Annotated in this window: 111 protein-coding genes, 5 tRNA genes and 5 pseudogenes (1 of these 121 cut by a window edge); 56 read left to right on the top strand and 65 right to left on the bottom strand. The window is 62.5% G+C overall.

The features are described from left to right. Positions 1-1,612 carry the 5' portion of a phosphoethanolamine transferase gene (locus tag F3J44_RS22815; protein ID WP_167276298.1) on the bottom strand. 26 nt of this gene lie to the left of the window's left edge, so the window shows 1,612 of its 1,638 coding nt (coding positions 1-1,612); its start codon is at positions 1,610-1,612; its stop codon lies beyond the left edge, outside the window. Positions 1,613-1,856: 244 nt separating this feature from the next. On the opposite strand from F3J44_RS22815, the gene F3J44_RS22810 reads away from it, so the two are divergent. Next, positions 1,857-2,093 (top strand): YdcH family protein, encoded by a 237-nt coding sequence (locus F3J44_RS22810; RefSeq protein ID WP_027918648.1) that lies wholly within the window; start codon positions 1,857-1,859, stop codon positions 2,091-2,093. Positions 2,094-2,200: 107 nt separating this feature from the next. Here F3J44_RS22810 and F3J44_RS22805 read toward each other — a convergent pair whose 3' ends face one another. Beyond that, positions 2,201-3,373: a PLP-dependent aspartate aminotransferase family protein gene (locus F3J44_RS22805; RefSeq protein ID WP_205300070.1), complete on the bottom strand. Its 1,173-nt coding sequence runs from the start codon at positions 3,371-3,373 to the stop codon at positions 2,201-2,203. 136 nt (positions 3,374-3,509) lie between these two features. Between F3J44_RS22805 and F3J44_RS22800 the strand changes: the two genes are divergently transcribed. Then, positions 3,510-3,971 carry an Lrp/AsnC family transcriptional regulator gene (locus F3J44_RS22800; RefSeq protein ID WP_167276295.1) on the top strand — a complete coding sequence of 154 codons (462 nt, stop codon included), beginning with the start codon at positions 3,510-3,512 and terminating at the stop codon, positions 3,969-3,971. A 103-nt stretch (positions 3,972-4,074) separates the two neighbouring features. Here F3J44_RS22800 and F3J44_RS22795 read toward each other — a convergent pair whose 3' ends face one another. Further along, a complete protein-coding gene (locus F3J44_RS22795) occupies positions 4,075-6,405 on the bottom strand; it encodes an FdhF/YdeP family oxidoreductase (RefSeq protein WP_167059437.1) in 2,331 nt (776 codons plus the stop codon). A 296-nt stretch (positions 6,406-6,701) separates the two neighbouring features. On the opposite strand from F3J44_RS22795, the gene moaA reads away from it, so the two are divergent. Both moaA and F3J44_RS22785 read left to right on the top strand, forming a co-directional pair. After that, on the top strand, positions 6,702-7,706 hold the full coding sequence (gene moaA, locus F3J44_RS22790; protein ID WP_167059434.1) for a GTP 3',8-cyclase MoaA: 1,005 nt from the start codon (positions 6,702-6,704) through the stop codon (positions 7,704-7,706). Positions 7,707-7,726: 20 nt separating this feature from the next. Then, positions 7,727-8,626 carry a bestrophin family protein gene (locus tag F3J44_RS22785; RefSeq protein WP_167276293.1) on the top strand — a complete coding sequence of 300 codons (900 nt, stop codon included), beginning with the start codon at positions 7,727-7,729 and terminating at the stop codon, positions 8,624-8,626. A 103-nt stretch (positions 8,627-8,729) separates the two neighbouring features. Here F3J44_RS22785 and moaB read toward each other — a convergent pair whose 3' ends face one another. Continuing rightward, positions 8,730-9,269, bottom strand: coding sequence for a molybdenum cofactor biosynthesis protein B (gene moaB / locus F3J44_RS22780; RefSeq protein WP_167276291.1), 540 nt, complete (start codon positions 9,267-9,269; stop codon positions 8,730-8,732). Between the two features lie 140 nt (positions 9,270-9,409). Here moaB and F3J44_RS22775 point away from each other — a divergent pair, with 140 nt between their 5' ends. After that, the gene (locus tag F3J44_RS22775; protein WP_167059425.1) at positions 9,410-10,297 is read left to right on the top strand and encodes a LysR family transcriptional regulator; all 888 of its coding nucleotides are present in this window, start codon (positions 9,410-9,412) and stop codon (positions 10,295-10,297) included. Here the strand turns inward: F3J44_RS22775 and F3J44_RS22770 are convergent. Beyond that, entirely contained in the window at positions 10,285-11,067 is a 783-nt protein-coding gene (locus F3J44_RS22770; protein ID WP_167059422.1) for an AraC family transcriptional regulator, read from the bottom strand. The two genes, F3J44_RS22775 and F3J44_RS22770, sit on opposite strands and share 13 nt — an antisense overlap. Before the next feature lie 378 nt (positions 11,068-11,445). Here F3J44_RS22770 and F3J44_RS22765 point away from each other — a divergent pair, with 378 nt between their 5' ends. From F3J44_RS22765 to F3J44_RS22745, 5 genes are all read left to right on the top strand, one after another. Next, complete coding sequence (locus F3J44_RS22765) at positions 11,446-13,059, top strand: APC family permease (protein ID WP_167276290.1); 1,614 nt, start codon at positions 11,446-11,448, stop codon at positions 13,057-13,059. Between the two features lie 22 nt (positions 13,060-13,081). Beyond that, the gene (locus tag F3J44_RS22760) at positions 13,082-14,008 is read left to right on the top strand and encodes a 4-hydroxyproline epimerase (RefSeq protein WP_167276288.1); all 927 of its coding nucleotides are present in this window, start codon (positions 13,082-13,084) and stop codon (positions 14,006-14,008) included. 44 nt (positions 14,009-14,052) lie between these two features. Beyond that, entirely contained in the window at positions 14,053-15,000 is a 948-nt protein-coding gene (locus F3J44_RS22755) for a dihydrodipicolinate synthase family protein (protein WP_167276286.1), read from the top strand. 135 nt (positions 15,001-15,135) lie between these two features. Next, on the top strand, positions 15,136-16,713 hold the full coding sequence (locus F3J44_RS22750; RefSeq protein WP_167276285.1) for an aldehyde dehydrogenase (NADP(+)): 1,578 nt from the start codon (positions 15,136-15,138) through the stop codon (positions 16,711-16,713). Positions 16,714-16,715: 2 nt separating this feature from the next. Then, positions 16,716-17,963: an FAD-binding oxidoreductase gene (locus F3J44_RS22745; protein WP_167276283.1), complete on the top strand. Its 1,248-nt coding sequence runs from the start codon at positions 16,716-16,718 to the stop codon at positions 17,961-17,963. Positions 17,964-18,192: 229 nt separating this feature from the next. Here the strand turns inward: F3J44_RS22745 and F3J44_RS22740 are convergent, their stop codons facing one another. Together F3J44_RS22740 and xenA are read right to left on the bottom strand one after the other, a co-directional pair. Next, positions 18,193-18,495, bottom strand: coding sequence for a hypothetical protein (locus F3J44_RS22740; protein ID WP_167059403.1), 303 nt, complete (start codon positions 18,493-18,495; stop codon positions 18,193-18,195). A 449-nt stretch (positions 18,496-18,944) separates the two neighbouring features. Beyond that, a complete protein-coding gene (xenA, locus tag F3J44_RS22735; RefSeq protein WP_167059400.1) occupies positions 18,945-20,036 on the bottom strand; it encodes a xenobiotic reductase XenA in 1,092 nt (363 codons plus the stop codon). Positions 20,037-20,112: 76 nt separating this feature from the next. Here xenA and F3J44_RS22730 point away from each other — a divergent pair, with 76 nt between their 5' ends. Next, a complete protein-coding gene (locus F3J44_RS22730; RefSeq protein ID WP_167276281.1) occupies positions 20,113-20,421 on the top strand; it encodes a helix-turn-helix transcriptional regulator in 309 nt (102 codons plus the stop codon). A 93-nt stretch (positions 20,422-20,514) separates the two neighbouring features. On the opposite strand, the gene F3J44_RS22725 is transcribed toward F3J44_RS22730, so the two are convergent. Next, positions 20,515-21,384: a LysR family transcriptional regulator gene (locus F3J44_RS22725; protein ID WP_167059394.1), complete on the bottom strand. Its 870-nt coding sequence runs from the start codon at positions 21,382-21,384 to the stop codon at positions 20,515-20,517. A 204-nt stretch (positions 21,385-21,588) separates the two neighbouring features. Here F3J44_RS22725 and F3J44_RS22720 point away from each other — a divergent pair, with 204 nt between their 5' ends. The 5 genes from F3J44_RS22720 to F3J44_RS22700 are packed head-to-tail and all read left to right on the top strand — an operon-like array spanning position 21,589 to position 24,243. After that, entirely contained in the window at positions 21,589-22,335 is a 747-nt protein-coding gene (locus F3J44_RS22720; protein ID WP_167276279.1) for a 2OG-Fe dioxygenase family protein, read from the top strand. After that, a complete protein-coding gene (locus tag F3J44_RS22715) occupies positions 22,319-22,801 on the top strand; it encodes a GNAT family N-acetyltransferase (RefSeq protein ID WP_167276275.1) in 483 nt (160 codons plus the stop codon). The genes F3J44_RS22720 and F3J44_RS22715 overlap by 17 nt, the downstream gene beginning before the upstream one ends. Continuing rightward, complete coding sequence (locus tag F3J44_RS22710; RefSeq protein WP_370526326.1) at positions 22,798-23,499, top strand: AzlC family ABC transporter permease; 702 nt, start codon at positions 22,798-22,800, stop codon at positions 23,497-23,499. Before F3J44_RS22715 ends, F3J44_RS22710 begins: the two co-directional genes overlap by 4 nt. Further along, complete coding sequence (locus tag F3J44_RS22705) at positions 23,478-23,798, top strand: AzlD domain-containing protein (protein ID WP_167276273.1); 321 nt, start codon at positions 23,478-23,480, stop codon at positions 23,796-23,798. The genes F3J44_RS22710 and F3J44_RS22705 overlap by 22 nt, the downstream gene beginning before the upstream one ends. Before the next feature lie 31 nt (positions 23,799-23,829). After that, positions 23,830-24,243, top strand: a complete 414-nt coding sequence (locus tag F3J44_RS22700) for a hypothetical protein (protein ID WP_167276272.1) — start codon at positions 23,830-23,832, stop codon at positions 24,241-24,243. A 58-nt stretch (positions 24,244-24,301) separates the two neighbouring features. On the opposite strand, the gene mqo is transcribed toward F3J44_RS22700, so the two are convergent. After that, complete coding sequence (gene mqo / locus F3J44_RS22695) at positions 24,302-25,939, bottom strand: malate dehydrogenase (quinone) (protein WP_167059378.1); 1,638 nt, start codon at positions 25,937-25,939, stop codon at positions 24,302-24,304. A gap of 63 nt (positions 25,940-26,002) precedes the next feature. Next, a complete protein-coding gene (locus F3J44_RS22690) occupies positions 26,003-26,230 on the bottom strand; it encodes a hypothetical protein (RefSeq protein ID WP_167059375.1) in 228 nt (75 codons plus the stop codon). A gap of 40 nt (positions 26,231-26,270) precedes the next feature. Between F3J44_RS22690 and F3J44_RS22685 the strand changes: the two genes are divergently transcribed. The 6 genes from F3J44_RS22685 to F3J44_RS29960 all read left to right on the top strand — a co-directional run bounded on the left by F3J44_RS22685 (position 26,271) and on the right by F3J44_RS29960 (position 33,708). Continuing rightward, complete coding sequence (locus F3J44_RS22685; protein ID WP_167276270.1) at positions 26,271-26,801, top strand: sigma-70 family RNA polymerase sigma factor; 531 nt, start codon at positions 26,271-26,273, stop codon at positions 26,799-26,801. Between the two features lie 4 nt (positions 26,802-26,805). Continuing rightward, entirely contained in the window at positions 26,806-27,771 is a 966-nt protein-coding gene (locus F3J44_RS22680; protein WP_167276268.1) for a FecR domain-containing protein, read from the top strand. Between the two features lie 222 nt (positions 27,772-27,993). Then, entirely contained in the window at positions 27,994-30,435 is a 2,442-nt protein-coding gene (locus F3J44_RS22675) for a TonB-dependent siderophore receptor (RefSeq protein WP_167276267.1), read from the top strand. Between the two features lie 266 nt (positions 30,436-30,701). Continuing rightward, positions 30,702-31,046, top strand: coding sequence for a calmodulin (locus tag F3J44_RS22670; RefSeq protein ID WP_167059363.1), 345 nt, complete (start codon positions 30,702-30,704; stop codon positions 31,044-31,046). Positions 31,047-31,230: 184 nt separating this feature from the next. Further along, positions 31,231-31,848 carry a LysE family transporter gene (locus tag F3J44_RS22665; protein WP_167276265.1) on the top strand — a complete coding sequence of 206 codons (618 nt, stop codon included), beginning with the start codon at positions 31,231-31,233 and terminating at the stop codon, positions 31,846-31,848. A gap of 1,740 nt (positions 31,849-33,588) precedes the next feature. Further along, complete coding sequence (locus F3J44_RS29960; RefSeq protein ID WP_240158481.1) at positions 33,589-33,708, top strand: DUF3077 domain-containing protein; 120 nt, start codon at positions 33,589-33,591, stop codon at positions 33,706-33,708. A gap of 53 nt (positions 33,709-33,761) precedes the next feature. Here F3J44_RS29960 and F3J44_RS22655 read toward each other — a convergent pair. The 5 genes from F3J44_RS22655 to dapA all read right to left on the bottom strand — a co-directional run bounded on the left by F3J44_RS22655 (position 33,762) and on the right by dapA (position 37,466). Next, positions 33,762-33,851: transfer RNA gene (locus tag F3J44_RS22655), tRNA-Ser, on the bottom strand. A 91-nt stretch (positions 33,852-33,942) separates the two neighbouring features. Then, positions 33,943-34,653, bottom strand: coding sequence for a phosphoribosylaminoimidazolesuccinocarboxamide synthase (purC, locus tag F3J44_RS22650; RefSeq protein WP_167070767.1), 711 nt, complete (start codon positions 34,651-34,653; stop codon positions 33,943-33,945). Between the two features lie 29 nt (positions 34,654-34,682). Beyond that, positions 34,683-35,441, bottom strand: coding sequence for an MBL fold metallo-hydrolase (locus F3J44_RS22645; RefSeq protein ID WP_167070766.1), 759 nt, complete (start codon positions 35,439-35,441; stop codon positions 34,683-34,685). Continuing rightward, entirely contained in the window at positions 35,442-36,563 is a 1,122-nt protein-coding gene (gene bamC / locus F3J44_RS22640; protein ID WP_167276263.1) for an outer membrane protein assembly factor BamC, read from the bottom strand. Positions 36,564-36,578: 15 nt separating this feature from the next. Beyond that, complete coding sequence (gene dapA, locus F3J44_RS22635; RefSeq protein ID WP_167070764.1) at positions 36,579-37,466, bottom strand: 4-hydroxy-tetrahydrodipicolinate synthase; 888 nt, start codon at positions 37,464-37,466, stop codon at positions 36,579-36,581. 258 nt (positions 37,467-37,724) lie between these two features. On the opposite strand from dapA, the gene F3J44_RS22630 reads away from it, so the two are divergent. Next, complete coding sequence (locus F3J44_RS22630) at positions 37,725-38,285, top strand: glycine cleavage system protein R (RefSeq protein WP_013973793.1); 561 nt, start codon at positions 37,725-37,727, stop codon at positions 38,283-38,285. An 11-nt stretch (positions 38,286-38,296) separates the two neighbouring features. After that, positions 38,297-38,770, top strand: a complete 474-nt coding sequence (locus F3J44_RS22625) for a peroxiredoxin (protein WP_167276261.1) — start codon at positions 38,297-38,299, stop codon at positions 38,768-38,770. A 143-nt stretch (positions 38,771-38,913) separates the two neighbouring features. Here the strand turns inward: F3J44_RS22625 and F3J44_RS22620 are convergent, their stop codons facing one another. Next, the gene (locus F3J44_RS22620) at positions 38,914-39,984 is read right to left on the bottom strand and encodes an AI-2E family transporter (protein ID WP_167070762.1); all 1,071 of its coding nucleotides are present in this window, start codon (positions 39,982-39,984) and stop codon (positions 38,914-38,916) included. Positions 39,985-40,008: 24 nt separating this feature from the next. Beyond that, on the bottom strand, positions 40,009-40,248 hold the full coding sequence (locus tag F3J44_RS22615; protein ID WP_167070761.1) for a sulfurtransferase TusA family protein: 240 nt from the start codon (positions 40,246-40,248) through the stop codon (positions 40,009-40,011). Between the two features lie 106 nt (positions 40,249-40,354). On the opposite strand from F3J44_RS22615, the gene F3J44_RS22610 reads away from it, so the two are divergent. After that, positions 40,355-41,791, top strand: coding sequence for a M48 family metalloprotease (locus tag F3J44_RS22610; protein ID WP_167070760.1), 1,437 nt, complete (start codon positions 40,355-40,357; stop codon positions 41,789-41,791). A 114-nt stretch (positions 41,792-41,905) separates the two neighbouring features. On the opposite strand, the gene nadA is transcribed toward F3J44_RS22610, so the two are convergent. The 8 genes from nadA to F3J44_RS22570 all read right to left on the bottom strand — a co-directional run bounded on the left by nadA (position 41,906) and on the right by F3J44_RS22570 (position 52,027). Beyond that, entirely contained in the window at positions 41,906-42,964 is a 1,059-nt protein-coding gene (nadA, locus tag F3J44_RS22605; RefSeq protein ID WP_167070759.1) for a quinolinate synthase NadA, read from the bottom strand. A 237-nt stretch (positions 42,965-43,201) separates the two neighbouring features. Beyond that, on the bottom strand, positions 43,202-44,710 hold the full coding sequence (locus F3J44_RS22600; RefSeq protein ID WP_167276258.1) for a YdgA family protein: 1,509 nt from the start codon (positions 44,708-44,710) through the stop codon (positions 43,202-43,204). Positions 44,711-44,805: 95 nt separating this feature from the next. Further along, positions 44,806-45,414 carry a GNAT family N-acetyltransferase gene (locus F3J44_RS22595; protein ID WP_167276255.1) on the bottom strand — a complete coding sequence of 203 codons (609 nt, stop codon included), beginning with the start codon at positions 45,412-45,414 and terminating at the stop codon, positions 44,806-44,808. Further along, on the bottom strand, positions 45,407-47,287 hold the full coding sequence (locus F3J44_RS22590) for a hypothetical protein (RefSeq protein ID WP_167276253.1): 1,881 nt from the start codon (positions 47,285-47,287) through the stop codon (positions 45,407-45,409). Before F3J44_RS22590 ends, F3J44_RS22595 begins: the two co-directional genes overlap by 8 nt. Beyond that, positions 47,199-48,386 carry a GNAT family N-acetyltransferase gene (locus tag F3J44_RS22585; protein ID WP_167070755.1) on the bottom strand — a complete coding sequence of 396 codons (1,188 nt, stop codon included), beginning with the start codon at positions 48,384-48,386 and terminating at the stop codon, positions 47,199-47,201. Before F3J44_RS22585 ends, F3J44_RS22590 begins: the two co-directional genes overlap by 89 nt. After that, on the bottom strand, positions 48,376-49,557 hold the full coding sequence (locus F3J44_RS22580) for a GNAT family N-acetyltransferase (protein WP_167276249.1): 1,182 nt from the start codon (positions 49,555-49,557) through the stop codon (positions 48,376-48,378). The genes F3J44_RS22585 and F3J44_RS22580 overlap by 11 nt, the downstream gene beginning before the upstream one ends. After that, complete coding sequence (locus F3J44_RS22575; RefSeq protein WP_205300069.1) at positions 49,547-50,854, bottom strand: pyridoxal phosphate-dependent aminotransferase family protein; 1,308 nt, start codon at positions 50,852-50,854, stop codon at positions 49,547-49,549. The genes F3J44_RS22580 and F3J44_RS22575 overlap by 11 nt, the downstream gene beginning before the upstream one ends. A gap of 3 nt (positions 50,855-50,857) precedes the next feature. Continuing rightward, complete coding sequence (locus tag F3J44_RS22570) at positions 50,858-52,027, bottom strand: sterol desaturase family protein (RefSeq protein ID WP_167276246.1); 1,170 nt, start codon at positions 52,025-52,027, stop codon at positions 50,858-50,860. Positions 52,028-52,640: 613 nt separating this feature from the next. On the opposite strand from F3J44_RS22570, the gene F3J44_RS22565 reads away from it, so the two are divergent. The 7 genes and pseudogenes from F3J44_RS22565 to F3J44_RS22535 all read left to right on the top strand — a co-directional run bounded on the left by F3J44_RS22565 (position 52,641) and on the right by F3J44_RS22535 (position 59,093). Then, a complete protein-coding gene (locus F3J44_RS22565; protein ID WP_167070752.1) occupies positions 52,641-53,993 on the top strand; it encodes an APC family permease in 1,353 nt (450 codons plus the stop codon). Positions 53,994-54,059: 66 nt separating this feature from the next. Next, positions 54,060-56,126 carry a methyl-accepting chemotaxis protein gene (locus F3J44_RS22560; protein ID WP_167276243.1) on the top strand — a complete coding sequence of 689 codons (2,067 nt, stop codon included), beginning with the start codon at positions 54,060-54,062 and terminating at the stop codon, positions 56,124-56,126. A 78-nt stretch (positions 56,127-56,204) separates the two neighbouring features. Next, on the top strand, positions 56,205-57,164 hold the full coding sequence (locus F3J44_RS22555; RefSeq protein ID WP_167276241.1) for a cation diffusion facilitator family transporter: 960 nt from the start codon (positions 56,205-56,207) through the stop codon (positions 57,162-57,164). Between the two features lie 248 nt (positions 57,165-57,412). After that, positions 57,413-57,607, top strand: a pseudogene (locus F3J44_RS22550) (hypothetical protein); the annotation flags it as partial. A gap of 181 nt (positions 57,608-57,788) precedes the next feature. Further along, complete coding sequence (locus F3J44_RS22545; protein WP_167276238.1) at positions 57,789-58,091, top strand: hypothetical protein; 303 nt, start codon at positions 57,789-57,791, stop codon at positions 58,089-58,091. Between the two features lie 37 nt (positions 58,092-58,128). After that, entirely contained in the window at positions 58,129-58,524 is a 396-nt protein-coding gene (locus F3J44_RS22540; RefSeq protein WP_167276236.1) for a hypothetical protein, read from the top strand. Then, the gene (locus tag F3J44_RS22535) at positions 58,524-59,093 is read left to right on the top strand and encodes a GNAT family N-acetyltransferase (RefSeq protein ID WP_167276233.1); all 570 of its coding nucleotides are present in this window, start codon (positions 58,524-58,526) and stop codon (positions 59,091-59,093) included. The genes F3J44_RS22540 and F3J44_RS22535 overlap by 1 nt, the downstream gene beginning before the upstream one ends. A 723-nt stretch (positions 59,094-59,816) precedes the next feature. On the opposite strand, the gene F3J44_RS22525 is transcribed toward F3J44_RS22535, so the two are convergent. From F3J44_RS22525 to F3J44_RS22485, 9 genes are all read right to left on the bottom strand, one after another. Further along, complete coding sequence (locus tag F3J44_RS22525) at positions 59,817-60,362, bottom strand: hypothetical protein (protein ID WP_205300068.1); 546 nt, start codon at positions 60,360-60,362, stop codon at positions 59,817-59,819. A 10-nt stretch (positions 60,363-60,372) separates the two neighbouring features. After that, a complete protein-coding gene (locus F3J44_RS22520; RefSeq protein ID WP_205300067.1) occupies positions 60,373-60,681 on the bottom strand; it encodes a hypothetical protein in 309 nt (102 codons plus the stop codon). A 91-nt stretch (positions 60,682-60,772) separates the two neighbouring features. Then, positions 60,773-60,931 (bottom strand): hypothetical protein, encoded by a 159-nt coding sequence (locus F3J44_RS22515; RefSeq protein ID WP_205300066.1) that lies wholly within the window; start codon positions 60,929-60,931, stop codon positions 60,773-60,775. A gap of 97 nt (positions 60,932-61,028) precedes the next feature. After that, entirely contained in the window at positions 61,029-61,709 is a 681-nt protein-coding gene (locus tag F3J44_RS22510; RefSeq protein ID WP_167276230.1) for a serine protease, read from the bottom strand. A gap of 110 nt (positions 61,710-61,819) precedes the next feature. Beyond that, entirely contained in the window at positions 61,820-63,001 is a 1,182-nt protein-coding gene (locus F3J44_RS22505) for a hypothetical protein (protein WP_205300065.1), read from the bottom strand. A gap of 119 nt (positions 63,002-63,120) precedes the next feature. Continuing rightward, positions 63,121-63,333, bottom strand: a complete 213-nt coding sequence (locus tag F3J44_RS22500; RefSeq protein ID WP_167276229.1) for a hypothetical protein — start codon at positions 63,331-63,333, stop codon at positions 63,121-63,123. A 246-nt stretch (positions 63,334-63,579) separates the two neighbouring features. Then, complete coding sequence (locus tag F3J44_RS22495) at positions 63,580-63,795, bottom strand: hypothetical protein (RefSeq protein WP_167276226.1); 216 nt, start codon at positions 63,793-63,795, stop codon at positions 63,580-63,582. A gap of 93 nt (positions 63,796-63,888) precedes the next feature. Further along, positions 63,889-64,152: a hypothetical protein gene (locus F3J44_RS22490; RefSeq protein WP_167276224.1), complete on the bottom strand. Its 264-nt coding sequence runs from the start codon at positions 64,150-64,152 to the stop codon at positions 63,889-63,891. 113 nt (positions 64,153-64,265) lie between these two features. After that, positions 64,266-64,625: a hypothetical protein gene (locus F3J44_RS22485; protein WP_167276221.1), complete on the bottom strand. Its 360-nt coding sequence runs from the start codon at positions 64,623-64,625 to the stop codon at positions 64,266-64,268. An 818-nt stretch (positions 64,626-65,443) separates the two neighbouring features. On the opposite strand from F3J44_RS22485, the gene F3J44_RS22480 reads away from it, so the two are divergent. Continuing rightward, positions 65,444-65,902, top strand: coding sequence for a helix-turn-helix domain-containing protein (locus F3J44_RS22480; RefSeq protein ID WP_167276218.1), 459 nt, complete (start codon positions 65,444-65,446; stop codon positions 65,900-65,902). A 70-nt stretch (positions 65,903-65,972) separates the two neighbouring features. Here the strand turns inward: F3J44_RS22480 and F3J44_RS22475 are convergent, their stop codons facing one another. Next, positions 65,973-66,650, bottom strand: a complete 678-nt coding sequence (locus tag F3J44_RS22475; RefSeq protein WP_167276216.1) for a site-specific integrase — start codon at positions 66,648-66,650, stop codon at positions 65,973-65,975. Positions 66,651-67,069: 419 nt separating this feature from the next. Here F3J44_RS22475 and F3J44_RS22470 point away from each other — a divergent pair, with 419 nt between their 5' ends. From F3J44_RS22470 to mobH, 5 genes and pseudogenes are all read left to right on the top strand, one after another. Next, a complete protein-coding gene (locus F3J44_RS22470) occupies positions 67,070-67,609 on the top strand; it encodes a TIGR03757 family integrating conjugative element protein (RefSeq protein WP_167276213.1) in 540 nt (179 codons plus the stop codon). Beyond that, positions 67,539-67,998, top strand: a pseudogene (locus F3J44_RS29950) (conjugal transfer protein TraG N-terminal domain-containing protein); the annotation flags it as partial. The gene F3J44_RS22470 and the pseudogene F3J44_RS29950, both read left to right, overlap by 71 nt. Positions 67,999-68,104: 106 nt before the next feature. Further along, the gene (locus F3J44_RS30415) at positions 68,105-68,470 is read left to right on the top strand and encodes a type II toxin-antitoxin system RelE/ParE family toxin (protein WP_205300064.1); all 366 of its coding nucleotides are present in this window, start codon (positions 68,105-68,107) and stop codon (positions 68,468-68,470) included. A gap of 114 nt (positions 68,471-68,584) precedes the next feature. Beyond that, on the top strand, positions 68,585-69,205 hold the full coding sequence (locus tag F3J44_RS22460; protein ID WP_167276210.1) for a hypothetical protein: 621 nt from the start codon (positions 68,585-68,587) through the stop codon (positions 69,203-69,205). 108 nt (positions 69,206-69,313) lie between these two features. Then, positions 69,314-70,012, top strand: a pseudogene (gene mobH / locus F3J44_RS22455) (MobH family relaxase); the annotation flags it as partial. A 63-nt stretch (positions 70,013-70,075) separates the two neighbouring features. Here mobH and F3J44_RS22450 read toward each other — a convergent pair. The 18 genes and pseudogenes from F3J44_RS22450 to F3J44_RS22365 all read right to left on the bottom strand — a co-directional run bounded on the left by F3J44_RS22450 (position 70,076) and on the right by F3J44_RS22365 (position 83,636). Beyond that, a tRNA-Lys gene (locus tag F3J44_RS22450) sits at positions 70,076-70,151 on the bottom strand. A 61-nt stretch (positions 70,152-70,212) separates the two neighbouring features. After that, on the bottom strand, positions 70,213-70,887 hold the full coding sequence (gene queC / locus F3J44_RS22445; protein ID WP_167068934.1) for a 7-cyano-7-deazaguanine synthase QueC: 675 nt from the start codon (positions 70,885-70,887) through the stop codon (positions 70,213-70,215). A 17-nt stretch (positions 70,888-70,904) separates the two neighbouring features. Continuing rightward, positions 70,905-71,552: a 7-carboxy-7-deazaguanine synthase QueE gene (gene queE / locus F3J44_RS22440; protein ID WP_167068938.1), complete on the bottom strand. Its 648-nt coding sequence runs from the start codon at positions 71,550-71,552 to the stop codon at positions 70,905-70,907. 172 nt (positions 71,553-71,724) lie between these two features. After that, a complete protein-coding gene (ybgF, locus tag F3J44_RS22435; RefSeq protein ID WP_255432096.1) occupies positions 71,725-72,534 on the bottom strand; it encodes a tol-pal system protein YbgF in 810 nt (269 codons plus the stop codon). A gap of 12 nt (positions 72,535-72,546) precedes the next feature. Continuing rightward, a complete protein-coding gene (gene pal, locus F3J44_RS22430) occupies positions 72,547-73,044 on the bottom strand; it encodes a peptidoglycan-associated lipoprotein Pal (protein WP_023381906.1) in 498 nt (165 codons plus the stop codon). Between the two features lie 54 nt (positions 73,045-73,098). Beyond that, entirely contained in the window at positions 73,099-74,400 is a 1,302-nt protein-coding gene (gene tolB, locus F3J44_RS22425; protein ID WP_167068944.1) for a Tol-Pal system beta propeller repeat protein TolB, read from the bottom strand. Next, positions 74,397-75,473, bottom strand: a complete 1,077-nt coding sequence (gene tolA / locus F3J44_RS22420) for a cell envelope integrity protein TolA (protein ID WP_167068947.1) — start codon at positions 75,471-75,473, stop codon at positions 74,397-74,399. The genes tolB and tolA overlap by 4 nt, the downstream gene beginning before the upstream one ends. Next, positions 75,473-75,925 carry a protein TolR gene (tolR, locus tag F3J44_RS22415; protein ID WP_008090221.1) on the bottom strand — a complete coding sequence of 151 codons (453 nt, stop codon included), beginning with the start codon at positions 75,923-75,925 and terminating at the stop codon, positions 75,473-75,475. Before tolR ends, tolA begins: the two co-directional genes overlap by 1 nt. Before the next feature lie 14 nt (positions 75,926-75,939). Further along, positions 75,940-76,605: a protein TolQ gene (tolQ, locus tag F3J44_RS22410; RefSeq protein WP_205300076.1), complete on the bottom strand. Its 666-nt coding sequence runs from the start codon at positions 76,603-76,605 to the stop codon at positions 75,940-75,942. A 19-nt stretch (positions 76,606-76,624) separates the two neighbouring features. Then, positions 76,625-77,090 (bottom strand): annotated as a pseudogene (gene ybgC, locus F3J44_RS22405) (tol-pal system-associated acyl-CoA thioesterase). Between the two features lie 125 nt (positions 77,091-77,215). After that, positions 77,216-78,262: a Holliday junction branch migration DNA helicase RuvB gene (ruvB, locus tag F3J44_RS22400; protein WP_167068954.1), complete on the bottom strand. Its 1,047-nt coding sequence runs from the start codon at positions 78,260-78,262 to the stop codon at positions 77,216-77,218. Further along, positions 78,259-78,876: a Holliday junction branch migration protein RuvA gene (gene ruvA, locus F3J44_RS22395; RefSeq protein WP_167068957.1), complete on the bottom strand. Its 618-nt coding sequence runs from the start codon at positions 78,874-78,876 to the stop codon at positions 78,259-78,261. Before ruvA ends, ruvB begins: the two co-directional genes overlap by 4 nt. Positions 78,877-78,985: 109 nt before the next feature. Continuing rightward, on the bottom strand, positions 78,986-79,510 hold the full coding sequence (gene ruvC / locus F3J44_RS22390; RefSeq protein WP_167276208.1) for a crossover junction endodeoxyribonuclease RuvC: 525 nt from the start codon (positions 79,508-79,510) through the stop codon (positions 78,986-78,988). Positions 79,511-79,648: 138 nt separating this feature from the next. Then, a complete protein-coding gene (locus F3J44_RS22385; RefSeq protein WP_167068963.1) occupies positions 79,649-80,395 on the bottom strand; it encodes a YebC/PmpR family DNA-binding transcriptional regulator in 747 nt (248 codons plus the stop codon). Between the two features lie 109 nt (positions 80,396-80,504). Beyond that, positions 80,505-82,277, bottom strand: a complete 1,773-nt coding sequence (aspS, locus tag F3J44_RS22380) for an aspartate--tRNA ligase (RefSeq protein WP_205300073.1) — start codon at positions 82,275-82,277, stop codon at positions 80,505-80,507. A 97-nt stretch (positions 82,278-82,374) separates the two neighbouring features. After that, entirely contained in the window at positions 82,375-82,596 is a 222-nt protein-coding gene (locus F3J44_RS22375; RefSeq protein WP_027919960.1) for an FmdB family zinc ribbon protein, read from the bottom strand. A 100-nt stretch (positions 82,597-82,696) separates the two neighbouring features. Then, on the bottom strand, positions 82,697-83,014 hold the full coding sequence (locus tag F3J44_RS22370; RefSeq protein ID WP_167068969.1) for a ribbon-helix-helix domain-containing protein: 318 nt from the start codon (positions 83,012-83,014) through the stop codon (positions 82,697-82,699). 148 nt (positions 83,015-83,162) lie between these two features. Next, positions 83,163-83,636, bottom strand: a complete 474-nt coding sequence (locus F3J44_RS22365) for a Dps family protein (RefSeq protein ID WP_167068972.1) — start codon at positions 83,634-83,636, stop codon at positions 83,163-83,165. Between the two features lie 276 nt (positions 83,637-83,912). Between F3J44_RS22365 and F3J44_RS30255 the strand changes: the two are divergent. Both F3J44_RS30255 and F3J44_RS29945 read left to right on the top strand, forming a co-directional pair. Beyond that, positions 83,913-84,218: pseudogene (locus F3J44_RS30255) on the top strand (cold shock domain-containing protein membrane protein); the annotation flags it as partial. Between the two features lie 93 nt (positions 84,219-84,311). Further along, positions 84,312-84,506: a cold shock domain-containing protein gene (locus F3J44_RS29945; RefSeq protein WP_061304901.1), complete on the top strand. Its 195-nt coding sequence runs from the start codon at positions 84,312-84,314 to the stop codon at positions 84,504-84,506. Between the two features lie 49 nt (positions 84,507-84,555). Here F3J44_RS29945 and F3J44_RS22355 read toward each other — a convergent pair whose 3' ends face one another. After that, positions 84,556-84,756, bottom strand: coding sequence for a SlyX family protein (locus F3J44_RS22355; RefSeq protein WP_240158479.1), 201 nt, complete (start codon positions 84,754-84,756; stop codon positions 84,556-84,558). 7 nt (positions 84,757-84,763) lie between these two features. Continuing rightward, a complete protein-coding gene (locus F3J44_RS22350) occupies positions 84,764-85,183 on the bottom strand; it encodes an HIT domain-containing protein (protein ID WP_167068980.1) in 420 nt (139 codons plus the stop codon). Positions 85,184-85,928: 745 nt separating this feature from the next. On the opposite strand from F3J44_RS22350, the gene F3J44_RS22345 reads away from it, so the two are divergent. The 3 genes from F3J44_RS22345 (at position 85,929) to F3J44_RS22335 (ending at position 90,053) form a co-directional block, all read left to right on the top strand. After that, positions 85,929-87,203: an OprD family porin gene (locus F3J44_RS22345; protein WP_167276203.1), complete on the top strand. Its 1,275-nt coding sequence runs from the start codon at positions 85,929-85,931 to the stop codon at positions 87,201-87,203. Between the two features lie 160 nt (positions 87,204-87,363). Further along, positions 87,364-89,079, top strand: coding sequence for a proline--tRNA ligase (locus tag F3J44_RS22340; RefSeq protein ID WP_167068986.1), 1,716 nt, complete (start codon positions 87,364-87,366; stop codon positions 89,077-89,079). 20 nt (positions 89,080-89,099) lie between these two features. Then, a complete protein-coding gene (locus tag F3J44_RS22335) occupies positions 89,100-90,053 on the top strand; it encodes a hypothetical protein (RefSeq protein WP_167276199.1) in 954 nt (317 codons plus the stop codon). Between the two features lie 110 nt (positions 90,054-90,163). On the opposite strand, the gene dinB is transcribed toward F3J44_RS22335, so the two are convergent. Continuing rightward, positions 90,164-91,222, bottom strand: coding sequence for a DNA polymerase IV (gene dinB / locus F3J44_RS22330; RefSeq protein ID WP_370526775.1), 1,059 nt, complete (start codon positions 91,220-91,222; stop codon positions 90,164-90,166). 210 nt (positions 91,223-91,432) lie between these two features. Between dinB and F3J44_RS22325 the strand changes: the two genes are divergently transcribed. The 5 genes from F3J44_RS22325 (at position 91,433) to F3J44_RS22305 (ending at position 96,275) form a co-directional block, all read left to right on the top strand. After that, a tRNA-Met gene (locus F3J44_RS22325) sits at positions 91,433-91,509 on the top strand. A 138-nt stretch (positions 91,510-91,647) separates the two neighbouring features. Then, positions 91,648-91,724 (top strand) — tRNA-Met (locus tag F3J44_RS22320). Positions 91,725-92,015: 291 nt separating this feature from the next. Next, positions 92,016-92,092, top strand: a tRNA-Met gene (locus F3J44_RS22315). Positions 92,093-92,340: 248 nt separating this feature from the next. Beyond that, complete coding sequence (gene mprF, locus F3J44_RS22310) at positions 92,341-94,983, top strand: bifunctional lysylphosphatidylglycerol flippase/synthetase MprF (RefSeq protein WP_167276180.1); 2,643 nt, start codon at positions 92,341-92,343, stop codon at positions 94,981-94,983. Next, on the top strand, positions 94,983-96,275 hold the full coding sequence (locus tag F3J44_RS22305) for a virulence factor family protein (protein ID WP_167068998.1): 1,293 nt from the start codon (positions 94,983-94,985) through the stop codon (positions 96,273-96,275). The genes mprF and F3J44_RS22305 overlap by 1 nt, the downstream gene beginning before the upstream one ends. A gap of 115 nt (positions 96,276-96,390) precedes the next feature. On the opposite strand, the gene F3J44_RS22300 is transcribed toward F3J44_RS22305, so the two are convergent. After that, positions 96,391-98,301, bottom strand: coding sequence for a potassium transporter Kup (locus F3J44_RS22300; protein ID WP_167276145.1), 1,911 nt, complete (start codon positions 98,299-98,301; stop codon positions 96,391-96,393). Between the two features lie 235 nt (positions 98,302-98,536). Between F3J44_RS22300 and rimO the strand changes: the two genes are divergently transcribed. From rimO to tsaA, 5 genes are all read left to right on the top strand, one after another. Then, on the top strand, positions 98,537-99,868 hold the full coding sequence (rimO, locus tag F3J44_RS22295) for a 30S ribosomal protein S12 methylthiotransferase RimO (protein WP_167069004.1): 1,332 nt from the start codon (positions 98,537-98,539) through the stop codon (positions 99,866-99,868). 142 nt (positions 99,869-100,010) lie between these two features. Continuing rightward, a complete protein-coding gene (locus tag F3J44_RS22290) occupies positions 100,011-100,466 on the top strand; it encodes a GNAT family N-acetyltransferase (protein WP_167276143.1) in 456 nt (151 codons plus the stop codon). Between the two features lie 97 nt (positions 100,467-100,563). Beyond that, positions 100,564-101,274, top strand: coding sequence for an rRNA pseudouridine synthase (locus F3J44_RS22285; RefSeq protein WP_167069010.1), 711 nt, complete (start codon positions 100,564-100,566; stop codon positions 101,272-101,274). Between the two features lie 48 nt (positions 101,275-101,322). Further along, complete coding sequence (locus tag F3J44_RS22280; RefSeq protein WP_167069013.1) at positions 101,323-101,784, top strand: DUF1456 family protein; 462 nt, start codon at positions 101,323-101,325, stop codon at positions 101,782-101,784. A gap of 6 nt (positions 101,785-101,790) precedes the next feature. Continuing rightward, a complete protein-coding gene (gene tsaA, locus F3J44_RS22275; protein WP_167069017.1) occupies positions 101,791-102,486 on the top strand; it encodes a tRNA (N6-threonylcarbamoyladenosine(37)-N6)-methyltransferase TrmO in 696 nt (231 codons plus the stop codon). Between the two features lie 218 nt (positions 102,487-102,704). On the opposite strand, the gene fpr is transcribed toward tsaA, so the two are convergent. Next, positions 102,705-103,484, bottom strand: coding sequence for a ferredoxin-NADP reductase (gene fpr, locus F3J44_RS22270; RefSeq protein ID WP_167069020.1), 780 nt, complete (start codon positions 103,482-103,484; stop codon positions 102,705-102,707). Between the two features lie 118 nt (positions 103,485-103,602). Here fpr and finR point away from each other — a divergent pair, with 118 nt between their 5' ends. Further along, the gene (gene finR / locus F3J44_RS22265) at positions 103,603-104,529 is read left to right on the top strand and encodes a LysR family transcriptional regulator FinR (protein WP_167276140.1); all 927 of its coding nucleotides are present in this window, start codon (positions 103,603-103,605) and stop codon (positions 104,527-104,529) included. Here finR and F3J44_RS22260 read toward each other — a convergent pair. The 3 genes from F3J44_RS22260 to F3J44_RS22250 form a co-directional block, all read right to left on the bottom strand. After that, positions 104,526-104,894: a diacylglycerol kinase gene (locus F3J44_RS22260; protein ID WP_167069026.1), complete on the bottom strand. Its 369-nt coding sequence runs from the start codon at positions 104,892-104,894 to the stop codon at positions 104,526-104,528. The two genes, finR and F3J44_RS22260, sit on opposite strands and share 4 nt — an antisense overlap. A gap of 73 nt (positions 104,895-104,967) precedes the next feature. Next, on the bottom strand, positions 104,968-105,618 hold the full coding sequence (gene erdR, locus F3J44_RS22255; RefSeq protein ID WP_152956425.1) for a response regulator transcription factor ErdR: 651 nt from the start codon (positions 105,616-105,618) through the stop codon (positions 104,968-104,970). Positions 105,619-105,797: 179 nt separating this feature from the next. Continuing rightward, entirely contained in the window at positions 105,798-106,508 is a 711-nt protein-coding gene (locus F3J44_RS22250) for a tRNA-uridine aminocarboxypropyltransferase (RefSeq protein ID WP_167069029.1), read from the bottom strand. Positions 106,509-106,722: 214 nt separating this feature from the next. Here F3J44_RS22250 and F3J44_RS22245 point away from each other — a divergent pair, with 214 nt between their 5' ends. Further along, positions 106,723-107,145 (top strand): quorum-sensing-regulated virulence factor family protein, encoded by a 423-nt coding sequence (locus tag F3J44_RS22245; protein WP_167069032.1) that lies wholly within the window; start codon positions 106,723-106,725, stop codon positions 107,143-107,145. Here F3J44_RS22245 and F3J44_RS22240 read toward each other — a convergent pair whose 3' ends face one another. Then, entirely contained in the window at positions 107,146-107,349 is a 204-nt protein-coding gene (locus tag F3J44_RS22240) for a hypothetical protein (RefSeq protein WP_167069036.1), read from the bottom strand. A gap of 302 nt (positions 107,350-107,651) precedes the next feature. Between F3J44_RS22240 and F3J44_RS22235 the strand changes: the two genes are divergently transcribed. Continuing rightward, complete coding sequence (locus F3J44_RS22235; protein ID WP_167069039.1) at positions 107,652-108,770, top strand: LOG family protein; 1,119 nt, start codon at positions 107,652-107,654, stop codon at positions 108,768-108,770. Positions 108,771-108,910: 140 nt separating this feature from the next. On the opposite strand, the gene recX is transcribed toward F3J44_RS22235, so the two are convergent. The 3 genes from recX to F3J44_RS22220 form a co-directional block, all read right to left on the bottom strand. Beyond that, positions 108,911-109,381: a recombination regulator RecX gene (recX, locus tag F3J44_RS22230; RefSeq protein WP_167069042.1), complete on the bottom strand. Its 471-nt coding sequence runs from the start codon at positions 109,379-109,381 to the stop codon at positions 108,911-108,913. A gap of 11 nt (positions 109,382-109,392) precedes the next feature. Next, positions 109,393-110,460: a recombinase RecA gene (gene recA, locus F3J44_RS22225; RefSeq protein ID WP_167069045.1), complete on the bottom strand. Its 1,068-nt coding sequence runs from the start codon at positions 110,458-110,460 to the stop codon at positions 109,393-109,395. Positions 110,461-110,565: 105 nt separating this feature from the next. After that, positions 110,566-111,048, bottom strand: coding sequence for a CinA family protein (locus F3J44_RS22220; protein WP_167069048.1), 483 nt, complete (start codon positions 111,046-111,048; stop codon positions 110,566-110,568). Positions 111,049-111,367 lie beyond the last annotated feature (319 nt).

The following is a 111,367-nucleotide window of genomic DNA, read 5'->3' as shown; positions in this document are numbered from 1 at the left end:
GGCAACTGGCAAACAGGTCCAGCGATTGCTGGTAAACCTCGGTGTGCACCTGCAACAGGCCCAGCATCGAGTGGAACAGGTTGTCCTGCGACAGCGGTGCATCGCTGAGCTTGGCCAGGCAGTCGGTGTCGACGCCAAAGTCCTCCTTGTAGTTGTCGGAGAACCAGGCCAGCAACGGCACGTGCTTCTGCTGCTCGGGGGCGATGGCATAAGGGGTGCCGTGCAGGAACAGGTTGTACTCACCCAGCGACTCGCCGTGGTCGGACAGGTAGACCATGGCCGTGTCGACCTTGTCCTGCTTGCTGCGCAGGGTGTCGATCAGCGAAGACAGCACCTTGTCGGTATAGGCCAGGGTGTTGTCGTAGCCGTTGATGATCTCCTGCTCGGTGCACTGGTTCAGCGCATTGCTCTGGCACACCGGGGTGAAGCGCTCGCTGCCGCGTGGGTAGCGCTTGAAGTATTCGGGGCCATGGCTGCCCATCTGGTGCAGCACCAGCACGGTGTCCTGGTCGAGGTTGTCGATCAGTTCGGCCAGGCCCTGCAGCAGGATTTCATCGTGGCACTCGCCGCTGGCGCACAGCTGTGGGTCCCTGAGGTTGCTCACGTCGACGAACTGCACACGGTCGCAGGTGCCCTTGCAGCCGGCCTGGTTGTCCCGCCACTGCACCTGCAGGCCCGCCCGCTGGAGGATGTCCAGCAGCCCTTCGCGGTTCTTCGCCACCCGGGCGTCGTAGTCCTTGCGCTTCATGCCAGAGAACATGCAAGGCACCGACACAGCGGTTTCAGTACCGCAAGAATGCACGTCGGAAAAACTCAGCAAGCCTTGTTGCCTGGCCAGGTTTGGGGTGGTGTCGCGGTCGTAGCCGAGCACGCCGAAGTGGTCCGCCCGGGCACTTTCACCCACTACCAGCACGGTGAGCGACTTGCGCTCGTGTTTCTGCCAGGCCACATCGCGCCGGGCATCTTCGCCGTAACTCTGGAACGGGCGGGCGGCGGTGCCGACACGTTCGTTGATATAGCCGATGGAGGCACCGACGATATTGCTCGGGGTGAGCATCAGGCGCAGTTCGTGGTGGTTGCGAAACAGCGAGGACAGGCCCTGGTAGTTGACCAGCGCCACCGAGCCCAGGGCCACCACGCAGGCGCCGCTGACCACCAGCTTGCCCAGCAGCTCGCGGTGCCAGGCGCGGTAGGCGATGGGCGCTTTCCACAACAATACCGAGGGCACGACACCGAGCAGCAGGATATACGCGGCAAACTTCAACGACATCAAGTCGCGGACTTCCGAAACATTGGTTTCGGCCATGTTGCGGAACATGCCGGCATCAATAAGTACACCATATTGGTTCATGAAGTAAGCGGCGCCGGCGCCACTCATGAACAACACGATCAATATGGGTTTGAGTACATAACGGAAGGCAACCAGGGTGAGCACCAGGTTGAAGGCGAACAACATCAGTGCAGCGAACGCCAGGCTCAGCCACAGGCCGGTCAGGCCAGGCGGCACCACTTCTTGCAGGTGCTCCCAGAGGAACATGTTGAAGCCAAGCAGCAGGTAAAGGCTGGCCAGCAGCGTGACCCATTCAGTCCGCAGGGATTTGAAGTTGAGCATCGGTGTTCGCAATCAAGAGTCATTATCAACCCACGGCGTTGAAAACACCGTGGGAAAGTTGGCCGAACTCTAGAAAGGCCACCATGAATTTTTTGTGAAAAAGACGCCAACAAATTCGTGAGCCGGGCTATTTTTCACAATTAATTAAACTTCATTCAGCCGCCGTTCAGCCGCGCCGACCTGCGCAAAGGCGGCTATCCTCAAAGGTCAGGACCTAACCGACTACCCTGACAGAGGTGAAGAAATGCCAGTTCCGCACGATCTGCTCGCTGACCTGCACATTACCGCTGACGCATTCCAGGCGCTCATTGACAAGGACCAGGACCTGCACAAGCTGCACAAGGAATACAACACCAAGGACAAGGAGGTGCTGGCCGCCGAGGCCAATGGCACCAATGACGAGGCGGTGAACCGCCTGCGCAAGGAAAGGTTGCTGCTCAAGGACAAGATCGAGCGGATTATTCATCCGCCTAAAGCCTGATAGATCGCTATCGAATGGACTGGCCTCATCGCGAGCTTTGCTCGCTCCTACGGGGGATGGCGATCCCTGGTAGGAGCGAGCAAAGCTCGCGATGAGGCCGGTAGCCGCTACACCGCCGCCGAAGCCTTGAGCGCCCCGTCCAGGTCCTCGATCAGGTCACGGTAATCCTCGATCCCCACCGACAACCGCAACAGGTTCTCGCTGATTCCCATCTCGCCTTTCTGCGCCGGGCTCAAGGAATTGTGCGACATGCTCCAGGAGTGGTTGATCATGCTCTCCACCCCGCCCAGCGAGTCGGCCAGCACAAAGATCTGCAGCGCTTCCACCAGCCGGTTCAGCGCCGCGCGGTCACCGCCCTTGATCTTCATCGCCACCACCGCGCCGCCACTGCGCATCTGCCGCTTGCACAGCGCATGCTGCGGGTGGCTTTCCAGCCCCGGGTAGAACACCTGCTCGACCTGCGGGTGGCCTTCGAGAAAACGCGCCACCTGCAGTGCGTTGGCGCACTGGCGCTCCATGCGCACGTCCAGGGTCTTCAGCCCGCGCAGGGCCAGGTAGCAGTCGAACGGCCCCTGAATGGCGCCCACCGCCATGCTGATGCGGCGCAGGCGCTTGTGCAGGGCCTCGCTGGCCGCTACCACCACCCCGCCGGTGAGGTCGGAGTGGCCGCCGATGTACTTGCTTGCCGAGTGCATCACCAGGTCCACGCCGAGGGTGATCGGGCGCTGGTTCCACGGCGAGCAGAAGGTGTTGTCGATACAGGTGAGGATGCCGCGGGCACGGGCCAGGTCGCACACCGCCTTGATATCCACCAGGTGCAGCAGCGGGTTGGTCGGCGATTCGATCCAGATCAGCTGGGTTTCCGGCCTGATGGCCGCCGCCACCGCGGCGATGTCGTTGAGGTCGACATAGGTGGTGGCCAGGCCCGAGGTGTGCCCACGGAAGTCTTCCAGGATGCGGAAGGTGCCGCCGTAGACGCCGTTCATCACCACCACATGGGCATCCTTGGGCAGCAATTCGAGCACCGTGGCGGTGGCGTTCACCCCCGAAGCACATGCCACTGCACCCACGCCCTCCTCCAGCGCCGCCACGCAGCTTTCGTAGGCGTGCCGGGTCGGGTTGCCGACACGGCTGTAGGCGTAGTCGGGGTGGTCGTCGAGGCTGCGCTTGACGTAGGAACTGGCGGTGTAGATGGGCGGAAAAATGGCGTTGTCGGCGACGCTGAACTGATCGCCGGCGTGAATGGTACGGGTGGCGAAACTACGCGGCTTGTCGGACATGGTCGGGCCTATTGGCAGGATTCAAGCCTGCCACTATGGCAACAACCGGGCGCGGCAGCAATGCCGGCACCCTGCGGGAAATTTTCCTGGCCGTGGGGTAATCTGGGGAAAATTTTTCTCGCAGGTTACCCGCCCCATGGACAGTTTCGACCAGCATATTCTCAGCCTGCTGCAGCGTGACGCGGCCATGTCCCTCAAGGACCTTGCCGAAGCGGTGAACCTGTCGACCACACCCTGCTGGAAACGGGTCAAGCGCCTGGAAGAGGAAGGCTACATCATAGGCCGCGTCGCACTGCTGGACCCCGAGCGCCTGGGGCTGGGGCTGACCGTGTTCGTCCAGCTCAAGACCCAGCGCCACGACAGCGCCTGGCTTGAGCAATTCGCACAGACGGTCAAAGGGTTCGAGGAGGTGATGGAGTTCTACCGCATGTCCGGGGACTGGGACTACATGTTGCGGGTGGTGGTGGGTGATATCGCGGCGTACGACCGCTTCTACAAGAAGCTGATTACCTCTACCGAGGGGTTGTCGAACATTACGTCCAGTTTTGCCATGGAACAGATGAAGTACACTACGGCCTTGCCGGTGCGTCGGTCCTGATACGGTGTGGGGCCTCTTCGCGAGCTTTGCTCGCTCCTACAGGGGCCGCATTTCTCTGGTAGGAGCGAGCAAAGCTCGCGAATAGGCCGGCACAGGCAATCCATCAATCGGAAGCCAGCACCGCCGCAATCCGGTTCCCAGCCTTGGCCTTCTCCAACCTGATGGCCACGAACTTCGAGGTCGGCGTGTAGGTGCCTTCGCCATAACTTTCCAGCGGCACCAGTGGGTTGGTTTCCGGGTAGTACGCCGCTGCCTGCCCATCCGGAATGTCGTAGGGCACCAGGCGGAACCCTGACACCCGGCGTTCCACACCGTCTTCCCACAACGACACCAAGTCCACATGCTCGCCCGGCTCGAAGCCGAGCCGGCGAATGTCGGCCTCGCTGACGAACACCACTTCACGCAGGCCGAACACCCCGCGATAACGGTCGTCCAGCCCGTACAAGGTGGTGTTGTACTGGTCGTGGGAGCGCATGGTCTGCAGGATCAGGTCCGGCTTGTCACCGCGCGCCAGCACCTTGGCGTTGACCAGCTCCTCGGGCAGCGCATGGGGCATGAAACGCGCCTTGCCGGTGGCCGTGCGGAAATTGCGCTCGGCGGCGTTGTTGCCCAGGTGGAAGCCACCCGGGTGCTGCAGGCGTTCATTGAAATTGGCGAAACCGGGGATAACGTCAGCGATCATGCTGCGAATCCGGTTATAGTCGGCAACCGCATACTCCCAGTCGATCGGCTGGTTGCCCAAGGTGGCCTTGGCCATGCCGGCGATGATCCACGGCTCCGAGCGCATGTGCGGCGAACGCGGGCGCAGCTGGCCGTTGGAGATGTGCACCATGCTGAAGGTGTCCTCCACGGTCACCCCTTGCGGCCCTTCTTCCTGCAGGTCGATCTCGGTACGGCCCAGGCACGGCAGAATCAACGCATCGCGGCCTGTCACCAGGTGCGAACGGTTGAGTTTGGTGGAAATCTGCACGGTCAGCGCGCAGTTCTGCAAGGCGGCATGGGTACGCGGGGTGTCGGGGGTGGCCTGGGCGAAGTTGCCGCCAAGGCCGATGAACACCTTGGCCCGGCCTTCCTCCATGGCCTTGATCGCCAGCACCGCGTTGTGCCCATGGGCACGCGGCACACGGAACTGGAAGCGTTTCTCGATGGCATCGAGCAGCGCCGCCTTGGGCTTCTCGTCGATGCCCATGGTGCGGTCGCCCTGCACGTTGCTGTGGCCGCGCACCGGCGACAGGCCGGCACCCGGCTTGCCAACGTTGCCACGCAGCAGCTGCAGGTTGACGATCTCCTGCACGGTCGGCACCGAATGGCGGTGCTGGGTAACGCCCATGGCCCAGCACATGATTACCCGCTCGGCCTTGCGGTACATGCGCGCGGCCAGCTCGATCTCGGCCAGGGTCAGGCCCGATTGCTTGACGATGTGCTCCCAGGAGGTGGCGTCCACGGCCTTCAGGTAGTCATCGACGCCACTGGTGTGCTCGGCGATGAAGGCATGGTCGAACACCGCCGGCTCACCCTTGGCCTGGGCTTCGCGCTCCCATTGCAGCAGGAACTTGGCGATGCCGCGCATGGCCGCCATGTCCCCGCCCAGGGCCGGGCGGAAATAGGCGTTGGTGGTGGGTTCGGAGCCGTTGCTGAGCATTTCGAACGGATGCTGCGGGTGCTGGAAGCGCTCCAGGCCACGCTCCTTGAGCGGGTTGAAGCACACCACCTGCGCCCCACGCTTGACCGCCTCGCGCAGCGGTTCGAGCATGCGCGGGTGGTTGGTGCCGGGGTTCTGGCCGATCACGAAGATCGCGTCGGCCAGCTCCAGGTCGTGAAACACCACGGTGCCCTTGCCAACCCCAAGGGTTTCCGACATGCCCGCGCCACTGGCCTCGTGGCACATGTTCGAGCAGTCGGGGAAATTGTTGGTGCCGTAGGCACGCACGAACAGCTGGTAGAGAAACGCCGCCTCGTTACTGGCCCGGCCAGAGGTGTAGAACTCGGCCTGATCGGGCGATTCGAGCGCGCGCAGGTGCTTGGCCACCAGTTCGAAGGCCTCTTGCCAGGTGGTTTCCACGTAATGGTCGGTGGCGGCGTCGTAGCGCATCGGGTGGGTCAGGCGGCCCTGGTATTCGAGCCAGTAGTCGGTCTGGTCCTTCAGTGCGCTGACGCTGTACTTGGCGAAGAATGCCGGGTCTACCGAGCGGCCGGTGGCTTCCCAGTTCACTGCCTTGGCGCCGTTCTCGCAGAACTTCACCATGTCGCTTTCCGGCGATTCGCCCCAGGCGCAACCGGGGCAGTCGAAACCGCCGTTCTGGTTGGTCTTGAGCATGGCCCGCAGGTTCTTGAAGGCGTTGTCGCTGCCCAACCAGCTCTTGGTCACGCTCTTGAGCGCCCCCCAGCCGGCGGCGGGGCCTTTGTAGTCCCTGATGTGTTGGTCCTGGCTCATGGGGCGATTCCTCACGCTTGGGTGCTTTTTTCCAGCGTATGGAGCCAGGGTAGGACCGTCCAATCGAAATGCCTTACCCCTTGATAGGCCGTTTCGATCATCGGAATTCGCCAGGAAATTCGCGAGCTACAGGGCTCGCAATTCCCTGTAGGAGCGAGCGCAGCTCGCGATGCGCCGCCAAGCGGCGCCAGCCCTAACCTACGATAGAGCCTATCGATCAACCGGTCGGGCAAAGCAATTTGACGCCCCTGCAGCCAAGTTATAGCTTGGAGTTGTGCCCCCCTTAGAGCGCCAACGTGAACCAGAACAGCCGGGCCCTGATCGACGGCTTCAACCGGAAAATCGACTACCTGCGGATGTCGGTCACCGACCGCTGCGACTTCCGTTGCGTCTATTGCATGGCCGAAGACATGCAATTCCTGCCGCGCCAGCAAATCCTCAGCCTTGAAGAACTGTTCCAGGTGGCCGAGCGCTTCGTCGCCCTGGGCACCCGCAAGATCCGCCTCACCGGCGGCGAGCCGCTGGTACGCCAGGGCATCGTCGACCTCTGCGGGCGCATCGCCGCCCTGCCCGGCCTGCGCGAACTGTGCATGACCAGCAACGGCTCGCAACTCGGCCGCCTGGCCCAGCCGCTGTTCGACGCCGGGGTCACGCGCCTCAACATCAGCCTCGACAGCCTCGACGCCCAGCTATTCAAGCAATTGACCCGTACCGGTGACCTGCACCAGGTGATCGCCGGCATCGACGCCGCGCGCCAGGCGGGGTTTACCCGCACCAAACTCAACTGCGTGGTGCTCAAGGGCCGCAACGACCATGAACTGGTCGACCTGGTGCGTTTCGCCATCGACCGCGAGCTGGACATCACCTTCATCGAGGAAATGCCGCTGGGGGTAATCAGCGAGCACCAGCGTGGCGAATCGTTCTGTTCCAGTGACGAGGTGCGCGAACGCCTGGCCGAGCACTTCACCCTGGTCGAGTCGGCCGAATCGTCCCGGGGCCCGGCGCGCTACTGGCGCCTGGCCGAAGCTGCACACACCCGGGTTGGCTTCATCTCGCCCCACAGCCACAACTTCTGCGCCACCTGCAACCGCGTGCGCCTTACCGTCGAAGGGCGCCTGCTGCTGTGCCTGGGCAACGAGCACTCGGTGGACCTCAAGCAGGTGCTGCGCGCCCACCCAGGCAATGCCGAGCGCCTGGAAAAAGCCATCCGCGATGCCCTGCCCCTGAAACCCTACCGCCACCACTTCGAAGTGGGCGGCGAGGTGCAGATCCTGCGTTTCATGAACATGACCGGCGGCTGATCGGCCGTCTCTGGATTTCCATGATTGTCCACCCCCACCCCGATGTGCTGCGCGTGCTGTTCACCCTCAAGGGTTCGATCGTCAAGCGCATTGCCCTGCGCTGCCTGATGGTCACCCTGCTGGCCGCGCTGATCGTGCTGGTCGAACGGCATTTCCCGGCGTTCTTCTACCCGGTAAGCGCCACGCCCTTCACCCTGCTGGGCCTGTCGCTGTCGATTTTCATGAGCTTTCGCAACAACGCCTGCTACGACCGCTGGTGGGAAGGGCGCAAGGCCTGGGGCAAGCTGATTATCGAAACCCGCTCGTTCGTGCGGGAAAGCCTGGTGATTGCCGACGAGAAACTGCGTGCCGAGCTGCTGCGCAGCCTGTGCGGCTTTGCCCATGGGCTCAATGCCAGGCTGCGCAGTGAGTGCGAGGTCCGCGCCGTGCGCCCATGGCTGGGCGAAGGCAAGCCGGTGGCGGTGCACAATGTGTGCGATGGCATCCTGCGTGATATCGGCAGCCAGTGCTCGCAACTGGCCGCCCAGGGGCAGATCAGCGAATGGCGCTATACCTTGCTGGAGCAACGCCTGGCGGGGCTGACCGAGGTGCAGGCCACCTGCGAGCGCATCAAGGGCTCGCCGTTGCCGTTCCCCTATACCCTGCTGCTGCACCGCACCATCTATATCTTCTGCCTGTTGCTGCCGTTTGCCCTGGCCGAACCGCTGGGCTGGCTGGCGCCGCTTTTTACCACCATCGTGGGGTACACCTTCTTTGGGCTGGATGCGATTGGCAACGAGCTGGAAGACCCGTTCGGGCGGGATGAGAACGACCTGCCGATGGATGCCATGGTGCGCACCGTGGAGCGCGATGTGCTGGGAGCCCTGGGGGTTGAGCCGTTGCCGCCGGTGTTGTTGCCGGTGGACTATGTATTGAGCTGATGGCCCTTTCGCGGGGCAAGCCCGCTCCGACAACGGTCGCGTTCCCCGAACGGGCGGGTCCCCCTGTAGGAGCGGGCTTGCCCCGCGAAAGGGCCGGCACAGACTAACCCCGGCTCTGGCAAGCCTCGATCGGTTTCAGGTGCTTCACAAAATTACAGGGCCGGTGCCGCGCATCCAGCTGTTCCACCAAAATCCCTTCCCAGGCCGTGCGACACGCGCCCGTCGAGCCCGGCAGGCAGCACACCAGGGTGCCATTGGAAATCCCGGCCAGCGCCCTGCTCTGCACCGTGGAACTGCCGATATCAAGAATCGACAAGGCGCGGAACAGCTCGCCAAAACCGTCCACCTGCCGCTCCAGCAAGCACTGCACCGCCTCTGGCGTGCTGTCCCGCCCGGTAAAGCCGGTGCCGCCGGTAACCAGCACCACCTGCACCTGCTCATCGGCGATCCAGGTGGCGACCTGGGCGCGAATCTTGTACAGGTCATCCTTGAGCAGCGCCCGCGCCACCAGGCGATGGCCCACTTCCACCGAGCGGCTGGCCAGCAGCTCGCCAGAGGTGTCGTTGTCAAACGTGCGGGTATCGCTGACAGTCAGCACGGCAATGTTGAGCGGTACGAAAACCGCATCGGGTTGAACGCGCACGGTAAAGCTCCTTCAATGGCCTGGCCGCAACGCTAGGGCCAAGCCCGGCAAGCGTCCAATCGAAAAGGCGAACCGGCCGATCAATGGCGTCTATCGCAAACGTGGGTTAAGGTCAGCTCAACCCGCACCCAGGCACCTCCATGGACATCAAGCAGCTCAAGTTCCTCATCGCCCTCGACCAGACCCGCCACTTCGGCCAGGCGGCCGCGCTGTGCCACATCACCCAGCCGACCCTGTCCATGCGCCTACGCAACCTGGAGGACGAACTGGACCTGGTACTGGTCAAGCGCGGCCAGCGCTTCGAAGGCTTCACCGAGGCCGGCGAGCGCATCCTGGCCTGGGCCCGCACCCTGCTCGCCGCCCACGATGGGCTGCAGGCCGAGGCCGCCAGTTGCCGTGGCCAGGTGGTTGGCAGCCTGCGCCTGGGCAGCGTGCCGCTGGCCAGTTTCAACCCCATGCACCTGCTGCTGCCGCTGCGCGAGAAGTACCCCGAGCTGCAGTTCCAGCTCAGCGCCCACAGCACCGAGCAGATCATGGACGGCCTGAGCCGCAACCAGCTCGACCTGGGCATTTGTTACCTGGACCAGGTCAATGCCAATTTCTTCGAAGTGATCGAACTGGGCACCACCACCATGGGCCTGCTGTACGACACCCAGCATTTCCAGTTCGACGCCGAGCGCCTGCGCTGGGACGAGCTTGGCGATATCCCCCTGGGCCTGCTGAGCAAAGGCATGCATTACCGCCAGTCGCTGGACCTGAGCTTTCGCAGCCGCAGCCTGGAGCCCAACGCCGTGCTGGAAAGCGACTCGACGTTCCAGCTGGTGCAGGCCATCAACACCGGCGTGTGCTGCGCGATCATGCCGCTGGGTTGCGGCCTGGAAGACCTCAGCGAGCACATGCGCATCATCCCCATCGTCGACGCCAGCATCCACAGCCCAGTCGGCCTGTTGCTGCGCCGCAGCGAGCCACGTTCGGCGATTGCCGAGCAGTGTTTCGCCGAGGCCAAGGCCCTGTTTCAGCCGGGCTGACGGGCGGTTGCCTGGCGGTACTGGCGTGGGGTAAAGCCGGTCAGTTGCTTGAACTGGCGGCTGAAGGCGCTGTGGTCGGTGTAGCCGCAGCGCAAGGCCACTTCGGTGATCGGCATGTCCGAAAGCAGCAAGCGGTGGGCGTGCTCCAGGCGCGCCTTGTGGATCATCTGCCGGGGCGTGAGGTGGAACACCCGCTTGCAGTAGCGCTCCAGTTGCGCCACGGAAATGCCGGCGATGCGGGTCAGCTCGATCATGCTGATCGGCTGGTGGAAATGGCAGCGGATGTGTTCATCCACGGCGGCCAGGCGCTGGTAGGCCGGGTGGGTGTCGGCCGCTGACTGCAGGTCTACCGAAATGCCCACCAGGCCGATGATCTCGCCCGCCAGGTTGCGCAGCGGGCGCTTGTGGGTCAGGCACCAGCCCGGTTCGCGGCTGCCGTACAGATGCAATTCCAGTTGGTCCTCCAGTACCAGGCCATCCTTGAGCACGCGGCGGTCCTGCTCGGTATAGCCGGGGCCCAGTTGCGCCGGAAACACCTCGGCGCTGGTCTTGCCCAGCAGCGGCTGCAGGCGCTTGAGGCCACAACGCTGGACCAGGGTGGTGTTGGCCAGCACATAGCGGGCGGCCGGGTCCTTGATGAAGATCGCAGCGTTGGGGATCGCGTCGAGGATCGGCAGCAGCAGGCAAACACCGGCCAGCAGGGCCTCCAGGGTGGCGGGGCGGTGCTGGTCGAGGGACTGGTACAGGGTTGCCAGGGGGGTGTCGGTCATTTTGAAATTCTCTACCGGCTGAGCGGGCCCTTTCGCGGGCAAGCCCGCTCCCACAGGGGCTCCACAGATTTCGGATCTTGCGCCGTACCTGTGGGAGCGGGCTTGCCCGCGAAAGGGCCAGCAATGCCCACAGACCTCTAGAGCCCTTGTACGGCAGGCCCTGCAGCCTACCCATCCTGCCTCCACAGCCGCCACTCATTTCTGCAACTGTGCCGATTTCGTCATCCCACCTGCAGAAATCCATCAAGAACCCCTGCCCTGTTCAGGTCCACTCTATGCCCCACGCAAGCCGCCCAACCTTTACAAGAGCGCGGCCGCAATACGCCGCACCACGTGACATCAGACCTGCCTACCCAAAACTTACAAAAAGGCGCACCCATGTCAGGCAAATTCAAGAAACAGCTGTCATTGCTCGACCTCACCTTCATCGGCCTCGGTGCCATCTTCGGCTCCGGCTGGCTGTTCGCCGCCAGCCACGTCTCGGCCATCGCCGGGCCGGCCGGCATACTTTCCTGGTTCCTCGGCGGCTTCGCCGTGCTGCTGCTGGGCATCGTCTACTGCGAACTCGGCGCCGCCCTGCCGCGTGCCGGTGGCGTGGTGCGCTACCCGGTGTACTCCCACGGCCCACTGCTAGGCTACCTGATGGGCTTCATCACCCTGATCGCGTTCTCAAGCCTGATCGCCATCGAAGTGGTCGCCTCGCGCCAGTACGCCGCGGCCTGGTTCCCGGGGTTGACCAAGGCCGGCTCCAGCGACCCTACCGTGCTCGGCTGGCTGGTGCAGTTCGCCTTGCTGGGGCTGTTCTTCTTCCTCAACTACCGCAGCGTGAAGACCTTCGCCAAGGCCAACAACCTGGTCAGCGTGTTCAAGTTCATCGTGCCGCTGCTGGTGATCGGCGTGCTGTTCAGCTTCTTCAAGCCAGAAAACTTCGCCGCCCAGGGCTTTGCCCCGTTCGGCCTGTCTGGCGTTGAAATGGCTGTCTCGGCCGGTGGCATCATCTTCGCCTACCTGGGCCTGACGCCGATCATCTCGGTGGCCAGCGAGGTAAAGAACCCCCAACGCACCATCCCCATCGCGCTGATTCTCTCGGTGCTGCTGTCCACCGCCATCTACGCCCTGCTGCAACTGGCCTTCCTGGGCAGCGTGCCAACCGAAATGCTCAGCAACGGCTGGGCTGCAGTCACCAAGGAACTGGCCCTGCCCTACCGTGACATCGCCCTGGCCCTGGGCGTGGGCTGGCTGGCCTACCTGGTGGTGGCCGATGCGGTGATCTCGCCCAGCGGCTGCGGCAACATCTACATGAACGCCACACCGCGGGTGGTATACGGCTGGGCGCAAACCGGCACCTTCTTCAAATACTTCACCCGCATCGACGCCGAGTCCGGCATCCCGCGCCCGGCACTGTGGCTGACCTTCGCCCTGTCGGTGTTCTGGACCCTGCCATTCCCCTCCTGGGAAGCGCTGATCAACGTGGTATCTGCCGCCCTGGTGCTGAGCTACGCCGTGGCCCCGGTCACCGTCGCCGCCCTGCGCCGCAACGCCCCCAACATGCCGCGCCCGTTCCGGGTCAAGGGCATGGGCGTGCTCGGCCCGCTGTCGTTCATCATCGCCGCGCTGATCGTGTACTGGTCGGGCTGGAACACCGTGTCGTGGCTGCTGGCCCTGCAGATCGTGATGTTCGTGCTGTACCTGCTGTGCGGCCGCTTCGTGCCCACCCAGCACCTGTCGCTGGGCCAGCAAGTGCGCTCCTCGGCCTGGCTGATCGGCTTCTACGCGGTGACCATTTTGCTGTCGTGGCTGGGCAGCTTCGGCGGCCTGGGGGTGATCGGCCATCCGCTCGACACCCTGGCCGTGGCCGCCTGCGCCCTGGGCATCTACTACTGGGGCGCCGCCACCGGCGTGCCGGCCCACCTGGTGCGCCTGGAAGGCGAGGACGAAAGCGAAACGTCCACCGAACCCTACGCCGGCCGCCCGGCCGCCGTCGCCTCCTGACCTCTACGCAATGGACACGCCCATGAAACAGATTCACGTCATCGACTCGCATACCGGCGGCGAACCGACCCGCCTGGTAATGAAAGGTTTCCCGCCACTGCAGGGCCGCAGCATGGCCGAGCAGCGCGACGAACTGCGCGAGCTGCACGACCACTGGCGCCGCGCCTGTCTGCTGGAGCCACGCGGCAACGATGTGCTGGTGGGCGCGTTGTACTGCCCGCCGGTGTCGGCCGACGCCACCTGCGGGGTGATCTTCTTCAACAATGCCGGCTACCTGAACATGTGCGGCCACGGCACCATCGGCCTGGTCGCCTCGCTGCAGCACCTGGGCCTGATCGCGCCCGGCGAGCACAAGATCGACACCCCGGTCGGCCCGGTGAGCGCCACCCTGCACCCAGACGGCGCCATCACCGTCGGCAACGTGCCGTCCTACCGCTACCGCCAGCAGGTGGCGGTCGAGGTGCCTGGCCATGGCCGGGTGTACGGCGACATCGCCTGGGGCGGCAACTGGTTCTTCCTGGTGGCCGAACATGGCCAACGCATCGAGCTGGACAACCGCGAAGCCCTTACCGACTACACCTGGGCCCTGCTCAAGGCCCTTGAAGCCCAAGGCATCACCGGCGAGCACGGCGCGCCGATCGACCACGTCGAGCTGTTCGCCGACGACCCCAACGCCGACAGCCGCAACTTCGTGATGTGCCCCGGCAAGGCCTACGACCGCTCGCCCTGCGGCACCGGCACCAGCGCCAAGCTGGCGTGCCTGGCCGCCGACGGCAAGCTCGAAGCCGGCCAGACCTGGGTGCAGGCCAGCATCACCGGCAGCCAGTTCCACGGCCGCTACGAGCGCGACGGCGAGCGTATTCGCCCGTTCATCACCGGCCGCGCCCACATGACCGCCGACAGCACCCTGCTGATCGACGAGCAAGATCCGTTCGCCTGGGGCATCTGACCCCAGCTTCCCTACCCCACTGAATACCGCCAGGAGTGACAACAATGACCGACAACATCTTCACCGGCACCATGCCTGCCCTGATGACCCCCTGCACCGCCCAACGTAAACCGGATTTCGACGCGCTGGTGCGCAAGGGCCGTGAACTGATCGAAGCCGGCATGAGCGCCGTGGTGTACTGCGGGTCGATGGGCGACTGGCCACTTTTGACCGAGGCCGAGCGCCAGGAGGGCGTGGCGCGCCTGGTGGCGGCGGGTATCCCGACCATCGTCGGCACCGGCGCGGTGAACACCCGTGAGGCCGTCTCCCATGCAGCCCACGCCGCCAAGGTCGGGGCCGCCGGGCTGATGGTCATCCCCCGCGTGCTCAGCCGCGGCGCCTCGCTGATCGCCCAGAAGCACCACTTCTCGGCCATTCTGGCCGCTGCGCCGAAGCTGCCAGCGGTGATCTACAACAGCCCTTACTACGGGTTTGCCACCCGCGCCGACCTGTTCTTCGAACTGCGCCGTGAATTCCCCAACCTGATCGGCTTCAAGGAATTCGGCGGTGGCGCCGACCTGCGCTACGCCGCCGAGCACATCACCTCCCAGGACAACGACGTGACCCTGATGGTGGGCGTCGACACCCAGGTGGTGCATGGCTTCGTCAACTGCGCGGCCACTGGCGCCATCACCGGCATCGGCAACGCCCTGCCGCGTGAAGTGCTGCAACTGGTGAGCCTGAGCAAGCAAGCGGCCAAGGGCGACGCCCGGGCCCGCCGCCTGGCCCGTGAACTGGAAGCGGCGCTGGCGGTGCTGTCGTCGTTCGATGAAGGCTGCGACCTGGTGCTGTACTACAAGCACTTGATGGTGCTTAACGGCGACACCGAGTACAGCCTGCACTTCAACGAAACCGACGTGCTGACCGACGCCCAGCGCAACTATGCCGAGCAGCAGTACGGCCTGTTCCGCAATTGGTATGCAAGCTGGTCGGCGGAGCAGAACCAGGCCTGATCCCTCACCCCCTTGTAGGAGCGGGCTTGCCCCGCGAAGCAGGCAACACGGTACAGGCATGGCACCGGCTTCGCCGGTGTTCGCGGGGCAAGCCCGCTCCTACAGTTCGCTACTCCTGAATACAAAGGACGCCCCATGACCCTCACAGGCAACCTGCTGCTCGGCCAGCGCGCCGTGGCCGGCAGCCGCGACGCGATCCGCGCCATCGACCCGGCCACCAACCAGGCCCTCGAACCCGCCTACGCCGGCGGCACCGGCGAACACGTGGCCCAGGCCTGCGCACTGGCCTGGGCGGCGTTCGACGCCTACCGCGAAACAGCGCTGGAACAGCGCGCCCAGTTTCTTGAAACCATCGCCGACGAGATCGAAGCCCTCGGCGATACCCTGGTCGAGCGCGCCGTGGCCGAAACCGGCCTGCCCAAGGCGCGCATCCAGGGCGAACGTGGCCGCACCTGCACGCAACTGCGCACCTTCGCCCGGGTAGTGCGCAGCGGTGAATGGCTGGATGTGCGCATCGACCCAGCACAACCTGCGCGCCAGCCCCTGCCCCGCGCCGACCTGCGCCAGCGCCAGGTGGCCCTGGGCCCGGTAGCGGTGTTCGGCGCCAGCAACTTCCCCCTGGCCTTCTCGGTGGCTGGCGGCGACACCGCCTCGGCCCTGGCCGCCGGCTGCCCGGTGGTGGTCAAGGCCCACGCGGCGCACCCTGGCACCAGCGAATTGGTCGGCCAGGCCGTGGCCCGTGCCGTGAAGCGCTGCAACCTGCCCGAAGGCGTGTTCTCGCTGCTGTACGGCGCAGGCCGTGAAGTGGGCATCGCCCTGGTCAGCGACCCGCGCATCAAGGCGGTGGGTTTCACCGGCTCGCGCAGCGGCGGCATCGCCCTGTGCCAGGCCGCCCAGGCGCGGCCGGAGCCGATTCCGGTGTATGCCGAAATGAGCTCGATCAACCCGGTGTTTCTTCTCGATGCCGCCCTGCAGGCCCGCGCCGAACTGCTGGCGCAAGGCTTCGTCGCCTCGCTGACCCAGGGCGCCGGGCAGTTCTGCACCAACCCCGGGCTGGTGATCGCCCGCCAAGGGCCTGGCCTGCAACGCTTCATCGACACCGCCAGCGCGCACCTGCGCCAGGCGCCGGCGCAAACCATGCTCACCCCCGGCATTTTCAATGCCTACCAGGCCGGCGTTGACGCCCTGGCTGCCAACCCCAATGCCCAAGCCGCCGCCAGCGGCGTGCCAGGCCAAGGCCCGAACCAATGCCAGGCGCAGCTGTTCGTGACGCAAGCCGAGGCGTTTCTGGCCGACCCGCTGCTGCAAGCCGAGGTGTTCGGTGCTGCATCCCTGGTCGTGGCTTGCAGCAGCGACGAGCAGGTACGCCAGGTGGCCGAGCACCTGGAAGGCCAGCTGACCGCCACCCTGCAGCTGGACGATGGCGATATCGACAGCGCCCGCAAACTGCTACCCACCCTGGAACGCAAGGCCGGGCGCATTTTGGTCAACGGCTGGCCAACGGGCGTTGAGGTGTGTGACGCGATGGTCCACGGCGGCCCGTTCCCGGCCACTTCCGACACCCGCAGCACCTCGGTAGGCACGGCGGCGATCCTGCGCTTCCTGCGCCCGGTGTGCTACCAGGACTTCCCCGACGCCCTGCTGCCCAGCGCCTTGCAACACGGCAACCCGCTGCAGCTGCGACGCCTGCTCGACGGCCAACGGGAAGGCTGAGCATGGTCGATACTCCTGAAACCGATATCGCCGTGATCGGCGCTGGCATCGTCGGCATCGCCTGCGCCCTGCAACTGGCCCGCCAGGGCCGCCGGGTGCTGTTGGTCGACCGCCAAGAGCCCGGCATGGGCGCGTCCTACGGCAACGCCGGGCACCTGGCCACCGAGCAGGTGTTCCCGATCGCCGACCTGTCGATTCTCAAGCGCCTGCCGCGCATGCTGCTCGACCCCATGGGCCCACTGCGCCTGGACTGGAAATACCTGCCCAGGGCCTTGCCGTGGTTCACCCGCCTGCTGCTCAACCTGCGCCCGGCGCCGTTCCAGCGCAGCGTGGCCGGCATCCGCGCGCTGAACGAAGGCAGCCTGGGCGCCTGGCAGCGCTTGTTGGGGTCGATCGGGCGCGGCGAGTTGTTCAGGCAAGACGGCTCGCTGCTGGTGTACGAACGGCCCGCGTCGCGTGAGGTACTGGAGGGCTTGCGCTTACGCCTGCAGCAGCAGGCGGTGGAGGTGGACTCATGGTCGGCCGCACAGGTGCGCGAAGCCGCACCGCAGTTGAACCCTGCGCTGCTGGGCGGCCTGTTCTTCCCGTGCACCGGGCACTTCATCGACCCCTACCAGGTGGTGTCGGCGCTGTACGAGGCCGCCAGGGCCTGCGGCGTGGGGTTCCTGCGCGCCGACGTCAGCGGCGGGCAGGTGCAGGCGGCCGGTGTACGCCTGGCCAGCAGCCGGGGCCCGCTGCAGGCACGCCAGGTGCTGGTGAGCTGCGGCGCGCATTCGGCGCAGCTCACCGCGGCGCTGACCGGCAAGCGCGTGCCGTTGGACACCGAACGTGGCTACCACCTGATGCTGCCAACTGAACAGCAGAGGTTGCCGTTTGCCGTCACCTCGCTGGAGCGCAAGTTCATCATGACGCCCATGGCTGGCGGCTTGCGCCTGGCGGGCACGGTGGAATTCGCCGGGCTTCACGCGCCGCCGAGCATGCAGCGGGCGTGGCAGCTGCATCGGTTGAGCCAGGGGTTGTTCCAGCGTGACTTGAGTGCTGAAGGGGCGACGCCGTGGATGGGCTTCAGGCCTTCGTTGCCGGACTCGCTGCCGGTGATAGACAGCGTGTGTGATGGGCGCGTGCTGTTGGCGTTTGGGCACCAGCACCTGGGGTTGACCCAGGCGGCGGTAACGGCGGAATGGGTAGGGAAGATGGTGCAGCGACCGGCGGGGCCGGAGGCTGCGGTTTATCGGTTGGATCGGTTTTAGGAAGGGGGCCGCCGGGCGGCCCAATCGCGAGCTGCGCTCGCTCCTACCACAAGCAACACACGCCCGCCCACCCGGGTAGGAGCGAGCACAGCTCGCGATGGGCTGCAACGCAGCCCCGCCGATCTCAAGATCAACCCTGCCAGCAATCTCCCGATACAACCCCCTGCACTGCTTTACCTGCGTTAGCGAAACCAGAACGGGCCGCGTCTGCGGCCCTATCAACAACGGCTTACCCCTGCTCCATGCCCTGGAGAACAGCCTCGGCCAATGCCAAGCCCTTCTCCAGCGAGTTCTCCGTTGCCGTCAACAAGCTGCGCATCGGCTCTTTCGCTTTCTCCAATGCCAACGCATTGGTTTCGTATGCGGCTTTCAGCGCTGCGACGGCGCAGACCATTGCATCTTCCCCATCGACCCCGGCCTTTACCGAAAACATGGGGGCGTGTGCGTCATGGCACGTGCCGAAGTGAGATTGCACAGTCAGGGGGCGAGGCTTTCGCGTGCTGAGGGTGGTGGTGGGCTTTGCCTGATTCATTGGCAGGTCCCCCTCAACGCCGCGTGGTGCTGTTGCAGTGGTGAGGATGCGGTGCAGTTCAGGGTGAAAGGTGGATCTGGAACGATTTTCTTGAGCATGGTGCGACTCCTTGCAATTCCTCCGAAGAAAATGCTCCGCACCCATACGCCAATATGGGTGAGCGGAACCGTGCGGGTTGGCGTGCCGGTCGGAGGGCCGGTGAGCCCGAAGGCTCCCACACACGGCCCGCCCATAACGGGTGCAGCCATGCGGAGCGCGGTGCTTGTGTAAGCAACCGTGCCCGGTTCCGAAAACGGGACGCCAATCCCGAGCCGCAGAATCTACTGCGGTGCGGCAAGGTACTCAACTACCCTTGCCATGTCAAAATGTTACTCGACTCGGGGTCTACGCGCCTGGCACCGGCGCTGCCGGTGATCGCGATGGGGCTGCACAGCAGCCCCCCTGCACGATCAGCGATACCGCTCAAGCCAATGCGCATACGGCGCGGGCAAGGTCCAGGAGGCCTTGTCCACCCCCAGCTCCTTGGCCGCGAAATAAGGCCAGTGCGGGTCCGCCAGGTGCGCACGCCCCACCGACACCAAATCCAGCTGGCGCGACTGCAGCGCCTCCTCCGCCAGCTGCGGGGTACCGAAGCCCCACGCCGAAGTCACCGGCAAGCCCGCTTCACGGCGCACACGTTCGGCAATCGGCCCCATGAACGCAGGCCCCCACGGAATGTTGGTATCAGGAATGGTAAAGCCAACACTGACGCTCAGCAGGTCCAGCCCGCCCGCCTTGAAGCGGCGCGCCAGCTCAATCGACTCTTCCAGGGTTTGCTCGTCACGCCCGTCATATTCCAGCACCCCGAAACGTGCGGTCAGCGGCAGGTTTTCCGGCCATACCTCACGCACGGCGGCCAGGGTTTCCAGGAGGAAACGGCTGCGGTTGTCGAAGCTGCCGCCGTAGGCATCGGTGCGCTGGTTGGAGTGCTCGGAGAAGAAGCTCTGGCCCAGGTAACCGTGGGCGAAGTGCAGTTCGATCCACTCGAAGCCTGCGTCGCGGGCACGGCGGGCGGCGTCGACGAAGTCCTGCTTGACCCGGGCGATGTCGTCCAGGGTCATCGCGCGCGGCACCTTGGGCAGGTGCGCACCAAAGGCGATGGCCGAGGGGGCGATGGTTTCCCAGCCACGCGCATCATCGGCGCCGATGTGGTCGTCACCCTCCCACGGGCGGTTGGCGCTGGCCTTGCGCCCGGCGTGGGCGATCTGGATACCCGGCACGGAACCGGCCGCCTTGATCGCCTGCACCACCGGCACGAAGGCCTGGGCATGGGCGTCGCTCCAGATCCCGGCGCAGCCGGGGGTAATGCGCCCTTCCGGCGCCACTGCGGTGGCCTCGACCACCAGCAGGCCTGCGCCGCCACGGGCCAGGCCTGCCAGGTGCACGTGGTGCCAGTCGTTGATCATGCCGTCTTCGGCCATGTACTGGCACATCGGCGGAATGGCGATGCGGTTGCGCACAGTGACGTCTTTGAGGGTGTAGGGTTGGAACAGGGCAGTCATGGGCAAGCTCCGGGTTCGACTGAATACGATTGTTCGATCATAATCGAACTATGGCAATTAGTGGAACCCCGTTATCATGTCGCCCATGCGAGCCTACCAACACCCCAACCCGGAAGACCTGATTCTCGAGCGCGTGCTTTATGCGTTGAGCGACCCCGTGCGCCTGGGCATCGTCCGCCACCTGGCCGGCGTGGCCGAGGCCAGTTGCGGCGAGCTTGACGGCGGGCGGCCGAAGTCGAGCATGTCGCACCACTTTCGCGTGCTGCGAGATGCGGGGCTGGTGCATACCCGCAATGTGGGTACCACCCACATGAATTCACTGCGCAGCGAGATGCTGGGCGAGCGGTTTCCGGGGTTGTTGGATTGTATTTTGCGGCAGGATTGAGGGTTGGCTGTGCCGGCCCCTTCGCGGGGCAAGCCCGCTCCTACACATCACCTGTAGGAGCGGGCTTGCCCCGCGAAAGGGCCCGCACAGGAATCACGCACTGATCGCATCAAAGCTGCGAATCGGCGTGGGCACCGTGCTGAACAGCGGAAACTCATCCTCGATGATCCACGGCTCCTTCATCACCAGGTACACATCCAGGTAATCGGAAAAACCAGGCCAGATGAACAGGTTGTTGGACTCGGCCACCGCCCGCGACAGCACGCCCACCCCGCCAAAGCTCTTGATCATCGAAACGCTGACGATTTCGCTGCCGGAATGAAACACCGTGGCGCCTTCCAGCACGCCGGGGCGGCGCTCGGCGAAGCGCGAGAAAATCGAGGAATAAGGGCATTCGGGCAAGGGCTTGATCACCGCGCAAGGCGCGCTGCGGTCGCTGCCGGATGACGAGGCGACGACTTCGATGCGCAGCCCCTTGAGCGACACCGAGTGATAGCGCTCTGGCACACTGTCGCCCAGCACCACCACCATGTCCGCTTCGTCCTTGGCCAGCTTGGTCAGGTTGTCGGGTGATTCCGAGCAACTGAAAATCGGGCTGTAGCCAGACAACTGGCTGACCACGCCACCCATGATCTGCTGGTTGATTTCCATGGACAGCGTGCTGTTCAAGGCCACCCGCAACGGCAGGCGCTGGTTGCGGTTCTGGCGCAGCTGGTTGATCTTCAACTGCATGCGCTCGGAAGAACGGACGATCTCCAGCACATGGGGCAGGATGCCCATGCCTTCCTGGGTCAGCGAGACGCCTTTGTTGGTGCGGTCGAACAGCTTGAAACCGCAGTGATCTTCCAGCTTTTTCAGCTGGGCGGCCAAGGCCTGGACCGTCACGTGCACCTGCTCGGCGGCATCGGTGATCGAGCCGGTTCGGGCAACGTTCACGATGTTTCTGAGTACCCTGATATCCATTCAAACTCCCCTCCCTTTCCTTTGACGCAGGCCGCCAATGAAGGCTGCGAGAATAGCGCAGAAGGCCTGCCGCTGTCTTGCCAGCCCCGCCACCAGCCGCCCGGTGGCCAGCAAGCAACGGTTGAGGCGCCTGAAAAAAAAGTGAAGTTTCGCCGCGAAGGCCAACTGCTAGATTGCGCCAGCCTTTTATAAGAAGAGATGGCCATGCTGACACTCAACAAGAACATCGACGCCGCCCTGCGGCAACACAAGACCGTCAACGTGCTGGGCAGCGACTACGCCCTGCACGGTGGCTTCAAGGAGTTCGTCGAGTTTTCCAAGAGCTGGGAAACCATGGGCGTGGACCGTTACTACGGCCAGGCCGAAAAGGGTACGCGCTACCGCCGCTACAGCGACTTCGACTTCAACCCGGCAACCGGCGAGCTGTGCCAGCTCAACCACCGCGCCTATGAACAGTCCGAAGCGCACAACACCTACGTTGGCGGCATGGCGCGCCACTTCGACGACATCAGCGCCGAGGTATTCAACTCGCCCATTCTGCGGGCGCTGATCAAGCTCGATTTCGACGTGTACAAAGCCGTGCTGCCGCAGGAGCTGCACAACGTCACCTGGCAGTGCCAGGTGCACCAGATTCGCATCGAGATCAAGCCTGGGCAGGAAATCGAAATCACCCCCGAGGGTATCCACTGCGACGGCTACCCGTTCAGCGGCGTGCACTTCTGGGGCCGCCACAACGTCGAGGGCGCAACCTGCAAGATCTACGACAAGCAGTCGAACGTGATCGATTCCGGCACCTACCTGAATATCCTCGACACCACCTATTTCCTTGACCGGGAACTGCAACATTACGTCACCCCGGCCAACAACCCGAGCACCTCGGAAATGGGTTACCGGCAGATCATCGCGATTTCCTTCTCTCGACCGGGCAGCGAGCATGACATTATCGACTAACTGTATCGGTGCTGCGCCAACGCCGTTCACGGCCGAACGCATCAATGGCCTGAGCATCAAGAAGGCCACGCCGTTCCACGCCCGCAAGCTGGTGGATTTCTTCCGTCGCTTCGAGGAAACCTCGTTCTGCGACTGGCAGGATGAAGCCTTGCTGAAAGGCCTGCTGGCCACGGAGCACACCTATTGCTACGTGGCCGAGAACCCCACCGGCACCATCGTCGGCGCGGTTGCCGGGGGCCTGATGGGCACCCGGGGCACCATCAACCACATGGCGGTGGCACCGGATTACCGCCAGAGCCGAATCGGCACGTCGCTGGCCAATTCCATTCTCAGCGATTTCCGCCAGCATGGGATTCGCCGGGTGTTCCTGTTCGTTGAAGACAACAACCCCAACGCACTGAACTTCTGGCAGAAACAGGGCTTCGCCCAGACCCGCGGCGAAATCACCTGCGAGGTCGACCTGTGACCTCGTCGGCGTTGTTACCCGCGTCTGGCCGGGAAAGCCTGGTAGATGCCCTGCCAATCGTCACCGGCTACTTCGTGGTGAGCTTCGTCTTCGGCGTGATGTGCATCAACGCCGGCCTGCCGTTGTGGCTGCCGGCCGCCATGTGCCTGTTCGTCTACGCCGGTGCCGCGCAATTCGCGGCACTGGCGCTGATGGCCAGCAACGCGCCGCTGGCCACCATTGCCTTGTCGACGCTGCTGATCAACTCGCGGCACATGCTGATGGCCATGTACATGTCCAAGCGCTGTGCGCAGCTGCCGGTGAGCAAGCCGCAGAAGCTGTTGTACGCCTTTGGCCTCACCGACGAGTCGTTTGCCTTTCACAGCCAGCGGCTGGAGAACGGCAGGCCGACCTCGGCCGGCTACCTGTTGCAGTTCAATACCTATTGCCATGCCAGCTGGATCGCCGGCGCGGTGCTGGGCGCGGTGGCCTCGGACGCCTTGAACCGGTTCTCCCAGTTCAAGCTGGACTACGCCCTGACGGCAATGATGATCTTCGTGCTGATCTCGCTGTGCAGCACCCTGACCAAGGCCATCATCGCCCTGGTGGTGATCGCCACCACCTGCGTGCTGAACCTGTATGCGCCTTCGCCCCTGAATGTATTCATCGCAACCGCCGTCGGCTGTGGAGTCGGGTTATGCCTGAAGAGAACTACCTGATCGCCGCGGTGCTGTTGATGGCGGCCATCACCTACCTGACCCGCGCGACGCCATTCCTGCTGAAGATGGAGAAAACCCCCAGGCTGTTCAATGACGTCATCGAATACCTGCCGGTGGCAATCATCGCCAGCATCACCGTGCCCGCGCTGCTGGTGGGCAAGGACGGCGCGCTGCTGGGGCTGCATGCCGACCTGCTGGCGGCGGTACCGGTGGTGATCGTCGCCTACTGGACCCGAAGCCTGATCTACAGTGTTTGCGCCGGGGTCGCCGGGCACGTGGCGATCACCTTGCTGGCCTGAGGCCTGGAATCGCTCTGATAAGGAAAATGCTATGAGCCTTGCACGCCGGAAAATCACCCTGCGCAACCTGAGTGAGTTTTCCCGCCTGATGCCACAGGTTCCACGTGACCGGGTGATCGACGCCATGGGTGACCTGTCGCTGGAATGCTCGCTGGCCTATGCCTTGAGCAAGACCTTCCTGCGCGATGGCTGGATCGCCGAGTACCGCCATCTGCAAACGGCCGCCCAGCTGAGCGTGGGCAACGACCTGCTGCTGTTCGCAACCTCCGGCGGCTTGACCTTCGAGATGGACGATGGCTCGCAACGGCACGTCAAGCATGGCGAGCAACTGGTGCTCAAGGCCGCCAGCCAGGCGAAGGTGTTTCCCGTCGGTGAGCAGGGCGCCGTGAGTTTTCTGGCGTTGGCGGTGGACCTCGATTTGAGCGAGGCGCTGCAGGAGCTTTAGCGGCGCAAAAAAAAACCACGGGGATTACCCGTGGTTTTCCTGACCAACATTGCCCTGATTACAGCGCCATGTCGTTCTCTGGCTTGCTTTCAACCGGCTTGCTCGGCGCAACGGTGGTGCCGACGCTTTCGTCGATCACCGGTGGCTTCTCCAGCTGCAGCACCTCAGCGGTGTAGTTCCACTCTTTCTGGGTGGCCGCTGCCGAATCGTTCAGCTTGGTGCCGTAGCTTGGCACGATTTCCTTGATCTTGGCCTGCCACTCAGGGGTCGCGACCTTCTCCTTGAACACGGTTTCCAGCACGTTGAGCATGATCGGCGCGGCGGTCGAGGCACCTGGCGATGCGCCCAGCAGGCCGGCGATGGTGCGGTCCTGGGAAGCGACGACTTCGGTGCCCAGCTTCAGCACGCCGCCCTTCTCTTCGTCACGCTTGATGATCTGCACGCGCTGGCCGGCCTGCCACAGCTTCCAGTCTTCCTTCTTGGCGTTCGGGAAGTAGGTACGCAGGGCTTCGAAGCGGTCGTCATCCGACAGCATCAGCTGGCCGGCGAGGTATTCCACCAGCGGGTACTGGTCGATACCGACCTTGGTCATCGGCCACACGTTGTGGGTGGTGGTGCTGCTCAGCAGGTCCAGGTACGAGCCGTTCTTCAGGAACTTGGTCGAGAAGGTGGCGAATGGGCCAAACAGGATCACGCGCTTGCCGTCCAGCACGCGGGTGTCCAGGTGCGGAACCGACATGGGCGGCGCACCGGTGGAGGCGATACCGTAGGCCTTGGCCATGTGCTGCATGGCCACGGTTGGGTTCTCGGTCACCAGGAACGAGCCACCCACCGGGAAGCCTGCGTATTCCTTGGCCTCGGGAATGCCCGATTTCTGCAGCAGCTTCAGCGCGCCGCCGCCGGCACCGATGAACAGGAACTTGGCGTCGGTGGCCGACTCGGTGCCGTCCTTCAGGTTCTTGTACTCGACGTGCCAGGAGCCGTCCTTGTTGCGGGTGATGTCCTGCACTTCGCTGGACAGCTTCAGGTCGAAGCCTTTCTGGGTTTGCAGGTGGCCGACGAACTGGCGGGTGATTTCGCCGAAGTTGACGTCGGTGCCGATTGGGGTCCAGGTGACCGCGAGCTTCTGGTTCGGGTCACGGCCTTCCATCATCAGCGGAACCCACTTGGCGATCTGCGCGTGGTCCTCGGAGAACTGCATCGGGCGGAACAGCGGGCTGGCCTGCAGCGCTTCGTAGCGCTTTTTCAGGAACTTGATGTTGTCATCGCCCCAGACGAAGCTCATGTGCGGGGTGGTGTTGATGAACGAGTGCGGGTTCTTCAGCACGCCCTGGCGGACCTGCCACGACCAGAACTGGCGGGAGATCTGGAAGGCTTCGTTGATTTCGATGGCCTTGGAGATGTTGACCTTGCCGTCTTTGTCTTCCGGGGTGTAGTTCAGCTCGGCCAGCGCGGAGTGGCCGGTACCGGCGTTGTTCCAGCCGTTGGAGCTTTCCTCGGCGACGCCGTCCAGGCGCTCGACCATCTCCATCGACCAGCTTGGCTCCAGCTCGTGCAGCCACACGGCCAGGGTGGAGCTCATGATGCCGCCGCCGACCAGCAGCACATCGACTTTCTTGGTTTCTGCGGCGTGCGCTTGCATGAAGCTCGCAGCGACAGCCAGACCCAGCAGGGTCTTGCCAGCTTTCTTGAACATTGATCAATTCCAGTCAGTAGAACGGAGGGCGGGCCTGTGGCTGGCCCAGGGGTTCCTTGTTCTTCAGCGCAGGCTTGTTGTAGAAAATTGTTCAGCAGCCAGAGAACCAGAAAAAGACTCAGGCTTTTGTCGAATAGACGGATCAGGCTGAATCGTTTCGCTGATTGTAACCCAATTGCCAGTACAAACAAATTGCGCGGCGATAGGCAAGGCGGCAGGTTGTCTCATGCTGGCCAGTCGCTTTTCAGAACGATTGCAGTATCGCTCCAGCACCCCTACTATTGCGAGCATTTCTCATTCGCACCAGTACGCGCTTGCGCCGGATGCCGCCATGGTTTCGATTCCTGAGCTCAACAGTTCGGTCCATACCCTGTACCAAAGCCATTCGCGCTGGCTGCTGGGTTTTCTTTACCGGCGCCTGGGCAACCGGCCGGATGCGGCCGACCTGGTGCAGGACACCTTCGTGCGCATCCTGCACCGGCCACGCCAGTTCGACGGCCACACCGGTGAGCGCTCGTACCTGGCGACCATCGCCCGGGGCTTGTGCATCGACCACTGGCGCCGGCAAAAGCTGGAGCAGGCCTGGCTGGAACACCTGGCCCTGCAGCCGAGCGCCCTGCAGCCCTCCCCCGAGCAGCGCGCGCTGATCGTCGAAACCCTGCACGAAGTCGACGCCATGCTGCTGCGCTTGCCGGCCAAGGTGCGCCAGGCGTTCCTGTTGGCGCAGATCGATGGCATGGCCTACCGCGACATCGCCGCGCACATTGGCGTCAGCGAGCGGATGATCAAGAAATACCTGGCCCAGGCGTTCCTGCACTGCGCCATCCTTGAGGCCGAGCTTGACGGCCTGCTGGTGGAATGAGGCCATGACCCAGCCCGCGCAGAAGCTCAGCCACGCCAGCCTGCAAGAAGCGGCGCACTGGTTCGTCCGCCTGCAGGACGAACAGGCCGGCCCGCAGTTGCAGCAGCAGTGGCAAGCCTGGGTCGAGCAGCACGGCGACCACCAGGCCGCCTGGCATTACGTGCAGCGCGTAGGCCAGCGTTTCGCCCCGCTGCAAGGCGATGGCAGCGGCGCCGGCCGCGTGCTGCGCGAGCATGATGCGCGCCGCTTCAGCCGGCGCAGCGGGCTCAAGGGGTTGCTGGTGCTGGGGGCCAGTTCGCTGCTGGGCTGGAGCACCTGGCGCGGGACCCCGCTCACCGGCTGGACCGCCGACCTTGCCACCGGCATCGGCGAAACCCGGGAAACCCGCCTGGCCGATGGCAGCCAGCTGTGGCTGGGCGCGCAAAGCGCGGTAGACCTGGACTTCACCAGCCTGGCGCGGGTGCTGCGCCTGCGCTTTGGCGAGATCCTGGTGGAAACCGCCCACGATGCACGTCGGCCTTTCTTCGTCGACACCGAGCAGGGGCGCATGCAGGCCCTGGGCACCCGCTTTGCGGTTTGCCAACAAGGCGAAACCACGCGCCTGGATGTGTACGCCGGCGCCGTCGAGGTGTGCACCGCGCGCAGTGGCGAGCGCTGCGTGGTACAAGCCGGGCAACAGGTGGACTTCACCGCGCTGGGTATCGGTAGCACACGCCCGGCGCAGAGTGCCGGCGAGTCGTGGATCCACCGGCGCCTGAATGCCGAGGACATGCCCCTGGCGCAGTTGCTGCAGGCCCTGGGCCGCTACCGCCATGGCCACCTGGGCTGGCACCCGGCGGTGGCGCCACTGTCGGTGATGGGCGCGTTCCCGCTGGACGATACCGACCGGGCGCTGGCCTTGCTGCAGGCAGCGTTGCCTATCCGGGTGCAGCGCCTGACGCCCTGGTGGGTGACGGTCGAGCCCGCTTGAAGCCCAGGCCCTGCAAGGCCCCTGTGTAGGAGCGGGCTTGCCCCGCGAACACCGGCACAGCCGGTGCCATCCACCGCGCCGCCTGCTTCGCGGGGCAAGCCCGCTCCTACAAACAGCCCTCGATTATGAAAAAATCTTCGCCCCCGGTTCCCTTTTTCCAATCTCGTTCGGTTAACCCTGCACAAGCCCCTTCAACTCACCGTACCGACTCCAGGGACCAGCATGCCGAAGCCCCTTCACCCCGCGTTCCGCCTGGCGCTCGCCGCGCCACTTTCGCTCTGTGCCGCCGCCCCACTGATGCTGCCCGCCAGCACCGCCCAGGCCGAGCAGGCGATCACTGCCGAAACCCAGTTCGACATCGCCCCAGGCTCGCTGGCCGCCGCCCTCAACCAGTTCAGCAGCCAGGCCGGCATCTACCTGGCCGGCAGCAATGCCTTGGCCGCCGGCAAAACCAGCCAGGGGCTGCAGGGCCGCTACAGCGTCGCCCAGGGCCTGGCGCGCCTGCTTCAGGGCAGCGGCCTGCAAGCGGTGCCGCAAGGCAATGCCGGGTATGTGCTGCAACCGGCGCCCGATGGCACCGCCCTGCAACTGGACGCCACCACGGTCAATGCTGCCGGCCTGCTGGCCAGCAATGGCCAGAGCGACAACGGTTACCGCGCCGTGGCCAGCGCCACCGCCAGCAAAACCAGCAGCGCCCTGGCCGACACGCCGCGCTCGGTGTCGGTGGTCACCCGCCAGCGCATGGACGACCAACAGTCGCAAACCCTCACCGAAGTGCTCGGCTACGTGCCAGGCATTTTCTCACCGCCCTTCGCCGGCGGTGACGGGCAAGCCGGCGACCTGTTCTTCATCCGCGGCTTCAACGCCACCGACTACGGCTACGGCCTGCTGCGCGACGGCCTGCGCGTGCAAGGCAACCGCTACGACACCAGCAGCGAGCCTTACGGCCTTGAGCGGGTTGAAGTGTTCCGCGGGCCAACGTCCATCCTGTACGGTGAAAATGCCCCGGGTGGCGTGGTCAACCTGGTCAGCAAGCGCCCCACCGCCGAAGCCCGGGGCGAGGTGCAGCTCAGCTACGGTTCCCACAATCGCCGCCAGTTGGGCGTCGACGTTTCTGGCCCGCTGACCGACGAGGGCAATATTCTCGGCCGCCTGGTGATGATGGGCCGCAAGGCTGACACCCAGGTCGACCACCAGCCCGACGACCGCCTGTACATCGCGCCGTCGCTGACCCTGAATTTCGACGAATTCAACAGCCTGACCCTGCTGGCCACCTACCAGCGCGACCGCACCTTGATGGAGCTGGGCTACCCGGCCGCTGGCACGCTGTTGCACAACCCCAACGGCAAGATCGACAAGGACCAGCTGTCCGGCAACCCAAACTGGGACAACTTCGAGCGCGAAACCTGGAGCCTGGGCTACGAGTTCAGCCACCGCTTCAACGACACCTGGCAGTTCCGCCAGAATTCGCGCTACCTGCAATCGCGTATCGACCGCCAGGAAATGTGGCCAGGCAGCCTCAACAACAACGGCTTCGGCACCACGCTGAGCAACCAGGCCTACGACCGCTACAACAAGTCCATCGCCTACTCGCTGGACAACCAGTTCGAAGGCCACTTCGAAAACGGCGCCTTCGAGCACACCGTGCTGGTGGGCGCGAGCCTTGACCGCACCTCGTTCAACCAGGACTGGGACGCGGGCAACGGCGGCAACATCAACGTGTTCAACCCGGTGTGGAACGGCAAGCCGAGCATGATCTACCACGTGCAGAATGCGCTGCTGGAACAGACCATGTATGGCCTCTACAGCCAGTTGCAGACCAAGGTCGACAACTGGGTGCTGCTGCTGGGCGGGCGCCTGGACCGGGTCAACAGCCAGTTCCGCAACAAGGCCGGCACGCTCAATGCACAAGCCGACATGGACAGCTGGGACAGCGACTTCACCTGGCAAACCGGGGTGATGTACCAGTTCGAAAACGGCCTGTCGCCGTACTTCAGCTATTCCACCGCCTTTGCCCCGACCCAGCAGACCGAAAGCAAGAGCGGCGCGCTGGACCCGACCAAGAGCGAGCAGTACGAAGTGGGCATCAAGTACGAGCCCAAGGGCTGGAACACCGCCTTCACGGCCTCGGTGTATGACCTGCGCAAGAAGGATGACGTGCTGTACGACTCTGCCGTGGGCGACTACCGGCAGATCGGCGCCAGCCGCGCCAAGGGCGTGGAACTGGAGCTCAACAGCGACCTGAGCGAAAACCTCAACGTCACCGCGGCCTACACCTACACCGACTCGCGCATCACCAAGGACGTGGCCGGTTCGTTGTATGAAGGCCACCAGATGACCGGCGTGCCGCGCAACCAGGCGTCGCTGTGGAGCACCTACCGCTTCCGTGACGGGCTGCTCAAGGGGCTGTCGGTGGGTGGCGGCGTACGCCATTTCGACAGCACCTTCGCCTACACGCCGGCCAGCCTGTACGGCAAGCTCGACACGGGCGACGTGACCCTGGTGGATGCCAAGGTTGGGTATGAAATCGACGACCACTGGTCGGTCGAGGTCAACGCCCGCAACCTGTTCGACAAGGAATACGTGGCCGGCTGCAACAATGCCGGGCGCTGCTACTGGGGCGAGGAGCGTACCTTGCTGGGCACGGTTTCCCTGCGCTGGTAGTTGTTTCTTGTACTGGCCTCTTCGCGGGGCAAGCCCGCCCCTACACGGCCCCTGTAGGAGCGGGCTTGTCCCGCGAAGAGGCCAGCACAAACAATCACAACCGCAAAAAACACCTCCAGCCCGTGACCCACCTCACAAACCCCCGCCACCCACCTGCCAAAAACGTGAACCGCTCAACGCGGGGCATTTGCCATGGGCTGCTGGGCCTCTATACCTGAGTACGCACCACGCCATTTCGGCACTCACTCAGTTATCAGGAGCTTTGCATGGAAGCCTTTTTCGCACTGACCACCGCCGACCGCGCCCCAGAGTTCGTCTTCAAGCTAACCAACGAAGAGCGCATCGCCGAGGCCCGCCGCATTTTGTCTGGCGAGGAAACTAACAGGGTCCACGTCCATGGCCGCCTGATCAAGCGCCAGCAGCCCTACAACCGGCAATGGAGTTTCTTCCTCGACCCCGACACCATCAACTTCTTCGAAGTGGCGATCGAGGTGTGTGACGCCACCACCCAGTATGTAGAAGACCACCTCGACGAGGCCGGCGGCGCGTTCCTGCCGGGTAACCATTGGTGCCCGTGGTCGTCCAAGCTGACCCGCGAAATCAAAGAGTAAAAATGACGGGCAACCCCCGCCCCTTGTAGGAGCAGGCTTGCCTGCGATGGGCTGCTTGTAGGAGCTGGCTTGCCTGCGATGGGCTGCACAGCAGCCCCCAAGGCCCTAAGCCCAACCCCTGACGGGCAGTCGAAAGCACGGTAGTCTTACCCACTGCCTTCGCACTGCCCAACAGGAGTTCCCCATGCTCGGCGTCACCGACTACAGCGCCTTCGTCATCGCCTTCATCATCGTCCTGGCCATCCCCGGCCCTGGCAACTTCGCGCTGATCACCGCTACCGGCAAGGGCGGCATCAAGGCCGGCATGGCCGCGACCTGCGGGGTGATCCTGGGTGACCAGGTGCTGCTGTGGCTGGCCGTGGCCGGTGTCGCCACCCTGCTGGCCGCCTACCCCGCCGCCTTCCATGTGGTGCAATGGGCCGGCGCCGCCTACCTGGGCTACCTGGGCCTGCGCATGCTGCTGAGCAAACCTGGCGGCACCCCACGCACCAGCCGTATGGACAATGGCCATTACCTGCGCCAAACCATGATGATCACCCTGCTCAACCCCAAGGCGATCATGTTCTACATGGCGTTTTTCCCGCTGTTCGTTGACCCGGTGAAGCACCAGGGGTTGGTCACCTTTGGCTTCCTGGCGGCAACGGTGGCGGTGGTGACCTTCATGTATGGGTTGATTGCGGTGGTGCTGACGCACGTGCTGGCAGAACGAATGCGCGCCAACCCGCGGATTGCCAACCTGTTCGAGCGCGCGGCGGGGGCCTGCCTGGTGGGGTTTGGCATCAAGCTGGCGGCGATGCGCTAACGCATCGAGCGCCGCTTCGCGCGGCGCATCGCGAGCTACGCTCGCTCCTACCCCCCACCCCACCGCCACGTTCCCGGTAGGAGCGAGCAAAGCTCGCGATGCGCCGCACTAGCGGCGCTCGATTCCGCGCTTGCGAGACGCCCAATCCATCATGCCCCTTGCACATTTCTAATGTCACGTGTAGGCCGTTTCCGAAACCCACCCCCACCTCCGACAAGTCATTGTGACCGCCCCAATTGCGCCCTAGCCTCGCCCCCTTGCTGACAAGTCAACGAGCGGCGGTCACCCCCACAGTGATACGCCACCGCCGAGGATGGTGTAATTGTCTGTGTTCAATCCCCACGCCCTACTACTGGATTATGCAAATCTAAACCAAGATCACCGCGTACCGCATCCAGTCACGGGCGATCTCAGCTACGGCCATATCGAGCCATACAGCAGCCGAAATCTCTCCTTACCGGGCGGGGATATCTATCTGCGTGTGGGCAGGCACTTTGGCTTTAGCAGGGGGTTTGGCGTTAACCACATTTGGTCGGGACATGCTCACGAGCTGCCGAAATGGGGGTGCTCAAGCATTGAGGGCGTGCCTGCGTTCGTGGCCAGCATCATCAGTCCAGGCGCGCAGGTGTTATGCGAGTTTCATCAAACCAGGGAGGGTTATCGCCTGGCCATTGTGCGAGGCGCCAAAGGTTGCGCAGTACTATCACCACAGGCTGATAGCGCTGGCATCAATTTCTACTCTGTCGTCACTGCATTCAAGGCACATCGTGCCCGCAGCGGCACTCGGGTCGGCACGTTGAAAGCAAAAAAGGCACCATAGGTGCCTTTTTTGAGGTTCAGGAGGGCTGGTAGTCGCAGCGCTTGCTTAGCACGTCCAGGATGATTCCTGAAAGGGGTCGGAAGCTAACCAGCATGCTGGTTACCGCTACCGTACGAGTGGCGACTCGCACAATCCACACTGACCTGACGATATCGCCATGATCCAGGTCAGTCCTGCTCTTATTGAGCCCTCGCTGATAATTTTGGGCAAAGCGGATAGGCCCGTCAACCGTTTTCGACTATGTAACAAGGTGCTAGAAAAACAAGAATCTGAGCATGTGAGAAACCGCTTTTCTTCAGATTTTTCCCATACCTTGTAGTCCATTTCTGAATCATACTCCCTGACCTGCCAAACCATTGCGTGCACCTGGATAGCGGCCTAGGCTCGGTCCGTCGTTGCCATTCAACGACCGGCTTTGACAGGCCGTCTTATTCAAGTTTCCTTCGCTGCACTTTATGGCGGCTATACATGGGGCACATTCGTGTGCGCCGGGTTCTTGGGTAACCGGTCTGTCAACCCGTGTATAGCTGTCTCCATTCGTTTGACAGCGTAGCCAGGCGGCTCCACTTATCCAGGAGCTTTTATGCGCAAGCTAGTACCCGATTCACCCCACTCCCTCGATTCATCTCACATCCTGCAAGACACGCTGATCCGGACCTCTAAAACGGCTTGAGTGAAGTAGCGCCTGTTCGGGCCTCTTCGCGGGGCAAGCCCGCTCCTACAGGCCAGCGCCATACCTGAAGGCGGCGCCAACCCTGTAGGAGCGGGCTTGCCCCGCGAAGAGGCCCGATCAGGCAACAGAAATGATTCAGGGAGAAAACCAATGACCACCAACAACCCGCAGCGCCCCACCACCGTAGGCAAAACCCGCTACTACCAGGGCGAAAACCAGACCCAACCGCTGTTGCATCCCCCGCGACTTGACCCTGACCGGTTTGCTCGAAGACGACCAGAAACTGATCTGGGCCTCGCATTACCTGAACGCACTGGCCAAGGCCCTGCTCGATGACGCGGAGCTTGGAATGAACAAAAAAATCTAGCCCACAACGAAAAAGCCCCTAGAAACTTTCGTTTCCAGGGGCTTCATCTTGTATGGCGGAGAGATAGGGATTTGAACCCTAGGTACTGTTGCCAGTACAACGGATTTCGAATCCGTCCCGTTCGACCACTCCGGCATCTCTCCAATGCCGCGAATCATACCAGCGTTTTTTTAAAAGGCAAACCTTTTTTCAAAAAAAATCACGTGGTATCAGGCGCTTGCGTGAACGCGCCGCTTACAGCGGCACGCCCAGGCGCTTGGCAACTTCTTCGTAGGCTTCGATCACGTCGCCCAGGCCCTGGCGGAAGCGGTCCTTGTCCATCTTCTTGCGGGTTTCTTTGTCCCACAGGCGGCAGCCGTCTGGGCTGAACTCGTCGCCCAGCACGATCTGGCCGTGGAATACGCCGAATTCCAGCTTGAAGTCGACCAGCAGCAGGCCTGCGTCGTCGAACAGCTTGTTCAGCACTTCGTTGACCTTCAGCGACAGCTTCTTCATTTCAGCCAGCTGCTCGGCAGTGCCCCAGCCGAACGCCACGACGTGGGATTCGTTGATGAACGGGTCGCCCTTCTCGTCGTTCTTCAGGAACAGTTCGAAGGTGGACGGCTCCAGCTTGATGCCCTCCTCCACGCCCAGACGCTTGACCAGGCTGCCGGCGGCGTAGTTGCGCACCACGCACTCGACCGGGATCATGTCCAGCTTCTTCACCAGGCACTCGTTGTCGCCCAGCAGCTTGTCGAACTGGGTCGGCACGCCGGCTTCTTCGAGCTTCTGCATGATGAAGGCGTTGAACTTGTTGTTCACCATGCCTTTGCGGTCGAGCTGTTCGATGCGCTTGCCGTCGAATGCCGAAGTGTCGTTACGGAACAGCAGGATCAAGCGGTCGGCGTCGTCGGTCTTGTAAACCGATTTGGCCTTGCCGCGGTAGAGTTCGTCGCGTTTTTCCATGATTGGGCTCCGCTTGCTGAGGTGTTGGGCTAGGCGATTTCGCGCCAGTCGAGCCCGTGTTCCTGGTTGGCCACCTGGAGCCAGTCTGGGTCGCACCCAAGGGCGTCGACGAAGCACTGGCGGGCCAAGTGTGGCAGGTTGTTCTTGCTGCTGAGGTGGGCCAGCACCAGATGTTGCAGGTTGCTCCAGCCCAACTCCTGCACCAGGCGCGCGGCCTGGTGGTTGTTCAGATGTCCTTGCATGCCACCCACCCGTTGCTTCAGGAAAGCCGGGTAGTGGCCGCGTGCCAGCAGGTCGCGGCAATGGTTGGCTTCGATCAGCAGTGCGTCCAGGCCCTGGTAGCGCTCCAGCAGCAGCGTATCGTACGAGCCCAGATCGGTGAGCATGCCGAAACGCCGGCGGCCATCGCTGACCACGTATTGCAGCGGCTCGTAGGCGTCGTGCTCGACCCGCGCGGCGCTGACCTGCAGTTCGCCAACCTGCAGCTGCTCGCCACAAGCGAGAAAACCGGCCACCTCCACCGGCTTGCGCATACCGCGCAAGGTCCCTTGGCTGAGGTAGACCGGTACATTGTAGCGCCGCGACAGCAACCCCACCCCATGCACGTGGTCGGCATGCTCGTGGGTTACCAATACCGCGCTCAACTGCGCTGGCGAAACCCCGAGCAGCGCCAGGCGCCGCTCGGTTTCACGCAGGGAAAAGCCGCAATCGACCAGGATGAACGTGTCACCACTGGCGATCAGCGTGCCGTTCCCTTGGCTGCCGCTTCCGAGTACCGCGAAGCGCACTTAGCCCAGGTGGTCCTGGATGGCGCTCAGCACGCGGCGGGCGATATCGGCCGGGGCCACGGTGTTGATGTTCTTCTCGACCGTAACCTGCACGCTGTCGCCCACCTTGCTCAGGCGCACCTGGTAGCGCTCGGCGCGGGCTTCACGCTCTTCCTTGGTCGGTTCGCTGCCGAACATGCGGCTGAAGAAGCCAGGCTCGCCTTGCTTGTCTTCAGGCTTTTCCGACAGGTTGATGTAGTACAGGCCCAGGCTGCGGTTGATGTCCTCGACGCGCCATTCGCCGCCCTGCTCCAGGGCACGGCCCACGCCAGACCAGGCACGGTCCAGGTCGGAGCCGAGGAACAGCACCGGGTTACCGCTGCCGTCTTCGCTCAGGCTGACACGGCTAGGCGCGTCGAAGTCGCGCGCGGCCAGCAGCGAAACCGAACCGCCCTTCTCGGCGCTGCGGTTCATGCCGGCGAGCATTTCGTCGACCAGCAGCGCATCGGCGCCGGTGTTGGCCGAGGACGATGGGAACGCAACATCGGCGGTGCTGCCGGCCGGGCGTTCGGCGCTGACGATGTACACCTCGGAGGTGTTGCGCTGCACGCCAGGCTCGATGCGTACACGTACGCGCACTTCGCCATCGCTGCTGCTCGACGTGCTTGCCAGGCGCTGGCCAAGCGAGGCCGACAGTTCGTCGAAACGCTGCCAGGTGGTGCTGAATTCACCGGTTTGCGGGCGTTCTTCGGCAATGCGGAAGCCGTTGTCCTCGAAGAACTGGTGAGCCACCGGCCACACTTCGGCAGGCGCGTGCTGGGCCAGGACCCAACGGCTGTTGCCGCTGCGTTGCAGGCTGTAGTCGGTTACCTGGCCGGCGCCGCCGGTCAAGGGTTGCGGGCGCGGCACTTCGAACTCGCCGGTGGCGTGATCGTCGGCCACGTTGCGCGGAATCGGCAGCAACGGGTCAAGGCGCTTGACGTTGCCGGCATCTTGCGGCAACTGCATCGGCGCGGTGGGGTGCGCCTGCAGGTAATCGCTGCCGCGGTCGCGGAAATAGCCATCCTCGCCCCACAGCCAGCCACACCCACTGGTGCTGGAAATGATCAGGGCGAGCGCGGAAAGACCAGCCAGTCGCTTCATGCGGTGTACTTCCTCTTAAACCAGTACGCCGGACTGGCGCAAGGCAGTACGGACTTTGTCGTGGCAGCTTTCGCTCAGCCAGGTGAGCGGCAGGCGAATGCCCTTGTGCATCAGGCCCATCTCCACCAGCGCCCACTTCACGGGAATCGGGTTGGCTTCGCAGAACAGGTCTTTGTGCAGCGGCATGAGTTTTTCGTTGATTGCGCGGGCCTTCTCGGCATTGCCCTCAAGGGCGGCCTCGCACAGATCGGCCATTTCGCGCGGGGCGACGTTGGCAGTGACGGAGATGTTGCCCTTGCCGCCCATCAGGATCAGCTCGACGGCAGTCGGGTCGTCGCCGGACATGACGATGAAGTCGCTGTCCACGCCGTCCAGGATGGCCTTGGCACGTACCAGGTCGCCGGTGGCTTCCTTGATACCGATGATGTTCTTGACCTTCGACAGGCGGATCACGGTGTCGGCCTGCATGTCGCAGGAGGTGCGGCCGGGCACGTTGTAGAGGATCTGCGGGATGTCGACGGCTTCGGCGATGTGCTTGAAGTGCTGGTACAGGCCTTCCTGGGTCGGCTTGTTGTAGTACGGCACCACCAGCAGGCAGGCGTCGGCGCCAGCATTCTTGGCGTTCTGGGTCAGGTGCACGGCTTCGGTGGTGGAGTTCGCACCGGTGCCGGCGATGACCGGGATCGGCTTGTTGCTGCGCTTGACGCGCTCGACCACGTGCTTGATGACCAGGATGTGTTCTTCGACATCCAGCGTGGCCGACTCACCGGTGGTGCCGACTGCGACGATCGCGTGGGTGCCGTTTTCCAGGTGGAAGTCTACAAGTTTGTCGAGGCTTACCCAGTCCAGACGCCCTTGTGCATCCATGGGTGTGACCAACGCCACCATACTGCCCGCAATCATGTAACTGCTCCTGCCGGAAAAAGAGAGCGGTAATGGTACTGGGGGCATCGACCTTGCACAAGCGAAGCAGGCAGGCGGAGCATTCCCCTCGGCGCCTTATTTCGCTACCCTTGATGCTTTGATCGGTGCAGCGCGGCCCGCCGGGCCGTCGACCCTGCTCCACGGCCAGTGTCCGTCCTCGCATGCGAGCCCAGGGCCCAGCCGACCGGAGGCTTTCCTCTGTCCTGCACCGACCGCTCATCGCTTTAGGAATGCTGCATGTCCACCCCCACCGTCCGCGAACAATTCCTTGTCATCAGCGCCCTGGGCCCCAACCCCATGGAGCTGGCCAACGTCCTCAGCCGCGCTGCCTTCGAAAACCGCTGCGCGGTGGTTACCTCGCGCCTGAGCCGCCACGGCGAAACCAGCGCCCTGGTGCTGCAGGTAGGCGGCAGCTGGGACGCCCTGGCGCGCCTTGAAGCCATGCTCCCGGGCCTGGGCAAGAAACATGGCCTGACCCTCGACGTGGTGCGCAGCGCCGACCAGGAAGTGCGCCCGCAGGCCCTGCCCTACGTGGCCTATGTCAGCGCGGCCTACCGCCCGGACATCATCAACGAGCTGTGCCAGTTCTTCCTCGACCACCGCGTCGAGCTCGAAGCCATGACCTGCGACACCTACCTGGCGCCGCAAACCGGCAGCAGCATGCTCAACGCCCAGTTCACCGTGATTCTGCCCGCCGGCACCCAGATCAGCTGGTTGCGCGACCAGTTCCTGGACTTCGCCGACGCCCTGAACCTGGATGCGCTGATCGAGCCGTGGCGCCCACAGAACCCCATGTAAGGAACCTGACCATGGCAGTAGCACTCGACCAACCCGTCGCCGACTTCCAGGCCCAGGCCACCAGCGGCCAAACCGTCAGCCTGGCCGAGCTGAAAGGCCAGCAGGTGGTGGTTTACTTCTACCCGAAGGACAGCACCCCGGGCTGCACCACCGAAGGCCAGGGTTTCCGTGACCAGCACGAGGCGTTTGCCGCGGCCAACACCTTGGTGTTCGGCGTGTCGCGCGATGGCATCAAGTCGCACGAGAACTTCAAGGCCAAGCAGGGCTTCCCGTTCGAACTGATCAGCGACAAGGACGAGGCCCTGTGCCAGCTGTTCGATGTGATCAAGCTCAAGAAGCTGTATGGCAAGGAATACATGGGCGTTGACCGCAGCACCTTCCTGATCGACAAGAACGGTGTGCTGCGCCAGGAATGGCGTGGGGTGAAGGTGCCGGGGCATGTGGATGCCGTGTTGGCGGCGGCTCAGGCCTTGAATAAAGGCTGAGTTTTCGATGGGGCTGCCTTGCAGCCCTTCGCGGGGCAAGCCCGCTCCTACAGGAAACGCGGCGCACCTTCGTGCAATTTCCGGCGCAACACCTGTAGGAGCGGGCTTGCCCCGCGAAGGGCCGCAACGCGGCCCCAATTGTCTCAAAGCATCGGCGAAACGCTAGGCTCCTGCCGCGGCCAGGCATCCAGAACGGCCTTGATCAAGGTCGCCAGCGGAATCGCGAAGAAAATCCCCCAGAACCCCCACAACCCGCCAAACAGCAGCACCGCGCAGATGATCGCCACCGGGTGCAGGCTCACCGCCTCGGAAAACAGCAACGGCACCAGCACGTTGCCGTCCAGCGCCTGGATGATCGCGTACACCGTCATCAGGTAGATGAACTGGTCGCCCCAGCCCCACTGGAACAGCGCGATCAAGGTCACCGGCACGGTCACCACCACCGCCCCCACGTACGGCACCACCACCGACAAGCCCACCAACAGCGCCAGCAAGGCGGCGTAGTTCAGCCCCAGGCTGATGAAGGCGATGTAGGTGGCGATCCCGCAAATCAGGATCTCGATGCCCTTGCCGCGAATGTAGTTGGCGATCTGCCGGTTCATCTCGTTGCCCACCCGGTTCAGCAAGCTGCGCTGGCGTGGCAGGTAGCCACTGACCCAGCGCCCGATCAGCTCGCGGTCCTTGAGGAAGAAGAACACCAGGATCGGCACCAGCACCAGGTAGATCATCGCGTTCACCAGCAGCGGCAGGCTCGACAGCGAGAAGGTCAGCGCCCATTGGCCGAACTTGCCGATTTCGCCGCGCACCGACTCGATCGCGTGCAGCACCTGTTCGTCCGACACCAGGTGCGGGTAGCGCTCAGGCAGCAGCAACAGCAACGATTGCCACTTGCCGAGCATGCCCGGCAATTCGTTGAACAGGGTAATCAGCTGGTGCCACAGCAACGGCACCAACACCAGCATGAACACCGCCAGCGCCCCCATGAACAGGGCGAACACCAGCATCACCGCCAGCCGCGTCGGCACCCGCAGGCGCTCCAGGGCATTGACCAGGCCCTGCATCAGGAACGCCAGGACCATGCCCGCCAGCACCGGCGCCAGCATGCCGCCGAGGGTGAGCACGGCAGTGAAGGCCAGGAACAGCAGGACCGCCAGCACCACCGCTTCTTCATCGGAGAAGTAGCGCTGCATCCAGTCGCGAAGCACTTTGAACATTGACGATCCTTGGGAGGGGCAGGCTCAGGCCTTGCGCAGCCAGTAGGTGTAGGTGCCGGCCTCGGCCGTTTCCTGCAGCAGGGTATGACCGGCCAACTGGGCGAAAGTGCGGAAGTCGCGCTGGGAACCGGCATCGGTGGCGATCACCTTGAGCACCGCGCCACTGGCCAGGCGGTTGAGTTCCATCTTCGCCTTGAGCAGCGGCAACGGGCAGTTCAGCCCGCTGGCGTCGAGTTCGGCGTCGCAGGTTGGGGTGTCACGCATCGGATGCATCTCCAGGGCGAATCGGAAAAGGCCGCTAGGATACCGCCACTGGTCTGCTCTGCGCGACCCGGCTACAGTAAGCCTTTTTACCGACGCGAGCTTCTGCATGAATCTACTGCGCCCTACCCTGCTGACGCTGGCCTGCCTGATGGCCCTTCCCGGCCATGCCGACGACCTGCCGTCACTGGGCGACGCCAGCTCCGCGATCGTTTCGCCGAAACAGGAGCACGACCTGGGCCGTGCCTGGCTGAGCCTGCTGCGCGGCCAGGTCAACCAGCTCAACGACCCACAGCTCAAGGACTACGTCGAAACCACCGTGTACCGCCTGGCCGAAACCAGCCAGCTGCAGGACCGACGCCTGGAATTCATTCTGATCGACAGCCGCGAGCTCAACGCCTTCGCCGCCCCCGGCGGCATCGTCGGGGTCAACGGCGGCCTGTTCCTCAATGCCCAGACCGAAGGCGAGTACGCTTCGGTACTGGCTCACGAACTGGCGCACTTGTCGCAACGCCACTTCGCCCGTGGCGTCGAGGCCCAACAGCGCATGCAGCTGCCGATGATGGCCGCGTTGCTGGCCGGTATCGTGCTGGCGGCAGGGGGCGCGGGCGACGCCGGCATCGGCATGATCGCCGGCACCCAGGCCGCGGCCCTGCAGGAGCAGCGGCGCTTCTCGCGGCAGAACGAGCAGGAAGCCGACCGGGTCGGCATCCAGAACCTGGAAAAGGCCGGCTACGACCCACGCAACATGCCGACCATGTTCGAGCGCCTGGCGCGCCAGTACCGCTATGACGCCAAGCCGCCGGAGTTTCTGCTGACCCACCCGGTCACCGAATCGCGTATCGCCGACACCCGCAACCGCGCCGAGCAGGCGCCCAAGGGCGGTGTCGAGGACAGCCAGCGCTACCAGCTGATCCGCGCCCGCGTCGCCCTCACCTACGAGGGCACGCCGGGCCTGGCGGCCAAGCGCTTCCGCGCCCAGCTCGACGAAGACCCGAAACTCGATGCAGCCCGCTACGGCCTGGCCCTGGCGCAGATCAAAGGTGGCCAGCTCAACGAAGCGCGGGAAAACCTCAAGCCACTGCTGGCCAAGGCGCCCAACGACATCACCTACAACCTGGCGCAGATCGACCTGGACATCACCAACAACCGCCTGGCCGACGCCCAACAGCGCGCCGAGCGCATGCAGGGGCTGTACCCCGGCAACTACCCGCTCAAACAGGTGCGTGCCGACCTGCTGGTGAAGCAGAACAAGCCGGCCGAAGCCGAGAAGGTACTGGATGACTTGCTGAAAAGCCGCCCCGATGACCCGGACGTGTGGTACGACATGGCCGAGGTACGCGGCCTGTCGGGCAACACCATCGGCCTGCACCGGGCACGGGCGGAATATTTCACCCTGGTGGGGGATTTCGACCAGGCGATCCAGCAGCTGGACTACGCCAAGCGTCGCTCGGGCAGCAACTTCCCGCTGGCTTCGCAGATTGACCAGCGCCAGCGCGAGATCATGGAACAGCGGCGCATGGTGCAGGAAATGATGGGGCGTTGAGCCCCCTTCGCGGGCAAGCCCGCTCCCACAGCTACAGCGCTACCCTTGAGGACTGCGCTTTACCTGTAGGAGCGGGCTTGCCCCGCGAATGGGCCGCAAAGCGGCCCCAAGGCCTCAGGCGTTACCGGAAAGCTTCAACCGCGCCGCCTGGGTAAAGTCGAGCATGCGGTTCAGCGGCTTCAGCGCCTTGGGCACCAGCGCCGGGTCAACGAAAATCTCATCGCCGCCGTTGCGCAGGCAATGCAGCACGCGCTCCAGGGTGTTCATCGCCATCCACGGGCAGTGCGCGCAGCTGCGGCACGCCGCGCCGTTACCGGCGGTCGGCGCTTCGACGAATTCCTTGTCCGGGCACAGCTGCTGCATCTTGTAGAAGATGCCGCGGTCGGTGGCGACGATGAAGGTCTTGTTCGGCAGGGTTTGCGCGGCCTTGATCAGCTGGCTGGTGGAGCCCACCGCGTCGGCCAGCTCGATCACCGACTCCGGCGACTCCGGGTGCACCAGAATCGCCGCATCCGGGTACAGCGCCTTCATGTCGGCCAGCTGGCGCGACTTGAACTCTTCGTGAACGATGCAGGCACCGTCCCACAGCAGCATGTCGGCGCCGGTCTGCTTCTGGATATAGCGGCCCAGGTGCTGGTCCGGGCCCCAAATGATGGTTTCGCCGTTGTCCATCAGGCTTTCGACGATTTCCAGCGCACAGCTTGAAGTCACCACCCAGTCGGCCCGCGCCTTCACGGCTGCGGAGGTGTTGGCGTAGACCACCACGGTGCGCTCGGGGTGCTTGTCGCAGAACGCCGAGAACTCTTCCACCGGGCAGCCCAGGTCGAGCGAGCAGGTGGCTTCCAGGGTGGGCATCAGCACACGCTTGTGCGGGGTGAGGATCTTGGCCGTCTCACCCATGAAGCGCACGCCGGCAACGATCACCGTGTCGGCCGAATGGTTCTTGCCGAAGCGGGCCATTTCCAGCGAGTCGGACACGCAGCCGCCGGTTTCCTCGGCCAGCGCCTGAATCACCGGGTCGCAGTAGTAGTGGGCCACCAGCACGGCATTCTGCGCCTTGAGCTCGGCAGCGATGGCCGCACGGTATTCGGCCTCCTGCTCGGCGGTCAGCGGGTTGGGCTGCTTGGCGTCAAGGTGAGCCTGTACCAACAGGCGTTCGGAAATCTGAGTCATGATCGCTGGACCTGCGGGCGCGCACGCGCGTCGAATCGAGTGTATCACCCGGCCCTGGCAGATCGGCTAAGGGTGCCGGACGGCAGGCACGCCGCCACGGCCCTCTGCGGGCGCGGATTATTATCGGACGCCGAAGGCTACAGACAATCTAGAGAATTCAAAAGCGCTTTTTGTGTTGCCTGTGCCGGCCCCTTCGCGGGCAAGCCCGCTCCCACAGGGCCGGAACAGGTCGGCCGGTCAACCTTCCGGCTGCATCGCCGCAAAGTGTGCCGCCAACAGCATGGCGAACTCTTCGACGGTCATCTTCTTGCCGTTGAAGTCGACCATGCCATCGGCATAGTGCAGGCTCGACACCACGTCATTGCCCTGCACCGTGGCCATGCCACTCTGCACCGCCATCATGCCGACCATTTCCCCGGCCTGGCTGGACTGCGCGGCAATCGCCTGGGCATCGGTTTCACCTTCGAGCAAGGCCTGCAGGGTCGCCAGGTCACCGATCATCGGCTTGGACAGCGACAGCTTGCCCTTCACCTCAGTGATCAACTGCTTGCCCAGCTGGTCTGGTGGCAGGTCGAAGGAGCTTGGGCTGGCGAAATCCAGCGACAAGTCGAAGCGGCTCTCGCCATTGGCGGTGCGCAGCGACAGGTTTTCCACGGCAAGCTTGGGCCTGGCAGCCAGCAGTTGCTGCAAGTCGCCCTGGAACTTGGCCTTCTGCGCCTCGTCCATCTCGATGTGCGGCACCGGCTGCCCGGCAGCCTGGGCCGCTTCGAACTCCGGCAAGTGCGCCTGGTACCACTGCCCCAGCGCCTGCAGGGCCGGGGCATCGAGCGACTTGAGGCTCACGCCCATCTGCGCCGCGCCCACCGCCCGACCATCCCAGGTGATCTCGGCCACCCGGTAATCGACGCGCCCGCCCACGGTATCAGGGCCGTCGAGGGCTTGCAGGAGGTTCTGCTCGATGCCCTTGAGCACCAGCACCTGCTGCTTGGCCCCAAGGGTCGCCTTGGCTTCGGCCAGCAATACATCGACATTGCCGGCGTACACGGCGTCATGCTTGGTAGCCGCCAGGTTGCCGCCCAGCTTCAGGCCGGAAAGCTCGAAGGTGGCCGGTGGGTGGTCCTCGCCCACCAGCTTCACTTGCAGGCGGTCGGCACTGCCATGGAATTTCGAGGCTTTGCCTTCGTTATCGCCACTGACTTCCAGGTGCATGCCGGAGAAGTCCAGGCTGCTGCCGTTGGCGTCGGTGCGCTTGAGCGGCGCCAGGACGACATCGCTGTCGACGCCACCGGCGAAGCCCAGGCTGGTGTGGGCGCTGATCGGCGACTGGTCACCGGCCGCGTCGAACCAGGGCGCGGTGAAGTCATCTTTGTTCAGGGTACTGCTGCTGGTCGCCAGCACGGGCATCAACTTCAGTGCCTTGACCCGCGACCAGGGGAATGGGCCGTGCTCGATCTGGTCGGTCATGCCCAGCTCGAAGCCCACCACCTCACCTTGGCCCAGGTTGATATCCTTGGCCTTGAAGCGGTACTGGGCCGTACTGGTGAAGAAATGCTGATCGAGAGAAACCAGCTCGATGGTCATGCTGCCGCCGCTGTTGACCAGCGCCTTCTTGAACTGTTCGTTGCTGCGGTTAACCGCGGCTTCCAGCTCCGCGGGCACGCGCTTGCCGGTGTACCAGGCACCTGCGGTGGTGACGACGGCGATGGCAATGGCCAAGCCGGACAGGATACTGACTGATTTCTTCATGAATTGAACCGATTGCTGTCCATAGGAAAAGTGCACGCCTGAGCGAGCGCAGTGGCTAGGTTAGCACTGTGCCGGACCCGGTGCGGCACAAACGATCACAGCGCCAACCCCAGGCGCAATTGCGCCGGGAATTGCCAATCGCCGCAACAAGCCCCCGGGAGCTCGGCCATGGCCTTGAAGCCCTGGGCGTGATACAGGCTGATGGCGGCGGTGTTGCCTGCCTCGACATCGAGCTCGACCCTGCGCTGCCCGCCGGCCCTCGCCGATTCCAGGGCCATGTGCAGCAGGCGACGCCCTAGCCCCTTGCCGCGCGCTTCTGGCGCAACCACCAGGTTGTAGATGAACAACGCATCAGCGGAGGGCTTGGGATGCCCGGCAACTGAACGCAACAAGCGGCGAATCACGCCTGCACCGGACAACCCCGGGTAGAAGCGCAGGACCGAACAGAGCAAACCCAGGTCGAGCCCATTCTTTTGCTGCGCCGAAAGCGTGGCGACCACACCACGGCAGCGCCCATGCTGTAGCACCAGCCGGTGCCGGGCATGGCCGAAGTGCCCAAGGTTGCGAGCGAAGGCATGGGCCAGGTAAGGCTCCAGGTAACGGTCGCCATACACTACCGTCAAGGGCCGTGGGGCGATGCTGACAATCAATGGCACCACCTGGCCAGCATGCTGCGGGCTGGCGTGGCAAAAGGTTTCAGTCATGGCCGAGCACTCCCATGCGCCGCAGCAGGCGAATGGCATTGGTATTGCGCGATACCCCATGACGCAGCTGGTAATTGAAACTCAAGCCCTGCTCGCCTGCGTCCTCGTAGCCTTCCTCGAAGTAGATGTTGCACCCCAGGCCCTGCAAGGCCGGATCGGTGGCCAATGCGACGTTGTGCGTAGTCAGCAGGCCGAGCGCCTGGTGGGCGCACAGCGTGCGCAGGATCTCGATGATCGCCAGGTTGCGCTCTTTCTCGTTGGTGCCCTTGAGCAACTCATCGAGCAGGTACAGCACGGGCACGGGCGATTGCCTGACCGTGTCGATCACCGCCTTGACCTGCAACACCTCACTCATGAAGTACGAAAGCCCCTGCTCCAGCGAATCGGCCACCGAGATGGACGACACCATGCGCATCCGCCCGAAACTGAAAGCCTGCGCAGCCACCACCGAGCCGGCCTGGGCCAGGCGCAGGTTGAGGGCGACGGTGCGCATGTAGGTGGTCTTGCCTGACATATTGGAGCCGGTGATGATCGTCACCTGCCCCGGCACCAGCGCCACCGGGTTGGGCACCGCGCGCTCCGGGTGCAGCAGTGGGTGGCATGCCCCTTGGGCCGTGAGGCTTGGCTCGTCGACCTGACGGGCAAAACACCAGCCTGGGTTTTCATCGGCAAGGCCTGCGAATGCCGACAAGGCCTCCAGTTCGGCCAACACTTCCAGCCAGGCAGGCAGGTGCGTTCGATGCTGCCTGCGCCAGCGCGACAGCGCCAGGGCACAGTGAAAATCCCAGAGCAGCACTGCCTGGGCGAACACTCCAATGGTCGGGTTGTGGCGCAGTCGCGCATAGCCAAGGATGCTGTCCAGTCGGCGTACAGCGCGTGCCGGAGGCGCCTCGCCCACCGTCAACTGGCCGGCCAGCCGTTGCAGGCACGGGCTGGCGAACGGCTGCCCGGCCACGTGTGTCAGCCAGCGGGTAAGGCCGTTGAGTGCATCGGCGCTGTCATCGGCCCCGGCAAAAACGCCATGCCAAGCTTTGGCACGCAGTGCATACAGCACCAGGTTGATGCCGAGACATGCCAACAACGTGGCCGCCGGCAACCCACCGCCGAGCACGCCGCCCATGCACACCAGGCTGGCCACTGTCGCGCCCCGGCCCAGCGCTACCTGCAGGGGCGTAAACCCCGCGCTATCCTCGCCTGCCACCCATTCCCCGAGCCGCCCAAGGTCCAGGCCCCGGGCATTGAGGTGCAGCGCATACGCCGCCAGTGCCTGGCGCAGGTCGCGGCACCCGGCCAGCTCGGTGATGGCCTGTTGACGGTCGCGCAGCGCTTCATCCTGGGCCGGTTGCGTCAACCATTGGGCGATCCGGCGATCACCCAGGCCAGTGGCCTGGTTGAACAGCAGCTGCCCCATCGACGCTGGCCCGAACAGGTTGATGTCCAGGTCCTGCTTGTCGAATAGCGGGCGCAGGCTTTCAGGGCAATCGGGCAAGGCGCTGAAATCCCGCTCCAACCGCGCCAGCGCCCACTGGTTGAGGGTGACCAGGTGCTGTTCGTGCTCAATGGCTTCGCGCAACTTCGCATGGCGCTGGACCATCCCGATGAACAGCATCAGCCCCAACACCAACGCGGCCCACAGCCAGGGAGCAAAGCCGCGTTCATAGCCATGCCAGGCGAGTGTCGGCAATGCCAGGAACACCAACAGGCGCAGCCACTCGGTTCGCCGCAGGCGCCCACCGAGCCGTTCGATGCATGCCCGGTGGCGGCTCGACCGGGCGCGCAGGTCGTCAGCCAGCGCCTGCCGGCTCTGGGCCGTGCTCGGCGCGCAGGACGCGGCGCTGGGAAGGTTGCTTGATATCGAACATGCTGGCGGCATAGGCTCCAAAAATCCTGTTGAGAACGGGGTTTCGCAACCTCAGGTACAGGCCGCTGGCACTGAGCTGCGACCCGAGGTTCTGCTTGACGAAGTAATTGGTGATGCCCAGGTCGACCCAGCCCGTGCAGGTTGATGCGAACTGACGCAGCACGTCGATGTGCAGCACATAGTAGGCGTTTACCGGCAATTCCACGGCGTAGTCGCGGCCAAACAGGAACGGGTTGATGACCTTGCCGCCCACACCGCTGAGCACGAACGCCACCGCCTGTCCGTCGCCATCGTGCAGCACCGAGAACACTGCCATGCCACTGCCCTGGAGTTGCTGGAAGAACGCCAAGGGCAGCGCCTCACGGCGATACTCGGTGGCCCGCTCATGGGTATTGAGGTAAAGGCGGTACAACTGCTCAAGCCCTGGCACCTCGCCGGGGTAGTGAACGACGCTGTAGGCAGATGCCTCAAACGTGGCCATGGCCTTTTTCAGTATCTTGCGGCTGTTGGCCTTGAGCCTGGCGTAATGTGCAGGCCAGCCCCTGCCATCGAGGCAGATCAACGCCAATGGGTAGTTGTTGCAGGCACGAAAGCCACGGCGGCGCAACAGCGCCTGCAGCGGCTCGGTGGCAGCGTTAGCGGTTTCCAGGTCGCGCACCACATGTACCTGGGCGCGCGGCAAGGCGCGCTGGGCACCCGCGACCATCACCTCGAACAACGCCCGTTCGTCGTGGCCGGGCGCTACCCACCAATGTTGCCCTGCCGTTTCGAAACATCCCAGCATGGCGACCCGCAGCAACCCTGCCCTGGGCAACACACACCTGACGACCCTGGCACCACGCACGGCCCAGGTGGGCGCCTCTTCGAGGATGTCGAGGTCTTGCTCGGTGGCGAACATCAGCCCCACGACCGGCCCCTGGGCATGCTCGCGCACCTCCAGGTAACGGTAGGTTCGCTGTGGGTAGCAGGCCTGCACCACGCCCATGAAACGGTGGCTACGAAACGGGTGGTCGAACGCCAGCGTCGCGTTCCACAGGGTTTCGTCGATGTCGGCGATATCATCGTACAGGCGTAGTTGGCCACCCTCGATGGCCAAGGTGTCAATCAGCATGCTCTAGCACCCCCTGGCTCCTGAGCGCGTCCAGGTAGGCTTCGCGGTGCTTGAACACATTGCGTAGCGCCGGAATCTGCGGTGCTGGGAACAGGCCTTCACGCAGCAGCCGCAATAGGCGGTTCACCCAGCCGCGTTGGTGGCGGATGAAGAAGTACAGCGGCGATGACACGGCGCCAATGCTGAACTTGGCCTCATAGCTGGTTTGCCCCAATTCGATAAAGGGAACGCCCTGCGCCTGCGCCTCCTCGACGATACGGTACAGGCAATTGAAGTAAAGGCAGCTGGCATCGCGATACTGGTAGTCGATGCCCAGGTACAACGGATGCAAAGCCGCCCCCTTGAGAAACAGTTCGAACGCTACCAGGCGCTCGCCGTCGAAACAGAGCAACGCATACGCTTGCCCGCCCAGGCAGGCGCCCACTTCGCGAAAGAAGGCCTCGCTCAGCCGCTCAAAACGGGTATTGGAGCGTTCCAGGACGTTGAGGTACAACCGATGCATGGCCGCGGCATGCTCGGCAAATTGCGCGTGCACCACCCAGCGCAAGCCTGCATCTTCGAACATCTTCTTGCGCTTTTTCATCACGTTGCGGTACTTGCTGAGCATGTTGTCGGCATATTCCAGCCCATTGACCACGGCCGTGCTGACGTACGTGGTGTCCGGGCTGCGGCACACCAGGTAGTGTCCTCCCCAGGCCTGCTGCAGCCGGCGCTGCAGTGGCGCGTCGAACTCTTTCAGGCAGACGAAGCCGATGCCCAACTGCGCCGCCTTGCCCAGCAGCTGCTGGTGAACCGCCCACAACGTATCGTCCCATTGCCCCTCACGTACCCCGGGCAAGCCAAACATGTCCGAACAGGTCGCCAAGGGGCTGCCGACCACGAACAGGCGCGCCTTGAGCAAGCGCGGCAGCACCGTGCGGGCGTGCCGCACCACTGCCTGTACAGGCACCGGTGCCAGGTCGGTCAGCGAGTAATCCATGCTGAAGCAGGCCAGGATGCCTGTTACCTCACCGGTGCGCAGTACCTTGAGGTAGTGAAAACCTTCAACCATCGCGGCGCGTTCCAGCGTCTGCTGCAGGGCATAAGAGGCAGTTACCTGGCCTGCACCGAAGCATGCCTGCCAGTCGGCAGGATCGATGTCCGTCAGCCGCTCCACCCATTCAAAGGTCATGCCCATGGCTGCCCCCCGGCGCATCGATCAGTTGCAATGCCCGGCCCACATCGGTGATCGCCGCAATGCTGAAGTCGAGCTCTTCCTGGGTCAGGTTGGCGCTGAGGTTGATACGTACCCGCGCCCGCGACCGGCTCACGGCGGGGTGCGCCACAGGGTTCACATAGACACCGCGCAGGTGCAGGGCCTTGGCCAGTTCGTAGGCCTTGTGCTCTGCATAGGTCATCAGCGGAATGATGCTGCTGCAGGTGTCGAGCAGATCGAAGCCCCGTGCGCGCAGGGCGCTGACGAAATAGTCGGTCTTGCTGCGCAGTTGATCGATGATCTGCGGCGACGATTCGAGCACATCCAAGGCGGCGATGATCGATGCCAGCACCGGAGGCGGCAGCGAGGCCGAGAAAATGTAAGGGCTGGCGCCAGCTCGCAACAGTGCCGCCGTCTCGTGGCTGGTGGCAATGAAACCGCCCACACCCGGCAGGCCCTTGCTCAGGCTGCCGGTCAGTACATCGACTTGGTCACTGACACCGAACAGCGCAGCGGTACCGCGGCCGTTCGGGCCCAGATGGCCGGTACCATGGGCATCATCGACCAACAGGAAGGCATTGTAGCGACGGGCCAAGGCTGCAATCCGGTCCAGCGGCGCGAGATCGCCATCCATGCTGAAAACACCGTCGGTGACGATGAACTTGCGCTGCGCCTGCGGCAAGCGCTGCAGGTTGTGCTCCAGGCTGCGCAGCGATGCATGCCGGTAAGGCACCACGCGCGCGGCGCTCAGGCGCAGGCCATCAACGATCGACTGGTGGTTGAGCATGTCGCTGAGCACCACATCGCCCTCCCGACACAGCGTCGCCAAGGCAGCCAGGTTGGCAGCGTAGCCCGAAGAGAAAGTGATGACTGCCTCGACACCCAGAAAACGCGCCAGGCGCTGCTCCATTTCCACATGCAGCTCACTGGTGCCATTGAGCAAACGCACGCCACTGGAGGTGGTTCCATAATGGCGAATGGCGTCGATGGCCGCTTCGTTGATACGCGGATGCCCATTGAGGCCGGAGTAGTTGTAGGACCCCAGGTGCAACACATCGCGGCGGCTCGGCGCCTTGGCATGCTCACTGAAACTCACCGAAGCGTGCTTGGTGGGCATCGAATGGAACACCCGGCCAATGACGTCCATATAGCCGTTTGCCACCAGCCCCTCCAGGCGTTCGAGCAACCCGCCCAACACCTCGTTGTCCCGGGCCAGGCTGCGCGCCTGCGCTGCGTTGTCGTCAGTTACCCGCTCTGCACGTGTCGTCATCATCAATCACTCCTTGATCAATCGAGGTTTACGTAACACCGCCAACCACGGCAGGCAGCACGCCAGCACCGCCAATAGCAGCAGCCCTTCACCCTGCGGGCTGGATAGCCACAGGTAACAGCAACCCAGCAACTGCCCGCCACGCAGCGCCCACCGCCCACTGCGGCCGGTGCCACGGGAATGGCCGGCGCAATTGGCCACCACCAGAAACAGCAAGGCCGCCAGCGTAAGGTCGCCTGCTGGCAGGGCCGCATGGTGAACAACCAGGTAGAAACCGACGAACAGCGCCGGCAGGTAGTCGAACCAGGCAAACTCATGGGCCACCGGCTGGCCCTGCTCCACAGGCACCTGAGTGTGCGCAGGGCTGCCAAACAGCACACGCAACTTGCCCAGCAGCCCCTGTGCTGCCATGGCCGAGCGGATGCAGTGGCGATAGAGAAAGAAATTCAGGTAGCCAGGTGATGCGGGCTGGTGGATCGGCGTGGTGATGCCGTAACGCACCGGTTCTTGAGGCAGCTCGCGCTGGTAGGTGCCGAACAGCTTGTCCCAGATAACCAGGAAACAGCCGAAATTCTTGTCCAGGTAGATAGCGTTGCTGGCGTGATGTACACGGTGCTGCGACGGCGTCACCAGTACCCGCTCCAGCAGACCGAGTTCGGGTACCAGGGCGGTATGGATGAAAAACTGGTAAAGCAACTGCACTGAAATGACCAGCAGGTAGTGCTCCAGCGAAATGCCAAGCAACGCCATGGGCAGGAAGAACAGCCACACCGTGAAATTGCCTATCCAGCCGATACGAACCGCCGTGGTGAAGTTGAAAGCCGTACCGCTGTGATGGATCAGGTGGTTGCACCACAGCAGGGCGCATTTGTGGTGTGCCCAGTGGTTGAACCAGTAGAGGAAGTCGTACACCAAGAACGCGAAGCCGATGTTCGCCAGGGGCCCGCCCAGGTCCAGGGGCAGTGAATAGTGTTCGAGCAGGTAACGGTAAAGCGCCAGGTTGACCGAGGCGAACAGCACGCCCACTGCCAGGTTGCCGATACCCAAGACAGCATTGACCAGCCCTTCGGCCGGCTGCCAGTTCGCTGAGCGCTTGCAGGCCAGCAAGATCCCTTCAAGCAGGATCGAGCCCAGCACCAATAGCAGCAGGTAGACCAAAAACATCGTGGTTTGCATGAACACCCCTTCCCTGGGCTAGGCGCAACCTGCGCCTGAACTTGCTTGGGGTTCCTGTCCGCTGGAGCCCCGGCGCACACGTCGCCGTCACAAGAGATGTTTCTAGAACGAATGATCGCCCTGGGAATCAAGGCGCCAAGGCGTAACCCTTGAACGACCGCGACAAAACACGACAGGGCGCGCAAAGCGTAAATTTTTATCAACATCAAAAACTGCAATTCAGCCAGCAAAACGCTTAAAACGGCAAAAAAAGCCGCTTTCAGCCGATAAAGCTTCATAAAACCACGGCACGCTGTCGTGTTTCACTTGACACCCAAACCCCCTTCATCGTTTATTTGCCCCGCTTTGCGTCGCGCCCGACAAACCAAACAACTACAGGCAAGCGCCCCGACCATGACCATTGAGCCTCAAGCCCGCTGCAGCTCCCGCCGCCCCCTCGCCCTGGCCCAGCATCCACGCCCAGGACCGCGCCCGTACTGATCGCCCTTTTCCTGCAACGCCCCGCCTGGGCGTTATCTGCCGCTCCTACTACAAACGGTGAACAATATGGAGCCGATCCGCACCCTGCAGCACCCCGCCTTGCCCGCCCCTTCGGTACAGGAGCCCTGCCAGCATGCAGACTGAGCACAGCCCTGCCGGCAACGGCCAACTCCGCAAAACCCTGCGCCTGTGGCACGTGATCATCATCGGCCTGGCCTACCTCACGCCCATGACGGTGTTCGACACCTTCGGCATCGTGTCTGGCCTCACCGCTGGCCATGTGCCCAGTGCCTACATCCTGGCCCTGGCCGGGATCCTGTTCACTGCGGTGAGCTACGGCACCCTGGTACGACGCTTCCCACAATCGGGCTCGGCCTACACCTACACGCAACGGGCGATCAACCCGCACGTCGGCTTCCTCGTCGGCTGGTCGTCGCTGCTGGACTACCTGCTGCTGCCGATGGTCAACGCCCTGCTGGCCAAGCTGTACCTGTCGGCGATGTTCCCCGAAGTGCCGGCGTGGGTCTGGGTGACCGGCTTCGTCACCCTGATCAGCTTGATCAACATGCGCAGCGTCAACCTGGTGGCGCACTTCAACCTGCTGTTCGTTGCCGTGCAGGTGGCGATCATCGCCGTGTTCATCTACCTGTGCGTGCGCGGCCTGGACCAAGGTGAAGGGCTGGGCACGGCCTGGAGCCTGATTCCGTTCGCCGACAGCCAAACCCAGTTCAGCGCCTTGGCCGCCGGTGCGACCATCCTGTGCTTCTCGTTCCTGGGCTTCGATGCGGTGACCTGCCTGTCGGAAGAAACCCGCGACCCGGGCAAGACCATTCCGAAGGCGATCTTCCTCACCGCACTGATCGGCGGCCTGGTGTTCATCAGCGTGTCGTACTTCATCCAGGCCTACTTCCCAACCATGGCACGCTTCCACGACCAGGAAGCCGCCCTGCCGGAAATCGCCCTGTACGTGGGCGGCAAGTTGTTCCAGTCGATCTTCATCGCCTGCACGGTGATCAACACCATCGCCTCGGGCCTGGCGTCGCAAACCAGCGTGTCGCGCCTGTTGTACGTGATGGGCCGTGACAACGTGATCCCGGCCAGCATTTTTGCCCGGCTGCACTCACGCTACAAAACGCCGGTGCTGAACATTGCCGTGGTCGGCCTGATCTCGCTGTCGGCGATCTTCTTCGACCTGGTGACCGCCACGTCGATCATCAACTTCGGCGCGCTGGTGGCCTTCAGCTTCGTCAACCTGTCGGTGATCAACCACTGCTTCCTGCGCGAAGGCAACCGCCGGGGCCTGGCCAACCAGCTCAAGTACCTGGTGCTGCCGACCATCGGCTTCTGCATCATCGTCTCGCTGTGGCTGGACCTCAACGCCAACTCGCTGATGTTCGGTGGCGTCTGGGCCGTGCTCGGGCTGCTGTACCTGGCCTGGCTGACCAAGGCCTTCACTGCCGCACCGCCGAACTACATCGCTGAATGACCTTTGCTGCCAACCACGCCCGCGTCTGATCGCGGGCGTTGTTGTTGATCGATAAGGAAAGTCCTCATGCTGCTGCGTCGCCTCTCCATCCAGTGGAAGATCACCCTGCTTGCCGGCCTGTGCCTGCTGGCCATCGTCGCGCTGCTGGTCGCCACGGCACTGACCCAGGCGCGGCGCAGCGCGGTACTGGTCAACCAGGCCAGCACCGAAATGCTCGAACACAGCGCACGCCTGCGCCTGCAGGCCCATGCCGAAACCCAGGCCTTGCGCATCCAGCGCTATTTCATGGACGCCTACCAGTACGGCAACGGTTTCGCCCGCCTGGTGCAGGTGCTCAAGGCCAAGGGCGGCAACGACCTGCGCGCCGAGCTGAACCGCCAGGCCAAGGCGAGCCTGGCCGGCAACCCGGACGTGATCGGCCTGTACCTGGTGTTTCAGCCCAACGCACTGGACCACCAGGACAGCCAGTTCGCCGGCCAGGCCAACACCGGCAGCAACGAAACCGGGCGTTTCTCGCTGTACTGGTCGCAGCCCAGCCCCGGCACCCTGGAGCAAGAGGCGATGCCCGAGTCGATGCTGGGCGACAACAGCCCCGGCAGCAATGGCGCGGCAAAGAACCGCTGGCTGACCTGCCCCCAGGAAACCGCCAAGGCCTGCGTGCTGGAGCCCTACCTGGATGATGTCAACGGCCGCCAGGTGCTGATGACCAGCATCGCCCTGCCCCTGCTGGACAACGGCAAGGTGGTGGGTGTGGTTGGCCTGGACATCGGCCTGGCCAACCTCCAGCAACTGAGCCTGGACGGCCGCCAGGAACTGTTCGATGGCCAAGGCCAGGTGAGCATCGTCAGCGCCGCTGGCCTGCTCGCCGGGCATAGCCGCGACGCAGGCAAGCTCGGCCAGCGGCTGGCGCAAACCCTGGACCAGGGCCTGCTGCGCGTGGCCCGGCCGTTCGCGCCAATTCCCGATGCCAGCCCCTGGCAGGTGCAGTTGGAGTTGCCCGAAGCCGTGCTGCAAGCGCCGGCCCTGGCGCTTAACCAGCGCCTGGACGCGCACGCCCAAAGCGCCAACCTGACCAGCCTGCTGATCGGCCTGGGCGCTGCGGTGCTGGGCCTGCTGCTGGTGTGGCTGACTGCCCGCGGCGTGACGCGGCCGATTCTGGCCGTGGCCGCACGCCTGGAAGACATCGCCAGCGGCGAGGGGGACCTGACCCGGCGCCTGGAATACGCCCGCCAGGACGAGCTAGGCCAACTCACCGGCTGGTTCAACCGTTTTCTCGACAAGCTGCAGCCGGTGATCGCCCAGGTCAAAGGCTCGCTGCTCGAAGCCCGTGGCACGGCCGACCAGTCTGCCGCCATCGCCAGCCAAACCAGCAATGGCATGCAACAGCAGCAACGCGAGATCGAGCAGGTGGCCACCGCCGCCAACGAGATGAGCGCCACCGCCCAGGATGTCGCCCGCAGCGCCTCCCAGGCCGCCCATGCCGCCCGTGGCGCCGACCAGGCCAGCCGCGAGGGCTTGCAACTGATTGCCAGCACCCGCCAGGCCATCGAGCAGTTGGCAGGCGGCATGGACACGGCGATGGGCGAAGCCCGCGCCCTGGAGCAGCGCAGCGAGCAGATTGGTTCGGTGCTCGACGTCATCCGCGCGATCGCCGAGCAGACCAACCTGCTGGCGCTCAATGCTGCCATCGAGGCAGCCCGCGCCGGTGAGGCCGGGCGCGGCTTTGCCGTGGTCGCCGACGAAGTGCGCAGCTTGGCCCAACGCACCCAGGTGTCGGTGGAAGAGATTCGCCAGGTGATCGAAGGCCTGCAGCAAGGCACCCAGGACGTGGTCGGTTCGATGCACGATGGCCAGCGCCAGGCCCAGGCCAGTGCCGAGCGTATGGAACAAGCGCTGCCGGCACTGCAGCGCATTGGCGAGGCGGTGGCGGTAATCAGCGACATGAACCTGCAGATCGCCTCGGCGGCCGAGGAACAGAGCGCCGTGGCCGAGGAAGTGAACCGCAACGTGGCTGGCATCCGCGATGTCACCGAGTCGTTGTCCGGGCAGGCCGATGAATCGGCGCGCATCAGCCAGGCACTGAACCGGCTGGCCAACCAGCAACAGGCGCTGATGGAGCAGTTTCGCGTCTAGCCTGTAGGCGCGGGCCTGCCCCGCGAACAGGCCCGCACAGACTACACAGCAACAAAGGCTATTTACCGAGTACAACCCATGCAAAGCGCAACCCGAACGACCTTCTTCGACATCACCAGCGAACAAGGCCTGCTACGCACGTCGATCGCCGTCACCCTGTTCATCGCCACCATCGGCATTGGCTTTGGCCTGGCCTCCGGCTCGTTCTCGATCGTCTTCGACGGCGTGTACTCGCTGGTGGATGCCAGCATGAGCGGCCTGTCGTTGGTGGTGGTCAAGCTGATCACCTCGCACGCCACCAGCCTTCAGCTCTCGCGCAAGCTGCGCGAGCGTTTCACCATGGGCTTCTGGCACCTGGAACCGATGGTGCTGGCACTCAACGGCATCCTTCTCAGCGGCGTGGCCATCTACGCGCTGATCAACGCCGTCAGCAGCGTGCTGCAGGGCGGGCGCCACCTGGAGTTCGGCATCGCCATGGTCTACGCCGTGTTGACCGTGATCGCCTGCGCCACCATCGCCGTGGTCGAGGCGCGGGCCAACCGCCAGCTGAACTCGGACTTCGTGCGCATGGACGTCAAGGGCTGGGTGATGTCAGCCAGTATCACCGCGGCATTGCTGATTGCCTTCTGCTTCGGCTACGCGGTGCAAGGCACGCAGTGGGAGTGGGTATCGCCGTACATCGACCCGGCGGTACTGGCGTTGGTGTGCCTGGTGATCATTCCGCTGCCGCTGTCGGTGGTGCGCCAGGCGCTGTCGGAAATCTTCCTGGTCACGCCTGGTGACCTCAAGCTGCATGTCGACACCGTCGCCCAGCAATTCATCGCCAAGCACGGTTTGCAGTCGTACAAGGCCTATGTGGCCAAGGTTGGGCGCTCGCGGGAGATCGAGTTGTACTTCATCGTGCCCACCGACATGCCAGCGCGCTCGATTGCCGAATGGGACGCCCTGCGGGACGAAATCGGCGATGCCGTGGGTGGCGAGGGGCCAGACCGCTGGATCACGGTGGTATTCACCGGGGACCCGGCTTGGGCTGAATAAGCACCTGGACTAGCTGGCTTCTATGGAACAAATCGTAAATATTTGATTTAACTGATATTCCTGTAGGAGCGGGCTTGCCCCGCGAACACCGGCAAAGCCGGTGCCATCCACCGCGTCGCCTGCTTCGCGGGGCAAGCCCGCTCCTACAGGGGATTGCGGTGTCCCGGGAACGACAAAGCCCGCGACCATTTCTGATCGCGGGCTCTGGCTTACGGCATATGGTGGGTCGTGTAGGATTCGAACCTACGACCAATTGGTTAAAAGCTGACATCACGATCGTCGACCTGGCTACCTATGCGCGCGAGGGCTAACAGGCCCAGATGGCTATCGCCTATATCTCGCTCCTGAACACTATCAACAACATCGCAGAGCGAGACCAATTCAAAGGTCGACCTCTGATCGCGCTCACCGACGAAGGCCACATCCCTTTGAAGGTGCCAATGCCCAGTCTTGCGCAAAGCCCCGACGAGCCCTGGTACCTCGGGCCCTCGAATGCCAGGTGGGTAATCACAGCCTGACCGGCCAGAGCATTTGCCTAGAGGGACCGGTGGACAGCGACACGCTGCTGTCAGTTATTGATGCACTCGCCGCCCAGGCCACACTGCGCAAGGAGTCGTCGAGGTAATGATCAAACTCACGGTCACCGGCACGGACAACAATGACGAAGAAAGCAACCTGCCAAGCAGGTTCTTTCCAAGTGCAGGCTCGGGGCATGGATGGTTTGAGCTTGAGGCGGCCGGAGGAGAATTACCCTCGCACCGAGAGCTGAGCTGGACTCTGCAGCAATGGAATGATGACTGTGTATTCATGGAGTACGATTCGGCCACAGGCAGAGGACGCTTCGTGATCGTTGACTGGTATGCACCGGCCGCTGGGACCGTGATAGAGCTGGAAGGCGCTGGCGATACGGACAGAATAGAGCGATAAAATACGTTATCACCATAACCTGACGAGGGATCACCACATGGCCCGACCTGGTACACCCCGCCTTCCAACCTGCTTGGACCAGTCCTACAACTGCTCGACCTGCAACACCCAAGGCCTTGACCTTGAGGAGGATGTAGACCAAGAAGACTGGTGCTGCATGGAGTGCGGCGAGAGCATAGACATCAAGATGCTCGATGACGGTGGTCACATCTATTTGGTAAAGCGTCTCCCCGCACGCGCATTGCAACCCGGTGATTCCGTCCTGATGGAGACCGACTATGGCGATCCGCGTGCGTATCAATCTCGACGAGTGTTCGATGCGTCCCGCTCGGTCAGCAAACCCGATAAGTGGGAGGTGGCCATAGAGAAACACACGCGCGTGAAGGTCGACCCGGACTGTTACTACAACTGCCCGGTGGATAGGAGTAGGTGATGGCTAAGCTAATCAGCTTCGAACCGCTGCGCGATTTCTTCCAGCGTCGTCAGGCGGCCCGGCTCGATGCGCCGGCGATCGGCCTGCAGCTGGTGACCCTGCGCAGCGAAGCGCTGCGCGGCAATTTCGTCTTTCCCGGGCTGGATGTCACGGCCGCGATCGAGCTGCACGGCCAGCGCGTCGGCACCATCGATTACGGCGTCAGCCCGCTGAACGACCGCCTGTACATAAGCGAATTCGAGATCCACCCGGCGCACCAGGGCCAAGGCCTCGGCCTGGCCACCCTGTGGTGCCTGAGCCGCCAGTACGGCCTGCCGCTGGCCTCGATGCACGAAGTGGGCCTGTCGACCGGCTTTTGGGCCAAGGCCGAGCAGCGTCTGGGCCGTGCCGGCGTGCACCTGCAGCGCGATATCAGAAGCGGCGATCAGCCAGCGATTCAGGCGACCTGGGCGCACCTGGTACCGGAACCCGAACACGAACGACTGATCCGCGAATTGATGGCTTCGCCCGAGTGGCCGGCGATCAAGGCACGCATGGACGCGGAGTACGGCCCATGCCGACAGGACTGATTACCCTGGACGCCGGCTGACCGCGCTGGAGTTCCAGCAACTGGCCCACGTGCCGGCCGCAGTGGAATGGTTGGCCAATATCAACAACCCGCGCACCCGGCGAGCCGACCAAGCTGACTTGGCGGTGCTGCTGTATCACGGCCTACGCCGCGAAGAGTGCGCACAGCTGCAGCTGACTGACCTGCAGGAACGCCGAGGAATCAAACACCTTCGCGTCTTGGGCGAAGGCGGCAACATGTTGCCAACGGCGTGGTTTGGCGGGTTCTCGGCCACACGTTCATCTTGCAGGCGTATCACCGGCTCGAAATGGTCGGCGTGCCAGCACTCCCCCAGCTCGCACGCGCAGCGGCCCGAGAATTAGGCGTGTAGCTCGATGCCCTGTTTCTTGGTCAGCCTCATGGCGGCGGTTTCCTCGATCAGTCGGCGTCTTCTTCTGGCCTAAAGTTGGGACTCAACTTTCGCCCCTCAGCGGTTGCCACCCAGCAAGGCGCTCGGGATTCTCGCTCCACCAAGCCAAGGCGAGCTAATGCGTTCATTGTACTCAAGTTGCAAACACGGGCTCCGTTGATCTCAACTACTGATCCAACGGAAACACGTGCCTCCCATCTCTGGCTGAGCCAACGCATAACCTCCTGCTGCACTGGGGTGAGTTTTGGCTTGCTCATCTGGATTTTTTCCTGCTGCGTGGTATTGCGCGCCAGCATGCAACAGCCGGGCGTTTTCCTATTGCTGAGCAAGGTAGCTGGCCACCAACGCGGAGTGTTTAATTTTCCCCTTGGTAGCGGTGACCGTCATGGTGGTTCGCTCGACGGAAACTTCCAGTTTGTAATGGTCGCGGTAGGGTCTGTTCTTGAACAGCTCAGCCACCCTGGTCGCAAGTTTTTGTGCCAATTCAGCACTGTCGAGGTACAGGGTTTTGTAGCTGAGACGCCCGGTCGGTGACACTGTAAGCCCTTTTACGAGGTCGTCATCTTCGTAGAACTCGTCGCGCAGATTGCTGGGGACCAGCCTGTGCGGAATCTCTACTTTGATGGTCGCGTACTCGACAATCGATTTGTTTGGAAAATCTCCCGCTTTGCGAAGAACGGCCAGGCTCTGGCTGGCCACCTGCAACGTCGGGGAGTGGTGACCCTTGAAAGCCATGTCCCGATCTCGCCCACAGCAGCGCGGAACCGGCGTCTTCTCAGGGGCTTCTTGAAGTACCAGCTGCAGGTGCTCTTTCTGGCAAATACGGCACTGATACTTGAAGTGGGTGGGTGTGCTGGCCATCGTCGAATTCCTATGGTTCCGTTCCGCCGATCCAGCGCGGCTCTTTGGCTTCTGCCAGCCACTCACGAAGCGAACCAGCATCCTCGTCGGGTTCGTCTTCCTCACGCCAGCGCTTATCAAGCAGCGCCTCGCTGGTCAGCTCGACCTCATAGTCTTCCGGGTCCCAGTCTTCATCGCCGACGATTTCGCGCATCAGCTCCAACGCCTGCTCGGCAGACGTGGCGGCAAACCAATCGGATTCCCCGACCTGGTAGCAACGCAGAAGCGGCGGCTGTGGCAGGTCGCCAAGCGGGCCGGTTGCGGGAGTAGCGTTGTCCATGTCATCCCCTCAGTAGTGACGCGAAACCCGCGCCCTGGTACTGCCGAAGCCCGCACGAGGCGGGCATGGGGCGGCGACGGCTTCCTACCTGTTACTGGCGGCCAACGATGGCCTTGATCGCGTCGGCGGCATCGTACAGTCCGAGGCGGTTCGCAAAAGCATGCAGGTCAGCAAGCTGGGCCTTGGTCGAGTCCTGGCGCTGAGGCTGCTGCGGTATCTGCTCAAGGAGGACTTTCAGTTGGCCAGGCATCGGCGATTTCCCTGAGCATGGCAGAGTTATATATTTGCGCCAGATCTTGGCAATAAACGGCTGGCCCCAATGACTCGCGCTTGAGCGATGTTACGTATCATGAGATGAGCGCCCCGCTCTTGGCCGCCCTGGCCTGAACTACGAGCTCGTCGATTCCCCAACCTATGACCAATCCTGTATTGGCCCGATAGGTCAAACCCGTATCGGCTCCGTTCAACATAACGGGATCTTCGTTGTAGCGATAGCCCGAAACCACGCCAATGACGAAGACCTGGTTCTGGGGCGTAATCACCACGATAGGTCCCCCGGAAAATCCTGGGTTGTTGTAGCCGTCGCAGTAAATTAGTTGGCTGCCTCCACTCTTCGGGCTAAAGCTTGAGATGATCCCAGTTTTGACAAAAGGAACCGGGAAGCCATTGTTTATCTGAGCCGCTTCCATGTGCAGGCCGAATGGAAAACCTAAGAAATATATTTGCTGAGATAAATAATAGGATGCGCTCGTCCCGAGCCCTATCGGTTCCGATGGGGAGAGTGGTTCTTTCAAACTTAGCAGTGAAACGTCGGCGCCTGTAGTTGAATGCCAAACCTCACCGATCGCAACCTCTTGCCATGAGCCGTTGCGGTGAACGGAAATGCTCGACCCAGATGCGAGCCCTTTGACCACATGCTCTGCCGTCGCGAGATATTGACGACCATCAACATCAATTGTGAATGCCGTGCCTATGCCGCCGCAGTGCAATACGTGGAAGGTACGAGTCAGTATGCTTCTAGGGACCATCAAAAGCTCCTTATGGATTAAGCGACCTGAAGCGAGCGAGATGCAGTCATGACACTTTTTCCGTGATCAGACGCTAGCGTCGGTCGGGAGAGCGGCAGCCGCTAAAGCGATTAGCGTCCCAGCAGCTTCAAGCGACTTGCTGTTTTCATGTCCACAGGCAACGCTTCAACGACGCCCTGATTTACAGTAGGGCTAATCATGAACGCGTCTGTCTTCGCTTGCTCCCGACCTTTCTGTAATTGTTCCGGTGTACTAATAAATACTGGCAACTCCCCCGACCAGTTACCTACGCCTTCGAGCGCCGCATCCACATGAATGGACAGATATTGCTCGGTAAGCTCAAAGGTCGGTGTGCTAACGCTATTAACGCGATTGACCCAGGCAAGCGGTGCCATTTGCTTATTAGCAGATCTGGATTTCCGAGGAACAAACGACAGGCGGATGATCTCCTTCATAACTAATCTGCTAAGCCACACGGAGTCTGAATACCTTTCGTAATAATCAGAGATAAAGCTGCCGTTATGAAGGTCTGCAAACCAAGTGCCGTGAGCGACGCCCAGGACGTTGCTAAATAGCGACTCCATCGCATTCATGCCATCAAGCATCCTACCGGTGTGGCCGCACATGATTTTGGTTTTAATGGCATCCCGGCGATCTGTAGCCGCTTGGATTAGTACGGTGACCTCGTGCCCGAACTCTGTTCGCTCGATCAAAGGTGGCTGGGAAAGCAGCCCGCCATAGCCCAGTTCGTTTGAAAGTACATACCTGTCCTCATCTGGCCATTTGCTGAAATCCACGCTCAGTGCCCACAGCTCCCGGATAGTACCTTCTAGGAAGTGAGAAATTCGGAACCGGCATCCATTCGGACCGAATCGCAATACTGAACCCAGCGCTATCAGACTGGGGCCGATAGCGATGATGTCCTCGCAACTCACATTACCTTGTCCCTGAAGGCGCTTTGATGCCTCGTGGATGAGCTTCAGCTCATGCAGATATTGAGCTGTAAATCGGGCTTCGTCCCTGTCGATGAGTACGCTGCAGTTGGCGCACAGCCAAATCCCATTATCGATTGATCCACGTTGCTCAGGACTCATCGAATGGTCGTAACGGCGAGCGCCAGGGCCAGGTGCAGCTGCTGCGATGTGAGCTGCAACGCCGATCATCGTCACCGCATTTGAGGCTTCGTCGCTGGGCCCTACTGTCGGTTCCTTGCACAAGGAGCATTGATAACACGCCCGTAGGGCAAGGTCGCTCTTGGTCCGTTTTGAAAAATCGTCACGGTTGGATTTCATCTGTGGAATATAACCCTGGTAGAGCCCATCGGTAGCAGAGTATCCGGAGTCGCGAAAGCCGCCCCCTAGCACTGACAAAGCCCGCTCAAGGGCGGGCCACTGATCAGAGGCTCTTTTCCTCACTCATCCTCGCCTTCGAGCTCATCTAATCTCCGATGGTTTTGCTCATGCTCATCCCATTTGAATTCTTCGATTTGGATGAGAACAATCTCGTCATCGGTCTTGCCGTACCAGACGCCACCTTCCGATGTTTTATCGTCATAGGTAGGGTCGAACTCTGCTTCCCACTCATCGTCCAAAGGCGTGAGTATCCGATTTTCGCTGTCTGTCATACCGTTTTCCCCTGCTCGATCCTGGTCGCGAAAACCGCGCCTCTCTGCTGCCGCTGCCAAGCTTGATGGCTGGGCTTCGGGTTTACCTAGACGTTTTCCTAAGCAATCCGTCTTGCATCAATGTGGCCGCCCGGTTCGCCATAAAACGTTGACCACATGACCTCCAACTGACGGTCCTACGGCAGTAAAGCGGGGGCCACGGTTTACCTTATGACCACTTACGCGCAGGGCGTGAGCCTTATGCCACTACTGCTTAAGCCGCGCCTTGCTGATCAGCATGCCGACGCCAGGGCCGGCTGCGTCCTCACTTGGTTTGGCACGGCCCAGGTGGTACTCGGCATATTGGCTGCTGCCATCTTGGATCACGCATACCGCCAGAATCCGCCAGCCGTCATCGAGCAGGCGCTGGGCCTGGGTCTGGCCGTTCACCTGGGTCAGTTCAGTTACGTCTTCAATCACCATCGTTGTTGCTCCTTGCGTGGATGATGGCCCAGTGTAATCGCTTTCCATCGGGCACTGACCAACCATAATCATCGGCATGCAGGCGGAGGTCAGTTACAATTCGACAGGCTCGCCGATTTGCCGCGTCACCTGATCGCTCAGGAACATAGCCAAGCCGAGCGCGGCCTGGTCGGCCAACTGCTGGTGATGCTTCACGTATAGCCGGCGCTCGGCGCCAGTGGTCTCTTCTGGCGGCCATTGCGCGGCATAGCTGGCCTGGCGGTACTCGTTGAGGTCTTGCAGGGCGACCCCGTCGAGCATCAGGGTCAGCGGCGCTTTCAACTGTGCAGGGGCTGGCTTGCGGTCGGTGGTGCTCATGGGTGAGGCTCCTTTAATCTTGAGCGGGTGGGCTCTATTGCCTCAACTCAGCATGGGCTGGGCCTGGGCGTACCATCGCGTTTTCCGTTAACCAGTGGACTTTTCGCTGCCCCTCAGCGCCCAACCAGCGGCGCATCAACCGTCAGTACGCCATGTTCAGTTTCGATCTGAAGGGTGGTTTTGTATCCATCGTCTTCGTCGTAAGGGTCACCAACCACTGAGACGCGGTTTCCTGCACGAGCGATAGCCGCGCGCGATTGCCCCTGCTTTCGCCCCGCGTGGTCGAAAAGGACAACACGACTGGCGTCAACAATTCTTCCAACTAGCTCGCGGGTTTTGTCATCTGTTGCAGATAGGAAATCTTCACCAGTCAGATCACGGTCGTCGTCTGGATTCGAAGGTGAATGCTCTGTGAACTCCTTCAGCAGCTTCTTCAGTTCTGGGGTTCGGCTTTTTTTCCACGGTTCGATCATGATTAATATTCCTTGACTGGTGTAGTGCTTGAAGCAGGCCGTTTTGCTCTCGAAAACCTGCTGGTTGTCGGACCGGTCCAGTGAAATGCGAAGTCGATTCGCGAAGGGCGCTCGTCGATTTATACGTCCTCGACCCCGTTTTTTGGCCGGGCTTGGGGGGCAACGGGTTTCCCCCCTTAAATTGCCTTGGGGGCAAATCTGCTTTGTGACAGGGCCTTATCAGCACCCCACCGCCCAGCAATACCGCAAATGACGCTTCCAATAAAGGCACCAGCTGCGGTACCAACGGCAGGAAAAATAACCGTGCCTATTACAGCGCCCAACGCTGCACCGCCTACACCCGATGCTCCGCCTGCGGCACTGCTGACGGACCTCCCAATCGCCTCACGCTTGGAGATTTTACCTCGTGAGCATTGCACGATCGCATACGTAGCTTCTGCAATCACAAAGGCTGCCGCGACAGGAGCTGTGCTCCTCACCGCTCCTTTTGCAACTTCACTCGCAGTCTGCCTCGCGGTTGTGATCGTAACCGTTTTCACCACTTCAACCGCTGCGGGGGGACGGCTGCACGTGGCTTGAGGAATACAAGCCTGTCGTGACGCAAAGAGACCAGCAGGAGTTCTCGGGACGTCTTTCCAGGTTGGCATTCTGCTCATAAGAGGTTTCCTACAGAAGGGCATTTCTTGCCCGTAACAGGGCAAGGCATGGAGAGCACAATACGCCCACACGCTCTCTAATGCAAATAGCAACCTGACGAAAAAGTACGTTTGCCGCTCAAAACCGAGTAGAATTGGGCATGATTGATGAGGAGAACACTAATGGCTAACTTAGCCACCGGGATGGGAACGACCTTCCAAAGCATATTCGGAACGGTTGTCGCGGAGCTGCGGGCATCTCGAGAACCAGCTGCGACTCAGTCAGACATTGCCCAGCATATGGGGCTTGCAATTTCGACATGGTCGCGTATCGAGCGAGGTGAATCTGCTCTCACCTTAGAGCAGATGGTCAGGGTATCGACCTTTCTTGGGATACCCCTGAGCGAGATTTTGCGGACCTGCGAAGAAATATTGGGCAAATTGCACGAGCAAGGGATAACGGTGGCACTAAACCGCGATACTCTGACCGAAGCTGAGGGAGTGGTATCGCTCAATAACTCTCAACTGTTAGCCCTACTTCCGCTACTAGGTGTCCTTGGCCCGGTGGGAGGTTTGGTAGGTATGGCTGGCCTTGGCATAGCGGCGGGTTACCGTGCGCTAAAAGACAAGTCAAGAAGTTAGCCCGTTGCGCGCCCCGCACAATCAACAACAAGACGCGAAGCGAGCGTCAGGCAAGTCGATGAATACCATCCTACAAGGCGACCTCAAATGCTCGTCGGATCGTCGCTTGATCAACTGTTAGATACGGCTTTGAGTGATCAAGACACGCGTGACCAAGGATTGTCTGCACGACTTCCACCTCGCCAGTTGCAGCTAGAACTTTAGCCGCTAGTGAACGCCTACCACTGTGCGACGAACCGAGCTTGATACCGGCCTGCCTGTAGAGCCTGCTGATGGTCTGCTGGAGCGAATCGCAAGCCCGGTAAACCTCTGGCCCATTTTCTAACTCGCGATGTTTAAAGGCCAGCTCAAAGGCTTGCCCCTTGTGTGAAGTGACCAGCTTTGAACCTGGGCGGAATCTTCTGTATTCGTTTAATCCTGAAAGTCCCCAACGGCGCTGAGAACGAACCGTAAACCACGCATCAAGCGCGGCGATGCATCGAGCATGGGTCAGGTACACATTACGTGGTCGGCAGCCCTTGGTTATGCCTGCGCGCAAATACACCTCAGACTTGATAACACCACTTGGGTACAGCACATCGGCCACCTCCAGCAATGCAAGCTCAGTGACGCGAATACCAGTGGTGTGCGTGAGCCATAGCAGCATCACGTCACGCTCAGGCATGCGGCCGGTGACGGAGGCAACGCGGATCAAGTGCTTGAATTGTCCAGGGCGAAGGGATGTTGCTCGGCGGATGGATGCAGTCATGGTGCTCTCTGTCAGGATTGGTGACGAATCGCGAACGATCCTGAGAGAGCTGGCAGCGGGCCTCCTGAACAGCTTACAGGCCCGCGTGCTGTGGTGTTCACGGAAAATCGCAGGTGATCGACAAATACTCCTCTCCTCATTCCCAAGTATAGGGGCTGATGGCTTTGCTCTCTGTCTCGATCCCGCCCGATGACACAGGCAGTTCACTTTGATACTGGCTCATCAAACCAAACGCCCAGGACAACCCACATGGCCAATCAATTCATCACCACCGAAACGACCCAATTCAGGATGTACTCCAGCGCCTTCGTGGCGTTTCTTCCGCAATAAATCCGAGCCGACCCTGTTTCCTATTTCCTGCTGCGCCTAAAGGTCTGATCCGGTTTCCTGTTCGGGTCCCCCCTTTGAGGTGCAGTGCCATGATCAACAACCCTCCGCGAGCGGTGCGAGCACTCGCTGTGCTCGTCACCACGTTGGCCGGCGGCGGTACCCATGCCGAGACCTGGGCCGTAACCGATTCTTTCCATCCACTGACTTCGATACCAGCAGATGTACGTGTCATCAAACTCGATGACAAACAGCGCATTGAGGGAGAGATGTCCCGAAAACCGCCTCCCAACCCACATCAAGCCGCCCCAGCTGCACAGCAACTGATGAGAACGCAAGCCGGAGCTGAGTTGATGCGACAACTTGCATCTGCTCAGCAAGGCACTACTGATGCCTGGAGCGCCGGCGTAATGAAGGTCCCAGCGGTCGTGATCAATCGCCAGTTCGTGGTGGACGGCCAACCAAACGTGGCTGCGGCCATCGAATCCATTCAAGCGATGATGAGGCGTCTTCCACGACGTACCTTGGCTGCAGTCATCACATCAGCAATGTCTTTTTCGGTACCCGACCTGCAAACAGTGGTGGTCGGATGGGAGCGTTGGCCTTCGGGACCGGCTGAAAGCCCAGGTTGACCCAAGCCTGTTGGACCAGTTCCTTGGGTGGGCAGAGTGGCTGTCCCAGGAAGAGGTAACCGACTCGATGATTCGCCAGCTCGTATCTCCATCCAGCCAGGTCAACGGCGACGTCCACCGACTATGGTGGGCAGATTGATGGAACGATTTGGAATGGCCTTGCGCGTGCAGGAGGAACACTTGGGGTCGCGGTCGGCTCATTGGCCTACTTCCCAGCTATGGACATGGTCCGCCAGGCCCTACCGATGGTAGTCGCCTTCCTCTAGATGGCCATGATCATCTGCATTCCACTGGTACTGATCATCGGCGCGTATCAACTCAAAGTCGCCATGACCATGTCAGTAACGATATTCGCTTTAATCTTTCTGGACTTTTGGTTTCAACTGGCACATCTGCGGGCATTATGCAGGTTGAGGCGGGCCAGTACGCCGAAGTCGATCCTTCCAATCTCGCAGCCTACCTCTACACCCTTGGTCGTCTCGCGAGTGAACAGGCATGATGAGACCTGTGGTACGCATTACTCCCCAGGCTGAGACCGACATCGCCGACACCCTTCGACTCACGAAGGTTAGGCTGGGTAAGACCATCACGAATCGGTATCAAAACCTGCTGCAGGTTACCTTCCAATCCCTTGCTGAGGAACCAGCACACATTAACAGTACAATCCGAAGTGAACTTTCGCCTGGCCTTCACAGCCTTCATCTGGCTTTCAACATCCTGAAGCTGAGTGACGGTCGCGTGATTAGGCCCCGCCACATCGTGTTTTACCGCATAGGTAGCGACCAGGTTGTTGAGATCATCAGGTTGCTGCATGACGCAATGGAAGTAGCCCCATACCTGAAGCATCTCCATCAGCCCTAAAGGGTAAATGGCTCAAGGGCAAATGGGCTGAAAGGGAAAATGGAATGGGGCAGAATGGTAAAGCCTTATCCGAAAAGGCGGACGTTGTCCGTAAAGAAATCCAAGGAGACTAAAATGCAACCAACCTGGTGGGAAAAGACTGTCGAGTACGATTTTGTGATCGAACTTGCATACAACGATTTACTGGACTTCGCAGCGCCGATCGCGGGCAGGCATGAACGCTCATCTGGCGATGGTGTTTTTGGCAAAGACAATATGCTCATACTCATCGAGTTCAAGAAGGACTTCTCTGAGATTGCATCGGAGAAAACAATTTTCAAAAACTACGAGGCAGCTGCAGAGGCTCTTAACGGCTATAACCATCACTGGATAGTTTATGGAAGTCTATCTGAAACCGAAGAACTGTTAATCGGAAACCAAAAATATTTCGACCCTAGCACATATAAGGAAAAAACAACCGACATTATGAAAACCGGCGTAACACACTCGGTTTTCATGGATTACTTGTTAAAACTGCAGAGTTTCAGAAAAGCCGATGCCCGTGGCAGCGGCGGACAAAAGAATGCAGCCCATGTTTCCGCTGAAAGTATGCAGACTGTCATGGGGATTTCAAAGTCCGGGAAACTCGTAGGAAGCATGAGCCTTGAACAGTATCGACAACAACTCAAACCCGCCCCTCCGGCACTGAGCAGCAACCAAAAACCGAGCTGGAAGATGCCAAGCCCAGGCTCATGAAGATGGCAATTTTCCACGAAATCGGCAACGACTGAAATTTGCTTTAACGTTGACGCCATCTTGGCAGTAAGCGAAAAGCCCGCTCCATGCACACCCATGGAGCACTTTATGCACCTCCTCTCATGGCTAGGCCGCCGCCCGGCCAAACCATCGCCAGAAGCCTCGCCGCAAGGTTTTCACCTGCCGGCGAAGGCTGCAGCCTTACTGGAGAGCCCTCTCCGTCAGCAGCTCCTGGAGAACATCTGGCGTCGGGCTTCGCTCTCGCGAGCTCAGCTCAACACCCTCTACCTCAAGCCACTCGAGCGCTACGCTGAACTGGTGCAGCTGCTCCCTGCATCTGAGAATCACCACCACGCTCACCTTGGGAGGCTACTGGACCACGGCCTGGAGATCATGGCTTACGCCCTGAAGATTCGGCAGACGCACCTGCTGCCCATAGGCGCACCTTCAGAGTCGCAGTCAGCTCAAGCGGAAGCCTGGACTGCTGCCGCAGCCTATGGGGCTCTGCTCCATGACCTCGGGAAGATAGCTGTAGATGTGCGAGTGGAGCTTGACGGTGGGCAGCTTTGGCATCCGTGGCACGGGCCAATCACACGACCTTACCGGTTCAAATATGTGAAGGGCCGCGAGTATCAGCTGCATGGTGCAGCCTCGGCGCTTATCTACACCCAGGTCCTGGACAATGGAATCCTGGACTGGCTCAGCGGGTTTCCTGAACTCTGGACACCACTGATCTACTTGTTTGCGGGACAATATGAGCATGTCGGCATTCTTGCTGATATCGTCATCCAAGCCGACACGGGATCGCGGCGCCCCAGAAACGACAAAGCCCGCGACCATTTCTGATCGCGGGCTCTGGCTTACGGCATATGGTGGGTCGTGTAGGATTCGAACCTACGACCAATTGGTTAAAAGCCAACTGCTCTACCAACTGAGCTAACGACCCGTTGGGTGGCGCGTATAATACTGATTTCTAACGAGAAATCAACACCCCATCAATAATTTCTTCAGATATAGCGCGTCGGGTCGTCTACACCGGCGGCCTTGAAGCCTTCGGCACGCAGGCGGCAGCTGTCGCATTTGCCGCAGGCCCGGCCATCGTTGTCTGCCTGGTAGCACGACACGGTCAGGCTGTAGTCCACGCCACGGGCCATGCCGGCCTGCACGATCTGCGCCTTGCTCAGGTTCTGCAGCGGCGCCTGGATGCGGAAGCCTTGCCCTTCGACACCGGCCTTGGTGGCCAGGTTGGCCATGCGCTCGAAGGCCTCGACGAACTCGGGGCGGCAGTCCGGGTAACCGGAGTAGTCCACGGCATTCACGCCGATGAAGATGTCACGCGCCTCCAGCACCTCGGCCCAGCCCAGGGCCAGGGACAGAAACACGGTGTTGCGGGCGGGCACGTAGGTGACTGGGATGCCTTCGCTAGGGCTTTCCGGCACATCGATGCTGCTGTCGGTCAGGGCCGATCCGCCAATGCCGTCGAGGTTAAGGCCGATTACCTTGTGCTCTACCACGCCCAAGTCGCGGGCGACGCGGGCGGCGGCGTTGAGCTCGGCGCGGTGGCGCTGGCCGTAGTCAAAGCTCATGGTGTAGCAGCTGTAGCCTTCGGCCTTGGCCATGGCGACCACCGTGGCCGAATCGAGGCCGCCGGACAGCAGGATTACCGCGCGTTTCTCAGTCATGTCGTTCACTCTTTCAATCAACGTCCGGGTTCGTCGTTCCACAACAGCTTGTGCAGCTGCAACTGGAAACGCACGGGCAGGTTGTCGGCAACGATCCAGTCGGCCAGGTCGCTGGCGCTTACCTGGTGATGGCTGGGCGAAAACAGCACCTCACCCGCGCGCTCGGCGAGGTTGTACTGGATCAGCTTGGACACCGCCCAGTCGTAGTCCTCACGGGAACAGATGACGAACTTGACCTGATCGTTACGGGTCAGTTGCTCGATGTTCTCGTAGCGGTTGCGGTGCGACTCCTCGGAACCTGGGGTCTTGAGGTCGACCACGCGGCTGACCCGCACATCGGTGCCGGAAATGTCCAGGGCGCCGCTGGTTTCCAGCGACACTTCGTAGCCGGCATCGCACAGGCGCCGCAGCAACGGCAAGGCATTGGGCTGGGCCAGTGGCTCACCACCGGTGACGCAGACATAACGCGGCTTGAAGCCTGCGACCTGCTCAAGGATCGAATCGAGGGTGCGAATGGTGCCGCCGGTGAAGGCATAGGCACTGTCGCAGTACTGGCAGCGCAGGGGGCAACCGGTCAGGCGCACGAATACCGTGGGCAGCCCAGCCGTTCGCGTTTCACCCTGCAAAGAGTAAAAGACTTCGGTGATGCGTAATGTGTCTTGCATGCTCGCCACGGGCGTGACAGCTAAACAGGCTGTCCGCCTCCGTCAGGCACTGCAGCGGACTCGACATGGCGTTATCCGCAGCAGCGTGTTTATAAAAGGGCAGTGATTCTAACGAAAAAACCCGCGGCAAGCGCGGGTTTCTTTCGAACGGTGCAGATAAGTCCTACAGGCTTTACAGCTTTTGCAAGTCACGCTGCGCCAATTGCGCGGCAGAAGTACCTGGGTACTGGGTAATGACCTGCTGCAGGATACCCTTGACCTTGTCGGTGTGGCCCATGCGGCGCTCGACGTCAGCCAGTTTGTACAACGAGTCTGGCACCTTGCTGTGCTTGGGGTACTTCTGGCTGACCTGGGCAAATGCCTGGCTGGCGCCTTGCAGGTCGCCCTTGGCCAGGTTCACCTCGCCCAGCCAGTACTGGGCGTTGCCGGCGTACTGGCTGTTCGGGTACTTGCGCAGGAAGGCGTTGAACGCCTGGCTGGCCTTGTCGAAGTCCTTCTGCTTGATCTGGTCGAAAGCAGCATCGTAGTAGAGCTTTTCTTTCGCTGGATCACCCGGCTCACTGCTGGCGGCCGGTTGTTGTGCAGCGGCGCCAGCGGCACCTGCTGCAGCACCGGCGGGGGCAACAGGTGCGCCACCGGTGGAGGAATTGTCGGGAGTCGCGGCAGGCGCGGCGCCACTGTTGATGCGACGGTCCAGGTCCTGGTATCGCTCCAGGTTTTCCTGCTTCATGCGCGACACATCGTTTTGCAACTCTTCGATGATGCCTTGCTGGCGGGAAAGCTGATCCTGCATCTGTTGCAGCTGCATGAACAGCTGGCCCTGTGCCGAGGCAGGGGTCGAAGCCCCTGCGCCGGCATAGGCGCCGCTCGTGCCATAACCGGAAGGTGGGTAAGCACCCCCGTTGTCATCAACTACAGGAACCGCAGCCCACGCCGAAAGCGGTAGGCTGAGTGCGAGGACGGTTACAGCACGACGGCACATACGCATAAGAACTTACTTACGCAGTTCTACGCGACGGTTCTGAGCCCAGGACTGCTCGTCGTTGCCGGTGGCAACTGGACGCTCTTCGCCGTAGGAAACCAGTTCCAGCTGAGCAGGGGAAACGCCCTGCAGAACCAGGTAGCGCTGAACGGCTTTCGCACGACGCTCACCCAGAGCCATGTTGTACTCGCGGGTGCCGCGCTCGTCGGTGTTGCCTTCCAGAACAACGCGGTTGCCGTTGGCTTTCAGGTCCTTGGCGTGAACGTCCAGAGCGCGCATGGCTTCTGGCTTCAGGTCCGAGCTGTCGTATTCGAAGTAGAAGGTGGTGATTGCGCGCAGGGCGGCTTCTTCGCTCAGGGAACCGTCGACAGCGCCAGTGTTGGCACCGTAGCCAGCGTTCGGATCAACAGCGCCTTCACCAGCGTTGTCACCGCCTTTCGAGGAGCAACCTACAGCTACGGCCATGGCCAGAGCCAGCGCAGCAAATTTACCAAACTTCAGCATTTCCATCGTGAAACTCCTAATGAAACCCCAGTGTGTTAAGCAAAACGTATTACGCCGCAATCAGTTCAGGTAAGGGGACCAGGACGGTTCTCTGACTTCGCCTTGAGCGGTAGGAAGTGGGAGCCTCACACGGCCGTTAAGCGACACGAGCATCAAGACTCCCCGGCCCTGCTGGCGGGTGGCGTAGATTAGCATGGTGCCGTTTGGCGCAACAGTGGGCGACTCATCAAGACTTGTTTCCGTGAGAATCTTTACACTTCCACGTTGCAGGTCCTGGGCAGCCACTTTGAAGTTGGTGAAGCCCTGCTGGCGATGGATCATGACCAGGGTCTTTTCATCCGCCGACAGTTTCGGGTTGGCGTTGTAGTTGCCCACGAACGTCACACGCTCTGCACCACCACCGCTGACCGACTGTTTGTAGATCTGCGGCTTGCCGCCACGGTCGGAGGTGAAGTACAGGGTGTTGCCATCTTTACCCCAGAACGGCTCGGTGTTGATACCGGGGCCGGCGGTAACGCGGCTGATCTGGCGCGATGCCACGTTCATCACGTAGATGTCCGGGTTGCCGTCCTTGGACAGCACGAACGCCAGGCGCGAACCATCAGGCGACCAGGCAGGTGCACCGTTCAGGCCTTCGAAATTGGTCACCTGCTCGCGGCGGCCGGTATCGATGTGCTGGATGAAGATGCGTGGGCGCTTCTGCTCGAACGAAACGTAGGCGATGCGCTTGCCATCCGGCGCGAAGCGCGGCGACAGGATCGGCTCGCGCGACTGCAGCAGGGTCACTGCGCGGGCACCGTCGTAGTCCGAACGCTGCAGGGTGTAGCGGGTGTTGTTGGTCGAGAAGCGCTCGGCGGTCACGTACAGCATGCGGGTAGAGAACGCACCCTTGATACCGGTGAGCTTTTCGAACGACTGGTCGGCGATGTAGTGCGACATGTCGCGCAGCTGGTCGACGCTGCCCGCAACGCTACCGGTCAACACCTGCTGCTCGGTGGCAACGTTGAACAGCGCGTATTGCACCTGCAGGCGACCGCCCGACGGCACGATGCTGCCAACCATCACGTACTGGGCGCCCAGGGCTTTCCAGTCGCGGAAGATGACTTCGCTGGCCTGGGTCGGCTGGCTGATCATGTTCTGCCGCGGGATCGGCGAGTAATAGCCGGAGTTGCGCAGGTCGTTGCCAATGATGTCGGCCATGTCTTCCGGCAGCACGCTGCCACCCTGCAGACCGAACGGCACTACCGCGATGGGCGTGGCCCGGTCGCTGCCGCTGGTGACCAGGATGTTCTTTTCCTCTGCCATGGCCATGCCAGCCACGCAGCAGAGCATGACCAGCATTCCTCGAAGGAGTTTAATCACAACGCTAGATCCTCAGGTGTAAATGTCATCTTGAACGAACGATAACGGTTGAAATCGCTCGGCTTCATACCCTGCATCTCGGTCAAGCGACCGATGTTCTTCACTGCTGCCACCGCGGAACTGTCAAACGGGCCATCGCCACTGGACTTGACCACACTGACACCGGTAACGGTGCCGTCCGGCAACATGCTGACCTGCAGGGTCACCGTCATGCCCTTACGCGCGGAAGGCGGACGTGCCCAACCCTCGGCCGCGCGCATGCGGATCAGGTCGTCGAAGTCGCCGGCCACCTGGTCACCCTGCTCGTCGGCCAGGGCCTGCTGCCGCTCGGTGGTGTCGGACAACAGCTCGGCCAAGGCCTGGGCTTTCTTGTCTTCCGCCGACTTGCGGGCCGCTTCCTGTGCCTTTTTCTTCTGGGCGTCTGCAGCGGCCTTTTTCTTGGCCTCTTCAGCTGCCTTCTTCTTCGCGTCCTCGGCCGCCGCTTTCTTCTTGGCGTCCTCGGCTGCTTTCTTCTTCGCGTCCTCGGCGGCCTTTTTCTTGGCTTCCTCGGCTGCTTGTTTCTTGGCCTCTTCCTCAGCCTGCTTCTTGGCCTCTTCCTCGGCCTTCTTCTTGGCGATGTCGGCCTGCTGCTTCTCGGCGGCCTTCTTCGCCTCCTCGGCCTTCTTGGACTCGGCGGCTTTCTTGGCTTCGGCGGCTTTCGCCGCTTCCTCGGCCTTCTTCGCCTCGGCAGCTTCACGTGCCTGCTCGGCCTTTTGAGCGGCGTCGGCTTTCTTTTGTTCCGCGGCCTTGATGGCCTCCTGCTCGACCTTCTTCTGCTCCAGCTGCTCGACTTCGGTCTGGCGCGAGGCGGTTTTCTTCGCTTCCCCGGCAATCTTCTGATTGGTCTGGGTCGTCGCCTGGCTCTTGGACTTGAGTTGATACAGCGTAGCCTGAACGATCGGCTTGGAAGGCGGCAATTCAGGGGTCATGGCAAAGCTGACGAACAGCAATGCGAACACCAGCACATGCAGGCCGATGGCCCAGACACTGGGCCAGAAGTAGCTTTCCGAGGCGGATGGCTCTCGCTGTTGCATCAGGGCGCCTCGGTAATCAGGCCAACGTTACCGACACCGGCCTTCTGCAACCCGCCCATGGCGCCCATGACGGCGCCGTAGTCGACAGCCTTGTCGCCACGAATGAAGACCTGGGTCTGCTTGCCCTGGTCGCGACCGGCGGCAATGATCTTGGTCACTGCGCTGGTCATGTCCGGCAAGGTCATGGCCTTGTCCATCTGCTTGTCGGTGTCGACTTCGCTGCCGAGGTTCCAGTAGTAGGTCTTGTCGGCCTTGATGGAGATGGTGAGGATCTGGACGTTGTTGTCCTGCGGCAAGGCTTCGCTGGAAACCTTGGGCAGGTCGACCTTGACGCCCTGGTTGAGCATCGGCGCCGTCACCATGAAGATGACCAGCAGCACCAGCATCACGTCGATGTAGGGCACCACGTTCATCTCGGCGACGGGCTTGCGTTTGTGGCGAACTCGGGCCATGGGCTAGTACCTGCTTACTCTTCGCTGGTGTGCACTTTACGGTGCAGGATCGCCTGGAACTCGTCGGCGAAGGTGTAGTAACGGCCGATCAGCACTTCGCTGCGGGCGGCGAAGCGGTTATAGGCAATTACCGCCGGAATGGCCGCGAACAGGCCAATGGCCGTGGCCACCAGGGCCTCGGCGATACCCGGGGCAACCGTGGCCAGGGTGGCCTGCTGGGCGCTGGCAAGGCCGCGGAACGAGTTCATGATGCCCCACACGGTGCCGAACAGGCCGATGTACGGGCTGGTGGAACCGACGGTGGCGAGGAACGGCAGGCTCTGCTCGAGCTTCTCTTCCTCACGCGAGATGGCCACGCGCATGGCACGGCCAACGCCTTCCATGACCGCGTCCGGGTCAACGCCCGGCTGCTGGCGCAGGCGCGAGAATTCCTTGAAGCCGGCACGGAACACCTGCTCCACGCCCGAATCCGGGTCGGGGTTGCTGCCTGCCTGGCGGTACAGCTTGGACAGGTCGATACCCGACCAGAAGCGCTCCTCGAAGGCATCCAGCGCACGACGACCGGCACGCAGCATGGTGCTGCGCTGGAAGATCATGATCCATGAGGTGACCGATGCGGCCACCAGGGTCAGCATTACCAGCTGTACCACCACGCTGGCATTGCTGACCAGACTCCACATGGAGGTATGGTCGACGACGTTAGCTTCCACGCTTATTCTCCTGCGTTCGATTGAGTACCCGAGCCGTCTGCCGCAAAGGCGTCGCGCAGCTGGGGAGGTATGGCTCGGGGTTTGAAAGTGTCGGCGCGCACGGCGGCCACCAGGAACTGCCCTTCGCAGAGCAGCGTTTCATCCTTTTCCCGCCAGACCTGCTGCACGAAGCGCAGGCTGGCGCGATTGAGTTCAAGTACTTGCGCGGTAACCCGCAGCTCGTCGTCCAGGCGCGCCGGCGCGTGATAGCGGGCTTCGCTGGAATGGACCACGAACAACAGGTTGTCTTCGGCCAGTTGCGACTGGGAAAAGCCCAGGTGCCGCAGGCGTTCGGTGCGCGCGCGCTCCATGAATTTCAGGTAATTGACGTAATACACCACGCCACCGGCATCGGTGTCCTCGTAATAGACGCGACAACGGTGAGCGAACGGTTCCAGGCCATTTTGCGCGCGCATACTCTAGTGCTTACTCCTCAGCTTGCCAATCCGCTGCGGCAACTGTTTTTTCTTCATTAATGTCGTATTGCCAGCGCACCATCGGCATGCCAGCGGTAGGACCACAAAAAGCCGGTTTCGATCTGTCATTCATCGCCTGGCTCGGAAAAATCGCTACCGCCGCCGAGGCTGCCGGGAACATTCAGGCCAAAGTGCAGGTAAGCATGCCGGGTCACCACCCGGCCACGGGGCGTACGCATGATGTAGCCCTGCTGGATCAGGTAGGGCTCGAGCACGTCTTCGATGGTATGGCGCTCCTCGCTGATGGCTGCGGCCAGGTTGTCGACGCCCACCGGGCCGCCATCGAACTTCTCGATCATGGTCAGCAGCAGGCGGCGGTCGGAATGGTCGAAACCGCGCTCGTCGACGTCCAGCAGGTTCAATGCCATGTCGGCCACGGCCTTGGTGATCTGGCCCTTGCCACGCACCTCGGCATAGTCGCGCACGCGGCGCAGCAGGCGGTTGGCGATACGCGGCGTGCCGCGGGCGCGGCGGGCGATCTCGTAGGCGCCCTGGTCCTCGATGGCCAGGCCCAGGATGTTGGCCGAGCGGCTGACGATGGTCGCCAGGTCCTTGTCGCTGTAGAACTCCAGGCGCTGGACGATACCGAAGCGGTCACGCAAGGGGTTGGTCAGCATGCCGGCGCGGGTGGTGGCGCCGACCAGGGTGAACGGTGGCAGGTCGAGCTTGATCGAACGGGCCGCCGGGCCTTCGCCGATCATGATGTCGAGCTGGAAGTCTTCCATCGCCGGGTACAGCACTTCCTCGACCACGGGCGAGAGGCGATGAATTTCGTCGATGAACAGCACGTCGTGCGGTTCGAGGTTGGTCAACATGGCCGCCAGGTCGCCAGGGCGTTCGAGAATCGGCCCCGAGGTGCTCTTGACCGACACGCCCATTTCCTGGGCAATGATGTTGGCCAGGGTGGTCTTGCCCAGGCCTGGCGGGCCGAAGATCAAGGTATGGTCAAGCGACTCGCCACGCCCGCGCGCAGCCTGGATGAACAGCGCCATCTGCTCGCGCACCACCGGCTGGCCGATGTACTCGTCCAGGCGCAGCGGGCGAATGGCGCGGTCCTGGACTTCTTCACGGTCGCGGCCACTGGCGGCGATCAGGCGGTCGGCTTCGATCACTTGGTAATCATCCCTTTAAGGCTGCGGCGAATCAGTTCCTCGCTGCTAAGGCCTGCCTTGTCCTTGATCGCGGCGATGGCCTTGCTCGCTTCCTGGGGCTTGTAGCCCAGGGAAACCAGGGCGCTGACCGCATCGGCCTCGGCCGAGGACTCACTGGCCACCGGCAGCGGGCCGTCGGACACCAGGGTGAACATGGCCGGGGAGGTTTCCCAGGCCTTGAAGCGGTCCTTGAGCTCGACCAGCAGGCGTTCGGCCGTTTTCTTGCCAACACCCGGCACGCGCACCAGCACGGCGGCGTCCTGGGCCTGTACACAGCGCACCAGTTCGTCCACTTCCAGGCCGGACATCAGCGCCAGCGCCAGCTTCGGGCCCACGCCATTGAGGCGGATCAGCTCGCGGAACAGCTCACGCTCGCGCTTTTCGGCAAAGCCATACAGCAGGTGGGCATCTTCGCGCACCACCAGGTGGGTGTGCACGGTAACCGGTTCGCCGACCTTGGGCAGGCGATACAGGGTGGTCATCGGCACTTCCAGCTCGTAGCCCACGCCGTTGACATCGATAACCAGGTGAGGCGGCTGTTTTTCCGCCAGGGTGCCGCGCAAACGTCCAATCACGTTCCGATCCTTCCTCTCGGGGAGCCGGTCGAAGACCGCTCAACCCTATCAGCAAATGCGCCGGATGAACGCTTCAGCCGGCCAAAATATGTATCAGCGCATGAAGCGCTCAAAGACGCAAGCGCCCGCCGCGCCGCCGCGCCGTGGCCAGGCCATGGGGCACCAGGCTGGAACGGGTATGGGCGTGGCACAGGGCGATGGCCAGGGCGTCGGAGGCGTCGATCTGCGGCTTCTGGGTCAACTTGAGCAGGTGCATGACCATCAGCATCACCTGCTCCTTGTTCGCCCCACCGCTACCGGCGACGGCTTGCTTGACCTGGCTGGCGCTGTATTCGGCAATTTCCAGGCCCGCCTCGGCGGCCGCGACGATGGCCGCGCCGCGGGCCTGGCCCAGCTTGAGCGCCGAGTCGGCGTTGCGCGCCATGAATACCCGCTCGATGCCCATGGTGACCGGGCCATGCTGGGCGATGATTTCGCTGACACCGCGAAAAACGATCTGCAAGCGCTCGTGCAGCTCACCGCTGCCGGTGCGAATGCAACCCGACGCCACGTACTCGCAACCACGGGCAGTCTGGCGAACCACGCCATAACCGGTGATGCGCGAGCCGGGGTCGATACCAAGAATCAGAGTCATAGTGCCCGTATCAGAATCATGCAGGTTTGCAAATTTTACCGGCCCTTTCGCGGGACAAGCCCGCTCCTACAAGGCATGTGGAATACCTGTAGGAGCGGGCTTGTCCCGCGAAAGGGCCGATACAGGCGCCAAAACACCTTAGCCGAGTTTTTCCATGATCTCGTCGGAAATCTGGGCATTGGAATAGACGTTCTGCACGTCATCCAGGTCTTCGAGCATGTCGATCAGCTTGAGCACCTTCTCGGCGCCCTCCAGGTCGAGTTCGGCGCTGGTGGTCGGCTGCATGACGATTTCCGCGTCGGCGGCCTTGAAGCCAGCTTCTTCCAGGGCATTACGCACGGCATAGAAGCTGTTGAACGAGGTGAACACCTCGAACGAGCCGTCATCGTTGGCCACCACATCATCGGCATCGGCCTCCATCGCCGCTTCCATCAGGGCGTCTTCGTCCACGCCCGGGGCGAAGCTGATCTGCCCCTTGCGCTCGAACAGGTAGGCCACCGAGCCGTCGGTGCCGAGGTTGCCGCCACATTTGCTGAAGGCATGGCGCACGGCGGCAGCGGTACGGTTGCGGTTGTCGGTCATGGCCTCGACCATGATCGCCACGCCACCTGGGCCGTAGCCTTCGTAGCTAAGCTCCTCGACGTTGTCACTTTCGTTGGTGCCCGCACCACGGGCCACGGCGCGATCGATGATGTCGCGGCTCATGTTGGCGCCCAGCGCTTTGTCCAGTGCCAGGCGCAGGCGCGGGTTGGAGGCCGGGTCAGCCCCGCCCTGCTTGGCGGCGACCGTCAGCTCGCGGATCCACTTGGTGAAGATCTTGCCTCTCTTGGCATCCTGGCGCTCTTTGCGGTGCTTGATGTTCGCCCACTTGGAATGACCAGCCATAACGACTCCAGATCCTTGCTACAGAAACAGGTTCCGCCCCGAAGGGCGGAACGTGGGAAGACTGCGCCGAAGCGCGTGGGCGCACCCGCCGGGATGCGCCCGGGGCCGATTACTCGACCTTGGTCTGCTCGCGCAGGCGGATGTGCAGCTCGCGCAGGGCCTTGGCGTCGACCAGGCCAGGGGCCTGGGTCATGACGCACGCGGCGCTCTGGGTTTTCGGGAAGGCAATCACTTCACGAATCGACTGGGCGCCGGTCATCAGCATCACCAGGCGGTCCAGGCCGAAGGCCAGGCCACCGTGGGGCGGTGCACCGAACTTCAGGGCGTCGAGCAGGAAGCCGAACTTCTCTTCCTGTTCTGCCGCCTCGATACCCAGCAGGCGGAACACCGCTTGCTGCATTTCCTTGCGGTGAATACGGATCGAACCGCCACCCAACTCGGTGCCGTTGAGCACCATGTCGTAGGCACGGGAGAGCGCGGTAGCCGGGTTGGCTTCGAGTTCTTCAGGGGTGCACTTCGGCGCGGTGAACGGGTGGTGCAGCGCAGTGAAGCTGCCGTCTTCGTTCTCTTCGAACATCGGGAAGTCGACGACCCACATCGGTGCCCACTCGCAGGTCAGCAGCTCGAAGTCGTGGCCCAGGCGGATACGCAGCGCGCCCAGGGCTTCGCTGACGACCTTGAACTTGTCGGCACCGAAGAACACGATGTCGCCATCCACGGCGCCTACGCGGTCGAGGATGGTGTTGAGGTTGGCCTCGGGGATGTTCTTGACGATCGGCGACTGCAGGCCTTCGACGCCCTTGGCGCGCTCGTTGACCTTGATGTAGGCCAGGCCCTTGGCACCGTAGATGCCGACGAACTTGGTGTACTCGTCGATCTTGCTGCGCGGCATGCTGGCACCGCCTGGCAGGCGCAGAGCGGTAACGCGGCATTTCGGGTCGTTGGCCGGGCCTGCGAAGACCTTGAAGTCAACGTCCTTGAGCTGGTCGGCAACGTCAACCAGTTCCAGCGGGTTACGCAGGTCTGGCTTGTCGGAACCGTAGCGGCGCATGGCCTCTTCGAAGGTCATGTGCGGGAATTCACCGAATTCCAGGTCCAGCACTTCCTTGAACAGCTTGCGGATCATGCTCTCGGTGAGGCCCATGATCTCGCTTTCGTCGAGGAAGCTGGTTTCGATGTCGATCTGGGTGAATTCCGGCTGGCGGTCGGCACGCAGGTCTTCGTCGCGGAAGCACTTGGCGATCTGGTAGTAGCGGTCGAAACCGGCCACCATCAGCAGCTGCTTGAACAGCTGCGGCGACTGCGGCAGGGCGAAGAAGCTGCCAGCGTGGGTACGGCTCGGCACCAGGTAGTCACGCGCGCCTTCCGGGGTAGCCCGGGTGAGGATCGGCGTTTCGACGTCGAGGAAGCCGTTTTCGTCGAGGAAGCGGCGGATGCTGCTGGTGATGCGCGAACGCAGGCGCAGCTTGTCGGCCATTTCCGGGCGACGCAGGTCGATGAAGCGGTAGCGCAGGCGGGTTTCTTCGCCCACGTCGGAGTATTCGTTCAGCGGGAACGGCGGGGTTTCCGCTTCGTTGAGCACGTTCAGCTGGTAGCCGAGGATCTCGATGGCGCCGGAGGCCATGTTGGCGTTCACCGCGCCGTCCGGGCGCTTGCGCACCTTGCCGGTGATCTGCACGACGTACTCGCTACGCACGCGGTCGGCGGCGGCGAAGGTTTCGGCGCGGTCCGGGTCGAACACGACCTGGGCCATGCCTTCGCGGTCACGGATGTCGAGGAAGATCACCCCGCCGTGGTCGCGGCGACGATGGACCCAGCCGCAAAGGGTGACTTCCTGGCCGTCCAGGCTCTCGTTCAGTTGGCCGCAATAATGGCTGCGCATCATGATGGTGGTTTCGCTTCTCGTGATTCGTGTATTCGATGGAGGCCTTGGCCGCCCGAAGGGCTAATACTGCAAGACCCGGCTACTGCAATTCAACTCAGTCGGCCTTGTCGCCGCCTGCCAGATTCTTTTTCGCCCCGGTCTTGAAGTCGGTTTCGTACCAGCCATTACCACTCAGGCGAAAGCCCGGCACCGACAGCAGTTTCTTCAGTGCCGGCGCCTGGCAGGCCGGGCAGTCGGTCAGCGGCGCGGCGCTGATCTTCTGCAATGCCTCCATGCGGTGGTCGCAGGAAGCACATTGGTAGTCATAAAGGGGCATGAACGTCTCTCGTCAACCACAACGCGGGCTGCCAGGGCAGCAAAAAGCGGGATTATATATGGTTAACCGGCACTGCGCAGCCCGCCCGGCGATCAGCGTGTCACCGTGGATCGAGCAGCCAGACGACGCAGATCACCCGGATCAACCCGCTGAAGTTGCGCACCCCGCCCTGGCGCAGGTGTACCTCGCGGTCGACGTACGACAACACCGCGCTCACCGAACAGCGGTTGGTCGCCGCAATCTGTTCGAGGATACCCCAATACACGGCCTCCAGGCGCAGGCAGGTGGAAAAGCCATTAAGCCTGATGGAACGTGCAATCGGCTGTACCTGCGCCATGTCGAAATCGACCGTGAATGGATCGACGCTGGGCTTGCCCGGCCAGCCCCCGTGCCTTGCAGCCTTGTTGATTGCGTGCATATCGCCCCTTCGCCTCACGAGAAATCCGAGGCCCAGTAAGGCGCGCAAAGCCACACGCTGATCAGCGGCAAAGCTTTCCCGCACAAACGAAAAAGCCCGAAAGCGCTTACTCTTTCGGGCTTTCCTACAACCGGTGGTTAAGCTTCACTCATTTTTCGTCGAGCAGTACCCGCAGCATCCAGGCCGTCTTTTCGTGCACCTGCATGCGCTGGGTGAGCAGGTCGGCGGTTGGCTCGTCGCTGACCTTGTCCACCACCGGGAAGATGCTGCGTGCGGTTCGCACCACCGCTTCCTGCCCCTGGACCAGCTGGCGGATCATTTCGCTTGCCGCAGGAACCCCTTCCTCCTCCTTGATCGAGGAATGCCGGGCGTAGAATGCATACGACCCCGGCGCCGGGAAGCCCAGGGCGCGGATGCGCTCGGCGATCGAGTCGACCGCCAGCGCCAGTTCGTTGTACTGCTCCTCGAACATCAGGTGCAAGGTGCGGAACGACGGGCCGGTGACGTTCCAATGAAAGTTATGGGTTTTCAAGTACAGCACGTAGGTGTCCGACAACAAACGGGACAAGCCTTCGACGATGGACTTGCGATCTTCTTCACTGATACCGATATCGATTGCCATGAAGCTCCCCTTTCCATTTGGCTTGACGATCAAGCAGGCCCGACAACTCTACCAACACTTGCCCGTCCCTGCCCATGACCCAGCGCAAATGCCGCACGCGACGCCTGCGGTTTGAGAAGCCCCCGCCTTTGCGGTTAAATAGGCACCGTGCCACCCGTGCGGATTGTCATTGCCGGGTGCATAGGCAGGCCTGCCACGTGTTCGCGCCCTACACCTCATGCGCACCGTGCTGCCCGCTCTTCCTGTGATCGGCCTTATCAACTGTGAGCCAACCCCATGTTCAAGATCGTCCACCTGGTGACGGGCGTCGCGGCTTTGCTGCTATCGCTCATACCCAGCCTGAAAGCTGACGCAACACCCTTCCTGCAGCAACCCGACGCGGTCTACCTGGCCCTGCTCGGCCTGCTCAACCTGCTGCTGGCCCCGGTCGTGCCCATGTACTACCGCGGTGCACGCCAGCAACTGCAACACCTGGCCTGCGCCCTGCTGGTGGTGGCCGTGGTACTGCAAACCCTGACCCTGCTGGCACGCCCGGAAATGGGCAACCTGGCGGCATTGGTGTGCGCGGTGCTGGCCGTTGCCCTGCACCTGGCCGTGGGCTTCGCCCGCACCGGGCGCAAGGCACGCGCAAGCCAGGGCGCACCGGTACAAGCAGGCAACCGCGATACCGGCACCGTGAAATGGTTCAACACCTCCAAGGGCTTCGGCTTCATTTCCCGCGACTCGGGTGACGATATCTTCGTGCACTTCCGGGCCATTCGCGGTGAAGGCCACCGCATTCTGGTCGAAGGCCAGCGCGTGGAGTTCTCGGTGATGCACCGCGACAAAGGCCTGCAGGCCGAAGACGTGGTCGCGGTCACCCGCCGCTGACCCTGCGGTGCCCCGGGGCAACCCCGGGGCACCTTCAGCACCTGGCGCCTTAATAATGAGGCGGCGGCGCTTCCTCCCCCTCGCTGCCGTACTGGCCGACCATCTCTTCATAGCGCTTGATCAACTCGGCCACCTGCAGTTGCAGGCGTTCGATCACCCGCCCCTGCTCGACCACCACATCGTTGAGCGCCTGGAGGGTGTCATCCTGAAATGCCTGGCGGGTTTCCAACTCGATAATACGTGCGTCCATCGACATATCAGGCCTCCTGGTAGCTGTCGCCCAGCAGCCCGCGCAGGCGCTGGCCGATCGCCTCGACCTGGCCAGGGGCATACTCACCCGAAGGCACCTTGCCCCATACCGGCGCAGGCCAGGCGGCGTCCCCGTGGTGGCGAACGATGACATGCATGTGCAACTGGCTGACCACGTTGCCCAGGGTGGCAACGTTCATCTTGTCGGCCTTGAACTCGCGCTTGAGCGCTTCGGCCAGGCAGGTGGTTTCTTGCCACAGTTGTGCCTGGTCGTCCGCGCTCAAGTCGAACAGTTCGCTCACGCCAGCGCGCCGGGGCACCAGGATGAACCAGGGGTAATTGGCATCCTTGCTGAGCAACAGACGGCACAGCGGAAAATCCCCAAGCACCAGGGAATCCTGCTGCAAACGCGAATCCATCTCAAACACGGTAAACCTCCGTCACTAAATCAGGCATCAAGGATACCGCGCTTCGCCGATTGCGGCATGCGCCATCGCGCCGACCGCACACTTTAAGTTCATGAAATACCGCAAGTTGCACTACCGCGGTAACACAGCGCTACTTTTCGCACCAAAATGAGGCCACAAAAGTGTGTAGCAATACGGTTCTACCCACACCCACGACTCTGCATCAACTGTTTCCGGTAACACGTTGACTTTTATGGCAGCTTTTCAAGATAACCAGGCTGCGCCAACTGGCACACCATCAGACAGGTCCCGCCCCGTGTTTTCGGCACCTTCAGCGCTTCGGCCGAGCGATTTGTGAAAATTTCATCAATCGTGGTAAATGTTGAGCACGCTTGTTGCATTCTTTCTACGCCAAGTCGGCACGACACCTGCATTGGCAGATGCCAGGTGACGCGACAAATAACAACAGCGGCATTGGTGACACCAGGGAGTTTCCCAACCGGCAGGGCGTGAATGACGCAAACATGACGGTAACGGAACAACGCTGGCGTTGTACGCCCCGAATTAACGGGGCGTGATTTGCGACATGGAAATACCTAAAAGCGACATGACCGTAAAGTTCCCGATAAGAGAAATTTTGTCATATCGCCAATAACAGTCAGCGTGCTATACATTTTCGCCGACATAACAAGAAAGAGCTGTCCCATATAACTAAAACACTTGGGCACAGCGGTACTCTTCCTAAAAACCAAAGGAGCAAATCACGATGCGCGTGATGAAGTGGAGCATGATCGCCCTGGCCGTTGCAGCCGGGACCTCGCAGATGGCCGTAGCGTCGTCCCAGGACGATTCCAAGGGTTTCCTCGAAGACAGCAAGCTGAACGTCAAGACTCGCATGCTGTACTTCAGCCGTGACTTCCGTAACAACGCACCGGGCACCCAGAGCCGCGTGGAAGAGACGGGCCTGGGTTTCCTCGGCACTTATGAATCGGGCTTCACCCAGGGCACCGTAGGCTTCGGCGTCGACGCCATCGGCATGCTCGGCCTGAAGCTGGACAGCGGTAAAGGCCGCTACGGTACCGGCCTGTTCCCTGAAGACTCCGACGGCCGCGCCCAGGATGACTACTCCAAGGCCGGCGGCGCGGTGAAACTGCGCATTTCCGATACCGTGCTGAAGGTCGGTTCTCAGTTCACCGCCATGCCTGTGTTCGCCACAGACGACAGCCGCCTGCTGCCGGAAATGGCCGAAGGCGCCCTGATCACCAGCAACGAAATCAAGGGCCTGACCCTGAACGCCGGTCGCTTCACCGCGCTGGACGCACAGGCTCAAACCTTCCACGACAGCCTGCACCTCAAGCAAGCCGACGTGATCGGCGGCACCTATGCCTTCACCGACAGCCTGTCCACCAGCCTGTACTACTCGAAGGTCGAAGACTACTGGCGCAAATACTACGCCAACGTCAACTGGGCACTGCCACTCTCCGACAAGCAAGGCCTGGTGTTCGACTTCAACATCTATGACACCAAGAGCGATGGCGCCGGCCTGCAACGCGCCGAAAACGACGGCGTGACCAAGCTCGACAACCGCGCCTTCAGCCTGTCGGCCGCCTATAACGTTGGCGCCCACACCTTCACTCTGGCCTACCAGAAGGTGACCGGTGACGGCGACTACGGTTACGGCGTGGACGGTGGCGGCACCGTGTTCCTGGCCAACTCCGTGGCCCGTTCCGACTTCAACGCCGAGGACGAGAAGTCCTGGCAGGCGCGCTATGACCTGAACTTCGCCGAGTTCGGCGTACCAGGCCTGACCTTCATGACCCGTTACGTGCGTGGTACCGGCGCCAACACCGCCACCACCGACAACGGCAAGGAATGGGAACGCGACATCGACATCAAGTACGTGCTGCAAGAAGGCCCGGCCAAGGACCTCAGCTTCCGCGTACGCCAGGCCACCTACCGCTCTGCCGACGGCGTCTACTACGGCTCCCCATCGCTGGACGAACTGCGCCTGATCGTCGAGTACCCGCTGAGCATCCTGTAAGCCTGGCTTGCAGTGCCCCGCACCTGAGAAAGCCCGGCACAACCGCCGGGCTTTTTCTTGGCTGACAACAGCCACGCCCTGGGGCATTCTGTACGCCTTCGTTTCACCCCCGTACAATGCGGGGCTATTTCAACGTCTTAGGCAATCGACACGGCTAACCATGCGCACCAGTCAATATTTGCTCGCCACCCAGAAAGAAACCCCTGCCGACGCAGTGGTCATCAGCCACCAGCTCATGCTGCGCGCCGGCATGATCCGCAAACTGGCTTCCGGCCTGTACACCTGGCTGCCGATGGGCCTGCGGGTAATGCGCAAGGTCGAGAACGTGGTGCGTGAGGAAATGAACGCCGCCGGCGCCCTGGAAGTGCTGATGCCGAGCATCCAGCCCGCCGAACTGTGGCAGGAATCCGGCCGCTGGGAGCAGTACGGCCCTGAGCTGCTGCGCCTGAAGGACCGCCACCAGCGTGACTTCTGCGTTGGCCCGACCCACGAGGAAGTCATCACCGACCTGGCCCGTAACGAGCTGTCCAGCTATAAACAGCTGCCGCTCAACATGTACCAGATCCAGACCAAGTTCCGTGACGAGATCCGCCCACGCTTCGGCCTGATGCGCGGCCGCGAATTCATCATGAAGGATGCCTACTCCTTCCATGCCGACCAGGCTTCCCTGCAGGAAACCTACGACCGCATGCACCAGGCATACAGCAACGTATTCACCCGCCTGGGCCTGGACTTCCGCCCAGTGCAGGCCGACACCGGCTCGATTGGCGGTAGCTACTCGCACGAATTCCACGTGCTGGCCGAGTCCGGCGAAGACGACGTGATCTTCAGCGACAGCTCCGATTACGCCGCCAACATCGAGAAAGCCGAAGCCATCCCACGTGAAACCGTGCGCCCTGCCCCTACCGAGGAGCTGCGCCTGGTCGACACCCCGAATGCCAAGACCATCGCCCAGCTGGTGGAAAACCACGGCCTGGCGATTGAAAAAACCGTCAAGACCCTGATCGTGCGCGGCGCCGAAGAAGGCAAACTGGTGGCGCTGGTGGTCCGTGGCGACCACGAGCTGAACGAAATCAAGGCAACCAAGCTGGAGCAGGTCGCCGACCCGCTGGTGATGGCCACCGACGCCGAACTGCGCGACGCCATTGGCGCCGGCGCAGGCTCCCTGGGCCCGATGAACTTGCCGCTGGAAGTGGTGATCGACCGTTCGGTCGCCCTGATGAGCGACTTCGGCATCGGCGCCAACATCGACGACAAGCACTACTTCGGCGTGAACTGGGAGCGTGACCTGCCGGTTCCTCAGGTCGCCGACATCCGTAACGTCGTCGAAGGCGACCCAAGCCCGGACGGCCAGGGCACCCTGGTGATCAAGCGCGGCATCGAAGTCGGCCACATCTTCCAGCTCGGCACCAAGTACAGCGAAGCGCTGAAGTGCCAGGTACTGGGCGAGAACGGCAAGCCGGTCGTCCTGTCCATGGGTTGCTACGGCATTGGCGTGTCCCGCGTGGTGGCTGCCGCCATCGAGCAGAGCTACGACGACAAAGGCATCATCTGGAACGACGCCCTGGCGCCCTTCCAGATCGCCCTGGTGCCGCTGCGCTATGAAACCGAGGTGGTTCGCGAGGCCACCGACAAGCTCTACGCCGAACTGACCGCCGCTGGCTTCGAAGTGCTGCTGGACGACCGCGACAAGAAGACCAGCCCCGGCATCAAGTTCGCCGACATGGAGCTGATCGGCATTCCACACCGCATCGTCGTCAGCGACCGCGGCCTGGCCGACGGCAACCTGGAGTACAAGCACCGCACCGAGCAGGACGCCCAGGCGTTGCCGCTCAATGAAGTGCTGACCTTCCTTAAGGCCCGCGTTCGTCGCTGATAACCAATGCCCGAGTGATCATGTCCAAGCGAAGTACCTTTACCCTGGGGGGCACCGCACTGTGCGGCGCCCTGCTCGTCAGCGGTTGCGCCAACCAGATGTCCCAACGCAGCGACCATGAGGAGCGCGTCGAGCGCAAGCTGCTCGAACACACCCTGCAGATCGATGTCGGCGAGCCGAAGGTGATGGAGCTTCCGCAGCGGCGTGTGCGCATTCATGAGCAGAAGCGTTTCGAGGTTACCGAGTACGAGGTCACGCGCCGCTACGACCGCTACACGCCTTACCAACCCTGGCGGGAAATCTATGAGATTCCGCTGGGCGCGGTGGCTGTGGTGGCAGGCATCGGCGCCAACGTGGTCAACGTATTTGCCTTGGGCAACCTGCCAGACAGCGTGACCCACGACTGGCTCAGCTATGGCCTGGACGGGCTCAACCCGTTCATGAACGCGCCGTCCAATGGCCGTGCCCAGCAGAACCTGGCGGGCATCAGCGAAGTGCAGAAGGACAAGCGTGAAGAATTCACCAGCCTGCCCTGGAACGAGCGGTTGGTCGAAGTGAAAGCGGGCAAGCTGACCCACGAACTGACCACCGACAAGAATGGCGTGTTGCGCCTGAACCTGTTGGACAGCCCGTTCTCCGAGCAGCACCTGAACAACGTGGGCACCTTGCACTTGCAGGTGGTCGACGAAGACAACGGCGTGCGTGGCGATGCCAGCCTGCTGGTCAGCGCTACCCTGCGCAACAAGCTGCGCGAAGCCCATGAGCTGATCTTCGATGACCTTGAAGATGACGATGTCGGCCAGTGGGTGCACCGGGTCAAGCGCCTTTCGGAGCTGGGCCTGGAAGAGGAAGCCAGTGAAATGGAGCAGAGCCTGGTGGAGCTGACCCGCAACGACCCGGAACTGCAACAGGAGTTTCTCAAGGCACTGACCAAGGCCACTGGCCGCTTGGTGGCCGACCCAGGGGCGCTGTAAGGTCAACGAAAGGGGCTGCTTTGCAGCCCATCGCAGGCAAGCCTGCTCCTACAAGATGCTGAACCTGTAGGAGCAGGCTTGCCTGCGATGGGCCGCCAAGCGGCCCCTTTTCATTGCGCCGGAAACAGCTCCAACTGCTCGTGCGCACCCCGCAGGTCGCGCAACCTCACCCCCACCCCCAGCAAGCGCACCGGTTTGCCTCCCCGGGCGAACGCCTGGCGCAGCAGCTGTTTATAGCTTTCCAGGTCCCTGCCGGCCCCGGCTTGCTCCAGGGTGGTCTGGCTGAAGTCATGGAACTTGACCTTGACGAACGGTTTATCAGGTCGGTAACTGCTGTCCATCCGCTCGATCCGCTCATTCAGGCTGGCCAGCAGCTCAGGCAGACGCTCAAGGCAACTGGCCAGGTCTGGCAGGTCGGTATCGTAGGTGTTTTCAACACTGACCGACTGACGGCGGCTGTCATTGTGCACCACGCGCTCATCGATGCCCCGCGCCAGCCCCCACAAACGCTCGCCGAAACTGCCGAACTCACGCGCCAGCGCCAGCCGCGACCAATCGCGCAGGTCCAGGCAGGTGTTTATTCCCAAGCGGTTCAGCTTGTCTGCCGTCACCTTGCCAACGCCATGCAACTTGGCCACCGGCAAGGCCGCCACGAAGGTTTCCACCTGGCCTGGCGTGATCACGAACAGGCCGTTGGGTTTACGCCAGTCACTGGCAATCTTGGCCAGGAACTTGTTAGGCGCAACCCCCGCTGAAACGGTGATATGCAAGGTACGCGCAACCCGCCTGCGGATATCTTCGGCGATGCGCGTGGCGCTGCCGGCATACCACTGGCTGTCGGTGACATCCAGGTAGGCTTCGTCGAGGGACAACGGTTCGATCAGCTCGGTGTAGTCGCGGAAGATCGCATGAATCTCCCGGGAGGCTTCACGGTAGGCGTCGAAACGCGGCTTGACGATTTCCAGGTCCGGGCACAGCTTGAGCGCATGGTGCGACGACATTGCCGAACGCACCCCGTAGGCGCGCGCTTCATAATTACAGGTGGCAATCACCCCACGGCGGTCGGGCGACCCGCCCACGGCCATGGGCCTGCCCGCCAGGCGTGGGTCATCGCGCATCTCGATCGCGGCGTAAAAGCAATCGCAGTCGATGTGGATGATCTTGCGCACGGACATGGATGACGGCCACCACTGTAAATTCATACAGATAGTAGCGCATGCCCAAGCAGCAGAAACAGCCCACTTCGACAATCGGCCTGAAACGCCCGCCCCAGCTGAGCCGCGGCCCGGTTACAGGCACGTAAGGGTTTGAACAAAAACGGTTTTTTTAAGATAACTGTTGACACCTCGGGGAAAATCCGTAGAATTCGATCTCACAGGCGCGGGATGGAGCAGCCTGGTAGCTCGTCGGGCTCATAACCCGAAGGTCGTCGGTTCAAATCCGGCTCCCGCAACCAGATTCGAGAAAAAGGCCACTGTTAACGCAGTGGCCTTTTTTCTTATGCGCGGATTTTCTCTCGCCTGAAAAAATCGCGACAAATCAATGACTAGCGCTTGACACGAAGTGTTTAAGCTGTAGAATTCGATTCCACAGGCGCGGGATGGAGCAGCCTGGTAGCTCGTCGGGCTCATAACCCGAAGGTCGTCGGTTCAAATCCGGCTCCCGCAACCAGATTCATGAAAAAGGCCACTGTCGATACAGTGGCCTTTTTTATTGCCTGCAATTCCATGTAGGAGCGGGCTTGACCCGCGAACACCGGCGCAGCCGGTGCCTCCCATCGCGGCGCTTGCTTCGCGGGGCAAGCCCGCCCCTACAAAGGATGGCGGCGCGCCTACGTGCAATGTTCCCTGCGCGACAGCGCAGCCCGCAGGGCTGGGTTATCTCCTACAGAACGCGATTTTCAGCACCTTGAAAGATTTCCCTTGACCCGTTCACATGAAGCTGTAGAATGCGCCCCTCTGACGCGGGATGGAGCAGCCTGGTAGCTCGTCGGGCTCATAACCCGAAGGTCGTCGGTTCAAATCCGGCTCCCGCAACCATATTCGTCAGAACAAACCCCGCCTGCCTCACAGCAGCGCGGGGTTTGTTGCATTTCGTCGCCTGAAAAACCTTTACACTCCCGTGAACCCTCCGTTTTGAGGGGTGTAACCTGAGAATGAACTATCTTTAACGCTGCCGGACGACTGAAAGTAACGTTGCCCGGAGTACTATCTGGATACGTTTTCCAAAGGGACTTTCACTTGGCCGCAGCTCTCCCCCTCCTCGCGCAGCACGCTCGAGGCATTTCATGACTTCCCATAATCCAGAACCCCAAGTGCCGCTTGCCTCGGCACTGCCCACGGCTGCCCAGCGCCTGCCCTGGCTGGAGCGCCTGAGCCGCTACCGCCAGCCGATCAGCCTTGGGGTCACGCTGCTGCTGTTTGCCCTGGCGCTGATTGCCTGCCGCCACCTGCTGAGTGAACTGGACATCTATGCACTGCACGATGCGATGCTCGATGTCCCCGCCCATTCGTTGATCGGCGCGGTGCTGGCGACCATCGTCGGCTTCGTGATCTTGCTGGGCTACGAGTGGTCGGCCAGCCGCTATGCAGCGGTCAAGCTGCCGGCGAAAACCCTGGTGATGGGAGGCTTCAGCGCCTTCGCCATCGGCAACGCCATTGGCCTGTCGATGCTATCGGGCGGCTCGGTGCGCTACCGCTTGTATGCCCGCCAGGGCCTGGGTGCCGCCGAAGTGGCGCGCATGACCGTGTTCGCCAGCCTTTCGCTTGGCTGTGCATTGCCGCCGCTGGCCGCCCTTGCCACCCTGAGCGACCTGCATTCCGCTGCCACGGCCCTGCGCCTGCCGGTAGGCCTGCTGGCAAGCATTGCCGTTGCCGTTCTGGCCATCACAGCGGTTCTGGTGGCCGGCCTGTATCGGCGCCGCCTGCCGGAGCAACCCCTGGCCGACAACCTGCTGGTACAGCTGGGCCGACGCACCTTGCGCCTGCCCGGCGGCCGCCTGGCGGCACTGCAACTGCTGATTACCGCACTGGACGTGGCGGCCGCCGCCACCGTGCTCTACCTGCTGCTGCCAGAAGCGCCGCCGTTCGGCGCCTTCGTGCTGGTCTACCTGCTGGCCCTGGCCGCGGGCGTGCTCAGCCACGTGCCCGGCGGCGTGGGGGTATTCGAAGCGATTCTTCTGGCCGCCTTCGCCGACCAGCTGGGCGCAGCCCCACTGGCCGCCGCCCTGCTGCTGTACCGGCTGATCTACGTGGTGCTGCCCTTGCTGCTGGCCTGTGTACTGCTGCTGGCCAACGAAGCGCGGCGCCTGCTGTTCGCCCAGCAAGCGATCAAGGCAGCATCCGGCCTTGGCGCGCCGATCCTGGCCATTCTGGTATTCCTCTCGGGCGTGGTGCTGCTGTTCTCCGGCGCCACCCCGGAAATCGACACGCGCCTGGAACACATGGGTTTCCTGGTACCGCACCGGCTGATCGACGCCTCGCACTTTGGCGCCAGCCTGATCGGCGTGCTCTGCCTGTTGCTGGCCCAGGGCCTGCGCCGTCGCCTGTCGGCTGCCTGGCTGCTGACCACCGTCTTGCTGCTGGTTGGCGCGCTGTTGTCGATTCTCAAAGGCTTCGACTGGGAAGAAGCCAGCCTGCTGACCATGACCGCTGCCCTGCTGGCGGTGTTCCGTCGTTCGTTCTACCGCCCGAGCCGGTTGCTGGAGCTACCGTTCTCGCCGGTATACCTGGTGGCCAGCGCCTGTGTAGTCGGCGCCTCGGTGTGGCTGTTGCTGTTCGCCTACCAGGACGTGCCCTACACCCACAAGCTATGGTGGCAGTTCACCCTCGACGCCGACGCCCCACGCGGCCTGCGCGCCGCCCTGGGCAGCGCGGTGCTGCTGGTGATCGTCGCCCTGACCTGGCTGCTGCGCACTGCCCGCCCGGTCATTCACCTGCCCGACGACGCCGAACTGCAGCGCGCCAACCGCATCCTGCTGGCCTCCGACCAGCCCGACGGCGGCCTGGCCCTGACTGGCGACAAGGCGTTGCTGTTCCACCCCAGCGACAATGCTTTCCTCATGTATGCACGCCGTGGCCGCAGCCTGGTGGCGCTGTACGACCCGATCGGCCCGGCCCAGGAACGCGCCGAGATGATCTGGCAGTTCCGCGACCTGTGCGACCTGTACCACGCCCGCCCGGTGTTCTACCAGGTGCGTGCGGAGAACCTGCCGTTCTACATGGACATCGGCCTGACCGCCCTGAAGCTTGGCGAGGAGGCGCGGGTCGACCTGCGCCGCTTCGACCTCGAAGCCAAGGGCAAGGAAATGAAGGACCTGCGCTACACCTGGAACCGCGGCGGCCGGGACGGCCTGAACCTGGAAATCCACGAGCCTGGCCAGGCGCCTTTGGCCGAGCTCAAGGAAATTTCCGACGCCTGGCTCGGCGGCAAGAACGTGCGCGAGAAAGGCTTCTCGCTGGGGCGCTTCAGCCCCGAATACCTGCAGCACTTCCGTATCGCCCTGATTCGTTTCCAGGGCCGGCCGGTGGCCTTCGCCAACCTGCTGGAAACCCACAGCAACGAACTGGCCAGCCTCGACCTGATGCGCGCTCACCCCGAGGCGCCGAAGCTGACCATGGAATTCATGATGATCGGCTTGATCCTGCATTACAAAAGCCATGACTACGGCCGCTTCAGCCTGGGCATGGTACCGCTCTCCGGCCTGCAGCCCCGGCGTGGCGCACCCTTGACCCAGCGCCTGGGGTCGATGGTGTTCCGCCGCGGTGAGCAGCTTTACAACTTCCAGGGCCTGCGGCGCTTCAAGGACAAGTTCCAGCCGGACTGGGAACCTCGTTACATGGCCGTGCCGGCCGGGCTCGACCCGCTGGTGGCACTGGCCGACACTGCCGCCCTGATCGCTGGCGGCCTGACTGGATTGGTGAAACGTTGATGATCCGACGCTATTGGCTGTACGTACTGATACCTCTGCTGCTGGCCGCCCTGGCCGGTGCTGCGGCCTTCTGGCTGTGGACCCGCCCTGCCCCCGAGGCGCGCCTGGAGCAGCTGACCCTCAATGACAGCAGCATCACCCGCGTGACCCCTGGCGTACACGCCAAGGCCCGGGTCGCCATCGGCGTCCCCCAGGACCAAGCCCTGACCGACAAGCAACTGCTGGACCTGAGCCAGGCCGGCGAAGCGCAACTGGTTCAGGTGATCCTGCCGCCCAATGACTGCGCCAAGCAACAACAGGCGATGGACCAGGCGCTGACCCAACTGTCCGACAAACCGACCCTGGTCGCCGGTATCGGCCCAGGTGCGGCCCAGGCCTGGCGCTGGCTGGCCACCCAGAGCGACGACAAGGCCCGGGCGATTTCGGTGGACTTCAGCCTGGAACAGCCTGGTTGCAAGGAAACCCTGCCCAAATCGGCAGCCCACGGCCACTGGAACGTGGCCTGGAACGACAACCCGGATGACGCCAGCGCAGCCTTCGTGCGCGACCAGGCCAACGCCGAAACCAGCATCAGCGACTACGACATCCACCTGCCCCAGGTGCTCAAGGCGCAGTTGACCCAAGCCCTGGTCGGCCGTGACGGCAATGCCCTGGCCATTCCCGTGGTGGAAGTGCCGGCCGGCCAAACCACCGATACCGTCACCCTGTTCCTCTCCGGTGACGGCGGCTGGCGCGACCTGGACCGCGACGTGGCCGGTGAAATGGCCAAGCTCGGCTACCCAGTGGTCGGCATCGACACCCTGCGCTACTACTGGCAGCACAAGACCCCGGAGCAAAGCGCCGCCGACCTGTCGGAACTGATGCAGCACTACCGTCAGAAGTGGGGCACCAAGCGCTTCGTGCTGACCGGCTACTCGTTCGGCGCCGACGTGCTGCCGGCCATCTACAACCGCCTGCCGGCCGAAGACCAGCAACGTATCGACGCAGTCGTGCTGCTGGCCTTCGCCCGCAGCGGCAGCTTCGAGATCGAGGTTGAGGGCTGGTTGGGCAAGGAAGGCCAGGAAGCACCTACCGGGCCGGAAATGGCCAGGCTGCCGGCGTCGAAGGTGGTATGCGTGTATGGCGTGGAAGAAACCGACGAGAGCGGCTGCACCGACAAGACTGCCGTGGGCGAGCGGATGAAGCTGCCAGGTGGCCACCACTTCGACGAGAACTACCCGGCGCTGGCCAAGCGCCTGATCGACGAGATCGAGACTCGCCAGGGCAAGTCCAGCGTGGCTGAACAGAACTGATCGTTCTCAGGGCCTGATCGCGAGCTGCGCTCGCTCCTACCAGGGGTCGTCAGCCTCATCCCGTGTAGGAGCGAGCAACGCTCGCGATGCGCCGCACCCGCGGCGCCCCCTTCCTTCAGATTTCCACCTGCGTCCCCAATTCGATCACCCGATTCAACGGCAGGTTGAAGAACCGCAGGTTGCCGTTGGCATTCTTCAGCAGGAACGCGAACAGGTTCCCGCGCCAGCGCGACATCCCTTCCAGACGCGAGGCGATCACCGTTTCCCGGCTAAGGAAATAGGTGGTGCGCATCGGGCTGAAATCCAACTCGTCCAGGTGGCACAGGCGCAGGGCCGCTGGCACGTCCGGCTCGTCCATGAAGCCAAAGTGCAGCAACACCCGGAAGAACCCATCACCATAGGCTTCCACTTCAAACCGCTCCTGCTCCGGCACCCGTGGGCGGTCTTCACTGACCACCGTCAGCAACACCACCTGGCTGTGCAGCACCTGGTTGTGCAGCATGTTGTGCAGCAGCGCATGGGGCACCGCATCGGCGCGCGCAGTCAGAAACACCGCAGTGCCTTCGACCCGGTGCGGCGGCTGCACGCGGATGCTGCTGATGAACACCGGCAGCGGCAGCCCGCCTTCATCGATACGCTCGACCAGTATCTGCTTGCCACGCTTCCAGGTACTCATCAGCAGGTACAGCACAGCGCCCGCCAGCACCGGGAACGCACCGCCCTGAACGATCTTCGGCACGTTGGCCGCGAAGAACAGCCCGTCCACCAGCAAGAAGCCGACCAGCAGCGGCACCGCCAGCAATGGCGGCCATTTCCACAACAGCAACATCACCGCCGATACCAGGATGGTGGTCATCAGCATGGTGCCGGTCACCGCCACACCGTAGGCCGCCGCCAGCGCGCCGGACGACTCGAAGCCGATCACCAGCAGCACCACGCCGACCATCAGCGTCCAGTTCACTGCACCGATGTAGATCTGCCCTTGCTCGTCGCTGGAGGTGTGCTGAATCTGCATCCGTGGAATGTAGCCAAGCTGGATGGCCTGGCGAGTCAGGGAAAAGGCACCCGAGATCACCGCCTGCGAGGCGATCACCGTGGCCATGGTCGCCAGCCCCACCATCGGCAGCAGCGCCCAGCTCGGCGCCAGCAGGTAGAACGGGTTGCGCGCAGCCTCCGGGTTCTGCAGCAGGATCGCGCCCTGGCCGAAGTAGTTGAGCACCAAGGCCGGCAGCACCAGGGCGAACCAGGCACGGGCGATCGGCTTGCGGCCGAAATGGCCCATGTCGGCGTACAGCGCCTCGGCGCCCGTCAGGGCCAGCACCACCGCACCGAGCACGGCGACGCCGATACCGGGGTGAACGATGAAGAAATTCACCGCCCAGATCGGGTTGAAGGCCTTGAGCACTTCCGGGCTCTGGCTGATGCCGTGCACGCCGAGCGCCGCCAGCGCCAGGAACCAGGTCACCATGATCGGGCCGAACAGCTTGCCGATTTTCTCGGTGCCGTGCTTTTGCACCACGAACAGCGCCACCAGCACCACCAGCGAAATCGGCACCACCCAGTGGTCGATGCCGTCGAACGCCAGCCCCATGCCCTCCACTGCCGACAATACCGACACTGCCGGGGTAATCATGCTGTCGCCGTAGAACAGCGAGGCGCCGATCAGGCCGCAGATCACCATCAGCGTGCGCAACCGCGGATAAGCCGCAGTGGCCCGCCGCGCCAGGGCGGTCAGCGCCATGGTGCCGCCCTCGCCCTGGTTGTCGGCGCGCAGGATGAACATCACGTACTTGAACGACACCACCCACAGCAGCGACCAGAGGATCAGCGACAAGATGCCGAGTACGCCGTCATGGTTGACCGGCACCCCGTAGCCGCCGGTGAACACTTCCTTGAGGGTATACAAGGGGCTGGTGCCGATATCGCCGTACACCACCCCGACCGCTGCCACCAGCAACCCCAACGAGCGTGCCGCACCGTGCTTGCCCGCGTGCCCACCCTCGGCATGACTGCTTGCCTGAACCATCGACCACTCCCGCAAACGGCCTTGAAGACCGGTAGAATTCACCTCGACGCCAGGGCCCGGCAAAGCCCCCGGCGCAATGGCGCGAAGCATAGCGCAGCGTTCGTCGCTTTTCTGCTGGTCAAGCGACCTTCTGCTCGCTAGAATTGCGCACTTTTTGATCAGAGGCGCCGTTAGCGCCCGTCAAGATCGCCCCCGGTACTGGCAGGGCGAACTGTATTCAATACCGAGGTTAGTCATGTCCACCACTCCCGCCACCCCCAAGGTTGGTTTCGTCAGCCTGGGTTGCCCGAAAGCCCTGGTCGATTCCGAGCGCATCCTGACCCAGCTGCGCATGGAAGGCTATGAAGTCGTGCCCACCTACGAGGACGCCGACGTGGTGGTGGTCAACACCTGCGGCTTCATCGACAGCGCCAAGGCCGAGTCGCTGGAAGTGATCGGCGAAGCGATAAAGGAAAACGGCAAGGTCATCGTCACCGGCTGCATGGGTGTCGAGGAAGGCAGCATCCGTGACGTGCACCCCAGCGTGCTGTCGGTCACCGGCCCACAGCAGTACGAGCAGGTGGTCAATGCCGTGCACGAGGTGGTGCCACCGCGTCAGGACCACAACCCGCTGATCGACCTGGTGCCGCCACAGGGCGTCAAGCTGACCCCGCGCCACTACGCCTACCTGAAGATTTCCGAAGGCTGCAACCACAGCTGCAGTTTCTGCATCATCCCGTCGATGCGCGGCAAGCTGGTCAGCCGCCCGGTCGGCGAAGTGCTGAGCGAGGCCGAGCGCCTGGTCAAGGCTGGCGTCAAGGAGATCCTGGTGATTTCCCAGGACACCAGCGCCTACGGCGTCGACGTCAAGTACAAGACCGACTTCTGGAACGGCCGCCCGGTCAAGACCCGCATGCTTGAACTGTGCGAGGCCCTGAGCAGCCTGGGCGCCTGGGTGCGCCTGCACTATGTGTACCCGTACCCGAACGTCGACGACGTGATTCCGCTGATGGCCGCCGGCAAGATCCTGCCGTACCTGGACATTCCGTTCCAGCACGCCAGCCCCAAGGTACTCAAGTCGATGAAGCGCCCGGCCTTCGAAGACCGCACCCTGGCGCGCATCAAGAACTGGCGCGAGCAATGCCCTGAGCTGGTGATCCGTTCGACCTTCATCGTCGGCTTCCCGGGCGAAACCGAGGAAGACTTCCAGTACCTGCTGGACTGGCTGACCGAAGCCCAGCTGGACCGCGTGGGCTGCTTCCAGTATTCGCCGGTAGAAGGCGCCCCGGCCAACGACCTGGGCCTAGATGAAGTGCCGGACGACGTCAAGCAAGACCGCTGGGACCGCTTCATGGCCCACCAGCAGGCCATCAGCGCCGCCCGCCTGCAGCAGCGCATCGGCAAGGAAATCGAAGTGCTGATCGACGAAGTGGAAGAACAGGGCTCGGTGGGCCGCAGCTTCTTCGACGCGCCCGAGATCGACGGCAGCGTGTTCATCGATGGCAACCATGGCTTCAAGCCTGGCGACAAAGTCCGTTGCCGCGTCGTCGACGCCGACGAATACGACATGTGGGCCGAGCCTATCTAAGGCATTTCCGCCGCCTGGTAGGAGCGAGCGCCAGCTCGCGATGCGCCGCACCCGCGGCGCTCGCTCCCCAGGCAACAAAAATCCCGCCGCACGACCTGCTTTTGCATCTATGTTTTCTCCATGCCCCTGGAGAATTCAAGCCATGCACACGGCGCCGACCCTGCAAACCCCACGTTTGAGCGACTACCCGGCGCTGGTGCAGGTGTGGGAAGACTCGGTGCGCGCAACCCACGACTTCCTCCCCGACGCGTACATCCTGCTGCTGCGCGAAAAGGTGCTGCGCCACTACCTGGACGCGGTGATGCTGGTGTGCTGCAAGCAACGCGGGCAGATTTGCGGTTTCGCCGGGGTGGCCAACGGGTGCGTGCACATGCTGTTCGTCGCGCCCGCCTGGCGTGGCCACGGCGTCGGCAAGCGCCTGCTGCAGCATGCGGTGGCCGAACTGAACGCCGAGCGCCTGGACGTCAACGAACAGAACCCGCAAGCCCTGGGCTTCTACTTGCACGAAGGCTTCGAAGTGATCGGCCGCTCGGAAACCGATGGCCTGGGCCAGCCTTATCCCCTGCTGCATATGCGGCTGCGTCGCAACCTGCCGTAGTGCGTGTGCCAAAATGGCGCATTTGACACAGATTCCCATCATCAAGCGGTAACGGGCAGGTACAATGGAGGTCTTTCCCTGCCTTGCGAATTGCCCCATGTCCGAACCCGTCCGCCTGTCCAAACGCCTGATCGAGCAACTCGGCTGTTCTCGCCGGGAGGCCGAGCTGTACATCGAAGGGGGCTGGGTCACGGTCGATGGCGTGGTCATCGAGCAGCCGCAGTTCAAGGTAGACGGCCAGCGTGTCGAGCTGTTGCCAGGGGCGCGCGCCGAAGCCCTTGACCCGGTGACCTTGCTGCTGAACCAACCGGCCAATGTCGACAGCGAAAGCGCCCGCGCCAGCATGACCATGGGCACCCTCAGCGAGGCCCACCGCGAAGGCGTGCGCCCACTGCACGGGCACTTTGCCCGGCTGACCTGCCTGGCACCGCTTGAGCGGGGCGCCACCGGCCTGCAAGTATTCACCCAGGACTGGCGGGTGACCCGCAAGATCGACGCCGACCTGCGCCGCATGGAGCAGGAGTACATCATCGAAGTGCGCGGTGAAACCACGCCCCAGGCGCTGGAACGCCTGGCGCGCGGGGCCACGCGCAATGATCGGGAGCTGCCCAAGGCCAAGGCCAGCTGGCAGAACGAAACCCACCTGCGCCTGGCCCTGAAAAACCCGCAACCGGGGCACATCAGCGAATTGTGCGCCTACCTGCGCCTGGAAGTGCTGGGCATGCGTCGCATTCGCCTGGGTGGCGTGTCGATGGGCAAGCTGCCCGTAGGGCAATGGCGCTACCTGGCAGCTACCGAACGTTTCTAAGCAATACGCCACGCCAGGGGCGTGGCTACTGAACAGGATTTTGCAGCAATGAACCACAACGATGTCCTGCGCAGCCTGCGCTACATGCTCAAGGTGAACGACGCCAAGATGGCCGAAATCATCGCGCTGTCCGGCCTCGACGTTAACCCGATCGTGCTCGCCACCTACCTGAAGAAGGAAGACGAGGCCGGTTTCGTGCGCTGCCCGGAGCGGGTCATGGCGCATTTTCTCGACGGCCTGGTGATCCACCGCCGTGGCAAGGACGACAGCCGCGCGCCGCAGCCGGTAGAACTGCCGGTGACCAACAACACCATCCTGAAAAAACTTCGGGTAGCGTTCGAGCTCAAGGAAGACGACCTGCACACAGTGCTCAAGTCGGTGAACTTCCCGGTGTCCAAGCCTGAACTCAGCGCCCTGTTCCGCAAGGTCGGGCACGACAACTACCGCCCCTGCGGCGACCAGTTGCTGCGTAACTTCCTCAAGGGCCTGACCTTGCGCGTGCGCGGCTGAGTGGCCATGCAGCATACGGTTGCCCCGGTCGGCATCGTTCGCTCCTGCTTCAAGGAGAAATTCGCCATCCCGCGCCAGCCACAGCTGGCGCCGGCTGCGCGCGGCGTGCTGGAACTGCTGCCGCCCTTCGACCAAGGTGACGCCGTGGCCGGGCTGGAGCAGGTCAGCCATGTCTGGCTGTTGTTCCTGTTCCACCAGGCATTGGAGGACAAACCCCGCCTGAAGGTGCGCCCGCCGCGCCTGGGCGGCAACAAGAGCATGGGCGTGTTCGCCACCCGCGCCACCCACCGCCCCAATGGCATCGGCCAGTCGGTGGTACGCCTGGAGGGTGTGGAGCCTGGGCGCCTGCTGCTGTCGGGCATCGACCTGCTCGACGGCACGCCGGTACTGGATATCAAACCCTACGTGCCCTATGCCGACAGCATTGCCGGGGCAAGCAACCTGATGGCCAGCGATGCACCCGAGGCGATTGCGGTGCAGTGGAGCGATACCGCCCTGCCCCAGGCCCGCGAGCATGGGCTGCGCCTGGCCGAACCACTGGTTGAGCTGATCGAGCAGTGCCTGGCCCAGGACCCGCGCCCGGCCTACCAGGTGCCGCCGGCGGAGCGGGTGTATGGGGTGAAGTTCTGGGATGTGCAGGTCAGATGGCATTACCCGCAGCCGGACCAGATCCGGGTGCTGGAGGTGGTGAAGGACGCCTGAACCTGCCTGGCTGTCGGCGCTGGGAACATTGCCCGCAAACGCGCCGCCAACCTCTGTAGGAGCGGGCTTGCCCCGCGAACACCGGCAGAGCCGGTGCCATGCACCGCGCCGCCTGCTTCGCGGGGCAAGCCCGCTCCTACAGGGCTCTCCGTGAAATCAGATATTGGCAAAAAAAAACGCAGACCCAGGTCTGCGTTTTTTGTATGCCGCCGTTCGCCTTACTTCTCGACGAAGGCACGCTCGATCAGGTAGTCACCCGGCTCGCGCATGCGGGCAGAAACCTTCAGGCCGAAGCTGTCGAGCACTTCGCTGGTTTCGTCGAGCATGCTTGGGCTGCCGCAGATCATCGCGCGGTCGTCCTGCGGGTTGATCGGTGGCAGGCCGATGTCGCTGAACAGCTTGCCGCTGCGCATCAGGTCGGTCAGGCGGCCCTGGTTTTCGAACGGTTCGCGGGTCACGGTTGGGTAGTAGATCAGCTTGTCACGTACCGCTTCACCGAAGAACTCGTTCTGTGGCAGGTGCTCGGTGATGAATTCGCGGTACGCCACTTCGTTGACGTAGCGCACGCCGTGAACCAGGATCACCTTTTCGAAGCGCTCGTAGGTTTCCGGGTCCTGGATGACGCTCATGAACGGCGCCAGGCCAGTGCCGGTGCTCAGCAGGTACAGGTGCTTGCCCGGGTTCAGGTCGTCGAGGACCAGGGTGCCGGTAGGCTTCTTGCTGATGATGATCTCGTCGCCTTCCTTCAGGTGCTGCAGCTGCGAGGTCAGCGGGCCATCAGGGACCTTGATGCTGAAGAACTCCAGGTGCTCTTCCCAGTTCGGCGACGCAATGGAATAGGCGCGCATGAGCGGACGGCCGCTTTCCTGTTGCAGGCCGATCATCACGAACTGACCGTTCTCGAAGCGCAGGCCCGGGTCGCGGGTGCACTTGAAGCTGAACAGGGTGTCATTCCAGTGATGCACACTGAGGACACGTTCGTGGTTCATGTTGCTCATCGATGGGGCTCCTGAAGAAAAACGCAGCGCGCAAAACGCGCAGTTGCGCGATAGTTTAGGGGCAGCGAGAATATCTGTTAACTGAATTATCAAGATATGTGTTATCGGTTATATCGATATGCGATTTACACTGCGTCAACTCCAGGTATTCGTCGCCGTCGCCCAACACCAAAGCGTGTCCCGGGCCGCCAGCCTGCTTGCGCTTTCGCAATCGGCCGCGAGCACCTCCATTACCGAACTTGAGCGGCAATCGAGCTGCCAGCTGTTCGACCGTGCGGGCAAGCGCCTGGCGCTCAACGCCCTGGGCCACCAGCTGTTGCCCCAAGCCGTGGCGCTGCTCGACCAGGCCAAGGAAATCGAAGACCTGCTCAACGGCAAGTCCGGTTTCGGCTCGCTGGCGGTAGGTGCCACGCTGACCATCGGCAACTACCTGGCGACCCTGCTGATCGGCAGCTTCATGCAGGTGCACCCGGAAAGCCAGGTGAAGCTGCACGTGCAGAACACAGCGCATATCGTGCACCAGGTGGCGCAGTATGAAATTGATCTGGGTCTGATCGAGGGCGATTGCAACCACCCTGACCTGGAGGTGCAGCCCTGGGTCGAGGACGAACTGGTGGTGTTCTGCGCACCGCAACATCCGTTGGCCAAGGCGGGCCGGGCGGACATCGAAAGCCTTTCGCAGGAAGCCTGGATCCTGCGGGAACAGGGCTCGGGCACCCGCCTAACCTTCGACCAGGCCATGCGCCATCACCGTACCAACCTGAATATTCGCCTGGAACTGGAGCACACCGAAGCGATCAAGCGTGCCGTGGAATCAGGCCTGGGCATTGGCTGCATTTCCCGCCTGGCCCTGCGCGATGCCTTTCGCCGTGGCAGCCTGGTGCCGGTGGAAACTCCGGAGCTGGACCTGATGCGCCAGTTCTACTTCATCTGGCACAAGCAGAAGTACCAGACATCGGCCATGCGGGAATTTCTCGAGTTGTGCCGCAATTTCACTGCGGGCTTCACCCGCAGTGACGAGATCGTGTTGCCACCGATCGCTTAAAGCAGGATCACGCCCCACACCAGCGCAACCATGGTCAGTGCCACCAACTGCGCGGCGCTGCCCATGTCCTTGGCGTTCTTCGACAATGGGTGACGCTCCAGGGAAATGCGGTCGATGGCCGCCTCGACCGCCGAGTTGAACAGCTCGACAATCAGGCCCAGTAGGCACACGGCGATCATGATCGCCTTCTCGGCCCGGCTGACCGGCAGCCACAGGGCGATTGGAATCAGCAATACGTTGAGCAGCACCAGCTGGCGGAAGGCCGCCTCGCCCTTGAAGGCAGCGCGCAGGCCATCCAGCGAATAGCCGGCGGCATTGAAGATGCGTTTGAGGCCGGTCTGGCCCTTGAATGGCGATGGCGTCATGTGAGTCACTTCACAACAGAAAGGCCAGCAGACTAGTCTGGCCTGGGTCAAAAAAGCGTGAATTGGCAGGTGCTTAGCTGCTGGCAACCGATTCAAGTTGTTGCAGCAGCAACGCTGCTTGGGTGCGGGTACGCACCCCCAGCTTGCGGAAGATTGCAGTCACGTGGGCCTTGATGGTCGCTTCCGACACACTCAGCTCGTAGGCGATCTGCTTGTTCAGCAGGCCTTCGCAGACCATGGTCAGCACCCGGAACTGCTGCGGGGTCAGGCTGGCCAAGCCTTCACTGGCCGCCTTGGCTTCCGCCGACACATCAACTTTCTCGAACGCCTGCGGCGGCCACCAGACCTCACCGTCGAGCACCTTGCGCACGGCATCCTGGATCACTTCCAGGCCACTGGACTTGGGAATGAAGCCGCTGGCACCGAACTCGCGGGACTTCACCACCACCGCCGCCTCCTCCTGGGCCGACACCATCACCACCGGGATCTGCGGGTACTGGCCACGCAACAGCACCAGCCCCGAGAAGCCGTAGGCCCCCGGCATGTTCAGGTCGAGCAGGACCAGGTCCCAGTCGGCCTTTTCGCTCAGGCGGGTTTCCAGTTCGGCGATGCTCGCCACTTCAACCAGGCGCACGTCCGCGCCCAGGCCGAGGGTAACGGCCTGGCGCAGCGCGCTACGAAACAGCGGGTGGTCATCGGCTATCAGGATTTCGTATGTGGCCATCGATCTATGGATCCTGTTCTGTGCCAGGCGCCTGGGGGTAGAGGGAGCGCCCGGCGGGGAATCGGCGCCAAGGATGCCGAGCACGGCCAGGGGTGGTCAAGCCAACTGCCCCGCCGCCTCGCCCACCCTGGCTGCCAGCCCCGTCATTATGAACCAAAGTGGGGCTTGTGCCCCTTGGACTATAGGAAGGTATGCAAGCGCTGGTGGGTATCGTCCTGATCGTCCAGGGGCAGGCGCCGCTTGCCGCTGAGGTAATGCAGGCTGAATACATCCAGGTAGGCATCCAGGGCCTGCGAAGCCTGGCTGTCGCCTGCCAGGTCCAGGCACATGGCGGCGACTTCCGCGGTGCAGAAGTGGTCGTCGCGCTTGGAGCGGCGCAGGCGGTAGCGCGACATCTGCTCGGCTTGCAGGCTCAACACCGGGAAGCGGTCCAGGTAGGGGCTTTTGCGGAACATCTTGCGCGCTTCGGTCCAGGTGGCATCGAGCAGGATGAACAGCGGGCGCTTGCCCGGCACGCGCACCACTTCGCTGACCACCCGCTGCGGGGCGACGAACTCGCCCGGGAAGACGATGTAGGGCTGCCACTGCGGGTCGTCGAGCAGCGCCAGCAGGCGCTCGTCTACCGACGTTCGCAGCCAGCCAAAGGCCGAGGTGTCGTCGATCAGGTCGGCGATCAGCCAGCCGGTGTTGGTCGGCTTCAGTGGCTCGGTGTCATGCATGAGCAGGCACACGCCGGAATCGGCCTGCACCTTGGGCTTCCAGGCACACAGGCAGTGGGTGGCGATGACCCGGCAATCCGGGCAACGCTCGGCTCGCGAGCCTCGGGCGATGAAGGGTTTGTTGCTGCGCGCCAGGCGTTCGGCACGCAGGCGCGCTACCGCATGGCTCATGGCAGCAGGCCTTGGCTGGAAAGGGGAACAGGCACAGGGACGACTCGGTGAAAACAAAGCGACAGTCTACCAGAGCAGGCGCCATTTGGCCGTGCAGCGCTGGCGGCTGGTCCTTTATAATCGTGGCCTTTGGCGGCCCGGTAAGCCTGCGGGCTGATGGAACGCCGCCCACCGGCGCAGGTCCAAGTGCCAGTCATCGAACCAGGAGAGATTCATGCTGCGTCTTATCGTCCCGACCCTGAGCCTGTTGCTCGCCTTGCCATTGGCTGCCCAGGCGGCTTCCAAGCAGGAGTACGAGCTGAACACGATGCTGCAGAAGGTTGCCAAGGAAAGCAGCGTCGGTACCCCGCGGGCCATCAACGAGGACATCCTCGACCAGGGCTACACCGTCGAGGGCAAGGCGTTGGTCAACCATTTGAGCGTGCGGGCCGAACATGCCGCGCGCATGCAGGAAAACCCTGAGCAGGTACGCAGCCAGCTGGGCGACAGCGTGTGCCGCAACAACGGCTACCGCAACCTGATGTCCAAGGGCGCGGTCATGGTTTATCGCTTCACCGTGTACAAGACCAACCAACCGGTCATGGACCAGGCCTTCGATTCCGCCAGCTGCACGGCCGGCAACAAGAAGCGCAAGTGATCAGCTGACCCGTTCGCCCTCCGCGCGCCACGGTTCCTCGTCGGCGCGCATTTCCGCCAGTAGCGCCTGCACGTAGCGCGACTGGCATTCAAGCGTTGCCAGCCGGCGCCTGCATTCGGCCTCCAGGGTTACATGGTGAAGCTGGGCAGCATTTTCCAGCAGTTGATAGAGCTGCCCATCCACCTCGATGACCAAGCGATGCATGGCCTCACCTCGCGCATCGACACGTTTCGCTTTCCCAGTTAACCAAACCCTCGCCGCCAGTGGCCATGCGCCGACGAGTGGCCGTTGCGATCCCCACGGCACGATCGTGCGCGAGGGTCTAGATTGATAGCGAAGCGCCGTAAAACAACGAGATGGATAATCACCCTGCACCACGGCCTTGAAGGCCTACTGCAATGCCCGAGGCGCACACTCGGGCCACAGCAGCCAGCGGCACACGCAGTGCCGCGGCCGGGCCATGCCATCGGCCCGGTCAGAGGTTTTGCTGCAGAAGGAGACGTTGAATGCCTTACCAAACGAATGAACAGCTGTTCAATCACTTCAGGGAACATGGCATCGACCTGAGCCACATTGACCAGCAACTGCAACTGGTGGCGCCACACAGCGCCAACCTGCCGCTGTACCGCGACATGATGCTGACCGTGCTGCGCATGGCCTTTGATGACAGCGACCGCTGGAGCGCCAAGATCACCCTGCAGGCCCTGCGTGAACTGGACCACGCATTCCGCACCCTGCAAGGCTACCGCGGGCGGCGCAAGGTCACCGTGTTCGGCTCGGCACGCACCCCGGTGGAACACCCCATGTACGCCCTGGCCCGCGAGCTTGGCGCCACCCTGGCCCGCTCCGAGTTGATGGTGATTACCGGCGCCGGCGGCGGCATCATGGCCGCTGCCCATGAAGGCGCAGGCAGCGACCACAGCCTGGGCTTCAACATCACCCTGCCCTTCGAGCAGCACGCCAATGCCACCGTGGGCGGCACCGACCGGTTGCTGCCGTTCCACTTTTTCTTCATCCGCAAGTTGTTCTTCGTCAAGGAAGCCGATGCGCTGGTGCTCTGCCCTGGGGGCTTCGGTACGCTGGATGAGGCACTGGAGGTGTTGACGCTGATCCAGACCGGCAAGAGCCCGTTGGTGCCCGTGGTTCTACTGGACTCGCCTGGCGGTACGTTCTGGCAGGATTGCCTGGATTTCATCAGCCGCCAGTTGGAAGAGAACCGCTACATCCTACCCAGCGACCTGAAGCTGCTGCGCCTGGTGCACAGTGCGGATGAAGCGGTGGAGGAGATCAACCAGTTCTACAGCAACTACCACTCCAGCCGCTGGCTGAAGAACCAGTTCGTGATTCGCATGCACCACCGGCTGAGTGAAGCGGCGCTGCATGACATCGATGAGGGCTTTGCCGATTTGCGCCTCAGTGGCCGCTATCACCAGCATGCCGACAGTGGTGCCGAGCACGAGGTGGGTAATTTCAGCCACCTGACACGGCTAACCTTTGCCTTCAATGGCCGCGACCAAGGGCGCCTGCGTGAACTGGTGGATTTCATCAACCTGCCTGAGAACTGGGCAAAGCCGGAGCCGATGCATACCACCCAGCGGGCGCGGGAGGCGCTGCGGGTCAATTGATAGCGGCGGCCTGCAACCCGCCTGTAGGAGCGGGCTTGACCCGCGAAGCAAGCACCGCGGTGCATGGCACCGGCTTCGCCGGTGTTCGCGGGGCAAGCCCGCTCCTACAAGGGATTGCGCAGCCCGTAGGGCAAGCAAGGTTAGTAATCGTCCAGGTCGCGGCCACTGAGCAAACGGCCGATCATGTCCATGGGGAACCCACGGTAGGCAAGGAATCGGGTTTGTTGGGCGCGGCTACGAGGGTCGTGCGGGCGTTGCCCGGCGAATTTGCGCTGCCAGGTATCCTGCAACAGCTCGGCCCAGTTCACTTCGCTTTCGCGCAGGGCCTGGTCGACATCGCCACGGTTCAACCCACGTTGGCCAAGCTCCTCGCGAATACGCGCGGGACCATAGCCAGCACTGGAGCGGTAGCGAATGAAGCTTTCGAGGTAACGGGCTTCGCTTAGTAGCCCTTCTTCGGCGAGCCGATCGAGCGCAGGCTCGATCAGCTCATCCGGAGCGCCACGCTGACGCAACTTGCGCGTCAGCTCGACGCGACCGTGCTCGCGACGCGCGAGCAGGTCCATGGCTGTCCGCCTGACGGCGACGGGGGTGTCGAGTACGGCGGACATACCAGCTGCAATCAATAACCGGCGTCGGCGTCTGCCATGTCGTCGGCATCGGCTTCGGCAGCAGCGGCTTTGCCAGCTTCAGCTACAGCACCGGCCTTGAGCAGCTTCTCGCGAATCTGCTTCTCGATTTCGGCACCAATGGCTGGGTTCTCATGCAGGTACTTGGCGGCGTTGGCCTTGCCCTGGCCGATCTTGTTGCCTTGGTAGGCATACCAGGCACCGGACTTCTCAACCAGGCCTTGGGACACACCCAGGTCGATGATCTCGCCGTTGCGGTAGATACCTTTGCCGTAGAGGATCTGGAACTCGGCCTGACGGAACGGTGGCGAAACCTTGTTCTTGACGATCTTGACGCGGGTTTCGCTGCCAACCACTTCGTCGCCTTCCTTGACCGCGCCGGTACGGCGGATGTCCAGGCGCACCGAGGCGTAGAACTTCAGCGCGTTACCACCGGTGGTGGTTTCCGGGCTGCCGAACATCACGCCGATCTTCATGCGGATCTGGTTGATGAAGATGACCAGGCAGTTGGCGTTCTTGATGTTACCGGTGATTTTGCGCAGGGCCTGGGACATCAGGCGGGCTTGCAGGCCGACGTGCATGTCGCCCATTTCGCCTTCGATTTCGGCCTTTGGCACCAGGGCCGCCACGGAGTCGACGATGATCACGTCTACCGCGTTGGAGCGCACCAGCATGTCGGTGATTTCCAGGGCCTGCTCGCCGGTGTCCGGCTGCGAGACCAGCAGGTCGTCGACGTTCACGCCCAGCTTGCCGGCGTATTCAGGGTCGAGGGCGTGCTCGGCGTCGACGAAGGCGCAGGTGGCGCCATTCTTCTGGGCTTCAGCGATGACCGACAGGGTCAGCGTGGTTTTACCCGAGGATTCCGGGCCGTAGATTTCGACGATACGGCCTTTTGGCAGGCCGCCGATGCCGAGGGCAATGTCCAGGCCCAGGGAGCCGGTGGAGATTGCCGGGATACCTTGGCGCTCATGGTCGCCCATGCGCATGACAGCGCCTTTGCCGAATTGGCGTTCGATCTGACCCAGGGCCGCAGCCAAGGCGCGCTTCTTGTTGTCGTCCATTGAAATCCTCACGTGTTCGACGTGGCCCTGACGGCCGGGGAATACCTGTATAAGTAGCCAGTATTATTCCACAGGCAAGCGCGTGAGCAAACCCCTGTCGTCGAATTACTCCGCGCCAAGCTGTAACAAGCCGTCTAACGCGGCGATCACCGTCTGTCGGCGCACCGCTTCGCGGTCGCCGTCGAAGTGCCGGCGCTCGCTGGTTACCTGGTTGCCATCGGCCCACGCCAGCCATACGGTGCCCACGGGCTTGGCGGGCGACCCGCCGTCGGGCCCGGCCACGCCGCTGACCGCCACGGCAAAGCGCGCGCCGCTGGCGGCCTGGGCTCCGCGGGCCATGGCTTCGACCACTTCCTGGCTCACCGCCCCGACCTCGGCGAACAGCGCCTGGGGCACGTTCAGCTGGCGGGTTTTCTGGGTGTTGGAATAGGTGACGTAACCGGCTTCGAACCAGGCGGAGCTGCCCGGGATACGGGTGATGGCCTCGGCGATGCCACCGCCGGTGCAGGATTCGGCGGTGGTCACCTGGGCATGGAAACGGCGCAGGTGTTCGCCCAGGCGGGTGGAGAGAACGGTGATGGGGTCCATGGGGCGTCCTTGGAGGCGTTGAACGGGATGGGGACACCGTAGCATTTTGTGGGAGGGGTGGGGTTTTCGGTGCGTGGGTTGGGGGTTGCGGCGTATGGGAGATGGGTATGACGTGAGGTTTTTGGCGCCTGGAGATGTATATGACGTGAGGTTTTCGGCGCCTATGAGATCGAGCGCCGCCCGCGCGGCGCTTCGCGAGCTGCGCTCGCTCCTACGTTTGTTTTTGGCCAGTAACGCCTGTGACAGGCGCGCGCGACCGCCTTGTTGGTACGACGCGATATTGCGCCATGCGCCAAGGCGTTCGCGCGCCAATCCCCCA

The organism is Pantoea sp. Tr-811, from assembly GCF_011752535.1.
GTDB lineage: Bacteria > Pseudomonadota > Gammaproteobacteria > Pseudomonadales > Pseudomonadaceae > Aquipseudomonas.
The sequence above is the reverse complement of the archived record's forward strand: the minus strand, read 5'-3'. Positions and strand labels throughout refer to the sequence as shown.

Bases quoted from the DNA above. Each gene is read 5' to 3' on its own strand.
- F3J44_RS22280 (WP_167069013.1), top strand. From the start codon at position 101,323: ATGAACCACAACGATGTCCTGCGCAGCCTGCGCTACATGCTCAAGGTG.
- rimO (WP_167069004.1), top strand. From the start codon at position 98,537: ATGTCCACCACTCCCGCCACCCCCAAGGTTGGTTTCGTCAGCCTGGGT.
- F3J44_RS22595 (WP_167276255.1), bottom strand. From the start codon at position 45,414: ATGACTGAAACCTTTTGCCACGCCAGCCCGCAGCATGCTGGCCAGGTG.
- F3J44_RS22685 (WP_167276270.1), top strand. From the start codon at position 26,271: ATGGTTTCGATTCCTGAGCTCAACAGTTCGGTCCATACCCTGTACCAA.
- F3J44_RS22590 (WP_167276253.1), bottom strand. From the start codon at position 47,287: ATGCCGCCAGCATGTTCGATATCAAGCAACCTTCCCAGCGCCGCGTCC.
- F3J44_RS22245 (WP_167069032.1), top strand. From the start codon at position 106,723: ATGCTGCGTCTTATCGTCCCGACCCTGAGCCTGTTGCTCGCCTTGCCA.
- F3J44_RS22755 (WP_167276286.1), top strand. From the start codon at position 14,053: ATGACCGACAACATCTTCACCGGCACCATGCCTGCCCTGATGACCCCC.
- F3J44_RS22600 (WP_167276258.1), bottom strand. From the start codon at position 44,710: ATGAAGAAATCAGTCAGTATCCTGTCCGGCTTGGCCATTGCCATCGCC.
- F3J44_RS22575 (WP_205300069.1), bottom strand. From the start codon at position 50,854: ATGATGACGACACGTGCAGAGCGGGTAACTGACGACAACGCAGCGCAG.
- F3J44_RS22235 (WP_167069039.1), top strand. From the start codon at position 107,652: ATGCCTTACCAAACGAATGAACAGCTGTTCAATCACTTCAGGGAACAT.
- F3J44_RS22675 (WP_167276267.1), top strand. From the start codon at position 27,994: ATGCCGAAGCCCCTTCACCCCGCGTTCCGCCTGGCGCTCGCCGCGCCA.
- F3J44_RS22580 (WP_167276249.1), bottom strand. From the start codon at position 49,557: ATGACCTTTGAATGGGTGGAGCGGCTGACGGACATCGATCCTGCCGAC.
- nadA (WP_167070759.1), bottom strand. From the start codon at position 42,964: ATGACTCAGATTTCCGAACGCCTGTTGGTACAGGCTCACCTTGACGCC.
- F3J44_RS22615 (WP_167070761.1), bottom strand. From the start codon at position 40,248: ATGCGTGACACCCCAACCTGCGACGCCGAACTCGACGCCAGCGGGCTG.
- tsaA (WP_167069017.1), top strand. From the start codon at position 101,791: ATGCAGCATACGGTTGCCCCGGTCGGCATCGTTCGCTCCTGCTTCAAG.
- F3J44_RS22625 (WP_167276261.1), top strand. From the start codon at position 38,297: ATGGCAGTAGCACTCGACCAACCCGTCGCCGACTTCCAGGCCCAGGCC.
- F3J44_RS22700 (WP_167276272.1), top strand. From the start codon at position 23,830: ATGAGCCTTGCACGCCGGAAAATCACCCTGCGCAACCTGAGTGAGTTT.
- F3J44_RS22540 (WP_167276236.1), top strand. From the start codon at position 58,129: ATGGCCCGACCTGGTACACCCCGCCTTCCAACCTGCTTGGACCAGTCC.
- F3J44_RS22730 (WP_167276281.1), top strand. From the start codon at position 20,113: ATGTCGCCCATGCGAGCCTACCAACACCCCAACCCGGAAGACCTGATT.
- F3J44_RS22525 (WP_205300068.1), bottom strand. From the start codon at position 60,362: ATGGCCAGCACACCCACCCACTTCAAGTATCAGTGCCGTATTTGCCAG.
- ybgF (WP_255432096.1), bottom strand. From the start codon at position 72,534: ATGTGCCGTCGTGCTGTAACCGTCCTCGCACTCAGCCTACCGCTTTCG.
- F3J44_RS22535 (WP_167276233.1), top strand. From the start codon at position 58,524: ATGGCTAAGCTAATCAGCTTCGAACCGCTGCGCGATTTCTTCCAGCGT.
- queC (WP_167068934.1), bottom strand. From the start codon at position 70,887: ATGACTGAGAAACGCGCGGTAATCCTGCTGTCCGGCGGCCTCGATTCG.
- F3J44_RS22775 (WP_167059425.1), top strand. From the start codon at position 9,410: ATGGACATCAAGCAGCTCAAGTTCCTCATCGCCCTCGACCAGACCCGC.
- ruvC (WP_167276208.1), bottom strand. From the start codon at position 79,510: ATGACTCTGATTCTTGGTATCGACCCCGGCTCGCGCATCACCGGTTAT.
- F3J44_RS22305 (WP_167068998.1), top strand. From the start codon at position 94,983: ATGATCCGACGCTATTGGCTGTACGTACTGATACCTCTGCTGCTGGCC.
- tolQ (WP_205300076.1), bottom strand. From the start codon at position 76,605: ATGTGGAGTCTGGTCAGCAATGCCAGCGTGGTGGTACAGCTGGTAATG.
- F3J44_RS22365 (WP_167068972.1), bottom strand. From the start codon at position 83,636: ATGGCAATCGATATCGGTATCAGTGAAGAAGATCGCAAGTCCATCGTC.
- fpr (WP_167069020.1), bottom strand. From the start codon at position 103,484: ATGAGCAACATGAACCACGAACGTGTCCTCAGTGTGCATCACTGGAAT.
- aspS (WP_205300073.1), bottom strand. From the start codon at position 82,277: ATGCGCAGCCATTATTGCGGCCAACTGAACGAGAGCCTGGACGGCCAG.
- F3J44_RS22715 (WP_167276275.1), top strand. From the start codon at position 22,319: ATGACATTATCGACTAACTGTATCGGTGCTGCGCCAACGCCGTTCACG.
- F3J44_RS22670 (WP_167059363.1), top strand. From the start codon at position 30,702: ATGGAAGCCTTTTTCGCACTGACCACCGCCGACCGCGCCCCAGAGTTC.
- F3J44_RS22800 (WP_167276295.1), top strand. From the start codon at position 3,510: ATGGACAGTTTCGACCAGCATATTCTCAGCCTGCTGCAGCGTGACGCG.
- F3J44_RS22720 (WP_167276279.1), top strand. From the start codon at position 21,589: ATGCTGACACTCAACAAGAACATCGACGCCGCCCTGCGGCAACACAAG.
- F3J44_RS22250 (WP_167069029.1), bottom strand. From the start codon at position 106,508: ATGAGCCATGCGGTAGCGCGCCTGCGTGCCGAACGCCTGGCGCGCAGC.
- dapA (WP_167070764.1), bottom strand. From the start codon at position 37,466: ATGATTGCGGGCAGTATGGTGGCGTTGGTCACACCCATGGATGCACAA.
- F3J44_RS22770 (WP_167059422.1), bottom strand. From the start codon at position 11,067: ATGACCGACACCCCCCTGGCAACCCTGTACCAGTCCCTCGACCAGCAC.
- F3J44_RS22750 (WP_167276285.1), top strand. From the start codon at position 15,136: ATGACCCTCACAGGCAACCTGCTGCTCGGCCAGCGCGCCGTGGCCGGC.
- F3J44_RS22470 (WP_167276213.1), top strand. From the start codon at position 67,070: ATGATCAACAACCCTCCGCGAGCGGTGCGAGCACTCGCTGTGCTCGTC.
- F3J44_RS22495 (WP_167276226.1), bottom strand. From the start codon at position 63,795: ATGGTGATTGAAGACGTAACTGAACTGACCCAGGTGAACGGCCAGACC.
- tolR (WP_008090221.1), bottom strand. From the start codon at position 75,925: ATGGCCCGAGTTCGCCACAAACGCAAGCCCGTCGCCGAGATGAACGTG.
- F3J44_RS22460 (WP_167276210.1), top strand. From the start codon at position 68,585: ATGCAACCAACCTGGTGGGAAAAGACTGTCGAGTACGATTTTGTGATC.
- F3J44_RS22760 (WP_167276288.1), top strand. From the start codon at position 13,082: ATGAAACAGATTCACGTCATCGACTCGCATACCGGCGGCGAACCGACC.
- F3J44_RS22490 (WP_167276224.1), bottom strand. From the start codon at position 64,152: ATGAGCACCACCGACCGCAAGCCAGCCCCTGCACAGTTGAAAGCGCCG.
- finR (WP_167276140.1), top strand. From the start codon at position 103,603: ATGCGATTTACACTGCGTCAACTCCAGGTATTCGTCGCCGTCGCCCAA.
- F3J44_RS22665 (WP_167276265.1), top strand. From the start codon at position 31,231: ATGCTCGGCGTCACCGACTACAGCGCCTTCGTCATCGCCTTCATCATC.
- F3J44_RS22345 (WP_167276203.1), top strand. From the start codon at position 85,929: ATGCGCGTGATGAAGTGGAGCATGATCGCCCTGGCCGTTGCAGCCGGG.
- F3J44_RS22520 (WP_205300067.1), bottom strand. From the start codon at position 60,681: ATGGACAACGCTACTCCCGCAACCGGCCCGCTTGGCGACCTGCCACAG.
- F3J44_RS22705 (WP_167276273.1), top strand. From the start codon at position 23,478: ATGCCTGAAGAGAACTACCTGATCGCCGCGGTGCTGTTGATGGCGGCC.
- erdR (WP_152956425.1), bottom strand. From the start codon at position 105,618: ATGGCCACATACGAAATCCTGATAGCCGATGACCACCCGCTGTTTCGT.
- F3J44_RS22680 (WP_167276268.1), top strand. From the start codon at position 26,806: ATGACCCAGCCCGCGCAGAAGCTCAGCCACGCCAGCCTGCAAGAAGCG.
- F3J44_RS22585 (WP_167070755.1), bottom strand. From the start codon at position 48,386: ATGCTGATTGACACCTTGGCCATCGAGGGTGGCCAACTACGCCTGTAC.
- mqo (WP_167059378.1), bottom strand. From the start codon at position 25,939: ATGTTCAAGAAAGCTGGCAAGACCCTGCTGGGTCTGGCTGTCGCTGCG.
- F3J44_RS22335 (WP_167276199.1), top strand. From the start codon at position 89,100: ATGTCCAAGCGAAGTACCTTTACCCTGGGGGGCACCGCACTGTGCGGC.
- F3J44_RS22485 (WP_167276221.1), bottom strand. From the start codon at position 64,625: ATGATCGAACCGTGGAAAAAAAGCCGAACCCCAGAACTGAAGAAGCTG.
- F3J44_RS22290 (WP_167276143.1), top strand. From the start codon at position 100,011: ATGCACACGGCGCCGACCCTGCAAACCCCACGTTTGAGCGACTACCCG.
- pal (WP_023381906.1), bottom strand. From the start codon at position 73,044: ATGGAAATGCTGAAGTTTGGTAAATTTGCTGCGCTGGCTCTGGCCATG.
- F3J44_RS22240 (WP_167069036.1), bottom strand. From the start codon at position 107,349: ATGCATCGCTTGGTCATCGAGGTGGATGGGCAGCTCTATCAACTGCTG.
- bamC (WP_167276263.1), bottom strand. From the start codon at position 36,563: ATGAAGCGACTGGCTGGTCTTTCCGCGCTCGCCCTGATCATTTCCAGC.
- recX (WP_167069042.1), bottom strand. From the start codon at position 109,381: ATGTCCGCCGTACTCGACACCCCCGTCGCCGTCAGGCGGACAGCCATG.
- F3J44_RS22475 (WP_167276216.1), bottom strand. From the start codon at position 66,650: ATGACTGCATCCATCCGCCGAGCAACATCCCTTCGCCCTGGACAATTC.
- F3J44_RS22630 (WP_013973793.1), top strand. From the start codon at position 37,725: ATGTCCACCCCCACCGTCCGCGAACAATTCCTTGTCATCAGCGCCCTG.
- F3J44_RS22300 (WP_167276145.1), bottom strand. From the start codon at position 98,301: ATGGTTCAGGCAAGCAGTCATGCCGAGGGTGGGCACGCGGGCAAGCAC.
- F3J44_RS22510 (WP_167276230.1), bottom strand. From the start codon at position 61,709: ATGGTCCCTAGAAGCATACTGACTCGTACCTTCCACGTATTGCACTGC.
- F3J44_RS22785 (WP_167276293.1), top strand. From the start codon at position 7,727: ATGATTGTCCACCCCCACCCCGATGTGCTGCGCGTGCTGTTCACCCTC.
- F3J44_RS22480 (WP_167276218.1), top strand. From the start codon at position 65,444: ATGGCTAACTTAGCCACCGGGATGGGAACGACCTTCCAAAGCATATTC.
- tolA (WP_167068947.1), bottom strand. From the start codon at position 75,473: ATGCAACAGCGAGAGCCATCCGCCTCGGAAAGCTACTTCTGGCCCAGT.
- F3J44_RS22765 (WP_167276290.1), top strand. From the start codon at position 11,446: ATGTCAGGCAAATTCAAGAAACAGCTGTCATTGCTCGACCTCACCTTC.
- xenA (WP_167059400.1), bottom strand. From the start codon at position 20,036: ATGACTGCCCTGTTCCAACCCTACACCCTCAAAGACGTCACTGTGCGC.
- F3J44_RS22795 (WP_167059437.1), bottom strand. From the start codon at position 6,405: ATGAGCCAGGACCAACACATCAGGGACTACAAAGGCCCCGCCGCCGGC.
- F3J44_RS22555 (WP_167276241.1), top strand. From the start codon at position 56,205: ATGCAAAGCGCAACCCGAACGACCTTCTTCGACATCACCAGCGAACAA.
- F3J44_RS22745 (WP_167276283.1), top strand. From the start codon at position 16,716: ATGGTCGATACTCCTGAAACCGATATCGCCGTGATCGGCGCTGGCATC.
- F3J44_RS22505 (WP_205300065.1), bottom strand. From the start codon at position 63,001: ATGAAATCCAACCGTGACGATTTTTCAAAACGGACCAAGAGCGACCTT.
- F3J44_RS22620 (WP_167070762.1), bottom strand. From the start codon at position 39,984: ATGTTCAAAGTGCTTCGCGACTGGATGCAGCGCTACTTCTCCGATGAA.
- F3J44_RS30415 (WP_205300064.1), top strand. From the start codon at position 68,105: ATGATGAGACCTGTGGTACGCATTACTCCCCAGGCTGAGACCGACATC.
- F3J44_RS22370 (WP_167068969.1), bottom strand. From the start codon at position 83,014: ATGCACGCAATCAACAAGGCTGCAAGGCACGGGGGCTGGCCGGGCAAG.
- F3J44_RS22340 (WP_167068986.1), top strand. From the start codon at position 87,364: ATGCGCACCAGTCAATATTTGCTCGCCACCCAGAAAGAAACCCCTGCC.
- F3J44_RS22740 (WP_167059403.1), bottom strand. From the start codon at position 18,495: ATGAATCAGGCAAAGCCCACCACCACCCTCAGCACGCGAAAGCCTCGC.
- F3J44_RS22725 (WP_167059394.1), bottom strand. From the start codon at position 21,384: ATGGATATCAGGGTACTCAGAAACATCGTGAACGTTGCCCGAACCGGC.
- F3J44_RS22385 (WP_167068963.1), bottom strand. From the start codon at position 80,395: ATGGCTGGTCATTCCAAGTGGGCGAACATCAAGCACCGCAAAGAGCGC.
- F3J44_RS22285 (WP_167069010.1), top strand. From the start codon at position 100,564: ATGTCCGAACCCGTCCGCCTGTCCAAACGCCTGATCGAGCAACTCGGC.
- F3J44_RS22690 (WP_167059375.1), bottom strand. From the start codon at position 26,230: ATGCTCGCAATAGTAGGGGTGCTGGAGCGATACTGCAATCGTTCTGAA.
- F3J44_RS22545 (WP_167276238.1), top strand. From the start codon at position 57,789: ATGATCAAACTCACGGTCACCGGCACGGACAACAATGACGAAGAAAGC.
- mprF (WP_167276180.1), top strand. From the start codon at position 92,341: ATGACTTCCCATAATCCAGAACCCCAAGTGCCGCTTGCCTCGGCACTG.
- F3J44_RS22810 (WP_027918648.1), top strand. From the start codon at position 1,857: ATGCCAGTTCCGCACGATCTGCTCGCTGACCTGCACATTACCGCTGAC.
- F3J44_RS22260 (WP_167069026.1), bottom strand. From the start codon at position 104,894: ATGACGCCATCGCCATTCAAGGGCCAGACCGGCCTCAAACGCATCTTC.
- F3J44_RS22375 (WP_027919960.1), bottom strand. From the start codon at position 82,596: ATGCCCCTTTATGACTACCAATGTGCTTCCTGCGACCACCGCATGGAG.
- F3J44_RS22500 (WP_167276229.1), bottom strand. From the start codon at position 63,333: ATGACAGACAGCGAAAATCGGATACTCACGCCTTTGGACGATGAGTGG.
- F3J44_RS22560 (WP_167276243.1), top strand. From the start codon at position 54,060: ATGCTGCTGCGTCGCCTCTCCATCCAGTGGAAGATCACCCTGCTTGCC.
- F3J44_RS22515 (WP_205300066.1), bottom strand. From the start codon at position 60,931: ATGCCTGGCCAACTGAAAGTCCTCCTTGAGCAGATACCGCAGCAGCCT.
- recA (WP_167069045.1), bottom strand. From the start codon at position 110,460: ATGGACGACAACAAGAAGCGCGCCTTGGCTGCGGCCCTGGGTCAGATC.
- queE (WP_167068938.1), bottom strand. From the start codon at position 71,552: ATGCAAGACACATTACGCATCACCGAAGTCTTTTACTCTTTGCAGGGT.
- F3J44_RS22610 (WP_167070760.1), top strand. From the start codon at position 40,355: ATGAATCTACTGCGCCCTACCCTGCTGACGCTGGCCTGCCTGATGGCC.
- F3J44_RS22805 (WP_205300070.1), bottom strand. From the start codon at position 3,373: ATGTCCGACAAGCCGCGTAGTTTCGCCACCCGTACCATTCACGCCGGC.
- purC (WP_167070767.1), bottom strand. From the start codon at position 34,653: ATGGAAAAACGCGACGAACTCTACCGCGGCAAGGCCAAATCGGTTTAC.
- F3J44_RS22570 (WP_167276246.1), bottom strand. From the start codon at position 52,027: ATGCAAACCACGATGTTTTTGGTCTACCTGCTGCTATTGGTGCTGGGC.
- F3J44_RS22220 (WP_167069048.1), bottom strand. From the start codon at position 111,048: ATGGACCCCATCACCGTTCTCTCCACCCGCCTGGGCGAACACCTGCGC.
- F3J44_RS22355 (WP_240158479.1), bottom strand. From the start codon at position 84,756: ATGGACGCACGTATTATCGAGTTGGAAACCCGCCAGGCATTTCAGGAT.
- F3J44_RS22565 (WP_167070752.1), top strand. From the start codon at position 52,641: ATGCAGACTGAGCACAGCCCTGCCGGCAACGGCCAACTCCGCAAAACC.